The 113,139-nt window shown below is 57.7% G+C and carries 108 protein-coding genes, 1 tRNA gene and 5 pseudogenes (2 of these 114 cut by a window edge); 63 read left to right on the plus strand and 51 right to left on the minus strand.

Annotated features, from left to right (window positions below):
- Positions 1-51: the final stretch of an ABC transporter ATP-binding protein gene (locus ATH90_RS18815; protein ID WP_034107652.1), read on the plus strand. Its footprint begins 714 nt before the window's first position; only the last 51 of its 765 coding nucleotides appear in the window; the start codon falls outside the window, past its left edge; it ends in the stop codon at positions 49-51.
- Between the two features lie 25 nt (positions 52-76).
- On the opposite strand, the gene ATH90_RS18820 is transcribed toward ATH90_RS18815, so the two are convergent.
- The 7 genes from ATH90_RS18820 to ATH90_RS18850 all read right to left on the minus strand — a co-directional run bounded on the left by ATH90_RS18820 (position 77) and on the right by ATH90_RS18850 (position 3,920).
- Positions 77-574, minus strand: coding sequence for a GNAT family N-acetyltransferase (locus ATH90_RS18820; protein ID WP_098467002.1), 498 nt, complete (start codon positions 572-574; stop codon positions 77-79).
- Positions 571-795, minus strand: coding sequence for a hypothetical protein (locus tag ATH90_RS18825; protein WP_034107655.1), 225 nt, complete (start codon positions 793-795; stop codon positions 571-573). The genes ATH90_RS18820 and ATH90_RS18825 overlap by 4 nt, the downstream gene beginning before the upstream one ends.
- Before the next feature lie 58 nt (positions 796-853).
- The gene (locus tag ATH90_RS18830) at positions 854-1,312 is read right to left on the minus strand and encodes a GNAT family N-acetyltransferase (protein WP_080758315.1); all 459 of its coding nucleotides are present in this window, start codon (positions 1,310-1,312) and stop codon (positions 854-856) included.
- 36 nt (positions 1,313-1,348) lie between these two features.
- Positions 1,349-2,293, minus strand: coding sequence for an alpha/beta hydrolase fold domain-containing protein (locus ATH90_RS18835; protein WP_098467003.1), 945 nt, complete (start codon positions 2,291-2,293; stop codon positions 1,349-1,351).
- Positions 2,293-2,733, minus strand: coding sequence for a tryptophan-rich sensory protein TspO (tspO, locus tag ATH90_RS18840; protein WP_034107663.1), 441 nt, complete (start codon positions 2,731-2,733; stop codon positions 2,293-2,295). The genes ATH90_RS18835 and tspO overlap by 1 nt, the downstream gene beginning before the upstream one ends.
- 310 nt (positions 2,734-3,043) lie before the next feature.
- Entirely contained in the window at positions 3,044-3,607 is a 564-nt protein-coding gene (locus ATH90_RS18845; protein ID WP_098467004.1) for a nucleotidyltransferase family protein, read from the minus strand.
- 79 nt (positions 3,608-3,686) lie between these two features.
- A complete protein-coding gene (locus tag ATH90_RS18850) occupies positions 3,687-3,920 on the minus strand; it encodes a hypothetical protein (RefSeq protein WP_034107666.1) in 234 nt (77 codons plus the stop codon).
- A 244-nt stretch (positions 3,921-4,164) separates the two neighbouring features.
- On the opposite strand from ATH90_RS18850, the gene ATH90_RS18855 reads away from it, so the two are divergent.
- The 4 genes from ATH90_RS18855 to solA all read left to right on the plus strand — a co-directional run bounded on the left by ATH90_RS18855 (position 4,165) and on the right by solA (position 7,877).
- Entirely contained in the window at positions 4,165-4,860 is a 696-nt protein-coding gene (locus tag ATH90_RS18855) for a DUF1963 domain-containing protein (protein ID WP_098467005.1), read from the plus strand.
- Between the two features lie 122 nt (positions 4,861-4,982).
- The gene (locus ATH90_RS18860; protein WP_034107668.1) at positions 4,983-5,345 is read left to right on the plus strand and encodes a hypothetical protein; all 363 of its coding nucleotides are present in this window, start codon (positions 4,983-4,985) and stop codon (positions 5,343-5,345) included.
- Positions 5,346-5,414: 69 nt separating this feature from the next.
- Positions 5,415-6,662, plus strand: a complete 1,248-nt coding sequence (locus ATH90_RS18865) for a hypothetical protein (RefSeq protein ID WP_098467006.1) — start codon at positions 5,415-5,417, stop codon at positions 6,660-6,662.
- Between the two features lie 42 nt (positions 6,663-6,704).
- Entirely contained in the window at positions 6,705-7,877 is a 1,173-nt protein-coding gene (gene solA / locus ATH90_RS18870) for an N-methyl-L-tryptophan oxidase (RefSeq protein WP_098467007.1), read from the plus strand.
- Positions 7,878-7,922: 45 nt separating this feature from the next.
- On the opposite strand, the gene ATH90_RS18875 is transcribed toward solA, so the two are convergent.
- Positions 7,923-8,645: a BPL-N domain-containing protein gene (locus ATH90_RS18875; RefSeq protein ID WP_098467008.1), complete on the minus strand. Its 723-nt coding sequence runs from the start codon at positions 8,643-8,645 to the stop codon at positions 7,923-7,925.
- Positions 8,646-8,771: 126 nt separating this feature from the next.
- On the opposite strand from ATH90_RS18875, the gene ATH90_RS18880 reads away from it, so the two are divergent.
- The gene (locus ATH90_RS18880; protein ID WP_034107672.1) at positions 8,772-9,398 is read left to right on the plus strand and encodes a LysE family translocator; all 627 of its coding nucleotides are present in this window, start codon (positions 8,772-8,774) and stop codon (positions 9,396-9,398) included.
- Here ATH90_RS18880 and ATH90_RS18885 read toward each other — a convergent pair whose 3' ends face one another.
- Both ATH90_RS18885 and ATH90_RS18890 read right to left on the minus strand, forming a co-directional pair.
- A complete protein-coding gene (locus ATH90_RS18885; RefSeq protein WP_034107673.1) occupies positions 9,399-10,025 on the minus strand; it encodes a glutathione S-transferase family protein in 627 nt (208 codons plus the stop codon). It lies immediately after the preceding gene.
- 68 nt (positions 10,026-10,093) lie between these two features.
- Positions 10,094-10,732 carry a TetR/AcrR family transcriptional regulator gene (locus ATH90_RS18890; protein ID WP_098467009.1) on the minus strand — a complete coding sequence of 213 codons (639 nt, stop codon included), beginning with the start codon at positions 10,730-10,732 and terminating at the stop codon, positions 10,094-10,096.
- A gap of 135 nt (positions 10,733-10,867) precedes the next feature.
- Between ATH90_RS18890 and ATH90_RS18895 the strand changes: the two genes are divergently transcribed.
- The gene (locus ATH90_RS18895; protein WP_034107675.1) at positions 10,868-11,308 is read left to right on the plus strand and encodes a hotdog fold domain-containing protein; all 441 of its coding nucleotides are present in this window, start codon (positions 10,868-10,870) and stop codon (positions 11,306-11,308) included.
- Positions 11,309-11,346: 38 nt separating this feature from the next.
- Here the strand turns inward: ATH90_RS18895 and ATH90_RS18900 are convergent, their stop codons facing one another.
- The 4 genes from ATH90_RS18900 to ATH90_RS18915 all read right to left on the minus strand — a co-directional run bounded on the left by ATH90_RS18900 (position 11,347) and on the right by ATH90_RS18915 (position 16,964).
- On the minus strand, positions 11,347-13,074 hold the full coding sequence (locus ATH90_RS18900) for an OPT family oligopeptide transporter (protein WP_098467010.1): 1,728 nt from the start codon (positions 13,072-13,074) through the stop codon (positions 11,347-11,349).
- A gap of 75 nt (positions 13,075-13,149) precedes the next feature.
- Complete coding sequence (locus ATH90_RS18905) at positions 13,150-15,207, minus strand: methyl-accepting chemotaxis protein (RefSeq protein WP_098467011.1); 2,058 nt, start codon at positions 15,205-15,207, stop codon at positions 13,150-13,152.
- A 345-nt stretch (positions 15,208-15,552) separates the two neighbouring features.
- Entirely contained in the window at positions 15,553-16,248 is a 696-nt protein-coding gene (locus tag ATH90_RS18910; RefSeq protein ID WP_098467012.1) for a tRNA (adenine(22)-N(1))-methyltransferase, read from the minus strand.
- Positions 16,245-16,964 carry a FadR/GntR family transcriptional regulator gene (locus ATH90_RS18915; protein ID WP_034107679.1) on the minus strand — a complete coding sequence of 240 codons (720 nt, stop codon included), beginning with the start codon at positions 16,962-16,964 and terminating at the stop codon, positions 16,245-16,247. Before ATH90_RS18915 ends, ATH90_RS18910 begins: the two co-directional genes overlap by 4 nt.
- Positions 16,965-17,301: 337 nt before the next feature.
- Here ATH90_RS18915 and ATH90_RS18920 point away from each other — a divergent pair, with 337 nt between their 5' ends.
- Both ATH90_RS18920 and gudD read left to right on the plus strand, forming a co-directional pair.
- On the plus strand, positions 17,302-18,660 hold the full coding sequence (locus ATH90_RS18920; RefSeq protein WP_069077862.1) for an MFS transporter: 1,359 nt from the start codon (positions 17,302-17,304) through the stop codon (positions 18,658-18,660).
- 19 nt (positions 18,661-18,679) lie between these two features.
- Positions 18,680-20,005: a glucarate dehydratase gene (gudD, locus tag ATH90_RS18925; RefSeq protein WP_098467013.1), complete on the plus strand. Its 1,326-nt coding sequence runs from the start codon at positions 18,680-18,682 to the stop codon at positions 20,003-20,005.
- A gap of 231 nt (positions 20,006-20,236) precedes the next feature.
- Here gudD and ATH90_RS18930 read toward each other — a convergent pair whose 3' ends face one another.
- Complete coding sequence (locus tag ATH90_RS18930; protein WP_098467014.1) at positions 20,237-21,160, minus strand: ABC transporter substrate-binding protein; 924 nt, start codon at positions 21,158-21,160, stop codon at positions 20,237-20,239.
- A gap of 241 nt (positions 21,161-21,401) precedes the next feature.
- Here ATH90_RS18930 and ATH90_RS18935 point away from each other — a divergent pair, with 241 nt between their 5' ends.
- Positions 21,402-22,643 (plus strand): acyl-CoA dehydrogenase family protein, encoded by a 1,242-nt coding sequence (locus tag ATH90_RS18935; protein WP_069077864.1) that lies wholly within the window; start codon positions 21,402-21,404, stop codon positions 22,641-22,643.
- 135 nt (positions 22,644-22,778) lie between these two features.
- On the opposite strand, the gene argE is transcribed toward ATH90_RS18935, so the two are convergent.
- The 7 genes from argE to ATH90_RS18970 form a co-directional block, all read right to left on the minus strand.
- Positions 22,779-23,930: an acetylornithine deacetylase gene (gene argE / locus ATH90_RS18940; RefSeq protein WP_098467015.1), complete on the minus strand. Its 1,152-nt coding sequence runs from the start codon at positions 23,928-23,930 to the stop codon at positions 22,779-22,781.
- The gene (locus tag ATH90_RS18945) at positions 23,927-24,601 is read right to left on the minus strand and encodes a DUF1028 domain-containing protein (protein ID WP_069077865.1); all 675 of its coding nucleotides are present in this window, start codon (positions 24,599-24,601) and stop codon (positions 23,927-23,929) included. Before ATH90_RS18945 ends, argE begins: the two co-directional genes overlap by 4 nt.
- Positions 24,602-24,610: 9 nt before the next feature.
- Positions 24,611-25,342: a class II aldolase and adducin N-terminal domain-containing protein gene (locus ATH90_RS18950; protein WP_034107686.1), complete on the minus strand. Its 732-nt coding sequence runs from the start codon at positions 25,340-25,342 to the stop codon at positions 24,611-24,613.
- A gap of 54 nt (positions 25,343-25,396) precedes the next feature.
- Positions 25,397-26,227, minus strand: a complete 831-nt coding sequence (locus tag ATH90_RS18955) for an ABC transporter substrate-binding protein (RefSeq protein WP_034107687.1) — start codon at positions 26,225-26,227, stop codon at positions 25,397-25,399.
- A 40-nt stretch (positions 26,228-26,267) separates the two neighbouring features.
- Entirely contained in the window at positions 26,268-27,140 is an 873-nt protein-coding gene (locus tag ATH90_RS18960) for a phytanoyl-CoA dioxygenase family protein (RefSeq protein WP_098467016.1), read from the minus strand.
- A 27-nt stretch (positions 27,141-27,167) separates the two neighbouring features.
- Positions 27,168-28,685 carry an amino acid ABC transporter permease/ATP-binding protein gene (locus tag ATH90_RS18965; protein WP_098467017.1) on the minus strand — a complete coding sequence of 506 codons (1,518 nt, stop codon included), beginning with the start codon at positions 28,683-28,685 and terminating at the stop codon, positions 27,168-27,170.
- Between the two features lie 189 nt (positions 28,686-28,874).
- Positions 28,875-29,864, minus strand: coding sequence for a LysR family transcriptional regulator (locus ATH90_RS18970; protein ID WP_034107694.1), 990 nt, complete (start codon positions 29,862-29,864; stop codon positions 28,875-28,877).
- A gap of 182 nt (positions 29,865-30,046) precedes the next feature.
- Between ATH90_RS18970 and ATH90_RS18975 the strand changes: the two genes are divergently transcribed.
- The 4 genes from ATH90_RS18975 to ATH90_RS18990 all read left to right on the plus strand — a co-directional run bounded on the left by ATH90_RS18975 (position 30,047) and on the right by ATH90_RS18990 (position 33,231).
- Positions 30,047-30,469: a RidA family protein gene (locus ATH90_RS18975; RefSeq protein WP_065904398.1), complete on the plus strand. Its 423-nt coding sequence runs from the start codon at positions 30,047-30,049 to the stop codon at positions 30,467-30,469.
- Positions 30,466-31,446 carry an NAD(P)H-quinone oxidoreductase gene (locus tag ATH90_RS18980; protein WP_098467018.1) on the plus strand — a complete coding sequence of 327 codons (981 nt, stop codon included), beginning with the start codon at positions 30,466-30,468 and terminating at the stop codon, positions 31,444-31,446. Before ATH90_RS18975 ends, ATH90_RS18980 begins: the two co-directional genes overlap by 4 nt.
- Positions 31,447-31,460: 14 nt before the next feature.
- Positions 31,461-31,901 (plus strand): type II 3-dehydroquinate dehydratase, encoded by a 441-nt coding sequence (locus ATH90_RS18985; RefSeq protein ID WP_069077870.1) that lies wholly within the window; start codon positions 31,461-31,463, stop codon positions 31,899-31,901.
- A 76-nt stretch (positions 31,902-31,977) separates the two neighbouring features.
- Complete coding sequence (locus tag ATH90_RS18990; protein ID WP_034107702.1) at positions 31,978-33,231, plus strand: flavin-containing monooxygenase; 1,254 nt, start codon at positions 31,978-31,980, stop codon at positions 33,229-33,231.
- A 331-nt stretch (positions 33,232-33,562) separates the two neighbouring features.
- Here ATH90_RS18990 and msrA read toward each other — a convergent pair whose 3' ends face one another.
- The 3 genes from msrA to ATH90_RS29175 all read right to left on the minus strand — a co-directional run bounded on the left by msrA (position 33,563) and on the right by ATH90_RS29175 (position 36,120).
- On the minus strand, positions 33,563-34,069 hold the full coding sequence (gene msrA / locus ATH90_RS18995) for a peptide-methionine (S)-S-oxide reductase MsrA (RefSeq protein ID WP_034107703.1): 507 nt from the start codon (positions 34,067-34,069) through the stop codon (positions 33,563-33,565).
- A 95-nt stretch (positions 34,070-34,164) separates the two neighbouring features.
- Complete coding sequence (locus tag ATH90_RS19000) at positions 34,165-35,511, minus strand: hypothetical protein (protein ID WP_098467019.1); 1,347 nt, start codon at positions 35,509-35,511, stop codon at positions 34,165-34,167.
- 102 nt (positions 35,512-35,613) lie between these two features.
- Positions 35,614-36,120 (minus strand): hypothetical protein, encoded by a 507-nt coding sequence (locus ATH90_RS29175; protein ID WP_141537499.1) that lies wholly within the window; start codon positions 36,118-36,120, stop codon positions 35,614-35,616.
- A 245-nt stretch (positions 36,121-36,365) separates the two neighbouring features.
- Here ATH90_RS29175 and ATH90_RS19005 point away from each other — a divergent pair, with 245 nt between their 5' ends.
- A complete protein-coding gene (locus ATH90_RS19005; RefSeq protein ID WP_098467020.1) occupies positions 36,366-37,400 on the plus strand; it encodes an alpha/beta hydrolase family protein in 1,035 nt (344 codons plus the stop codon).
- Positions 37,401-37,448: 48 nt separating this feature from the next.
- Positions 37,449-38,843, plus strand: a complete 1,395-nt coding sequence (locus tag ATH90_RS19010; protein WP_098467699.1) for an aminotransferase-like domain-containing protein — start codon at positions 37,449-37,451, stop codon at positions 38,841-38,843.
- Here the strand turns inward: ATH90_RS19010 and panB are convergent.
- A complete protein-coding gene (panB, locus tag ATH90_RS19015; RefSeq protein WP_098467021.1) occupies positions 38,831-39,646 on the minus strand; it encodes a 3-methyl-2-oxobutanoate hydroxymethyltransferase in 816 nt (271 codons plus the stop codon). The genes ATH90_RS19010 and panB overlap by 13 nt on opposite strands.
- A gap of 150 nt (positions 39,647-39,796) precedes the next feature.
- Between panB and ATH90_RS19020 the strand changes: the two genes are divergently transcribed.
- On the plus strand, positions 39,797-39,958 hold the full coding sequence (locus ATH90_RS19020) for a DUF2986 domain-containing protein (protein ID WP_069077874.1): 162 nt from the start codon (positions 39,797-39,799) through the stop codon (positions 39,956-39,958).
- Position 39,959: 1 nt separating this feature from the next.
- Here the strand turns inward: ATH90_RS19020 and ATH90_RS19025 are convergent, their stop codons facing one another.
- Positions 39,960-41,168, minus strand: a complete 1,209-nt coding sequence (locus ATH90_RS19025) for a YeeE/YedE family protein (RefSeq protein ID WP_034107708.1) — start codon at positions 41,166-41,168, stop codon at positions 39,960-39,962.
- Between the two features lie 1,361 nt (positions 41,169-42,529).
- Between ATH90_RS19025 and ATH90_RS19030 the strand changes: the two genes are divergently transcribed.
- Positions 42,530-43,798, plus strand: coding sequence for an MFS transporter (locus ATH90_RS19030; RefSeq protein WP_098467022.1), 1,269 nt, complete (start codon positions 42,530-42,532; stop codon positions 43,796-43,798).
- Here the strand turns inward: ATH90_RS19030 and ATH90_RS19035 are convergent.
- Complete coding sequence (locus ATH90_RS19035) at positions 43,749-44,546, minus strand: DNA/RNA non-specific endonuclease (RefSeq protein ID WP_034107712.1); 798 nt, start codon at positions 44,544-44,546, stop codon at positions 43,749-43,751. The genes ATH90_RS19030 and ATH90_RS19035 overlap by 50 nt on opposite strands.
- A gap of 156 nt (positions 44,547-44,702) precedes the next feature.
- Here ATH90_RS19035 and ATH90_RS19040 point away from each other — a divergent pair, with 156 nt between their 5' ends.
- Complete coding sequence (locus ATH90_RS19040) at positions 44,703-45,764, plus strand: SDR family oxidoreductase (protein WP_034107714.1); 1,062 nt, start codon at positions 44,703-44,705, stop codon at positions 45,762-45,764.
- On the opposite strand, the gene ATH90_RS19045 is transcribed toward ATH90_RS19040, so the two are convergent.
- The 4 genes from ATH90_RS19045 to ATH90_RS19060 all read right to left on the minus strand — a co-directional run bounded on the left by ATH90_RS19045 (position 45,761) and on the right by ATH90_RS19060 (position 49,953).
- Positions 45,761-46,780 (minus strand): sensor histidine kinase, encoded by a 1,020-nt coding sequence (locus ATH90_RS19045; RefSeq protein ID WP_098467023.1) that lies wholly within the window; start codon positions 46,778-46,780, stop codon positions 45,761-45,763. The two genes, ATH90_RS19040 and ATH90_RS19045, sit on opposite strands and share 4 nt — an antisense overlap.
- A gap of 8 nt (positions 46,781-46,788) precedes the next feature.
- Positions 46,789-48,249, minus strand: a complete 1,461-nt coding sequence (locus ATH90_RS19050) for an ATPase domain-containing protein (RefSeq protein WP_034107718.1) — start codon at positions 48,247-48,249, stop codon at positions 46,789-46,791.
- Complete coding sequence (locus ATH90_RS19055; RefSeq protein WP_098467024.1) at positions 48,246-48,680, minus strand: hypothetical protein; 435 nt, start codon at positions 48,678-48,680, stop codon at positions 48,246-48,248. The genes ATH90_RS19050 and ATH90_RS19055 overlap by 4 nt, the downstream gene beginning before the upstream one ends.
- A 61-nt stretch (positions 48,681-48,741) precedes the next feature.
- Positions 48,742-49,953 carry an MFS transporter gene (locus ATH90_RS19060; protein WP_098467025.1) on the minus strand — a complete coding sequence of 404 codons (1,212 nt, stop codon included), beginning with the start codon at positions 49,951-49,953 and terminating at the stop codon, positions 48,742-48,744.
- Positions 49,954-50,076: 123 nt separating this feature from the next.
- On the opposite strand from ATH90_RS19060, the gene ATH90_RS19065 reads away from it, so the two are divergent.
- Entirely contained in the window at positions 50,077-50,781 is a 705-nt protein-coding gene (locus ATH90_RS19065) for a TetR/AcrR family transcriptional regulator (protein WP_069077877.1), read from the plus strand.
- On the opposite strand, the gene ATH90_RS19070 is transcribed toward ATH90_RS19065, so the two are convergent.
- Both ATH90_RS19070 and ATH90_RS19075 read right to left on the minus strand, forming a co-directional pair.
- The gene (locus ATH90_RS19070) at positions 50,684-51,607 is read right to left on the minus strand and encodes a LysR family transcriptional regulator (RefSeq protein WP_098467026.1); all 924 of its coding nucleotides are present in this window, start codon (positions 51,605-51,607) and stop codon (positions 50,684-50,686) included. The genes ATH90_RS19065 and ATH90_RS19070 overlap by 98 nt on opposite strands.
- A gap of 233 nt (positions 51,608-51,840) precedes the next feature.
- Positions 51,841-52,299: an Hsp20 family protein gene (locus tag ATH90_RS19075; RefSeq protein ID WP_034107728.1), complete on the minus strand. Its 459-nt coding sequence runs from the start codon at positions 52,297-52,299 to the stop codon at positions 51,841-51,843.
- 256 nt (positions 52,300-52,555) lie between these two features.
- Here ATH90_RS19075 and ATH90_RS29750 point away from each other — a divergent pair, with 256 nt between their 5' ends.
- The 9 genes from ATH90_RS29750 (at position 52,556) to ATH90_RS19115 (ending at position 59,549) form a co-directional block, all read left to right on the plus strand.
- Positions 52,556-52,690, plus strand: coding sequence for a hypothetical protein (locus ATH90_RS29750; protein ID WP_257785532.1), 135 nt, complete (start codon positions 52,556-52,558; stop codon positions 52,688-52,690).
- A gap of 128 nt (positions 52,691-52,818) precedes the next feature.
- Positions 52,819-53,856: a helix-turn-helix transcriptional regulator gene (locus ATH90_RS19080; protein ID WP_098467027.1), complete on the plus strand. Its 1,038-nt coding sequence runs from the start codon at positions 52,819-52,821 to the stop codon at positions 53,854-53,856.
- Positions 53,853-55,385 (plus strand): hypothetical protein, encoded by a 1,533-nt coding sequence (locus ATH90_RS19085; protein ID WP_098467028.1) that lies wholly within the window; start codon positions 53,853-53,855, stop codon positions 55,383-55,385. Before ATH90_RS19080 ends, ATH90_RS19085 begins: the two co-directional genes overlap by 4 nt.
- A gap of 34 nt (positions 55,386-55,419) precedes the next feature.
- Positions 55,420-55,998, plus strand: a complete 579-nt coding sequence (locus ATH90_RS19090) for a hypothetical protein (protein ID WP_069077881.1) — start codon at positions 55,420-55,422, stop codon at positions 55,996-55,998.
- Positions 55,999-56,009: 11 nt separating this feature from the next.
- A complete protein-coding gene (locus ATH90_RS19095; protein WP_098467029.1) occupies positions 56,010-57,038 on the plus strand; it encodes a hypothetical protein in 1,029 nt (342 codons plus the stop codon).
- Between the two features lie 60 nt (positions 57,039-57,098).
- Positions 57,099-57,389, plus strand: coding sequence for a YkgJ family cysteine cluster protein (locus tag ATH90_RS19100; protein ID WP_081327140.1), 291 nt, complete (start codon positions 57,099-57,101; stop codon positions 57,387-57,389).
- Between the two features lie 498 nt (positions 57,390-57,887).
- Entirely contained in the window at positions 57,888-58,190 is a 303-nt protein-coding gene (locus ATH90_RS19105) for an ArsR/SmtB family transcription factor (protein ID WP_034107730.1), read from the plus strand.
- 61 nt (positions 58,191-58,251) lie between these two features.
- Positions 58,252-59,232 (plus strand): zinc-dependent alcohol dehydrogenase family protein, encoded by a 981-nt coding sequence (locus ATH90_RS19110; RefSeq protein WP_098467030.1) that lies wholly within the window; start codon positions 58,252-58,254, stop codon positions 59,230-59,232.
- Positions 59,229-59,549: an antibiotic biosynthesis monooxygenase family protein gene (locus ATH90_RS19115; RefSeq protein WP_034107734.1), complete on the plus strand. Its 321-nt coding sequence runs from the start codon at positions 59,229-59,231 to the stop codon at positions 59,547-59,549. Before ATH90_RS19110 ends, ATH90_RS19115 begins: the two co-directional genes overlap by 4 nt.
- A gap of 93 nt (positions 59,550-59,642) precedes the next feature.
- On the opposite strand, the gene ATH90_RS29415 is transcribed toward ATH90_RS19115, so the two are convergent.
- The 3 genes from ATH90_RS29415 to mobH all read right to left on the minus strand — a co-directional run bounded on the left by ATH90_RS29415 (position 59,643) and on the right by mobH (position 62,667).
- Positions 59,643-59,736: transfer RNA gene (locus ATH90_RS29415), tRNA-Asn, on the minus strand.
- Positions 59,737-59,863: 127 nt separating this feature from the next.
- On the minus strand, positions 59,864-60,787 hold the full coding sequence (locus ATH90_RS19120; protein WP_098467031.1) for a tyrosine-type recombinase/integrase: 924 nt from the start codon (positions 60,785-60,787) through the stop codon (positions 59,864-59,866).
- Entirely contained in the window at positions 60,778-62,667 is a 1,890-nt protein-coding gene (gene mobH / locus ATH90_RS19125) for a MobH family relaxase (RefSeq protein WP_098467032.1), read from the minus strand. Before mobH ends, ATH90_RS19120 begins: the two co-directional genes overlap by 10 nt.
- A gap of 655 nt (positions 62,668-63,322) precedes the next feature.
- On the opposite strand from mobH, the gene ATH90_RS19130 reads away from it, so the two are divergent.
- The 3 genes from ATH90_RS19130 to ATH90_RS19140 all read left to right on the plus strand — a co-directional run bounded on the left by ATH90_RS19130 (position 63,323) and on the right by ATH90_RS19140 (position 65,267).
- Positions 63,323-63,793, plus strand: coding sequence for a DUF3577 domain-containing protein (locus ATH90_RS19130; RefSeq protein ID WP_098467033.1), 471 nt, complete (start codon positions 63,323-63,325; stop codon positions 63,791-63,793).
- 111 nt (positions 63,794-63,904) lie between these two features.
- Entirely contained in the window at positions 63,905-64,399 is a 495-nt protein-coding gene (gene radC / locus ATH90_RS19135) for a RadC family protein (protein ID WP_098467034.1), read from the plus strand.
- Between the two features lie 130 nt (positions 64,400-64,529).
- Positions 64,530-65,267 (plus strand): DNA cytosine methyltransferase, encoded by a 738-nt coding sequence (locus ATH90_RS19140; RefSeq protein WP_098467035.1) that lies wholly within the window; start codon positions 64,530-64,532, stop codon positions 65,265-65,267.
- 84 nt (positions 65,268-65,351) lie between these two features.
- Here the strand turns inward: ATH90_RS19140 and ATH90_RS19145 are convergent.
- Positions 65,352-65,705 (minus strand): annotated as a pseudogene (locus ATH90_RS19145) (GNAT family N-acetyltransferase); the annotation flags it as partial.
- A 72-nt stretch (positions 65,706-65,777) separates the two neighbouring features.
- On the opposite strand from ATH90_RS19145, the gene ATH90_RS19150 reads away from it, so the two are divergent.
- A protein-coding gene (locus tag ATH90_RS19150) for an IS5 family transposase (RefSeq protein WP_098467036.1) occupies positions 65,778-66,631 on the plus strand; the annotation gives its coding sequence in 2 pieces (ribosomal slippage) (positions 65,778-66,119 and positions 66,122-66,631; 852 coding nt in all).
- 344 nt (positions 66,632-66,975) lie between these two features.
- On the opposite strand, the gene ATH90_RS19155 is transcribed toward ATH90_RS19150, so the two are convergent.
- Positions 66,976-67,341: a histone-like nucleoid-structuring protein, MvaT/MvaU family gene (locus tag ATH90_RS19155; RefSeq protein WP_098467037.1), complete on the minus strand. Its 366-nt coding sequence runs from the start codon at positions 67,339-67,341 to the stop codon at positions 66,976-66,978.
- Positions 67,342-67,558: 217 nt separating this feature from the next.
- Between ATH90_RS19155 and ATH90_RS29180 the strand changes: the two genes are divergently transcribed.
- From ATH90_RS29180 to ATH90_RS19170, 4 genes are all read left to right on the plus strand, one after another.
- Complete coding sequence (locus ATH90_RS29180) at positions 67,559-68,053, plus strand: SLATT domain-containing protein (protein ID WP_141537500.1); 495 nt, start codon at positions 67,559-67,561, stop codon at positions 68,051-68,053.
- Between the two features lie 451 nt (positions 68,054-68,504).
- Positions 68,505-68,879 (plus strand): CCDC90 family protein, encoded by a 375-nt coding sequence (locus ATH90_RS19160; protein WP_098467038.1) that lies wholly within the window; start codon positions 68,505-68,507, stop codon positions 68,877-68,879.
- Between the two features lie 164 nt (positions 68,880-69,043).
- Complete coding sequence (locus tag ATH90_RS30055; RefSeq protein WP_244905991.1) at positions 69,044-69,682, plus strand: hypothetical protein; 639 nt, start codon at positions 69,044-69,046, stop codon at positions 69,680-69,682.
- A gap of 127 nt (positions 69,683-69,809) precedes the next feature.
- A complete protein-coding gene (locus ATH90_RS19170; RefSeq protein WP_244905992.1) occupies positions 69,810-70,193 on the plus strand; it encodes an HNH endonuclease in 384 nt (127 codons plus the stop codon).
- A gap of 89 nt (positions 70,194-70,282) precedes the next feature.
- Here ATH90_RS19170 and ATH90_RS19175 read toward each other — a convergent pair whose 3' ends face one another.
- Positions 70,283-71,134 (minus strand): DNA/RNA non-specific endonuclease, encoded by an 852-nt coding sequence (locus ATH90_RS19175; protein ID WP_098467039.1) that lies wholly within the window; start codon positions 71,132-71,134, stop codon positions 70,283-70,285.
- A gap of 318 nt (positions 71,135-71,452) precedes the next feature.
- On the opposite strand from ATH90_RS19175, the pseudogene ATH90_RS19185 reads away from it, so the two are divergent.
- From ATH90_RS19185 to ATH90_RS19205, 5 genes and pseudogenes are all read left to right on the plus strand, one after another.
- Positions 71,453-72,284: pseudogene (locus ATH90_RS19185) on the plus strand (phage tail protein).
- A gap of 7 nt (positions 72,285-72,291) precedes the next feature.
- Positions 72,292-72,465, plus strand: coding sequence for a tail protein X (locus ATH90_RS19190; RefSeq protein WP_098467042.1), 174 nt, complete (start codon positions 72,292-72,294; stop codon positions 72,463-72,465).
- 81 nt (positions 72,466-72,546) lie between these two features.
- On the plus strand, positions 72,547-73,590 hold the full coding sequence (locus ATH90_RS19195) for a phage late control D family protein (RefSeq protein WP_098467043.1): 1,044 nt from the start codon (positions 72,547-72,549) through the stop codon (positions 73,588-73,590).
- A 63-nt stretch (positions 73,591-73,653) separates the two neighbouring features.
- Entirely contained in the window at positions 73,654-74,217 is a 564-nt protein-coding gene (locus tag ATH90_RS19200; protein WP_098467044.1) for a glycoside hydrolase family 19 protein, read from the plus strand.
- A pseudogene (locus ATH90_RS19205) lies at positions 74,199-74,738 on the plus strand (lysis system spanin subunit). Before ATH90_RS19200 ends, ATH90_RS19205 begins: the two are co-directional and overlap by 19 nt.
- 222 nt (positions 74,739-74,960) lie before the next feature.
- Here ATH90_RS19205 and ATH90_RS19210 read toward each other — a convergent pair.
- Positions 74,961-75,344 (minus strand): LysR family transcriptional regulator, encoded by a 384-nt coding sequence (locus ATH90_RS19210; protein ID WP_342352876.1) that lies wholly within the window; start codon positions 75,342-75,344, stop codon positions 74,961-74,963.
- 516 nt (positions 75,345-75,860) lie between these two features.
- On the opposite strand from ATH90_RS19210, the pseudogene ATH90_RS19215 reads away from it, so the two are divergent.
- The 3 genes and pseudogenes from ATH90_RS19215 to ATH90_RS19225 all read left to right on the plus strand — a co-directional run.
- Positions 75,861-76,544 (plus strand): annotated as a pseudogene (locus ATH90_RS19215) (EAL domain-containing protein); the annotation flags it as partial.
- Between the two features lie 273 nt (positions 76,545-76,817).
- On the plus strand, positions 76,818-79,463 hold the full coding sequence (locus ATH90_RS19220; RefSeq protein WP_098467047.1) for an autotransporter outer membrane beta-barrel domain-containing protein: 2,646 nt from the start codon (positions 76,818-76,820) through the stop codon (positions 79,461-79,463).
- Between the two features lie 1,204 nt (positions 79,464-80,667).
- Positions 80,668-81,354 carry a hypothetical protein gene (locus ATH90_RS19225; protein ID WP_098467048.1) on the plus strand — a complete coding sequence of 229 codons (687 nt, stop codon included), beginning with the start codon at positions 80,668-80,670 and terminating at the stop codon, positions 81,352-81,354.
- Positions 81,355-81,591: 237 nt separating this feature from the next.
- On the opposite strand, the gene phnX is transcribed toward ATH90_RS19225, so the two are convergent.
- The 4 genes from phnX to psrA form a co-directional block, all read right to left on the minus strand.
- Positions 81,592-82,419, minus strand: a complete 828-nt coding sequence (gene phnX, locus ATH90_RS19230; protein WP_098467049.1) for a phosphonoacetaldehyde hydrolase — start codon at positions 82,417-82,419, stop codon at positions 81,592-81,594.
- Positions 82,420-82,505: 86 nt separating this feature from the next.
- Positions 82,506-83,378 carry a LysR substrate-binding domain-containing protein gene (locus tag ATH90_RS19235; protein ID WP_098467050.1) on the minus strand — a complete coding sequence of 291 codons (873 nt, stop codon included), beginning with the start codon at positions 83,376-83,378 and terminating at the stop codon, positions 82,506-82,508.
- A gap of 54 nt (positions 83,379-83,432) precedes the next feature.
- On the minus strand, positions 83,433-84,728 hold the full coding sequence (locus ATH90_RS19240) for an MFS transporter (RefSeq protein ID WP_098467051.1): 1,296 nt from the start codon (positions 84,726-84,728) through the stop codon (positions 83,433-83,435).
- A gap of 115 nt (positions 84,729-84,843) precedes the next feature.
- A complete protein-coding gene (psrA, locus tag ATH90_RS19245; protein WP_141537502.1) occupies positions 84,844-85,935 on the minus strand; it encodes an iron-containing alcohol dehydrogenase PsrA in 1,092 nt (363 codons plus the stop codon).
- Between the two features lie 644 nt (positions 85,936-86,579).
- Between psrA and pilL2 the strand changes: the two genes are divergently transcribed.
- From pilL2 to ATH90_RS19290, 8 genes and pseudogenes are all read left to right on the plus strand, one after another.
- Positions 86,580-87,167 (plus strand): PFGI-1 class ICE element type IV pilus protein PilL2, encoded by a 588-nt coding sequence (pilL2, locus tag ATH90_RS19250; protein ID WP_098467052.1) that lies wholly within the window; start codon positions 86,580-86,582, stop codon positions 87,165-87,167.
- Entirely contained in the window at positions 87,167-87,835 is a 669-nt protein-coding gene (locus ATH90_RS19255) for a hypothetical protein (protein ID WP_098467053.1), read from the plus strand. The genes pilL2 and ATH90_RS19255 overlap by 1 nt, the downstream gene beginning before the upstream one ends.
- A gap of 10 nt (positions 87,836-87,845) precedes the next feature.
- Positions 87,846-88,571 (plus strand): TIGR03759 family integrating conjugative element protein, encoded by a 726-nt coding sequence (locus ATH90_RS19260; protein WP_098467054.1) that lies wholly within the window; start codon positions 87,846-87,848, stop codon positions 88,569-88,571.
- Positions 88,556-89,116, plus strand: coding sequence for a lysozyme family protein (locus tag ATH90_RS19265; RefSeq protein WP_098467055.1), 561 nt, complete (start codon positions 88,556-88,558; stop codon positions 89,114-89,116). The genes ATH90_RS19260 and ATH90_RS19265 overlap by 16 nt, the downstream gene beginning before the upstream one ends.
- Positions 89,113-89,628 (plus strand): integrating conjugative element protein, encoded by a 516-nt coding sequence (locus ATH90_RS19270; RefSeq protein ID WP_211290122.1) that lies wholly within the window; start codon positions 89,113-89,115, stop codon positions 89,626-89,628. The genes ATH90_RS19265 and ATH90_RS19270 overlap by 4 nt, the downstream gene beginning before the upstream one ends.
- A gap of 2 nt (positions 89,629-89,630) precedes the next feature.
- Positions 89,631-91,799 carry a type IV conjugative transfer system coupling protein TraD gene (traD, locus tag ATH90_RS19275; protein ID WP_098467056.1) on the plus strand — a complete coding sequence of 723 codons (2,169 nt, stop codon included), beginning with the start codon at positions 89,631-89,633 and terminating at the stop codon, positions 91,797-91,799.
- Positions 91,800-92,069: 270 nt separating this feature from the next.
- A complete protein-coding gene (locus ATH90_RS19285; protein WP_098467058.1) occupies positions 92,070-92,819 on the plus strand; it encodes a TIGR03747 family integrating conjugative element membrane protein in 750 nt (249 codons plus the stop codon).
- Between the two features lie 377 nt (positions 92,820-93,196).
- Positions 93,197-93,556: pseudogene (locus ATH90_RS19290) on the plus strand (IS66 family transposase); the annotation flags it as partial.
- 486 nt (positions 93,557-94,042) lie between these two features.
- Here ATH90_RS19290 and ATH90_RS19295 read toward each other — a convergent pair.
- The 3 genes from ATH90_RS19295 to ATH90_RS19305 are packed head-to-tail and all read right to left on the minus strand — an operon-like array spanning position 94,043 to position 103,338.
- Positions 94,043-94,501 (minus strand): DUF4279 domain-containing protein, encoded by a 459-nt coding sequence (locus ATH90_RS19295; protein ID WP_244905993.1) that lies wholly within the window; start codon positions 94,499-94,501, stop codon positions 94,043-94,045.
- On the minus strand, positions 94,498-101,583 hold the full coding sequence (locus tag ATH90_RS19300) for a two-partner secretion domain-containing protein (RefSeq protein ID WP_098467060.1): 7,086 nt from the start codon (positions 101,581-101,583) through the stop codon (positions 94,498-94,500). Before ATH90_RS19300 ends, ATH90_RS19295 begins: the two co-directional genes overlap by 4 nt.
- Before the next feature lie 33 nt (positions 101,584-101,616).
- Entirely contained in the window at positions 101,617-103,338 is a 1,722-nt protein-coding gene (locus ATH90_RS19305; protein ID WP_098467061.1) for a ShlB/FhaC/HecB family hemolysin secretion/activation protein, read from the minus strand.
- Positions 103,339-103,802: 464 nt separating this feature from the next.
- Between ATH90_RS19305 and ATH90_RS29420 the strand changes: the two genes are divergently transcribed.
- From ATH90_RS29420 to ATH90_RS19350, 10 genes are all read left to right on the plus strand, one after another.
- Positions 103,803-104,153, plus strand: coding sequence for a hypothetical protein (locus ATH90_RS29420; protein WP_170041088.1), 351 nt, complete (start codon positions 103,803-103,805; stop codon positions 104,151-104,153).
- 25 nt (positions 104,154-104,178) lie between these two features.
- The gene (locus ATH90_RS19310) at positions 104,179-104,400 is read left to right on the plus strand and encodes an integrative conjugative element protein, RAQPRD family (protein ID WP_478212369.1); all 222 of its coding nucleotides are present in this window, start codon (positions 104,179-104,181) and stop codon (positions 104,398-104,400) included.
- Positions 104,397-104,636, plus strand: coding sequence for a TIGR03758 family integrating conjugative element protein (locus ATH90_RS19315; RefSeq protein ID WP_098467062.1), 240 nt, complete (start codon positions 104,397-104,399; stop codon positions 104,634-104,636). Before ATH90_RS19310 ends, ATH90_RS19315 begins: the two co-directional genes overlap by 4 nt.
- 94 nt (positions 104,637-104,730) lie before the next feature.
- Complete coding sequence (locus tag ATH90_RS19320; protein WP_244906017.1) at positions 104,731-105,039, plus strand: TIGR03745 family integrating conjugative element membrane protein; 309 nt, start codon at positions 104,731-104,733, stop codon at positions 105,037-105,039.
- 12 nt (positions 105,040-105,051) lie between these two features.
- Complete coding sequence (locus tag ATH90_RS19325) at positions 105,052-105,456, plus strand: TIGR03750 family conjugal transfer protein (protein ID WP_098467064.1); 405 nt, start codon at positions 105,052-105,054, stop codon at positions 105,454-105,456.
- Positions 105,453-106,124 carry a PFL_4703 family integrating conjugative element protein gene (locus tag ATH90_RS19330; RefSeq protein ID WP_098467065.1) on the plus strand — a complete coding sequence of 224 codons (672 nt, stop codon included), beginning with the start codon at positions 105,453-105,455 and terminating at the stop codon, positions 106,122-106,124. Before ATH90_RS19325 ends, ATH90_RS19330 begins: the two co-directional genes overlap by 4 nt.
- Positions 106,124-107,011, plus strand: a complete 888-nt coding sequence (locus ATH90_RS19335; RefSeq protein WP_098467066.1) for a TIGR03749 family integrating conjugative element protein — start codon at positions 106,124-106,126, stop codon at positions 107,009-107,011. Before ATH90_RS19330 ends, ATH90_RS19335 begins: the two co-directional genes overlap by 1 nt.
- The gene (locus ATH90_RS19340; protein ID WP_098467067.1) at positions 107,001-108,482 is read left to right on the plus strand and encodes a TIGR03752 family integrating conjugative element protein; all 1,482 of its coding nucleotides are present in this window, start codon (positions 107,001-107,003) and stop codon (positions 108,480-108,482) included. Before ATH90_RS19335 ends, ATH90_RS19340 begins: the two co-directional genes overlap by 11 nt.
- The gene (locus ATH90_RS19345; protein WP_098467068.1) at positions 108,463-108,882 is read left to right on the plus strand and encodes a TIGR03751 family conjugal transfer lipoprotein; all 420 of its coding nucleotides are present in this window, start codon (positions 108,463-108,465) and stop codon (positions 108,880-108,882) included. Before ATH90_RS19340 ends, ATH90_RS19345 begins: the two co-directional genes overlap by 20 nt.
- Positions 108,882-111,674 carry a conjugative transfer ATPase gene (locus tag ATH90_RS19350; protein WP_098467069.1) on the plus strand — a complete coding sequence of 931 codons (2,793 nt, stop codon included), beginning with the start codon at positions 108,882-108,884 and terminating at the stop codon, positions 111,672-111,674. The genes ATH90_RS19345 and ATH90_RS19350 overlap by 1 nt, the downstream gene beginning before the upstream one ends.
- A gap of 290 nt (positions 111,675-111,964) precedes the next feature.
- On the opposite strand, the gene ATH90_RS19355 is transcribed toward ATH90_RS19350, so the two are convergent.
- The 3 genes from ATH90_RS19355 to ATH90_RS19365 all read right to left on the minus strand — a co-directional run.
- Entirely contained in the window at positions 111,965-112,219 is a 255-nt protein-coding gene (locus tag ATH90_RS19355; protein ID WP_244905995.1) for an Arm DNA-binding domain-containing protein, read from the minus strand.
- A 458-nt stretch (positions 112,220-112,677) separates the two neighbouring features.
- Entirely contained in the window at positions 112,678-112,977 is a 300-nt protein-coding gene (locus ATH90_RS19360; RefSeq protein WP_098467704.1) for a putative quinol monooxygenase, read from the minus strand.
- Between the two features lie 98 nt (positions 112,978-113,075).
- Positions 113,076-113,139 carry the end of a zinc-binding alcohol dehydrogenase family protein gene (locus tag ATH90_RS19365; protein WP_098467070.1) on the minus strand. The gene runs 947 nt beyond the window's last position, so 64 of the gene's 1,011 nt are visible here — the last part of the coding sequence; its start codon lies off the right edge, out of view; the stop codon is at positions 113,076-113,078.

Below are 113,139 nucleotides of genomic sequence, written 5' to 3' on the forward strand. Positions count from 1 at the left end.
CTGACAGACCCATTTGATGGCGCGCAGATTCTGCGGTTGCGTCCGAACTGATCAGGATATTCGTGAGGGTATGGTGTTAGAGGCAACGCTGCATATGCGTCGTGCGCCACACTGGGTCCGCCTCCACGTCCACCACTTCAAAGCCTTGGCGAAGCCAAAAATCAATCGCTCCCGGTAAAAACGGATGGGTGTGCAGGTACATCGCCGCTACCCGATCCGCTGTGGCCAACGCCTCCAGCGCACGGTACAGCTCGCCCGCCAAGCCAAAGCGACGGAACGCCGGCCGCACAAACAGGCGCACCACCTCCACCGTCTTGAGGCCCTGGTAATTTAACTGCGGGAAACGCCCGTCATAGGGCAAATAACCAATGGCAGCGACGATCTGGCCCTCATCACGCGCGACAAGAAATCGCCCATCGCCGTGCAGATAGATCGCCTCGAACTGCGCCAGGTCCGCCGGCATCCCCGTCGCGCTGAGCGTGGGGAACAGCTCGGCACGGGCCGCCAGCACAAACGCCAGCACCTCTGGGATATCCGCGGCCTTGACCGCCTGAATGATCGGCCTTGGGCTCATGCCACCTCGATCTGCGTAATCCCCACCACCTGCGCCTGCTCCAGAATTTGCTCCGGCGTCGCATCAGCAGGCGGCAGGATCAAGCCATTCTCCGCATCGCCAAAATGCAACTGCAGCAAGTGCAACGCCGCTTCATGCATCGCCAACTCGGGTTGCTTGAGTTCGAACACATGGGTGCGGGGTTCGTCGTTGAACCGGTAGTCGAGGGTGTATTCGCGCATGGGGAAGTCCTTGTTGAGGGAGAGGAGCAACTGATTAACCTGACCAGTTGATCAGGTTTTAAGTTCCCAGGCCCTCCGCTCGTTCATAACGAAGATAGCCATGAGAACCGGTCCCCACCTGCACAAACCCTGCGCGCTCATACATCAGCCGGGCTGGGTTGTCGGGGCGCACGCTCAAACTCAAATGCGTGCAACCACCGTCCCTCGCCGCCACCGCATACGCCTCCAGCAACGCCCGACCGATGCCCTTGCGCCGCTCAGCTTCGCTGACATTGATCGTGTAAAGCTCGGCGAAGCCTTCCTCGGGTTTCCAGAGCGAATAACCGACGAACTGCCCGTCCAGCGCAGCGACCGTCAACCGCTCGAAGTTGTCCACCCACAGCGCGAGGTTGCGCTCCACCTGCGAGCGCCAACCGGCTTCGTGAGTGGGTTCCCATTGCTGGATGTAGGCCAACTCCCCTCGGTAGACTGACGGAAGGTCGGTCACACGCGCCGGGCGTAGGGTCAATGCGTTCACGGGCACGTGCTTTCCTTGGTTTGAAGAGGCGTAAGACTACTTGGACGCTGGAAGACTGAGTACTGCCCCACTCACTCGACGGCTTATCCATTCGCGGCTGTAGGCAAGCACTGCTGCCCCCATCACCACCGGAAAATGAATAAACCCATGCGCCGCCTCTGGCAACAAATGTGCCTCAGCGCCAGGCCACCGCTCTGCGATCAACAGTGTGTCATCCTTCAACGGGTCCAGTTCGCCGACAAACATCAACGCTGGCGGCATGCCGCTGAAGTCACCATACAGGGGTGACAACGGCGGCTGCCGACGCTCGTCATCGCTCAACCCCGGCGTCAGCATGCGCAGCGCCTCGACCATGCCCGGCCCGTCCAGCAGCAATGTTTGCGGCCCCGCCGCGCGTACGCTCGGCGTTCCAGTCAAATCGTAGACGCCGTAATACAACACCGCTGCGCGCACACGCTGGAGCAGCTCCGGCCACTGCTTGAGCGCCAGCAACGTCGCCGCCGCCAGATGCCCGCCGGCCGATTCGCCGACCACGATCACCGGCAGGCCGGCAAACTCTTCAGTGGTGAGCAACCAACGCGCCGCCGCCAGGCAGTCGTCCATCAGGCCCTCGACCGGCGTGTCGACCGCCAGCCGATAATCCACCGACACCACCGCCACGTCACAGGCATTGACCATGCCCAGGTTGAGGTCGTCATCCATCTGCGCATTGCCGATCACCCAGCCGCCACCGTGGATATCCAGCACCACGCCCTTGGGCTTGCCGCTTGGGCGCAGGATGCGCACGGGTACAGAGCCTACGGGTCGGCTTTCAGCCACGGGCGAGCGCTTGATCTTTTGGCTGGCGCGCAGCAATGCCTGGATCAAGCGCGGCGTGATGCGATTACGGATTTTAAAGCGCGGCAGCCAGGCGAGCTTTTGGTTGAAGCGGCGCATCTCGGCCCGTTCAGGCTCACTGGCAGGCCAGGGTTTATGGGCCATCAGCGGTTATTCCGCAGGATCGAGAAGTTCAGCGCCGCCGCCACACACAGCCACGCCAGGTAAGGGAACAGGATCAAGCCGGTGATCAGGTCCAGGCGCACCGCCAGTACCACCATCGCCGCCACGGTCACCCACAGCACCGCGATAATCACCATTCCGGCGAGGATGCGATGGGCACCGAAGAACACCGGTGTCCACAGCGTGTTCAACGCAATCTGCGCTGCCCACAATGCCAACACCACCTCACTGCCCGGGATGAGGCTGAGGCGATAACCGGCCCAGGCCAGCAAGAGGTAGATAATCGTCCACGCCACCGGGAATAACCAATTGGGTGGGGTGAAGCTGGGCTTTACGAGGGATTCATACCAGGCGCCGGGTTTGAAGATAATGCCGGTACTGGCAGCGGCGATGCAGGCAAGCAGGAAGATGAAGAAAGTCATGGTCGGTCCTTGGTTGAGCATTTCAATGCTTGGACGTGTCGCACACGGGTAAAAGTTCACTGCCGATCTACCGGTGGGCACTGGCAGTGCGGGGTATCTTTATCGCCTGACCTACCGCTTTCGCAGCCTCGCTGAAGCTCGACAGCGCCCACAGGGGGGCTGCTGTGCTGCTGCATTCCAGTGTGTCTAACGATGGGATTTCAGCCGTGACCACGATCAACTGTGGGAGCAGTCGAGCCCCAGCGAGGCTGCGAAGGGTTCGCCACGCCCTACCGACCCACACCGTGCAGGCATCACCGCCATACTCACGCTAGTCAGGCGCCACAATCCTCAACCAAGGCCACCGCGCCTGATAACTGCTGGCCTTGCGCGCAAACAGCTCCCGCTCCGGATGCCGCGGGTTGATACGCAGCACGCCCTGCGCGACATCCTCCAACCCATAGGGCGCATACACCTCGCCCGTCGCAATCTCCAAACCGATGCACGTACCCGCCACCAGGTAACGGTCGATGCCCTGCTTGGCGGTGTGCAACTGCGGGTAAGGCCGGCCAAACCGCTGACCGTACCAAAGGTGCACCCGCGCCTGGTTCTTCACCTCGACGTTCACGCCCAGGTCTTGGAACAGCGTTTCAGCGGAGCGGATCACCGCATCTTCGGCCTCGTAGGAAAGGTCCGTATCGAAGTAGAAAACGTCGTAGTCCTTGACGCCCTGGGCCGCAGGCAAATTCGACTGATGATTCCACACCGCCTGGAACAGGCAGCCCGCCGTGAGAAAGCACTGGTCCACACCAAGGTCGGGCAGGCGCGCGGTGATTTCGGCGTTGATGGGGTTGGCCATGGCCAGGTTGAGCAGGGTTTTAACGGTCAATGTCATGTGCGCTCCTTCGCGAAAAGACCAGACGGTGATCTTTAATTGACTCCTGGGTAAGCGTCGACGATCTGGACGCTGAACATCAGCCCTTCAGCTCACCCGCACGGTGAGTCGCCGCGTCATCGTAAACCACATACAACGACTCGGCGATCTGGCTCTTGATCGCCTTGGTGGCCTCAAGCCCCAGTACAAAACCTTCAGCCTTACCGCCAGCACGGTTGAGTTCTTCGTGGGTGGAAGCGCCGGTGATGGCGTCGAAAAGCTTGGTGGCGTGAGGGCCGACACCTTTAGGGAGGGAAATCTGGTCGATGGACATAGGCGATACCTTGGGAGAATGAGATCGGTAGCGCGTGAAACCACTGCCGGGGGTGGCATGGTAGACCTGTTTGGCCTGAAACGGTCCGCTTTCGGCAAGAAGCAAATGGTTATGCCAGGGTTACACGGGATTAACTGCATACCCTGCGACAGCAGAAAGTTGCCAGCGTAGAAGGCATCAATACGAGGCAAATTCTTGTAACGTGGGTTCTATCCCTTGGATGCAAGGAAGGTTTACACCCCCTATGGATATCCACGACATCAAACAACGCCTGGCTCGCCCAGCACTCAAACTCATCGCCGGCGGCTTTCGCCCTGCGGGCACCGATGAAGAGAGTTGGCTGGGTAACGTCTTTCTGTTCCGCGCCGACGAAGGCATCCCCACCAATAAGGCCGGGGAAACGTTGCTGCCCTACGCGCAGTTCTACTTGCCCGCCCTGCCCTTCAACAGCCCGGCACTGGAGGGGGTTCGGGTGTTGACGCTGTTTGTGTCGAACCCGTTCCCCGAGCATTTTGAACCCATGGGGGATAACTGGCTGATACGCGAATACGGGCCGGACGATGTACTGGTGCGTAAAACCCTGCCGGTGCCGGGTGCGTTTCTCAAGCCGTTTCCCTTGAAGACGGAACACGTGCCGCAGGATTACCCGCTGTGGGATGGCGGCGGCGTTCCTGCTGAGCTTGAGCAGCACATACTCCACCTGGAACGCGCCGGGGTGATACAGAGTTATTACGACTTGGTGACCCACACCTATGAGCATAAGCTCGGCGGCTATCCGTCGTTCTGCCAGTCGGGTGTCGATCCAGGCGAAGGGTTTGAATTTGTGTTCCAGATTTCGTCGGATGCGAAAATCCAGCTGAATGTAGTGGATAACGGAAGCTTGATGTTCTGGAAGCACCGCGTCACGGGCGAATGGGCGCTTTATTATGATTTTTATTGAGCGAGATGCGATACACAGGTTGCGGGGTTACAAGGACACCGAGGTGATCCTTTCGCAGCCTCGCCTAAGCTCGACGATTCCTACCTTTAATCTGCGGCGCTTGTCTGCATTCGGAGCTTTACATGGCCCTGTCCAAACGTGCAATCGCCGGTATTGAACGCCAACTGGTCGCTGCACTGACTGAGGCGTGCGAAACGGCCAAGGCTGAAATCCCGGGGTTTGAATGGCTGACGCATACGGTCAACTACGCTGACTTCCCTCATAGCCTGCGCATCACCTGGATCTTCGACACCCGCGCGAACAAGGAGCATGCCGTGGCGACAGGATTGGACGCTCGCCTGCGCGAACTCACGGCCGCCGCCCTGCACGATGCAGAAATCCCACCCGTGCCGTTGCAGCGCTGCGTTCAACTTGACTGCGAAGAAGCCTGCCAAACCCAGCACGGCGGTAATTGGCGTTTGCGCCTGACCCGCTCCGCCAACTAGAGCCTGGCGCCGAACTGCTGGATAATGCCTCGCCCTGCTCTCCGCCCGCTGAAAAGGAAATCCCGTCCCATGAAGTTGCCGCTTTCCGCTGCCCTGCTCGCGTCTGCCGTGCTGTTGCCTTCGATAGCCCGGGCCGACGACGCCGCACGGGTAGAAACCCTCAAGGCCTTCACCCGTTGCGATGCCAGCTTCTTCAGCAGCCTGAACACCCATCGCGACGCCTGGCAAGCCTACGCACCCCTCAAGCAGGAGAAGGACTTCACCTGGATCGCGGTGCGCGACCGCACCGACCCCATGGCCACTGCGGTGCCGGTGAGCGCGCCGACCATCGCGGGTTTGAAGCTGCTGTCCTACAACGATGAAGTCAGCGATCTAGGGCCGTTGGGCCTCTATTACTTCTGGGGTTTCACGGTGGACGGCAATATTGATGAAGTCGCCCAGCGCTTCGCGGCGTTGCTGGACACACCCGGTGCGCTGCAAAAAGGCGAGGGACAATACACGCGCAGCGAGCTGAAGGTGGGCAATAGCTGGCAGTCGATCAAGCCGATGCCGGGCAAGGCACCGGGTCTGCGCAATGTGGAGCGTGTGCTGATCGTGGAGCCGGAGGGCAAGCATTCCCGTGTGAGCTGTTCGGTGCAGGGTGGCGTGAATGCCGGGTTGGTGGCACTGCTGCGGCCGGACATTGCGCCGGTTGATTACCCGCGCACGGTGGCCGAAACCAATCTCGCCGATGTGCCTGTGCCGCCCAATGTGCTCCAGGGCCTCGACGCGCCGCTGTTGCAGCCCAGGTTCAAGACGTTGAGCTACACCTACCTGTCGAAGAATGGTGCGGGCAAGGACGCGCCGATCACGATCCGGTTCAAGGCTGAGGACGGTTTGCTGGTCAAGAATGAAGCCTATGGCACCGCCTTCAATGTGGACCGTTTAATGCTGGCGGACCTGATCCAGCTGAAATCGAAAATGAACGGTGTGGGCGAAGGCCAGGTGCTGCAGACCCGCGAGGCCGAGGTAAGACTACCGACGAGCTGGGCGCCGGGCCAGACCTTGAGTGCCCACCTGAAGATGGCCAATGTGCCGGTCAAGCCCACCGACAAACCGGCCGAGACTACCTTGACCTGCAAGGTGGGCGAACGTTTCCCGGCGCGCCAGGTGTTTGCGTCGTTGACGGGCGATGCCATCCGACTGGCCTGCGAGCAGGACGGCTATACGTCCTCGCGTGCGTTTATCGAGGACCTGGGCGTCGCCCTGACCCTGGAGTCGACGTCGAGCCAGACCCACTATGTGAATGAAATCCAGACGCTGGACGTGGTGCGCTGACGGGGCGTTTTCCCAAACAAGCTTCTCAATTAGGTATTAACGATGGAACGTTATGAATCACTGGTCATCGGCCTGGGCGCCATGGGCGCCGCCACGGTGTACCAACTGGCCAAAGCCGGCGTGAAGGTCGCCGGCATCGACCGCCATCACCCGCCTCATACCTTCGGTTCCAGCCACGGCGATACGCGAATCACGCGGCTGTCGGTGGGTGAAGGGGCGCAGTACGTGCCCATCGTGCGCAACTCGCATCGCATATGGCGAGAGCTGGAGGCCTTGTCGGGGGAGTCGTTGTTCGAACAGTCCGGCTTGCTGGTACTCACCTCCCACGAGGGCTTCGACACCAGCGATGAAAGCGACTTCACCCTGCGCACCATCGGCCTGGCGCAGACCTACGGGATCGAACACGAAGTGCTGGACGCCGTGCAGATTCGCCGACGCTTTCCCCAATTTGCCCAGGTGGCGGACAACGCCATCGGCTACTACGAGCCCGCCGGCGGCTTCGTGCGGCCCGAGCGCTGCATCGAGGTGCAATTGCGCCTGGCCGAGCAACATGGCGCGACGCTGTACAAAGGCGAGACCGTGACCGATATCCGCTCGGATGAACATGGCGTGACGGTGACCACCGACCGGCGCACCTTGCAGGCCAACAAGCTGGTGGTGAGCGCCGGTAACTGGGCAGGCGATCTGCTGGGGGCACCGTTTGACCGGCTGCTCAAGGTGTATCGGCAGCAACTGTTCTGGTTCGAGCTGGAACCGGATGCGCCGCTGGTTGGGGCGTCACCCACGTTTATCTTCACCCACGGCCCGGGCGAGGCGCATACCAGCTACGGTTTCCCGGCGTTGCCCGGCGAGGGCAGTTTGAAGCTGGCCACGGCGCAGTACCACACCGTGTCCACGCCAGAGACGCTGGACCGCACGGTCTCGCCCGCACAGGCGCGGGAGATGTACGAACAGCACGTGCAAGGCCGTATCGCCGGGCTGACGGCCAATGTGGTCAAGTCGGCGGTGTGTGCCTACACCGTGACGCCGGACCATCATTTCATCATCGATAAACACCCGACGCTGCAACACACCCTGGTGGTGTCGCCGTGTTCGGGGCATGGCTTCAAGCATTCGGCGGCGCTGGGCGAGGCTTTTGCGCAGTGGTGCATACGGGGCACGAGCGAGCTGGATCTGTCGTCGTTTTCGTTGCAGCGCTTAAGACCTTTGTGGTGAACGGCCCTGCCGCGGCGAGCGGGCTCGCCCCACGCTGGGTGGCGACTAGAAGTGGCGTATGAGCGAGCCGAACAGGTCGCGCTGGGGCATTTGGCTTAACGGGATTTCAGCGTTCTCGAACCACTGTGCACTGGCTTCGGGGTGTGGGCCGCTCAGTATCACCACGCCCTTCTCGAAGGTATACCGCGCGGCCGCGACGTCGCCGTTACGGTAGGTCGCGATGACCCTGTTGGGCGCGACCTTGGGGAAGTAAGGGCCGTCCTGGAAGAACACGTGGTCAGGCTTGCCTTCCCACGTGACCTGCACGGCGGCGTCGGCGATGTCGGGCACTTCGAAACCGGGGCGGCCGGCTTCGCCGTCGAGGTCCTGGGGGATCAGGCCGAGGTTGCTGTCATCCGCCAGGTAGGCGCCCATGCACACGCCCAGGTAGCGCCCGCCGTTGGCGACATAATCGCGTATCGCCTCAATGCGTGCATCGCCCAGGCTGCGCAGGGCGCCGGGGATGTCCTGGCCGCCACCAGGTTGCACGTAGAGGTCGTAGCCCGCGAGGGTTTGCGGCGTGATGTCGATGGGCTCATCGGCGCCTACGAAGTCGATACGGTAGTTGGGGTTGATGCGCTCCAGGGCTTTTGCCACGTTTTCTGAACAGTCATCGCAGCCTGCCGGGCCACGGTAGATGGCGACATGGGTGATGGGCGCCGAGGCCTCGGCCGGTGACGGCAGCAAAAGGGCAAAGGCAAACAAGGTAGCAACAGCTCGCAGGGTCATGGCCGGGGGCTCCTGTACGGACACCGCAAAGCCTAAAGCGATTGCGCCGTTGAATCCGTTAACAGTTGTAAACAATGCCCAGTTGGGGATAACTGGCGGTCGAGCCCCGTTCCGAGAGTGCCCAGCATGTTTGAACTCGCCTCCCTGATCACCTATATCGCCGTCGTGATCGGCCTGTTCCTGATCCCCGGCCCGTCCGTGTTGCTGGTGATCACCCGCACTGTGCAGGGCGGCCGCAAGGTCGGGGTTGCCACCGGCCTGGGCGTGGCGTGCGGCGATCTGCTGCATACCCTGGGCGCGGCGCTGGGGTTGTCGGCGATTTTGATGACCTCGGCCACGGCGTTCAACGCCGTGAAGTGGGCGGGCGCGGCTTACCTGATCTACTTGGGCATCCGCGCGTTCATGGCCAAAACCGGCACTCAGAAAGGGCTGACGTTGCCCGCCGTCACGCCGCGCCAGGCGTTTTTCCAGGCGGTGGGCGCCGAACTGCTCAACCCGAAGACTGCGATTTTCTTCCTGGCCTTCCTGCCTCAATTCGTGCACCCGGAATCTGGCTCATCGCTGGTGCAGTTCGCGGTACTGGGCCTGATATTCTCGGCGCTCAGCGCGGTCTACACCAGCCTGCTCGCCCTCGCCATCCGCCCCTTGAGCCGAGGCATCAAGGGGCTTTCCCGGTTGCGGCGCTGGGAAGGGAAAATCATCGGCACACTGTTTATGGGCCTGGGCCTGAAGGTGGCGTTGCAGCAACGCTAGTCACTTGGCAAACGCATACTCCCCACCCTGCTCCACCGCCTTGCGATAGGCAGGCCGCGCCTGGAATTTTTCCACCCAGGCCGCCAGGTTCGGGTAGGCCTGCAGCTTGCCCTGGGCCTTGGCGATTTCGCCGATAAAGCTCATCTGGATATCCGCACCACTCAGCTCGTCGCCCAGCAGGTACGCTTTCTCCGCCAGCGCGTCGTTCAGGTAACCCAAATAGTTGGCCACTTCCGATTCGATGCGCGGATGCAACGGTGCGCCAGCGTCACCCAGGCGGCCGACGTAGAGGTTAAGCATCAACGGCAACATGGCCGAGCCTTCGGCGAAGTGCAGCCACTGCACATAGGTGTCATAGGTGGCGCTGGCGGGGTCCGGTTGCAGGCGGCCCTGGCCGTGGTGGCGGATCAAGTAGTCGATGATGGCGGCGGATTCGATCAGCACCTGGCCACCGTCTTCGATCACCGGGGATTTGCCCAGCGGGTGGATGGCCTTGAGCTCTGGCGGGGCGAGGTTGGTTTTCGGGTCGCGTTGGTAGCGCTTGATCTCGTAGGGCAGTCCGAGTTCTTCGAGCAGCCACAGGATGCGTTGCGAGCGTGAATTGTTGAGGTGGTGGACGATAATCATTGAAGGCTCCGCAGGGCGAGAGGAATGTCTTGGAAACAGACTACGCCAGCCTCCAGGAGTGCCGACAATTAAATGTCTGCCGATTGTTCAGGCGTTTGGCTGATCGAGGCCCACGCCGCCTGCGCCAGCAACGCGGCGTAGTGATTCGGGCTGTGCTTGACCCGGCCGGATAACCACGCACGGGCATAGCTTTCGGCCGAGCCGATGATCAGCGACAGCAGCAGTTCTGACGGGATATGGCTGAACGCCTCGCGGCGGCCTTCGTCGCTCATCCACTCGGTCAATTGCGCATTGCGCTGCTTGTTGCGGGTGAGCAGCTCGTCCTTGTGCGGGCCGTTGGCCACGGCGAAACGGCTCTGGAACATAAAGCGCGCCCATTCGGGTTGCGCATCCACCCACTCCACATAACTGCGCACCAGCGCTTCCACACCGGCCTGGGCGGTTTGCGCCGGCTTCAGATAGTGGTCTCGCAAGGCGGCCTGATCTTCCAGCGCGGCAAAAAACAGCGCGGCGACGATACCTTCCTTGTTGCCGAAGTGATGGTAGATGGCGCCCACGCTGGTCTCGCACCGCGCGCGGATGGTTTCGATATTCGTCGCTTCAATACCCACGTCGTTAAAGCTGGCCAGGGCCTCGCGCAGGATGCTGCGCTTGAGGTCGCTGCGCCGGCCCGGGAAGGTGCGCTCGATCAGGTCAGGTGCGTGCATGAAGTGGCTCGCCAAATGTACGGAGTCTAAAGGTACAGCCGCCTGCAGAGAAGGCATGGCTTGACACCTGTGGAATTTACAGAATATTGTTCCGTCACAGAATATTATTCTGTCAACCCATTGCGAGGATAATCCATGAGCCAGTTTCTCAGCATGTTCAACAGTGCAGGCCCTGCAGCGTTCAGCCAAATGGCCTGCCAAGTGGCGCCCTACTTCAGCACCATCAACCCGGAAATCGCCGAACTGCGCCCTGGGCATGCCGTGGTCAATGTGCCGTTTCGCAAGGAAATCACCAACCACTTGGCGTCCGTGCATGCCATTGCGTTGTGCAACGCGGCGGAATTGGCGGGTGGAACGATGACGGACGTGTCGATACCGTCAGGTGCCAAATGGATCCCCAAGGGCATGACCGTGGAGTACCTGGCGAAGGCCAAGTCGAACATCCGTGCCGTAGCGGATGGCAGCGGTATTGATTGGTCCACCGCGGGGGACAAGATCGTGCCGGTGGATATTTTTGATGAGGGCGAAGTGAAGGTGTTCACCGCCAGGATCACCATGAATGTGAAGATCGCCTGAGGCCATGGCGGCTGGCTCGGCAACTGCCGAGCCACGCGTCAGTGCACCATCGACCACAGTGAAGCACCTACGCCGGTGATGCTCTCCCCCGCAATCAAGCCAGCGGCGGCGGTAATCGCAAAGCGCTCGGTGAGGCTCGGCCAGCGGCAGCTCAGCAGCCAGGTCAGTATCGCGCCCAGGGCCATCATCAGCGAGACCGAGGCCGGCAGCACGAAGGCCAGGCCCAGGGCGGCGGCACTCGGGAGGAAGCGGGCACGATGGGCAGGCAAGGTGCTGTCCAGCACACCGAGCATTACGCCAACCAGGCCGCCGATGGCAATCGCCCAGCGAATGCTGGTGGACAGTGAATCCAACCCATGGGTGAGGGTTTGCGCCACGGCTTTCCAGGTAGCGACCGCCGGGGCCGGCCACTCCTCGGTGAGCAGCATGGTTTGCGGATCCGGGATCAACGCCAGGTAGGCGAATACGCCAACGATACTGCCGATGAAAATCCCCAGGATCTGCGCGATCACCTGCTTATGCGGCGTGGCTCCAATGGCCTTGCCCACCTTGAAATCATTCATCAAGTCGGTGCACTGCCCGGCCGAGCCACCAGCCGTGTTGGCGCTCATCAGGTTGATCGGCACCTGCCCCGGCGCGACGATACCAAAGCTCAGCTGGGACAGTTGCCCAATGGCGCCGATCGGCGGAATGCCGGTGGCGCCCACCACGCGCGCGGCGACGGCGGCGAGGCAAATCGCCAATGGGATCGTGAGCAACGCCATGCCCAGATGAATGCCGAACAGCAGCGCCTGCAGGCTCACCACCAGCACAATCGCCAGCACAAAACCGGCGGCAGGCCCCGGTTTTGGCACCGTCCAGGTCGATTCGCCGCCGGATTGCGTTGATCGGTACAAAACCCACAAACGAATCGCCAGCGAGGCCAAGGTGGAACACACCATCAGGCTTACGCCCGGCCACAACAACCACTCCACCAGCGCGGCAAACTGCGGGCCGCTGCTGCCCACAGGCAAGGTCACCAGGTGTTGCGCCAACAACCAGGGGCCCAGGCCACCCCAGGCGAGCAAGGCGCCGAGCAGCAGGGTCAGGCCCACGCGAATGCCGATGATACCGCCGAAGCCCACCAGCAACAGCGAAGGGTCGGCGGTGAAGGTCAGGCGCTCCAACTGAGCGCTGGGCGACCAGCGCGGGAAGGCCCACATAAAAGTATCGACCCACTTGACCAGCCCGGAGAGCAACGCGGCGCCGAGCAGCACCTTCAAGCGCGTCGCGGCTTCGCGCCCATGGTTGTAGATGTGCAGCAAGGTTTCCAGGGTGGCCATGCCCTCGGGGAATTTCAGCGCCTTGTCATTCAGCAACGAGGGCCGTAGATACCAGGCGATCCAGATGCCCAGGAAACTCACCGAGAACACCCAGGCAATCATGGGGATAGCGTCTAACTGGTTGCCCGTCAGCAAGGTATAGGCCGGGATCGGCGCTACCAGTCCGCCGGAAATGATTGAAGCGGCGGCCGAGGCGACGGTCTGGTTGATGTTGCTTTCATGCAAGGTCCACGGCAGGTGGTCGGTGGAACGCTTGGCCACTCCTTGAAAGATGGCGTAGCCAATCAACAGTGCGATGATCGACATGTTGAACGACCAACCAATCTTCAACCCGGCGTAGACATTGGAAGGTGTGAGCAGGATGCCGAGGACACTGCCGGTGATGACGGCGCGCAGGCTGAGTTCGCGGGTGACGGGGCCGTGCGGGAGGGTCGTTGCGGACATGCGGATTCCTTTCGGCAAGGGAACAGGGCTACCTGACAAGTGAGCCCCGTATCCGCCGAAGGTTCATCCGATTGCTCAGCCCAGGCGAAACCGCGCGGTGTTGTCGCTCAATGCCTGGCTGCCTTTGCTCAAGGTGTCGGCCGCTCGGTTCACAGCCCGCGCGCCGTCGAGCAAGCGCCCTGCCGCCTGGTCCACTTGCTGGATATTGCCGCTCACTTCATCTGCCGTCGCCGCTTGTTCTTCAACAGCAGTGGCGATCTGCGCCAGGGTGTCGGTGACGTGTTGCACCGCACCGGCAATCTCGCCCAAACGTGTGCCCAGCCCGGTGACGGATTCAGCATCCGTCAGTGCCTGTTCACACGCGGCGCCCATCAACGTGACCGCCTGGCTGACCGTGGCGCGCAGGCTGTCGACCGTGCCGGCGATTTGCGCGGTGGAGGCCTGGGTGCGTTGCGACAGGCTGCGCACTTCATCGGCTACCACGGCAAAACCGCGGCCCTGTTCGCCGGCGCGGGCGGCTTCGATGGCGGCGTTGAGCGCCAGCAGGTTGGTCTGCTCGGCAATGCCGCGGATGGTGTCGACCACCGATTGAATCTGCTGGCCCTGTTGGCTGACTTGCTCCAGTGCATCGGCAGTATCGGTCAGGCGCTGGTTGAGCTGCTGGATGCTGGCCGTGGTGCGCTGGCTGTCGCGGCTGCTGTCTTCGGCAATACGCCGGGTCTGCTGGGCGCTGCCCGAGGCGTGTTCGCAACTTCTGGCGACGCCCAGCGAAGTGGCGGCCAGTTGGGTGGCGGCAGCAGCAATCTGGCTGATTTGATGTTGCTGGTCTTCGACTTCGGTGAGCGTGCTGCCCGATTGCGAATTGAGGGTGAGCACCGCCGAGCCGAGTTGCTGCGTCTCGTGATTGACCCCCAGCAGGCTGGCGCGCAGTTGCACCACCGCGACGTTCAGCGCAGTGCTGATGGCCGCGAGTTCGTCGCGTCCTTCCACCGCCACCTCCACGCACAGGTTGCCGTCGCGCAGAGACTCAGCCAGCGTGGTGATGCCACTGGCGCTGCGGCGAATCGAGGCTTGCAGGCATATGAACAGGTACAACGCGGCCAAGGCCAACAGACTGAATGTCGCGGCGACGGGGATGAATTTCTGCAGCGAGCGATCGCGGTAATAGCTCAGGCGCGCATCCAGCGAGCTGAGCGACTGGCTACGCAGCGCGCCCAAGCTGTCGAGCACCCCATCGACACTGCGCTCGAAGCCTGCGGTGTCGAGCTTGATGGTGCCGCCGAATACCCCGTCGTCGAGCACTTTGAGTTCGTCGTCCAGCCGTTGCAAGCTGTTGTCGTATTGCCCGGTCCAGGGCTCAAGACCCGCATATTGCTTGGCCTTGAGCGACGCCGCGGCCTTGACCAACTGGTCCCGTGCATCGCCGATGCGGCCGCGCAAGTCACGCATCTGCAAGCGGCTCTGCAACGTGAACTGCCCCGACGCGATGGACGACTGGCCAACACTGGCCATGCGGCCGATACGCTCGATCAGGTCGGGTGTGTGCTGAGTGGAAATCTGCATCAGCAGGTAGGTTTCCAGCCAGGGGTCGAGGATCAGCCCGGCATCCAGGGTGATCTGCTCGCGCAGGGTTTGCATGGCGGTGAGGGCCGAGGTGAAACGGTCGTACCCGTCCGGCCACCAACCCACGGTGCGCAGGGATTGGGAGTCCATGCCCTTGACCGTGGCCTGCAAGGCTTCGAAGCGGGCCAGGATGTCGGCACTGGCATTCTGGGCTTTGAGCGAATCACCCAGGGCTTGCAGGCTTTGCAGGATCACCGGGAAATTGGCATCGACTTTTTCCATCGCCGCCTTCGCCGCTGGCGTTGGCGCGTGCAGGATGTCTGCCGCCTTCCAGCGCGCAGCCAGGTTGCGCTGCGCCGTTAACTGGCCATCCAGGGCGTCCAGGGCGAGCAGTTGCCGAACGCCGGACTGCTCGCTGGAAATCACGGTTAATTTGTCGCGGTAGTCCGACCCGATCATCCACAGGCTACCCGCCAGGGGCAGCATGAACAGGAAAAACAGGATCTGGAATTTACGCGCGAAACCGAAACGTCCGAGCAGGCGGATACCCGGTGACAAAAGGCTGTGCATGTACGACCACTCCCCAAAAACAACCCACGGGGTGCACCGTGGGCAACGCCTTGATATGACTAGCAGCAAAATGCCATGTCATTGATTGAGAAGGCACTAGCAAGATATGGGCCGTTGGCTGAAGCGCGGGAATAGGCCGGTTCGCACCCAATACATAATGCGCGGCGCACACTAATGGGGCGAAAGCACTCATCGCATCACCGCCCATGTAACTAATGGCGCACATTCCACAAACAACCCACTTCCAGCGTGGGAGCTGACGTGGCTGCAATGGCGGCGCAACCGTTACAAATTTGCTCACTGGCGTGCACATTCACGTGGTCATCACGTTTGAATTGAGGTGTATCAAGCCAGTAGCGCAGTAATCCACCCCACCTGCCGGGCAATTTCCTGCACCTTCTGCTCCGGCACCGCCTGCCTGGCCTGCTCCAGGCTGGCCAGGGTCTTCTGCCTCTGGCGCAACAGACGCTGCCACTTGCCAATAAACGCCGGGCTACGCGCCTGCATCTGCAGCGGGCCGAAGTACAGCTGTTCAGCGGTATAAGCCACCGGCCCGGCGCGCTCGGCGACGATGATCTCGTAGTAGAAACGGTTCTCGCGCAGCAACTCTTCGCTGACGATGGAGTAGCCGTTGTCCATCAGCCACTGGCGCAACGGTTGCTCGCCACCGTTGGGTTGCAGGATCAAGCGTTCCTGGCCACTCAGGTGCATCTTGCCGCTTTCGAGGATGTCGCGGATCGTCTCGCCGCCCATGCCGCACACGCTGATTGCGGTGATGCCGTCATGGGGTTCGATGGCCGCCAGGCCATCGGCCAGGCGCACGGTGATCTGCTGCTCCAGGCCGTTGTCACGCACCGTGCGCTGCGCTGCGTAGAAGGGCGTCGTCGCCACCTCCCCCGCCACTGCCGAGGCGATCACGCCCCGGCGCATCAACGCCACCGGCAGGTAACCGTGGTCGGAGCCGATATCGGCCAGTCGGGCACCCACCGGAATGTTCGCCCCCACGCGCTCCAGGCGCAGGGATAACGTGTGTTCGTTCAACGGCCCTGCTCCCCTGAAAAACGATCCCGGCTGTTGGTCAAGTGCAGCACCATGGCGGCGCGCGCGGCGTCCGGGTCCTGGCGTTTGATCGCGTTGAAGATCGCCTCGTGCTCCAGGTTTGCCAGCTGGCCCAATTGGGCGAAGTCAGCGCCACCGCGTTCAGTCACCTTCACCTGGGTGCGCGGGATCATCGCATTCCCCAGGTGCAGCATGATTTCGGTGAAGAAGGTATTGCCGGTGGCTTCAGCGATGAGTTGGTGAAAGCGTTTGTCTTCCTCCACGCAACTGTCGTTATTGGCCAGCGATGCCTGGTAATCGTCCAGAGCCTGGCGCATGTGGGCCAGCTGTTCGTCGGTTCGGCGCAAGGCCGCCAGCGCCACGGCTTGCACCTCCAGGCCCAGGCGCAGTTCGAGCATGTTGCGCACGCTGGCCACCGTGTCTACATGCAGGCGCAACCCCTGTTGGGCCTGCTGCTCCAGCACAAAAGTGCCGATGCCGTGACGGGTCTCGACCAATCCCGACGCCTGCAACTTGGAGATCGCTTCGCGCACGACGGTCCGGCTCACCCCGTGCTCAAGCACGATGGTGGATTCCGAGGGCAGTTTTTCGCCGGGCTTGAGCTGGCCAAGCAGGATGCGCTGGGTCAGTGCATCGACCACGCCCTGGGCCAGGTTGGTAGAGCGTCTACGGATGGGGGTTCCACTTTCAATGGGCATTGCTACGGGTCCACGGGGTTAGCTGTCGGGAGCTTAACACCCAGGCCGAGGGTGGGTGCGGGTTGATTAAGAAAACGCCTATCTTGTATGACAACTAAACTCAAACGCTCATCGCTTCCGGTGGACGCCTAAGTCCTCCACTCGCATATCACCGCAGATAAAAAACAACGAATAGCCAGTAAAACAAGGCAAATAACCAAATAGATAGCGCTGACACTGGCGTTATGAAAACAAAAACACTCACCCCTGCATTGCGAACCAGCGAAAACCACTTGTATGATGTCTATCAACAAGACACGCGATCCCGCATAAAAATAATCAGGGGGAGTTTTGAATTGTGAACAATTCAAGCCATGCATCTGCCACACCAGAAACTGACTCGGTCCTCGCGCGCGCCGTGAGCAAAGTGAAGAGCCATGTGCTCCCGCTGTTCGTGATCATGTTCATCCTCAACTACATCGACCGGGTCAATATCGGCTTTGTGCGCACGCACATGGAGCACGACCTGGGCATCGGTGCCGCAGCCTACGGTTTCGGTGCCGGGCTGTTCTTCATTGGCTACGCCCTCTTCGAAGTGCCCTCCAACATGCTGCTGCAAAAGGTCGGGGCACGTATCTGGCTGACCCGCATCATGTTTACCTGGGGCATCGTCGCCACGTTGATGGCGTTCATCCAGAACGAAACCCACTTCTACATCCTGCGATTTCTGCTGGGCGTGGCCGAAGCTGGTTTCTTCCCTGGGGTGATCTACTATTTCACCCGCTGGCTGCCGGGCGTGGAGCGCGGTAAAGCCATCGCGATTTTCCTCAGTGGTTCTGCGGTGGCCTCGCTGATTTCCGGCCCGCTGTCGGGTGTGCTGTTGCAGATCGAAGGGTTTGGCTTTCACGGCTGGCAGTGGATGTTTGCCATTGAAGGCCTGGCCTCGGTGGTGATCGGTTTCTTTGTGTGGTTCTGGCTGGACTCCAAGCCCCACGACGCCAAATGGATGACCCGCGAAGAACAGGACGCACTGGTCAACGCTATCGACCAGGAACAGCGCGACCGCGAAGCCCTCACCACCGTCAAACCGACGATTGGCAAACTGCTCAAGGACCGTCAGATCCTGCTGTTTTGCGCCCTGTACTTTTGCATCCAACTGACGATTTACGCGGCGACCTTCTGGCTGCCGAGCATCATCAAGAAAATGGGTGACTTGAGTGATGTGCAGGTCGGCTTTTTCAACTCGATTCCCTGGCTGATCTCGATCATCGCCATGTACGCCTTCGCTTCGCTGTCGGGCAAGTTCAAGTTCCAGCAGGCCTGGGTGGCGGCAGCGCTGTTGATTGCTGCGGCCGGCATGTTCATGTCCACCACCGGTGGGCCGGTGTTTGCTTTTGTGGCGATCTGTTTTGCGGCCATTGGCTTCAAGTCGGCATCGTCGCTGTTCTGGCCGATCCCCCAGGGCTACCTGGATGTGCGCATCGCCGCAGCGGTGATCGCGCTGATCAACTCCATCGGCAACCTGGGCGGCTTCGTCGCGCCGACCACCTTCGGCTTTCTCGAACAGACCACCGGCTCGATCCAGGGCGGCCTCTACGGCCTGGCCGGCACCTCGGTGCTCGCCGCGATCCTGGTGTTCTTCGCCAAGACGTCGCCGTCTGCCGTGTTGACGTCGCCCAGCGCGCCAACAGGCGCTGCCATCAGCAAACCTCTCTGAGCCCTTTTAGGAACCTGCCATGAATACTCCCGTCGTCACTCACTTCCAGGTCATCCCCGTCGCCGGCCACGACAGCATGCTGCTCAACCTCAGCGGCGCCCATGGCCCCTACTTCACGCGCAATATCGTCATCCTCAAGGACAGCAGCGGCAATACCGGCGTGGGTGAAGTCCCCGGCGGCGAGCGTATCCGCGAAACGCTCGAAGACGCCCGCGGCCTGGTGGTGGGCCAGCCGATCGGCCAGTACCAGCGTGTCCTCAACCAGATGCGCAGCACCTTTGCCTCACGGGATGCGGCCGGCCGTGGCCTGCAGACCTTTGACCTGCGCATCACCATCCATGCCGTCACCGCCATGGAAGCCGCGCTGCTCGACCTGCTGGGGCAATTCCTCGAAGTCCCCGTAGCGGCCTTGCTCGGCGAAGGACAGCAACGCGATGCGGTGAAAATGCTCGGCTACCTGTTCTATGTCGGCGACCGCCACGCGACCGATCTCGCCTACCGCAACGAGGCCGACAGCGACGATGAATGGTTCCGCCTGCGTCACGAAAAGGCCCTGACCAGCGAGGCCGTGGTGCGCCTGGCCGAGGCCGCACAAGCCAAGTACGGCTTCAACGACTTCAAGCTCAAGGGCGGCGTACTCAGTGGCGATGCCGAAATCGAAGCCGTCACCGCCCTGGCCGAACGCTTCCCGGATGCGCGCATCACCCTCGACCCGAATGGCGCCTGGTCATTGAAAGAAGCCATCCGCCTGTGCCGCGACCAGCACCACGTACTCGCCTATGCCGAAGACCCTTGCGGCGCGGAAAACGGCTACTCGGGCCGTGAAGTCATGGCTGAATTCCGCCGCGCCACCGGCCTCAAGACTGCCACCAACATGATTGCCACCGACTGGCGCGAAATGGGCCATGCCATCCAACTGCAATCGGTGGATATCCCCCTCGCCGACCCGCACTTCTGGACCCTGCAAGGCTCGGTACGCGTGGCGCAGATGTGCCATGAATGGGGCCTGACCTGGGGCTCGCACTCCAACAATCACTTCGATATTTCCCTGGCGATGTTCACCCAGGTCGCGGCTGCCGCGCCCGGCGACATCACGGCCATCGACACCCACTGGATCTGGCAGGACGGCCAACGCCTGACCCAGGAACCGCTGAAAATCGAAGGCGGCTACGTGAAAGTACCGAGCAAACCTGGCCTGGGCGTGGAGATCGACATGGACGCCGTGGCCAAGGCTCACGAAGTCTACAAAGGCATGGGGCTCGGAGCGCGGGATGACAGCGTGGCGATGCAGTTTTTGATGCCGGGGTGGCGCTTCAACAACAAGCAGCCCTGCCTGGTGCGCTGAGTACATTGCACCCGGTCACACCCATTACCCCCTGAAAAACCAGGGCCCCAATGTGGGAGCAGGCTTGCTCGCTCCCACATTTGACCAGTGTCATGCTCGGGCATGCGCTCCCTGGCTGGCTGTTACCGCGCCTTGAACATCAAGGCTTGCCAGCGACCACCGGTGCTTTTCTGGTGGCCATCGGTTGCACGAACAGTCCGTCGAGACTATGAGCGCTTGTTTGCCCCGCGTTTAAAGCACCCGGTCAAACAACGGCGCCACGTCATACCGCTGCTTCAACATCTGCGCATCCACCAGGAAATCCGCCGTGGCCTGGGCCTCGCTGACAATTGTCGGCGAGATCGGCAGCACCTTGATCGCGTCGCGCTTGAACCACACCTTGGCGATTTCCGGCGTCGACTGGTTGGCCTTGGACCAGGCTTCGGCGTACTCATCGATGTGCGTGTTGCTCCACACCCGAGCGCGGGTAAGGCGGGCGATGAAGTCTTTGATGATCGCGCTTTTCTGCGCCAGGGCTGGCTCGTACGCCACGATGTAAGTGGGCGCGCTCATCAGGCCCTTGGCATTGCGGATCAGGGTGCTGCCCTCTTTTTCCTGCAACGACACATAGGGTTCCCACGTGCCGAAGGCATCGATGTCGCCTTGGGTCAACGCCAGGCTGGCTTCTGCCGGCAACAAGTATTTGAAGTGGACGCTGCTGCGCGGCACACCGGCCTCATCCAGGGCCTTGTACGCCAACTGCTGGCTCCACGAGCCATTCCAGATGGCCACGGTCTTGCCTTTGAGGTCGGCCACCGAATGAATGCCCTTGCGCGCGACAATGTCCACACCGTCGAGGCTGGTCTGGGTGCTGGCGACCACCTTCACCGGTGCGCCATTGGCGGCCAGGCTGATCACCGGGGTATCACCGACGATGCCCACGTCCAGCGCACCGCTGGCCACGGCAGAGGCCACCGGGGAACCGGTATTGAAGCGTTTGAAGTCGATCGTGTATGGCAGGTCTTTCAGCTCCCCGGACAGCTCCAACACGATACGGTTGGAGAAGAACTGGTCGCCCACGGTGAGAGTCAGGGGCTCCGCTGCCCAGGCCGAAGGCCCCTGCAGCGTCAAGCAAGCAAGGCCCAGCAAGGAAAGCAAAGTTCGACGATTGATCATGATAAATCCCACGGGGTTAGATGGCGGATGCAACCATCTGTGGGCGTGCAGTCTGGTCGTTCGACGTAGAAGCTATCGCAATAACACAATGAGGTTTAATACTGTTGCGCACTATCGATAGAACGGTCGCACAGGTTGCTAGCTGCTTTTCGTATTAAAAACTTTGCCGTCCCTGAGTTAGGGTGACGTCACCAGACCACTGGACCCCAGCACCTGAACCACTTTCTGCAAGGTCCATTGCATGTCGACTTCCGCTTTGAATATCTGGGGCACACCGCCCACTGCCCGTTACGAACAACTGGCCGCGCCGTTTCGTCCATTGTTTGCACACATACTCGCACAGGCCGCCGAGGCGGATCAGACACGCGCCAGCCTTGCCACGGTGATCCAGCAACTGAATGCGCTGGGCTTGCCGCGTTGGCGCCTGCCGGCCAGCTATGGCGGACAGGACGCCACCCTGGTCGAGTTGCTCACACTGCTCACGGAGCTATCCGCTGCCGACTCCAACATCACCCAGGCTTTACGTGGCCATTTTGGTTTCTGCGAAGACGTGCTCAGCGCCAAGGACCTCGACTGGCGCGCGAAGTGGCTCGACCGACTCGGCCAGGGCGCCCTGCTCTCCCCCGGCAGCACCGAAGTCGGCCATCAGGCTCGGGGCGATTTCGGTACCCGCCTGCACCGTGACGAAGACGGCTCGCTGCGGATCAGCGGTCAAAAGTTCTACACCACCGGCGCGCTCTACAGCGACCTGATCAACACCATTGCCACCGGCGAAGACGGCACGATCTACAGCGTGGTCGTCGACCTCAAGGCCCCCGGTGTGCGGGTCGTCGATGACTGGAACGGCTTCGGCCAACGCCTCACCGCCAGCGGCACCTGCCTGTTCGATAACGCGCCGGTGGTGGACGACGACGTGCGCCCCACCCAACAGCGCTTCGGGCATGGGCAATCGTTCTTCCAGCTCTACCACCTCAGCACCCTCGCCGGCATCGCCCGGCGCGCCGCACTTAGCGGTGCCGAAGAACTCAGCAAACGCGCACGCACGTTCACCACCGGCAATGCCGACACCGCAGGCCAGGACGTGCAACTGCTGCAGGTGATCGGTGAAGTCGCGAGCCAGGCCTACGCCGCGCAAGCCATTGCCCAACAAGCGGCGCAACGCCTGGAGCAAACGGCGCAGTACGTGATCGCCCACGACCAGCCGTTGCACGATGACGATCCGCAGGTTGCGCTGGCCGAACTGGAAGTATGCCTGGCGGTGAACCCGGTGGTGGATGCAACCCTGGCCGCCACCACCGCCTTGTTCGATGCCCTGGGGGCCAGCGCCACCGCCAGCAGCAAGGCGCTGGACCGGCTGTGGCGCAATGCGCGAACCCTGGCGAACCACAACCCGCGCGTATACAAGTCGCGGATCGTGGGCGATTACCTGGTGAACGCAATCCTGCCGCCGGCGCAATGGCGAGTGGGCGTGGCAAAAACCTGACAGCTAAAAGGCACACCACAGGGCACATGTGGGAGCGGGCTTGCCCGCGAATGCGGTGGGCCAGTCAATAATCGATTGGCTGACCGACTGCATTCGCGAGCAAGCCCGCTCCCACAACGCTGATCGGCGCCTGCCTTAACGGCTCGCAAACGCCACCACCCGCGCCAACATGCGGTCACACGCCTGCAGTTGCTCCATGCTGATGAACTCATCCGGCTTGTGCCCCTGCTCCATACTGCCGGGGCCGCACACCACCGTGGGAATGCCAGCCTGGTCGAACAGGCCGCCCTCTGTGCCAAAGGCCACCGTGCCAAATTCCCGCGAGCCGCAGAACTGCGCAACCCACTCGGCCGCCTGGCTTTCCAGCGACGTGGCCAGGCCCGGGTAACTCGACAGTTCGCTGATGCTGATCGCCGATTGCCCGCTCACCGCCCGCATCGCCGGCAACAACGTGTGTTCAGCGTAACCCTGTAAATGCTGCACCACCTGCCACGGATCCTGGGCCGGCAGCGAGCGCACTTCAAAGTCGAACGTGCATTCCTGCGGGACGATATTCAGCGCCTTGCCGCCGTTGACCAGGCCGGTCTGCACCGTGGAAAACGCCGGATCAAAACGCGCATCCAGATGCTCTGGCGCCTTGAGCGTTTCGCCCAGACGCACCAGCTCGCTGATCAAGCGCGCGGCGTATTCAATGGCATTCACGCCCGACGGCGCATAGGCCGAGTGGCACGCCGCGCCCTGCACATGGCAACGCATCGCCAGCTTGCCTTTGTGGCCCAGCACCGGCTTGAGTTCGGTGGGTTCGCCGATCACACACAACAACGGCTTGACCGCGTGCCCATGAAACCGCTCGATCAGCGAACGTACGCCCAGGCAGCCGACTTCCTCATCGTAAGACAGCGCGATATGCACCGGCAGGCGCAACGGCGCCTTTACCAGGGCCGGCACGCACGCCAGCACACAGGCGATGTAGCCCTTCATGTCCGCAGTGCCACGGCCATGCAGCTTGCCGTCCTTCTCGGTCAGCTCGAACGGCGCCACGCTCCAGCGTTGACCGTCCACCGGCACCACATCGGTATGCCCGGACAACACGATGCCGGGCACGTCCGCCGGGCCAATGGTCGCCAACAGGTTGGCCTTGCTCTTGTGCTCGTTGTACACCAGCTCGCAGGCCACGCCATGGTCCTGCAAGTACGTGCGCACGAAGTCGATCAAGGCCAGGTTGGACTCGCGGCTGGTGGTGTCGAAGCGTACCAACTGCGCCAGCAGGTCGCGGCTCGTGTTCATCGGTCATCTCCCGGCACGGCGTAGCCGGGTGCTATCTGCGGGTTAATGGCGCGGTCGATGTAGTCCTGCAATTGCCCGCGATAGGCCTGCCAGAGGTGGTCGAGGGTGCTGATGGGGTCGGCGTCAGCCCAGTCCACGCGCAGGTTCACGACCGGCCACAACAGGTCATCGACGATGACCAGCGCCGCCGAATGCACCGGCCCGGCTTCGCCACCGCCGGCCACGCCGGCATGCATTGCGGCCAGCAGGCGGTCGGCGAGGTGCCCCGAGGCCGTTTCAAACGCCGCCACCATGGCAGTGATCACGCCGGGGTTGGCCAACATGTTCCCGGCCGCCACGCACTGCTCGCCACTCACCGCGTTATGAATACCCAGGGTCTGCGCACCACTGAAATGCGCGGTGCGGCCCTGGCTATCAATGACCGTCACCTGGCGGTATTGGCTGTGATCCTGCGCGATCACGGTGGCCAGCGCTTCACTGGGCGCCAGGCCCTGTTCCAGCAAGTCCAGCACTTGCGGCCCAAGGCTTGGCAAGGTGATGTTCTGCGACGCCACCGCGCCCACGCCCGGCCGTAGCCATGGGCAACGCGCGCCCACCGCAATGCTCGATGAGCTGATGGCGATACCCAACTGCCCCGTCTCGGCGCAGCGGGCGACAACGGAAAAAGTCATGGGGTTTCCTCAGTCGAGCACTGAAGGGTCAGCGTCGATCATCAACTGCTTCATTTCTTCGAAATGCTGGCGGGAAAAATCGGCAATGCCTTCCCAACCCCGCGCGGTTTTCTCCGCCACTTCATCGGACAACACCCGCAGCGGCTGCCCGGTCGACCAGGCCGTCACAAGAATCTGGCAGGCGCGTTCCAGGGTCCAGATATCGTCAAACGCCTCACCGATGGACCCCGCCGTCACCATCACGCCATGGTTGCCCATCAGCAGGCGGCTCTTGCCATCGAGCAGCCCGGCCAGGCGCGCGCCTTCGGCCTCGGTGTCGGCCATGCCGCCGTACAACTCGTCCACCGCCACGCGGTTGAAATACCGTGCGGTGTTCTGGTCGATCGGCGGGATGTGCGGCGTGGCCAGGCACGCCACCGCCGTGGTGTACACCGGGTGCAAGTGCAGTACCGCACGGGTGTGCGGCAGCAGCCGATGAATCTGCCCGTGGATCGACCAGGCGGTGGCGTCCACGTTGGGATGGTCGGCACAGGTCGTGTCGTCCGCGTTCAGCAGCAACAGGTCACTGGCGCGGATACGCGAGAAGTGCTTCCACTTCGGGTTGAGCAAAAACTGTTTGCCGTCGGCCGACACCGCGGCGCTGAAGTGGTTGGCCACCGCTTCATGCATGCCCAGGTGCGCAATGATGCGAAAGGTCGCCGCCAGGTCGATGCGCGTCTGTTCTTCGTGGGATAACGCCATGAATCGGTCTCCGCAGGGCGCGGCCGCACGCGAATGCGGCACGCGCTGATAGGTTTACTTCGGCATCAGCGTCGCGATATCGGCCTCGGTTGGCGCCTCGAAGTTGTACTTCTTCAGCAAGGCGGCGTACTCCGGCGTGGCGCGGTATTTTTCCAGGCCGTCGAGCAAGGCCTTCTTCACTGTGTCATTGCCCTTCTTCACACCGAAGCCATTCAGTACCGGGTAGATCAACGTGTCGGACGAGATCACCACGCGGTTGCCGAGTTTGTCGATCACGCCTCGGGCCACGGCGGCGTCGGTGATTTGCGCTTCAACCGCGTGGGCCAACAGGGCCTGGGTGGTTTGCGGGTCGGTGCTGTATTCGCTGATCTGGATCGGCTTCAAGCCCTTGGCCACGCAGTACTCCGCCGACAGCTTGTTCATCTGCGCCAGCCACGAGGTCGCGCCCATGGAGCCGATCTTGTGGCCGCAGAACTCTTCCGGGGTCTTGGGCTGGAACGTGCTGTCCTTGAGGGTCAGGATCGACTCGCCGCTTTTCAGATAAGGGATCATGTCGATGACCTTGACCCGCTCGGCGGTGATGTACATCGACGAGTTGGTCACATCGAAACGCCCGGCCTGCAGGCCGGTGATCAGGTTGGGGAAGCGTGTGTCGAGGGTCTCGACCTTGCGCCCCATGACCTTGCCCAGGCCGTCCATGAACTCGATGTCAAAGCCTGCGGGCTTGTTGTTATCCATGTACTCATAGGGAAAGAACGTCACATCGGAGCCAGCGATGATCTTGCCTTCCTGCTGGAACGCCGAAGCCGCCAACGAAGTCATCGCAACCGCTGCGCCCAGCAGGCACACGGCGAGGGGACGAACACTTTTACGAAACGCTGTCATGGTGATTACCTGCGAGGGGTTTGGGTAGCAAGGAATTGGGTTAGGCAGTGGCTGAATCTTGTCCTGCCTGTTGCACGAAGAACGAGGCGCCACGGGGCTTCTGCGGCAAGCGCATGTGGTTGGCCGTGGAACGCACCAAGCCGCTTTCTTCACCGGCCACCAGCAGGCCGGCATGTGCACTGGGCAGCGGGTTCTCGCCGAATGGCAGCGCATCTTCAGCTGCGTAAACGCTGATGAAGAGGGTGCGCGGGAGTTCGGTCTCGTTAGGGCTGGAAGCATGCAGGAGGCGGGTGTGCATGAAGCACACGGAGCCCGCCGGGCCATAGCAGGCGACCGGGTGCTGGCAGTGTTCCTCGACCACCGCATCGTCCACCGAACCGGTGAACCGCTGGTGCTGCCAGTGCGACCACAGCGGGCCTTTGTGGCTGCCGGGGATCACGTTCAACGGGCCGTTTTCCGGTGTGACTTCACTGACCATCAGCAAGGCGGTGACGATGTCATCGTTGCTGTGGGGTGTGAACAGGAAGTCCTGGTGCCACTTCACTTGGGTCGCGGTATGGGGCAGTTTGGAGTTGATCTTGCTGTGGTGAAAACGTGTGCCCTGGGCGCCGATCAACTGCGCGCAAATCGCCGCCATCCGCGAGTGCAACGCCACGCGTTCGTAAGCCGGGGAAATCTCGGTGGGCGAACTGACCCGGCGCAGCGACGGGTGATCGGCGCGGTGATCACCCTCCAGGTCAAAGCGCTCGCGGCCATCCACGGTGGTGCCCCAACCCCGGTCATGGCCGCGGCTTTCTTCTACCCACTGGTCGAAGTCGTGCTGCAGTGCGGCCACTTCGTCCACCGACAGCACGCCTTCTACCACCAGGAATCCATCACGCTGGAATTGTTCGATTTGCGATTGCTCGATCATTTTAGGGTGTCCTGAACGTTAAAGAGATCACGCCAGCGAGACGTCCTTGAGGAACGCCTCCACGCGTGGGTTGTGGCCGCTGCGCAGGGCGCCCGGCGTGTCGTCGCAGACCACGCGGCCCTTCTCCATGAACACGATGCGGTCGGAAACCTTGAAGGCAAAGTTCATCTCGTGGGTGACGATCACCATGGTGATGCCCTCCTCGGCCAGGGCCTCGATCACTTGCAGCACTTCGTTGACTTTCTCCGGGTCGAGCGCCGAGGTCGGCTCGTCGAACAGCATGATCTGGGGGCGCATCATCAGGGCGCGGGCGATGGCCACGCGTTGCTGTTGGCCACCGGACAGCTGGTGCGGGTACTTCCAGGCGTGGTCGAGCATGCCGACCTTGTGCAGCAGCGCGTAGGCCTGTTGCTTGAGGTCGCAGGTCGCTCCCAGGCGGTGGTATTTGGGCGCCATCAGCAGGTTGTCGAGCACGCTCAAATGCGGGAACAGGTTGAAGCTCTGGAACACCATGCCGATGTTCAGGCGATGCTCGGCGTGCTCGATGTACTGGGGTTTGTGCGCGCCGACTTTATTCAAGTGAATGAACGGCTGGCCGTTGATCCGGATCTCGCCGTTATCCAGTTGCTCAAGGCCATTGAGCAAGCGGATCAGCGTGGTCTTGCCGGAGCCCGACGGGCCGATCACCGACACCACTTCACCCGGCTGGATCTGCAGGTTGACCGAGCCCAGCACCTCGATGTCGTTGTAGGCCTTGTGCAGCCGTGCGGCTTGCAGCGCGGGCTCGCCATTGGTGGCCGGGCGCGCCAAGGCCGTGCGCTGTTGAGTCGCGAGGGCCAGCACTGCTGCGTCGGGAACGCGGGAAACGTTGCGCTGGTTGACGTCGAGAAAGCGCTCCAGGCGCTTGAGCAGGAAGTCGAACACCGTGACGATAAACACGTAGAAGAATGCCACCGCCGCCATGGTTTCGATCACCAGGAAGTTCTGCGAATACAGGCGCTGGCCGACCATCAGGATCTCGGTCAGGGAGATCACCGACACCAGCGAGGTGAGCTTGACGATGGAGATGTATTCGTTGGCCAGCGACGGCAACGCCACCCGCAGCGCCTGGGGAATCACCACACGCCATTGGGTGCCGAAGAATTTCAGGCCCAGCGCCCGCGCCGCCTCGCCCTGCCCCTTGGGAATCGAAAGCAGGCCACCGCGATGGATCTCGGCCACGTAGGCGGTCTCGCAGATCACCAGGGCCAGCAGGCCGGACCAGAACGGGTCGGCCAGCACCGCCGACGTGCCGGGCAGCGCCTGGGGCAGGTTGTAGATAAAGATCAGCAGCACCAGCAGTGGCAGGCTGCGGAACAGCCAGATGTAGCCACGGGCCGGCACGCTGAGCAGGCCATGCTTGGATTGCTTGGCCAGCGCCAGCAGAAACCCCAGGCCAATGCTCAAGACCCAGGTCAGGGTACTGAGCTTGATCACCGTCCACGTCGCGCGCCAGAACTCGGCATCGGCCAGCAAACCAAACATGTAATTCCAGTCGAATGTCATCGTCGCCGTGCCCTGAGAAGTTGATCTACATCGATGGGTTCAGAGTCGTGGGGGGAGGCACTTGGGGTCAATTCGTAAAAGCCGGGGCACTGGGTAGGCAGAACCTATGCAGCTCAAAAGGGTGCACGCCGGAATTCACGGCGCGTCGCGCGCCGCATTTCGGTGCAAAACCGGGTTGCCGCGTGATCGTTACCGAGCTTCGCGAGCAAGCTCGCTCCGACAATCGCGCACCGCATGCGGGTCAAAAAAGCTCGGCGGTGCCATGCCGGGGATGTATTGGTCGGACACAAACATGCGGCACCGCTCGGCAAACGCCGACACCACCCGCGACAGCTGGGTATTGCTGGCCGTGGCGTAGCCCAGGCGCATCGGCCGGTGCGCGCCCGCCAGGCGCAGGCGAATCACGCGTTTGCCGTCCTGGGACATGTTCGATTTGGGCCGTGCATTCGCGAAGGAATAGCCGATCCCATTGCCAACCATGGCGCGCACCGTTTCGAGGTTGGTGGAACGCATGATGATGTTCGGCGTGGTGCCCGCCTGGATAAACAGGCTGAGGAAATAGTCGCGGCTCCACGGCGTGTCGAGCAGCACCACCGGGTAGGCCTCAAGGTCTTGCATGCTCACCGCCGGCAAGCTCGCCAGTGGGTGGTACTCGCCGACCATGACATAAGGCGGCAACTGCGCCAGGGGTTGGAAGTCGATGTCCGGGCTGGTCACCAGGTCGTAGGTCAGGGCAATGTCCAGCTCACCGCTGCGCAATTTCTCCAGCAATTCCTCGTGGTTGCCCTCGGCTTGCGTCAGCCGCACGCCGGGAAACGCACGGCCGAAACCGAACACCAATTCAGGCGTGATCATCGGCGCCAGCGACTCCAGGCAGCCCACCCGCAACGGCCCGCGCACGGTGTTCAATGACTCCGACGCTATGGTGTAGAGGTTGGTCATCTGCTCCAGGATCAGCTTGGCCTCCTGCATCACCAGGCGCCCTACTGCCGTGAGTGAAATGCCCTGGGCGTGGTGGCGGATAAACAGCTGGATACCCAATTCCGCCTCCATATGCGTGATCGCCGCCGAGATCGACGGCGACGACACGTGGATGCGCTCGGCGGCCGCACTGATGCTGCCCGCCTCTCCCGACGCAACGAAATACTCCAGTTGACGCTGAGTAATACGACTGAGCATTACGCCTGCCCCTCAACAATGACTGTACAGGTCACGTTGCAGGGTTCGTGCCGGGTCAGGCGCCAACCGATGACCTGCACGGGCTTCGGTTTTTCCTAAGCACTACCCCGCGCAAATGCTGGTTTCGCCGGAACCGGGGCGGTGTGAAGCTGGATTCATTCCGCTTCCCACGAGCCTCCGTCATGCCTACCCACACCCGCATCCGCATGTTCAACACCCGGCAGACCTACCCCAACCAGGCGCTGGACAACGACCTGTGCCAGGCCGTGCGCGCCGGCAATACCATTTACGTACGCGGTCAGATCGGCACCGACTTCGACGGCAACCTGGTCGGCCTTGGCGACCCGCGAGCCCAGGCCGAGCAGGCAATGAAAAACGTCAAGCAACTGCTTGAAGAGGCGGGCTCGGACCTGTCGCATATCGTCAAGACCACCACCTACTTGATCGACCCGCGTTACCGCGAGCCGGTGTACCAGGAAGTCGGCAAATGGCTCAAGGGCGTGTTCCCCATTTCAACCGGGCTGGTGATCTCCGGCCTGGGGCAACCGGAATGGTTGATGGAGATCGACGTGATCGCCGTGGTGCCGGACGACTGGACCGTATGAAAGCGGTAATCGCCCGCGAGCCTGGCGGCCCAGAGGTGCTGCAGGTGGTAGAGCGCCCTGTCCCGCCATTGCACGCCGGTGAAGTGCTGATTCGTGTAGCGGCGGCTGGGGTCAATCGGCCCGACCTGATGCAACGCAATGGCTCGCCCGTTCCCCCGGGTGTCACCGATGTGCTGGGCCTGGAAGCAGCGGGCATGGTTGTCGCGGTGGGCGCGGATGTGGATGAGTTCGCCACCGGCGATCGCGTGATGGCCTTGCTCAATGGCGGCGGCTACGCCGAATACTGCGTGGCGCAGGCGGCGCATTGCTTGCCGGTGCCTGCGGGCTTGTCACTGCACGATGCCGCTGGGGTGCCGGAAGCGGCTTTTGCCGTGTGGCATAACCTGTTTGAACTGGGCCGTTTGCGCAGTGGCGACACGGCGCTGATCCACGGTGCCGCGAGTGGCGTCGGCAGCTTTGCCGTGCAGTGTGCGCACGCCGCCGGTGCGCGAGTGATTGCCACCGCAGGCGGCCCGCAGAAAGTCGCGATGCTGCAAGCGCTGGGCGTATGGCGCGCGGTTGACCGTCACCTTGAAGACTTCGTCGACGCAGTAAACGACTGCACCGAAGGGCGCGGCGTCGACGTGGTGCTGGATAACGTCGGCGGCCCTTACGTGGCGCGCAACCTTGCCGCCATGGCCATGGGCGCTCGGCACGTGAGCCTGTCGTTCCTGCAAGGCGCCCGCATCGAGTTGGACTTACAGGTGCTGATGCGCAAAAACCTCAGCCTCACCTCCTCTACCCTGCGCCCCAAAAGCCATGCCGAAAAAGCCCGCCTGGCCGTGTGCATCCGTTCGCGTTTCCTGCCCTGGCTGGCCTCCGGTTTGGTGCGCCCGCAGGTCCATGCACTGTTGCCACTGGCTCAAGCCGCCGACGCGCACCGCCTGCTGGAAGCCAATGCCAATGTCGGCAAAGTCGTGCTGACCGTCGCCGAATAACCTGGAGCCCCCTCATGACCCACCGCGTGTTTTTCCTCAACGGGCCCAACGCCAACCTCTACGGGCAGGACAAAAACGGCACCTACGGCAGCGAAAGTTTCGCCAGCATCGAAGCCCGTTGCCAACGCCATGCCGCCGCGCTGGGCCTGAGCCTGGACTTTCGCCAGAGCAACCACGAAGGCGTGCTGGTGGACTGGCTCCAGGAAGCACGCATGAACGCCGACGCCATCGTGATCAACGCGGCCGGGCTGAGCTACAGCAGCGTGCCGATCCTTGACGCACTGCTGGCCTTCGACGGCCCGATCATCGAAGCGCACATGAGCAATATCTGGAAGCGCGAAAGCTTCCGGCATCACTCCTACGTGTCCAAAGCCGCTACCGGCGTGATCGCCGGGCTAGGGACGCTGGGTTATGAACTGGCACTGACTGCCGTCGCTGCGTTGCTGACATCTTGAAACCACAACGCATCAAGCCAGCGCCTTCGGTTGAAATCGATGTTGCAGACAAACCCTCACTTTCCAGGAACCGCCCATGTCAGTAGAAACCATCAACACCCTGGTAGTCGGCGCAGGCCAGGCCGGTGTCGCCATGAGCGAACACCTGTCCCTGATGGGCGTGCCCCACATCGTGCTCGAGCGCCACCGCATCGCCGAACGCTGGCGCTCGGAACGCTGGGACTCCCTCGTCGCCAACGGCCCGGCCTGGCACGACCGCTTCCCCGGCCTTGCTTTTGAAGGGATTTCACCCGAGGCCTTTCCACCGAAAGAACGCATGGCGGACTACTTCGAAGCCTATGTGCACCAGTTGCAGGCCCCCGTACGCACGGGTGTGGACGTACAGTCGGTGGAGCGCCATGTGGGCCGCCCCGGGTTCAAGGTCACCACCTCCGCTGGCGTGATCGAAGCCGCCAACGTAGTTGCTGCCACCGGCCCGTTCCAGCGCCCGTCCATCCCGAATATCGTCCCCGCCAGCGCGCCAATTCATCAACTGCATTCCTCTGCCTACAAGAACCCTGGCCAACTGCCCGAAGGTGCCGTACTCGTGGTCGGCGCCGGCGCTTCCGGCTCGCAGATCGCCGAAGAATTGCAAAAGGCCGGCAAGACCGTGTACCTCTCGGTCGGCGAACACTACCGCCCGCCCCGCGCCTACCGCAGCCGCGACTACTGCTGGTGGTTGGGTGCGCTGGGCCTGTGGGACGAAGTCAAAATCCAGCCGAAGAAGAAGCACGTGGCGTTTGCAGTAAGTGGCTATGAGGGTGGCAAGACCGTCGACTTCCGCCGACTCGCGCACCAAGGGATTCAACTGGTGGGCGTCACCCAGGATTGGGCGGACGGTGTCATGACGTTCCAGCCGGGCTTGGCCGAGAACGTGGCCGAAGGCGACCGCGCTTACTTTGATGTGCTGCGCGATGCAGATGCCTACATCGAGGCGAACGGGTTGCCGTTCCCCCTGGAGCCGCAAGCCTGGGAATTGTTGCCCGACCCGGAGTGCCTGGTGAATCCGACCCTCAGCCTGGATCTGGCTGAGGCCGGCGTGACCACCATCCTGTGGGCGACCGGTTTCACATTCGATTTCAGCTGGTTGAAAGTGGATGCGTTTGACGACAACGGCGAGCCGTTCCACAAGCGCGGGATTTCGGCGCAAAGCGGCATTTACTTTTTGGGGCTGCCGAACCTGGTCAACCGCGCGTCATCATTCATCTATGGGGTGTGGCACGATGCGAAGTACGTGGCGGACCATATCGTGTTGCAGAACGCGTACAAGGCCTACAAAAAGCCCGAGTAAGCAGGGGCGTTCTTTTCGCAACCACAACGCCCACACACAACGCCGCTCCCCTGTGGGCGTCGTCGAGCCTTGGCAAGGCTACGATGACCGCCAGCCACCGCCGGGATATGTCCTGCAGCAAGCTTCACCACCGTGCTCGATTGCCTACAGGTGCGTCAGAATCCGCCGGCTTTGTGTGTTTCCCCCGTCTACTAACCTGCGCACAGCTGGCCCCTCTGTTTAGTAGCCGGGAGGCTACGCTAGCTGAACGCTAGCGCTTCGAGTTTTTAACCCATCGATTCACGAGTCGTCGTAACCCTCTTACAACGACTCGCGATTTCATACAGTGCGTTCAGCCACGCTTGGGCAGCTTCCAGTTCGGCCGGATAAAGTGGCACGTATACCCATTAGGAATTCGCTCCAGATAATCCTGATGCTCCGGCTCCGCCTCCCAAAACGGTCCGGCCGGCTCGATCTCAGTCACCACCCGACCCGGCCATAGTTTCGAAGCCTCCACATCCGCAGCGGTATCCTCGGCAATATCGCGCTGCTGCTCGCTCAAGTAATAAATCGCCGAACGATAGCTCGGACCAACGTCATTGCCCTGACGGTTAGGCGTGCTCGGGTCATGGATCTGGAAAAAGAACTCAAGAATCTGCCGGTAGGTGATCACCGCCGGGTCAAATACGATTTCGATCGCTTCGGCATGGTTTCCGTGGTTGCGGTAGGTCGCGTTCGGCACGTCGCCGCCGGTGTAGCCGACGCGGGTCTGCAGCACGCCGGGGTAGCGTCGGAGCAGGTCTTGCATGCCCCAGAAGCAGCCGCCGGCGAGGATGGCGGTTTCGGTTGAATTGGTCATGGTCTGCCCTTGCGTTTGGTGGATACACACGTAGTTATGGGGCTGTGTTGGCCAATAGCAAGATTCACGCTCTTATCACGCAGCGAGCCGAGACCTCAGGGTTTGAAGTTTTTCATCAGTTTGAACAGATGGCCGGGCCAGATCCAGCGTGCCTTGGGCGGGTCGCGGGTGTCTGCGAGGCTGCCCAGGAGCGTGTGAGTGGGCAACTCACCGGCAAGAACCTCCGAGGTCGAACGCTGTTGCACTTGATCGCTCTGCAGGTCAGTGACTTTGTATATCCGGCCATTGGACTTATCCATCGTATAGCCGGCGGCCTTGCCGTATTCGGTGAGGTTCCAGACCCCGTTGACGACGTCGGTGATCACCTTGGAGGGGGGTAGCTTTATGTCCTTGTGCGTGGTGGTGACGATATGGTCCGCGGCCTTGGCGTATTCAAAGGTGGCGAACTCACTGCCGAGTGGGGGTTGATCCGCGCCTTCACTGGAGAATATTTTCACCATTCGCTCCAGGAACGGTATGCCGCCAATATGGGTGAACGCCCCGTTGTCTGGACTCAGAATGTGTCGCACGAAGCCCTGGTCGATACGGGTGCTGCTGAACGCTGAACTGGTCAAAACGCTTGAGGCAATGGCGGCGTCCTCAGGCTTGAAATCGAACGTTGTCCAATACTCGTCTACGTAGTAGCCATTACTGCCAATGAGCTGGCGACCGTCGCTGTAATGACGATAGTTTGCGAGTGCATGAACCAAGAGGTCGACGTGACGTAGATCCGCACCTTCTGACTGTGCATGAGCGTACATATCCGATATCAAAGCACGGTCATCCCGCGTGAGGAATTCGCTGCGCCGTTGAGCGCCATTCTCAAAGGTCGCAGGTGGATGGGCGACGGGTGGTTCGCTGCCGCGAAACAAGCGCGAAATCATAATCTCGTAACCCGTAGCGGGGGGTGACTTCGTACCCGAATTGGCTGAAGACTCCATCGACTGTATCGATTCCCACGCCGCCCGTCGCTCGTTAACCGTGAAGGCGCCACCGTTGTCGCGGGCGATCAGGTTGAGTTGATCTCGCCCTAGGCCGTTGAAGGGGTTGCTGTCATGCCCATTGAGGAAACCGGTCGCTTGTCGCGCACGTGCCAAGAGTTCCGGGTGGCGGGTAGTTGGAATCTCTGCGTCATGTTGCGCCTTATTGGCGAAATACTTATTGTCGGTGATCGCCTCGAGTGAATCGGCGCTCTGTTGGCCCAGTGGTATTTCAGCCCGTATTGCTGCCTCATTCAATTGACGCGCCAGGATCGAGACGGTGGCGATGCCGTTATTGCTTGTGGCAGTGAGCGCATCAGTGCTGCCATTATCAGACGAGACCGCGGACGCAGTAGCAACGCTTGGGGAATCACTCGTCACGCGGGTGTTAGACGATGATGCAGAAGGATTGATAGTGATCATTAGAATTCACCTTGCTTAACGGCATGTGAACGTTCATACAAAAGGTTTCGCGCCGCTACAGTGCACTCGCAGTTGAAATAACTACGAGTGCCACGCCGCTAATTAATACCGATATTTAAATGTCACAGAATCGACGCCAGCAGGACGAGCATAAGGTGGCGTACCACCCAATACCCTGTGATAAATCGTGACTTTCGAACCATGACCGAAGGACTGATCATTAAAAACCATTAACACACCCGAAGAATTCGGGGAGATAGTTTCACAGTTTTTTTCGGCGCTGAAAGGACGAAAATAACATAATTCCACGTCATCCCTAAGCGTCCCAGGATAATACGTCGTACTCCAGCGAATCTCTAGCAACTGCTTGGGATCATTAAGTGTTCCAGGGGGAATATCGGGATACAAAACATTGAAGTTCGCAAAACCGACACCAGGATCAGTGTGGGAGTTAGATAATACGAGCACTTGCCCTGGTGCTCCCGACTTAGTAATAGAAAACTCCGTCGCCCATGCGATCTCTTTTGTAAACACCACTAAAACAGCAAGTACGGCGAGCGAGAACCGATTTGCACGGTTGCGGCCTGCATATACAATCGAGCTTTTCATAATCTTCACCCTAGCATCAGAAGTTAGTACCTGAGGTTCCAATCATTCCAGCAGTAGGAATCACACCCCTACCCTTGCACGATTTTTCAATTCAAGTAAGGCACTCACTTCCTAAAAGCATGAAGTCCCTATCTGTAATACTTGCAAGTAGGACTTCGTCAGCAACTTCCTAGTCCCGCCTCTGCTCTATTAAAACGCCCTGTTTCAAGGCATGATGTGCCCTCACATCAAGGACGATAAAAACTGTGAAACACACCCTCACCGCGCTACTGCTGGTTTGCCTGGCAACGCCTGTATTCGCCGATACCACCTCTATCGGCTTCAAGAACATCACCGTCGCCGATGCGCAGCGCCCTTTGCAAATGGTCGTCTGGTACCCCACCGCCACCACCACGACACCGGAGCTGATCCGCGATGACGCAGTGTTCTTCGGCGCCCTCGCGGTGCCCGACGCGCCAGCAGAGAGCCGCGAACACCCCTTGGTGGTGCTGTCCCACGGCTACGGCGGTAACTGGGGCAATCAGGTATGGCTGGCCAGCGCCTTGGCCCACGAGGGTTACATCGTGGCGGCGCTGAACCACCCCGGCACTACCAGCAAAGACCGCAGCCCCCAGGCTGCCGCGCAGTTGTGGGAACGGCCCAAAGACGTGAGCCGGGCCATCGATGCAGTGATCGCCCAGCCGACGCAATTCGGTGCAGTCGCGAAAGGCCACATCGCCGTGGTGGGCCATTCCATCGGCGGCTGGACCGCCATGGAAATCGCCGGTGCCCGTTTCGACCCGGACCTTTTCGCCCGGGACTGCAATGCCCATCCCAAGCTGGGCGGTTGCATCGGCTACCAGCAGATAAAACCCGCCGAGACACCGACTGCGAAGGCCCAACTGGCCGCAGCCCTGCGCGACGTACGTGTCGGCGCCGTGGTGACATTGGACCTGGGTCTCTCGCGCGGCCTCACCGACGCCAGCCTGGCCGCACTGCCGGTGCCGGTACTGGTGATCGCGGGCGGCGTACCCACGGAGGATATGGACCCCAACCTGGAGTCTGCCGACATGGTCCGGCGCCTGCCAAAAGCATCGACGCACTACGTAGAGATCACCGACGCCACGCACTTCAGCTTTATGTCGATCTGCAAGCCGGGCGGCATGGCGTTGATCGAGGAAGACTCGCCAGGCGATGGCATGATCTGCCGGGATGGTGAGGGCGCGCGACCGAGGGCGGTTATTCAGCAGCAGGTGGTGGCGTTGATCGATGAATTTCTGGCGCGCTCCTTTCACCCTTGAAGAAGGCGCAATCACCTGAAACATCGCGATGAAGCCCCCGGAGTGATCGTGGATACCCCCAAAGACGCCTCGTTCGCCTACCAAGCGGTGTATCGCTACCTCGTCGAGATGATCGAGGCCAGCCCTGCGCAAGGCGAGCAGAAGTTACCGTCGCTGCGCCAGTTGGCGCAGCGCCTCGGCGTGTCGGTATCGACGACCAAGTACGCCTACTCGCTGCTCGAGGATGAAGGCCGGGTTTACGCCAAGCCCAAGTTCGGCTACTTCACGCGTTGGGTGCCGGGGCCTTTATCGACTGGACACCCGCCGACCCTGCTCGACCAAGTCTTTGCCAGCGCCCGGCAGCCAGGCATGCTGGCCCTGAGCAGCGACGCCCCTGCGATGCTGCTCTCGCTGGAAAACCCGCTGCTGATGATCGAGCGGGAACTGGCGCGCCTTTACCCGCGTTCACTCAGCCCGCTCTATCTGCCGTTCGGTGAGCCAGAGTTGCGCGCGGCGTTGGCCGAGCACTACACCTGTTCCACTGCCAACTATTGGCAGGCCGACCAGGTGTACATCGGCGCGGACCTGCACAGTGTGCTGGAGTTGTCGCTCAATGCCCTGGGGCTGGAGGGCACGGTGGCGCTGGTGGAATCGCCGTGCTCATGGGCGATCCTGCGCCAGTTGCAGGCGGCGCACATCCGCGTGATCGAAGTGCCCCTGGACGCCGACGGGCGCTTCGACCTGGTCGCGCTCGATGAACGGCTCAGGCAGGAGCCCATCCGCCTGGCGGTGCTGTCGTCGACCGTGAACATCCCCCATGGCAGCCGCATGCCAGCTGAGGATAAACAGCAGATCTGCCAGTGGCTCGCTGAGCGGGATATCTGGTTGTTCGAAAACGACACGTACGGCGAGTTGTACTTCACCCCCCAGCCGGCCCGCTACCGTGACTTTGCCGACCGGCAGAAACTGTTGGTGTTCTCGACCTTCGACAAGGTGATCGGCGCCGAGGCGCCCTACGGTTATGTGCTGTGCCGAGGGCATGGGCCACAGTTGCAGCGGTTGTTCATGAAGCGGGCGTTTCGACTCTCGCCGATCCGCCAGAAAGCTATCGCAAAACTGTTCACCTCCCAGCGCATCGACCCGCATCTGCACAAGCTGCGGGCGGTGCTGCAAGCAAGCATGACGCGTATGAACACCCTGCTGGACGAACACAGCCAGGGTACCTTCGAGGTGGTGATGCCCCAAGGCGGTGCGAGCTTCTGGCTGGAGGCCAAGCACCCGGTCGACATGCACCGGGTGTTCGAACGCCTGCTGGCCGAACGCATCGTCATCGCCCCCGGTGAGTTGTTCAGCCAGCAAGGCGCCTGGAAACAGCATGTGCGCCTGAGCTTTACCCTGGATTGGAGCAAGGACATCGCCCAGGCCGTGGAGCAACTAGCGCGGGCAATCCGTCACAGCCCGTAACAGTGCCGCGCCTCAGGGAAGCGACCATGGCGCACGTCTTCGGCAAACCGCTCGCACGCGTCACGAATCACCGCGCCGACATCCGCGTACTGTTTGACGAAGCGCGGCAGGTGTTCGCCGCCCAGGCCCAGCACATCTTCAGTGACCAGCACTTGGCCGTCACAGGCCGGTGAAGCGCCAATGCCGATGGTGGGCATTGTCGAGTCGAGGGTGATCTGCCGCGCAACACCTTCAGCCACCCCTTCGAGCAACAGGCTGAACGCGCCCGCTTGCAGGTTGGCCCGAGCGTCCTCGACTATCACGGCGCCGGTTTCAGCGGTGAGGCCCTGGGCCTTGAAACCGCCCATCACATTGACGAACTGGGGCATCAACCCCACGTGAGCCATCACCGGAATACCGCGCGCCACCAGAAACTCGACGGTGCCCGCCAACGCCTGGTTGGCTTCCAGCTTGACGGCGTCGCAACCGGTGCGCGCCAGTACCTGGGCGCAGTTGCGGAAGGCCTGCTCGTTGGATTCCTGATAACTGCCGAACGGCATGTCGGCGATGACACAGGCCAGGTGCGTGCTATCGACCACCGCCCGGGTGTGGCCGATGATTTCTTCGAGTTGCATGCTCAACGTCGAAGGCCGGCCATAACCGACCATGGCCGTGGAATCGCCCACCAGGATGAAGTCGACCAACGGATCGATCAGCTTGGCGATGGCGCTGGAGTAAGCCGTCAGGGAGACGATCTTCTGCTGGCCCTTCATGGCGACCAGTTGCGGGACAGTCATGCGCTTGGTGCGGGTATGGATGCTCATCAGTGTCTTCCGTTATGCGCTGGAGGACCCGATTATTGGTGAAAGCAACGGCGATTCAATGCACAGATTGGCGCTAAAAAGCGACCCAGGGGACGGCGTCGGATTTTAAGCTGGTATCATCCCGAGCCTGAACAACCCGGGTAGAAAGACATGAATCGCCAGAAAAAACTGCAGCAGCTCTTCAAGGCCAAAGCCAAGAAGGCCAGCGCCAAATTGGCGCCGAAGAAAAAGGATACGTACATCAGCAAGGCAGATCGGGAAAGGCTGGCGGCCGAAGCGGCCCAGGCGCCCAGCCTTCCACCTGAAAGCTGATTCAGCAACCGCTCAGCGCCACCTGCGGTCGCTCGCCCGCAAAGAAGAACGGCCGCAGACGCACGCCAACGCTGTTGCCGATAAACGCCGCCACCAGCCATACCCAGCCATGCAGGCTGCCCGAGGCGATGCCGCTGAAATACGCGCCGATGTTGCAGCCGTAGGCCAGGCGCGAGCCATAGCCGAGCAACAGGCCGCCGATTACCGCCGCCACCAGCGAGCGCGCTGGAATTTTCAGGCTGGGGGCAAATCGCCCGGCCAGGCCGGCCGCCAACAGCGCACCGAGGACGATGCCGATGTCCATCACACTGGTGATGTCTTCCCACACCGGTGCGGCCAGGGCCTTGGCGTTGCCCGGCATCTGCCAGAACGCCCAGCTGGCCACGTCTACACCCAGGCCGCTCGCAACCTTGGCACCCCACAAGGCGAACGCTGAAGTAATGCCCCACGGCCGCCCCGCCAATGCCAGGGTGGCGTAGTTAAGCAAAGCCAAGCCGATGGCGCCCCACACCAATGGCCACGGCCCGCGCAGGAAGCGGCGCACGCCTTGGTGCTCGCTTTTTACACCCTCTTCCAGCTGACCGTGGCGGCCCTTCTCCAGGCGAACCGTCACCAGCGCAATGATCGCGAACACCGCCAGGCTCAAGCCCAACGCCGGCACCACGCCGAAACTCTTGACGATGGACACTGCCGGGAAGGCCGGGAGCGCGAACCACCAATCCACGTGGTGCGTGGCAATCAACGACCCGCAGATAAAGAACAACAGCGTCACCAGCATGCGCGCATTACCGCCGCCCACGGTGAACAGCGTGCCCGACGCACAACCGCCGCCCAGTTGCATGCCGATCCCGAAAATGAACGCCCCGAACACCACCGACACCCCGGCCGGCGCCACCAACCCGACCACTGGCTGCCCGAATAACGTGCCCGCCCCCAACGCCGGGAAGAACAGCAGCACCGCCACCGCCAGCATCACCATCTGCGCGCGCAGGCCGGCGCCGCGCCGATCATTGATGAAGACGCGCCACGCCGAGGTGAACCCGAAGGCGGCGTGGTAAAGGGTCAAGCCCAGCGCGGCGCCAACCACCAGCAATAGCACCTGGCGCGAGCCGACCATGTTTTGCAGGAACAGGGCGCCAAGCACCAGGATGATAAAGGCCACCAGCGGCGCGACAGGCTTGCGCGCGGGGGTGAGAGAAAGAGTGCTCATGGAGTATCTCGGGCAGTTTGAATGGGTTGGTTGCGAGTGGGCGAGTATACCCCGTGGGGCGAAATACAGTGTGGGGGCCGGCGAGGCTGCGATGGCGGTGTGTCAGGCGATGGAAAGGCCAGCCGTGCCGCCGCCTTCGCAGCCTCGCTGGGGCTCGACAGCTCCCACAGTTGATCTTCGTTGTGGCTCAAATTTCGGTCTACAAAGCAGATCCCTTGTGGGAGCTGTCGAACTTTGGCGAGGCTGCGATTACGGCGTGTCAGGCAATGGAAAGGCCAGCCGTGCCGCCGCCTTCGCAGCCTCGCTGGGGCTCGACAGCTCCCACAGTTGATCTTCGTCGTGGCTCAAATTTCTGTCTACAAAGCAGACCCCTTGTGGGAGCTGTCGAGCTTTGGCGAGGCTGCGATGGCGGTGGGTCAGGCGATGGAAAGGCCAGCCGTGCCGCCGCCTTCGCAGCCTCGCTGGGGCTCGACAGCTCCCACAGTTGATCTTCGTCGTGGCTCAAATTTCTGTCTACAAAGCAGATCCCTTGTGGGAGCTGTCGAGCTTTGGCGAGGCTGCGATTACGGTGTGTCAGGCAATGGAAAGGCCAGCCGTGCCGCCGCCTTCGCAGCCTCGCTGGGGCTCGACAGCTCCCACAGTTGATCTTCGTCGTGGCTCAAATTTCTGTCTACAAAGCAGACCCTTTGTGGGAGCTGTCGAGCTTTAGCGAGGCTGCGAAGGCGGTGGGTCAGGCGATGGAAAGGCTAGCCGTGCCGCCGCCTTCGCAGCCTCGCTGGGGCTCGACAGCTCCCACAGTTGATCTTTGTCGTGGCTCAAATTTCTGTCTACAAAGCAGATCCCTTGTGGGAGCTGTCGAGCTTTGGCGAGGCTGCGAAGGCGGTGTGTCAGGCAATGGAAAGGCCAGCCGTGCCGCAGCCTTCGCAGCCTCGCTGGGGCTCGACAGCTCCCACAGTTGATCTTCGTTGTGGCTCAAATTTCCATCTACAAAGCAGATCCCTTGTGGGAGCTGTCGAGCTTTAGCGAGGCTGCGATGGCGGTGGGTCAGGCGATGGAAAGGCTAGCCGTGCCGCCGCCTTCGCAGCCTCGCTGGGGCTCGACAGCTCCCACAGTTGATCTTTGTCGTGGCTCAAATTTCTGTCTACAAAGCAGATCCCTTGTGGGAGCTGTCGAGCTTTGGCGAGGCTGCGATGGCGGTAGGTCAGGCAATGTAAATGCCGGCGGTGCCGCCTTCGCAGCCTCGCTGGGGCTCGACAACGCCCACATTGATCTTCACTGTGGTGGGTAGCTGCGCCTGCCGCGCTATGCACCCAGGCATTGTGCAAATCGTTCCGTCGGCTTGAGGAGTCCCCGATACAACCATGAGTTTCCTCGGCACCTTCCGCTCCCTGCGAAGCCCCAATTACCGCATCTGGGCCGCCGGTGCACTGGTTTCCAATATCGGCACCTGGATGCAACGCACCGCCCAGGATTGGTTGGTGCTGACCCAGCTCACTGCGCACAACGCCGCCGCTGTCGGCATCGTCATGTCGTTGCAGTTCGGGCCGCAACTGCTGTTGCTGCCGTGGACCGGCTTTGCCGCCGACCACTATGACCAGCGCAAACTGCTGATCGTGACCCAGGCGGTCATGGGCCTGCTGGCACTGACGTTGGGGGTGTTTACCATCACCGGGTTCGTCGAGCTGTGGCATGTGTATGTGTTCGCGTTTCTGTCCGGCTGCGCCTCGGCATTCGATGCACCGGTGCGGCAGATCTTCGTCGCGGAGTTGGTCGGCGAGAAGGACTTGTCCAACGCCATCGCGCTCAACTCCACCTCGTTCAATATGGCCCGCATGATCGGCCCGGCGGTGGCCGGCCTGACGATCGCATCGGTAGGCACCGGCTGGGCGTTCCTGCTCAATGGCAGCAGTTTCTTTGCGGTGCTGGCTTCGCTGTTTTTGCTGCGGGTCTCGGGGCAGCACGCCAAGGTCCGCGCCTTGCGCACCAAGGGCAGCCTCACCGAAGGGTTGCGATATGTGTGGGCGCGACCGGACTTGAAGGCGATCCTGCTGATGCTGTTCCTGATTGGCACCTTCGGCATGAACTTCCCGATCTTCATCTCGACCATGGCGGTCCGCGTGTTCGATACCGATGCGCGCGGCTACGGCCTGCTGTCCTCGACGCTGGCCATCGGCACTATCGCCGGCGCACTGATCGCGGCTGGCCGTGAACGCCCACAGTTCAGCTCGCTGCTCAACGGTGCGGCGATATTCGGGATTGGCTGCACCTTGGCAGCCCTGGCGCCGAACTACTGGCTGTTCGCGGTGGCGCTGGTGATCATCGGCGTGGGTGCCATGACCTTCAGCAACACCACCAACAGCCTGATGCAGCTCACGACCGAGCCGGCGATGCGCGGCCGAGTGATCGCCCTGCGCGTGGGCGTGGCCCTGGGTGGAACGCCGATCGGTGCGCCGATTGTCGGTTGGGTCGCTGACCACCTGGGGCCACGTTGGGCGCTGGGGGTGGGTGCGTTGGCAGGGATACTTGCCGTGGGGGTGGCGCTCTATACCCTCAAGCGCCAACTGGATCGACCCGCCTCGATCATGTCCGCCCCACCGAACCCGAAACCGGAAGATCCCCCAACAACTTGAGCCCGGTGCTCTTCACAAAGGTGTCGTAGTCCATCGGTTTCTGGATCCGCGTCTCGGCGTTGGGCAGCACATACGCCCAGGCACGCTTGCTTGAGGCGTCATACACCAGCTTGAACAGGCGCGTCGGCACCCAGACCTTGTTGTCGCCGATGGTGCCGTAGCCGGCATCGAACAGCGGGCCGGTGAACACATACACATCCCCCCCCGCACGCTTGGCGAATTTGCGCACGTCGGCCTCGACTTTGCTCCAGACCTTGCGGTTGTTGGTGGGGTCTTGCGGCACCATGTTCGACAGCGCGAAGGACTGGGCCATGGCATGGGCGTTCGGCGCATCGGCAGCCGGGGCCTGGTGGCCGCGGTCCACGGCCGGGTGCTGGCTGCGGTAGTCACTCAGCTCCGCACGCCCAGCCTTGGGGATGCGAGGGTCGGGGTAGAACTGGTTGGTGCGCTCTTCGCCTTTGGCGTCTTTCAACTGCGCGGCATTCAGGCGCTCGACCACCACCAGCGGTGTCTTGCTGGTTTGCGAGTACAGCACCGCAAAGGTGTCGGAACACAGGGCCAGGGGTTTCATCGACGCCGGGACGGTGGCTGTGTTGATCGGGGTGGTAGCGGGGAAAAGTTGGGCGCAACCGTCGAACGAGCTGCGTTGTTGCGTGGGGGTGTAGGGATTGGCCAGGCTGCGTGCGTCTACAGCGGTGGAAAGCAAAACAAGGGCCGACAGCCCGACTGCAATATTGCGTAGGTACATGCGTTAGATCTTATGGTGAGGGTAAACGGACAAGCGCGAATGTTCGTGCGGGGCCTATGACCCTTATAGGGCTGTTTGGTGCCGCAAGGCTCACGGATAAGGTTGAACCTCTCCTACACGAAGGGGCTCAGAACCCTACATCCTCGGGAGAACATTATGACCCAGACAGCCCTAGTCGTTGGCGCCAGCGGCATCGTTGGCAGCGCCATCACCCAGTTACTGCTCGATAATCAGTGGCAAGTCGCCGCGCTGTCCCGTAGCCCGTCCCAAGTGCCCGGCGTGATCCCGGTAGCCGCCGACCTGCAAGACCCGGCGTCTGTACAGCAGGCACTGGCCGAGTTGAAACCCTCGCATGTGTTTATCACCACCTGGTCACGCCAGGCCACGGAGGCCGAGAACATCCGCGTCAACGCCGCGATGGTGCGCAACGTGCTGGACGCGGTGCGCCCCGCCAGCAGCGTGCAGCATGTGGCGCTGGTCACCGGTTTGAAGCACTACCTCGGCCCCTTCGAGAACTATGGCAAGGGCAGCCTGCCGCAAACCCCGTTCCGCGAAGAACAAGGCCGTCTGGACGTGGAGAATTTCTACTATGCCCAGGAGGACGAGGTGTTCGCTGCGGCCGAGAAAGATGGGTTCACCTGGAGCGTGCACCGCCCGCACACCGTCACCGGCGTGGCCGTGGGCAATGCGATGAACATGGCGACCACCCTCGCCGTCTACGCCAGCGTGTGCAAACACACCGGGCGCCCGTTCGTGTTTCCAGGCTCCCGCGTGCAATGGGACAGCCTCACCGACATGACCGATGCGCGGCAATTGGCCAAGCAACAGCTGTGGGCGGCCACCACACCGGCGGCCGCCAACCAGGCGTTCAACATCACCAATGGCGATGTATTCCGCTGGCAATGGATGTGGGGGCAGATTGCGGATTATTTTGGCCTTGCGCCGGCAGAGTTCCCCGCCGCGCCCGCCCCGCTCGAACGCCAGATGGCCGACGACCAGGCCATCTGGCGCCAGATCGCGGCGCAACACGGGCTGAAAGAAGCGGACATCAGCCGGCTCATCTCGCCGTGGCACACCGACGCCGACCTGGGACGGCCGATCGAGGTCGTCACCGATATGTCCAAGAGCCGCAAGCTGGGCTTCACCGCCTACCAGGCCAGCGACCAGGCCTTTTTCGACGTGTTCGATCAGTTGCGTGATGCGCGGCTGATTCCTTAACCCGACAGCGGCAGCGACACCACAAATTCGCTGCCCTTGCCATGCCCCTCACTCATGCCCGTGACGGTACCGCCATGGGCTTCGACCAGTTCGCGCACCACAGTCAAGCCAATGCCCAGGCCGGCACTGTTGAAACCGATTGCGTGGGCGTCCTGCACATAAGGATCAAAAATGAACGGCAAGGCCTTGGCGGTCACACCGATGCCATTGTCGGCAATGCTGATCCTCAATCGCCCAGCGTCCACGCTCACCACCATCGCGATAGTGCCACCCGCCTGGGTGTACTTGGCCGCGTTGCCTAGCAGGTTGTGAAGGATCTGTGCGAGTCGCACGGGGTCGCCGTTGATAGTCAGGGTCGCGTCGGGAAGCGCCACATCGAATTGCTGCCTACGCGCGATCATCACCGGGCTGCAGGCGTCGACGGCGGCATTCAGGATGCGCAGCATGTCCACCTCGCGGCGGTGAATGCGCAGTTTTCCGGTGCTGGCGCGCGAGACATCCAGCAAGTCGTCGACCAGTTGGGAAATATGCTGGACTTGGCCTTCGATCAACTCGCGCATGCGTGGCAGTTGGTCGCTGGGTAGCCTGACCATGCGCTCGGCAATCAGGCTGATGGGCGTCAGTGGGTTGCGCAGTTCATGGGCAACCATCGCCAGGATGCTTTTCTGCTGGCCCAACGCACGTTCGGCAGTGGCTTGAAGCTCCTGGGCGCTGAGTGCGGCGATCACCAGTTGCGCATTGGCTTCGCGCAATTCCTGGAACAATTGTTGCTCCTCGACCTGAGGCGCCGCCACCGCGTCGGATTGCGCCAGCAGTATCGCCAGCACCAACTGCTGGTTGGCCTCAATCAGTTGCTCGACGTGCTGGGAATCCTCCAAGCGGGTGTTGGCGTCAGTCAGTTGTTGCTGCAGCGCGGCCAGTACGGCGCGGGCCTCAACCGTTTTCTGGCCGAGCATGAACAACTCATGGGCGGCACTGGCCACCTCACGCTTGTCCCCGCCCGCGCCTTTACTCATGAGTCAACTCACACATTTTCAGCGCCCGTGTGCTCGCGGGTCGGTCGACCACCGAGCAGCCCCTCCTGGTCAGCGAGCATCTCGCCGATCTGCAGGCCATCCTCGTTGATGTGGTATTGGCGCAGCTCATCGCAATGGGCACTGGCGCGCACCTTGACCACGGCCATGATGCGCAGCAAGCGGCTGCGCACTTCGATGTAGCGCTGCACGATGATCGCATCTGTCAGGAACGCCGTGCCGTAGGGGCTGAAGCGCAGGTCGGTGTAGCGGTCTTCGAGTTCCGAGGTCATCAACACGCTGACCCCGGCGCGGGTCAAGGCCGTGACCATGCGTGACAACGACTCACGGAAGTCCTCACGAAAGGTCGGCGCCAGGGCCAGCTCAAAACCCGACAGCGAATCGATGACCACCCGCGTGGCGTTCAAGCGGCTGATTTCGCTGAGCAGCAGTTGGACAATTTCATCAATCGACAGGTCCGGCGCCCGGCTGTCCACCAGGCCGACTTTGCCGCTGTGGATCAAGTCGGCCAGCACGGCGTTTTGCGAGCGGTTGGGGCGTTGTTCGAATACCGCGATAACGCCGGTTTCACCATTGCGTGCACCCTCGGCCAGGAAGGTCGCCGCCAGGATGCTTTTGCCCGACCCCGAAGGCCCAGCCACCAGCAGCGAATAGCCCCGCGGCAGGCCGCCGCCGAGCATGTCGTCGAGACGCGGCACGCCCATTTTCAGGCGCTGAACAGGCAGCGTCATCGGCGCCTCGACCGGGTTGAGGGCAGCCGGTGCGAACACCTTGATGCCCGAACTGGCAATACGAAAGGTGTGCAAGCCCGGCAAGGTCGGTTGGCCGCGCATCTTCATGATTTCCATCTTGCGCACCATCGAATTGCGCTCGACGCTCTGGCGCAACCAGATCAGCCCGTCGGCCACGGTGAAGATCGGGTTGGTGTCGGTCTCGGTGAAGTACTCGCCGATCAGGAAGGTAGTGGCCTGCCAGGTGGTCATCAACATGCCCAGTTGTTGCACGAACTGCGGCAGGTTGTTATTGGGGTTGTGTTGGGTCTGGCTGGCCAGCACCACCGAGCGGAAGGAATCGACAAACACCAGCGACGGCGAGTGCGCCTCCACTTCGCTGACGATCCGGCGCAGCACTTCGTCCAGGTTCCCGGCCAGGGTATCGTCGGCCAGGTTGATGTAGCGGATCGATTGGTTGATCGCTTCGTTGTCGAAGAAGTCAAACTGCTGCTGATAACGCAGCATCTTCAGCGGCGGCTCGCCCAGCACAGTGAAAAACAGCGCGGGGCGTTCAGGTGTCGCCAAGGCAAACATCATCTGATGCGCCAGCGTGGTCTTGCCACAGCCAGGGGGGCCGGCGATCAGGTTGAACGAAAACTCCGGCAATCCTCCGCCCAGCACCTCGTCCAGCCCTGGCACACCGGTAGCCAGGCGGTTGATAGTTACTTTGGTGCTCATGGCGAATTTTCCTGCGAAGGGGTGTCGCTCAAAGAAGGTTCCCACACGTCGCGCAGTAAACGCGCGGTCAGCGAAGGCCCGATCAGCGTGGTGAGCAAGGTGTAAAAGGTCGTCAGCAACACCTCACCCAAAAACAGCGCATCAGCTTCAGTCTGCTCTAGCAATACGGCCTTGAGCCCGGCCCGATCCGTCGCCGCCTGCATGCGGTCGTGCAAATCGGCGAGTCGCGCCTGGGTCGAGGCGCTGAGGTGCAGGCTGCGGCGCAACAGCGCGACACAGCCTTGCTGCCCAATGATGGGGATGAGTGCTGCGTCCATGTCCTGCAAGATCGACATGATCGCTTCAGCAATGCCTGCAATATCAGCGGCAGGACCAGCACGGTGCGCCAGAGAAGCTACGATCTGGCGGCTCTCTTCGCTTAGCGTGGACATGAAGGGCTAATATCCGATGAATTGAGACCCAGCGTACACCCAATGGCGTTCGACCGAGGGTTTAATGAGCCACTATCGCCGCTCCCGCACGCCGTCCCGGCTTGAACCCATGGGCCCTGGCACCCCAGGCAATCGCCAGCGACACGCCAATCAACACCAGCATCGCCCACGGAAATGCCGCCACGCCCCAGCGCTCCAGCAACACCCCACCGACGACGCCACTGCCGGCAATCGCACTGTTCCAGGCCACCACATTCAGCGACAGCGCCACGTCCGCGCCATCCCCCGCCGCGTCGGCCAGGGCGGTTTGCAACAAGGTCGCGGCACCGCCGAAACTCAGGCCCCATACCGCTACGCCGAGGTAGATCACTCCAGGCACGTTGCCGAACAAGCCCAACGCCAGCGAGACCCCGCCAAACACCACGAGGCTCGTGAGTACCGTGTGGCGCAATAGCGGCTCCACCAGCCTTGCCGTGATCCAGATCCCCGCCAGCGCGGCAACCCCGAATACCAACAACACCAGGTCAACCCGATCTGCCAAACCGGCCGGTGCCACAAACGGCGCGATGTAGGTGTAGAGAATGTTGTGCGCCAGCATCCAGCTGATGACCACCGCCAGCACCGGTCGCACACCCGGCGTGGTCAGCACCTTGCCCAACGACACGCGTTGATGCGCGGGCTGGGGCGCGTAGTCCGGGACTTTGACCAGTACCCAAGCGATCAGCACCAGGCTCACCGCCGACATCAGGCCGAAGGTGGTGCGCCAACCCACGCACCCGCCCAGCCAAGTCCCCAGAGGCACACCCAGCGACAGCGCAATCGGCGTGCCGACCATCGCCAACGCCAGCGCCCTGCCCTGTTGATGCGGCGCGACCATGCGGCGGGCGTAACCGGCAAGCAGGCTCCAGGCCAAGCCGGCCGCCACCCCCGCAAAGAAACGCGCCACCAGGGTCACGCCATAGTGGGACGACAGCGCCGTGATCGAATTGAACAGCAGGAAACCGACGATGGTCAGCAACAGCACATTGCGCCGGCGCCAGCCACGGGTGGCAATGGTCATGGGGATCACCGCCAGCACCGCCCCCAGGGCATACGCGGTCACCATCTGCCCTGCCATCGACGGGGAAATCGCCAGGCCTTCGCTGATTAACGGCAAGAGGCCGGCGGGCAGGGTTTCGGTGACGATACAGATAAAACCGGTCATGGCCAGGGCGAGCAAGGCCCCGATGGGCAGGCGGTCGGCTGACGCCGATAAAGTCAGTGAGGGTGTCACGGGAAACTCCTTGAGCGCAATTTAGATACTGATCGATACAGATGTTGCGGGCGCGCACAACGCGTTGTCAACGACTTATATATCGACTAGTATTTATCTCGCCACCCGCACCGGAGATCCGACATGGCACAAATGGGCCGCCCCCGTACCTTTGATCGCGAACAGGCCGTGGACCAGGCCCTGCACCTCTTCTGGCAGCACGGCTACGACGCCACCTCCCTCGCCCAGCTCAAGGCCAGCCTGGGGGGCGGGATCTCCGCGCCGAGTTTCTACGCGGCGTTCGGCTCCAAAGAGGCGCTGTTCGACGAATGCGTGCAGCGTTACCTGGCGACCTACGCCCAGGTTACCGAATGCCTGTGGGACGAAAGCCTGCCACCGCGCCTGGCGGTTGAAACAGCGCTGCGCCAATCCGTGCGCATGCAGTGTGAGGACGGGCACCCCAAGGGCTGCATGGTGGCATTGGGGGTGATGAGCGCGCCGAGCCCGGAGAATGCGCGGGTGGCGCAAGGGTTGACGCAGTCGCGACTGCGCACCCGGGCGGGGCTTGTGGCCTGCGTTGAACGGGCGATGCGCACCGGGCAGTTGCCAGGCACGGTCAACCCAACAGTGATGGCGACGGTATTTGATAGTTTCCTGCAGGGCGTTTCGATTCTGGCTCGGGACAATGTGCCCCATGCAACCCTCGACGCGGCGATCAGCCAGCTGCTGCTGACCTGGGATATTGCAGCGTCTACGGCACCGCCCATCCGTCCCGACAGTGCAGCAGAAAATCCACAAACGCGCGCACCCGGTGTGGCACATACCGCCCATGGGGATACAGCAAGGTAAACGGCCGCGAGCGTCCCCCGTAGGGCTTTAGCACCTCCACCAGACTGCCGTCGGCCAATTCCTGCTCGACGATAAACTTGTAGGTCTGGAACAACCCCGCGCCGTGCTTGGCCAGCGTCACGCCGCCCAGCACATCATCGGAGCAGCTGTACCCCGCCTCCCCCGCATATTCCTGCGCCTTGCCGTCGACCTGGAACAGCCACGCAATGCGACGACCGCTGCTCGGCAATTCGTACTGGATGCACTCATGGGTGGGCAAATCTTCCAGCCCCTGAGGGACGCCGGCGCGCTTCAGGTAGGACGGCGCCGCGACCACGACCAGCTCGGCATCTTCGAGCAGGCGCGCGATCAGCGAGGAGTCTGGCTGGGCGCGCACGCGGATGGCCAGGTCATAGCCTTCGGCGACGAAGTCGATATTGCGATTGCTGATGTGGATATCCACCGTAACCTGCGGGTACAACGCGCGAAACTTCGGCAGCAACGGCAACAGGCGATGATGGGCATAGGTGGTGGGAATACTGATGCGCAGCAGCCCCGACGGCACGGCCTGCGCGCCCATCACTTCCTGTTGGGCTTCCACCAGTTGGGTCAGGGCCTGGCGGCATTGCTCGAAGAAGGTCCGGCCGCTGTCAGTCAGGCGGATGCTGCGAGTGGTGCGCACAAACAGGCGCGAGCCCAGGCGTTCTTCCAGGCGCGAAATGCTGCGGCTTACGGCAGCCGGCGTGACACCGGCAACCTGCGCGGCGGCGGTGAAGCTGCTGGCTTCGGCGGCAAGGCAGAAGAGTTCGATACTGCCTAGCTGCAAATCTTCGAAATGGCGCTTCATGGGCACTCCTTCCCTGATGCTGGAACAACGGCCGTGAGAAATTGCAGCACGCCGATGCCAACTGCGCCACATCCTGGTTCAAACCCAATGGCAGGGGCGTAACGGTAACGGTTGATGAAGATGCCGGCTACCGCGCTGAACGTCTTTGGCAATGCGCGGGTGCCGTGGGTGACTACCGAGGGGGGAACCTGACGAATAAAGGCGCTCCGAAGAGCGCCTTTATTCATTTCAACTCACTGCTCGCTGATGGATTTAACATCAGCCTTGGCAGCACCACCAATCGCAATGCGCTTAGGCTTGGCTTCCTCCGGTACGACCCTGAGCAGATCGATGCTCAGCAAACCATTGGAAAGCTGTGCACCCTGCACTTCAATGTGGTCGACCAGGCGGAACGACAGACGGAACGCGCGCTGAGCGATACCCTGATGCAGGTAGGTGATGCCCTCGTTGTGTTCGCGCTTGCCGCCGGCGACGGTCAACACGCCTTTCTCCACCTGGATCTCCAGGTCATCCTCCACCAGGCCAGCAGCCGCGATCACGATCCGATAATGATCGTCACCGTGCTTTTCGACGTTGTGCGGTGGGTAGGTGGTACCGGCCTCGCTGCGAAGCGCCGATTCGAAAAGGTCGTTGAACCGGTCAAAGCCGACGGAGTGACGGAACAGTGGGGCCAAGGAAAGAGTAGTAGCCATTGCAAAATCTCCTGAGGTTTCTCCAAGTGATTTGATACGCGACCCGTATTCGGCATCGCGTAACACCTAAGTAGGTTCAGGCGGAAAAATTTCAAGCGGTGAAACAAATTTTTTTCAGAGTGATTCAATATTTTCTGCGCAGTGCAACGCTGACATTGTTGAAAAAATTCTCTCCCCTCCACCTGCACGACACAGCCTGTCGCCTCATCGTTGGAGGATAGCTTCAACGTCCAGTTTCCAGCCTGAGGTGCCCTCCATGAAAGCGCTAGCCTGCTTTGCCATCGGTGTAGTTGTCGGTGTGGTCGTGATGAAAAACAACCAAGCGTTCGATGAAATGAAGAAAGAACTCGATCGAGAAAAACATCGGCATGCCTCCCCCTGCACCGCGTGAGGCAAGCACAAGGATGGCACTCTGCCCTTGGATATACCGGTAGTTAGTGTTAAAACGCCATCAACGGAAATGCTTGCAAGACACCCAGTCCTTGCGAGCCATCAAGGTAGATTCGAGCATCGTCGCCCATGTCAGATCCCAAAGACCGGCTATTCAGGCACTTGGCCCTGCTACGCCTGATCCCACGTGAACCGCGCAGTATTTCCACCGCCGAGCTATTGCAAAAACTCAAGGCCGAACAATTCGACCTCGACTTGCGCACCCTGCAACGTGATTTGACCGGACGCTTGGGCCTTGACTTCCCGTTGCTCTGCGATGAAAGCCAACGTCCTTACCGCTGGAGTTTTCCCAAGGACACTCCGCAATTCGACCTACCTGCACTCGACACGCCAACCGCATTGGCGTTTGCGTTGGCTGAAAGTCATTTGGGCAAACTGCTGCCACCTAGTGTATTGAACCTGCTCGCGCCGCATTTCGAATTGGCACAGCGGCAACTCCAAGGCTTGCAGCACAACACCCTGGCGCATTGGGCAAAACGCGTGCGTGCGCTGCCTAATGGGAAAGCACTGCAACCAGCCCCGCTTAACGATGCCGTGTGGTCTGAAGTAGCCACCGCGCTGCTAGAAGCACGACAACTGGAGATCGTTTACCAGAGCCGTAGCAAGGGCAACCAAAAGTCCTTGCGCATTCACCCCGCAGGCATGGTTTCAAGACATTCCGTGAACTATCTGTTAGGCACAGTCGAGGGGTACAGCGATGTGCGTCAATTTGCATTGCATCGTATCCAGCAAGCCACGTGCCTGGAAGCCGCAGCCCAAGAGCAACCGGACTTCGAAATAGATCATTACCTGCACGGCGGTGGTTTCAACAGCACCGGCCCGGTCGAGCAACACACACTGGTCGCCGACGTAGCCCCGATGATTGCCTGGCTTTTGAAGGAGACGCCGCTGAGCGCCGAACAAACCCTTACGCCTTTGCCCGGAAGTGATTGGCAACGGCTGCAGGCCCTCGTGCCCAACGATCAGGAAACCTTCTGGTGGGTTTTCGGCCTCGGCGAAAGTATTCATTTGCATCAACCGATCTGCTGGATCCAGGCCATTGCTGAAAAGCTGAACAAGATGGTCGCGCTATACCCCCAAACCTATGCCTGCCAGGAGGTTCAATGAAACCCTACGACCCAAATGCCCACCAAGGCCAGACTCAAGCGGATATCGCGCAGACCGCCACGGCTTTGGCCACGAATGAAGTGGTCAGTCGCTTTGGCAGCGCCAACGCCGAATACATCAAGGGGTTCACCGGCGTCGACAATGAAGTTGGCAAGCAACTGAGCAAAGGCCTCAAGGGAATCAGCTCCGAGGGCACTGGTGTCAAACATCGTGCGGGTTGGGCCGCAGAAGTGGCCAGCACCAGCCGAGACAACGCGCAGGCCATCATCAACAAGTCCACCGAACGAACGATTCGCAGTGATGACCTGAACCGCTACGGTATTCAAACCGAAGGCAAGTACCGCGAAGCCGTCGACCGCGTACGGGTAGATGCCAAGGGCAATATCATCTACGAGGCACAGACCAAGCTGGAGGCCAATGGCAACCGTGTGGCTAACCAGGTAAGCCACGAGGAGCACAAGTACAGCAAGTATTTTGGCAAGAAACTCGAACTGCCCAGCGAGCAAGTAGACGACGCCCGAGCTTACTGTCGCCGGCGTGCTGCGGGTCTGCGCAAGCACGCCGAAACAGCGGAGCTGGAAGGCAAGACCGAGCTCGCCGAGAAATTCCGCGAGCGTGCGAACAAGTTCGACAAGCTGGAACGCGAAGACATCGTCGACTTGGGCATCACAACCGAGCAGGCCGTCGACTATGTCAATAATCCCAAGGGCGAGACCCTCAAGGATATTGGCCGTACCAGTCACCAGGCGGGTCTCGAAGGCGCGAAAGTCGGCGCGGTTGTCGGCGGCTCCATTTCTCTGCTGACCAACCTGTTCAGTGTCGCCTTGAAGAAGAAAGAGCTCGTTGAAGCTACGCAGGATCTGGCCATTGACACGGCCAAGGCCGCCGCCCTCGGCTACGGCACTGCGTTTGTCGGAGCTGCCATCAAAGGCGGACTGCAGCAATCGAGCAGCCAGACCATGCGCACACTGTCAAAGACCAATGCACCGGCAATGGTCGTCGATATCTGCTTGTCTCTGGGCGACTCGATCAAACGCTACGTCAATGACGACATCAGCGAAGCGCAATTACTGCACGAGGTCGGCGAAAAAGGTGCTGGCATGATCTCCAGCAGCATGATGGCCGCGCTGGGACAAGCCGCAATCCCGATCCCGTTCGTCGGTGCTGCGATTGGCGGGATGATCGGCTACACCTTGTCGTCGATGTTCTACCACGTCGCCTTGGAAGCCGCCGAGGGCGTGGAACACTCCCGTGTTCACTTGGCGCGCGTGCAGGCCATCGAAGCCGCCGCCCGAGAACAAATCGCAGAGGAACAAGCTCGACTGGACGCATTTACTCGAAGCGAGATCCCGCAACTGCAACAAGCGACCCTGCAACTGTTTTCCACCGCGGGCATTGCCAGTAGCAACGTCAATGACATGGCGGCAGCCATCAACCTGTATGCCGGGTTACTAGGCCAACAGCTGCAATTCCAATCGATATCCGAGTTTGATGACTTCATGGACTCGGACAGTCCCCTGACTTTCTAAATCACCCTGCGTGCTCCAAAAGGATGACTCACCGATGTTGATAAAACTGCTGTCCGATGCGGACAAACATCATTTACTGGACCTGGCAAAGTTGCTTTCGATTGCCGATAAGCCGCTGCTTTGGGATGGCAAGCGTGCGGATGAACTGACCTCGGGTACCAACCTGGATGCTCTGGTGATCCAGGAGGGCGAGCAGGAGTGCGAGCTGATCGCCGACCTTGAAAAATCGGTTGGCAAGCGACCGGACTTCGCGGATTTCATGGAATTCTTTGGCGATTCGGTCAACGTAAAGAAACGCTTGACCGACGTATTGAAAAAGTACCCCGTGCCCAAAGCTGGCAACCCGGAAACACGCGTTCAAGCCGCCACAACAGTGCTCAAGGAAATACTGAAGGGCAAATCGTTCGAATTGCCTTCAGCGCCTAAAGTCATTCTTTTCGAGTTGCTACTGGTATCACTTCGTGACGGGCATATCTCCAGCATCGAGTGGGCGCTGCTCAAGGAATTCCAACAGCACCATCGCCTGGAAGACTTCATTTTTGACGACCTGCTAGAGCGTGCCGAGACGCTGAATCAGGAAGTCAGCAAAACCATTTCGATCATCCTCGAGTAAGGAAACAGAGCATGCCAATTCCCCTGATCATTGGTGCCGTCGCAGCCGCCGCCGGTTTGTACGGTGCAGCTAAGGGTGTCAGCGGCGCCATGGACCATAGCAGCGCCAAGGACCTGAACAACGATGCCCGCATGCTGGTAAACGACGCGAACCAGAAAGTTGAGGATCAACGCCAGAAAACCAATACCACCCTGGAAGATTACGGCCAGCGAAAGTTGCGCGCGTTTAACGGCGTGGTGGCGGAATTTATCGAAACTTTTGAACGCCTGAAAAACGTCGAGTTGTCGCAAAGCCCCGAGCTGGACAAACTCAATGCAGGCGACTTCACCGGTAAGACGCTCACCGGGCTTCGCCAGGACTACCAAGCTTTGAAGGACGCCGGGCTAGGCCTCGGTGCCGGCATGGGCGGTGGCGCAGCGCTGGCCTTCGGTGCGTATAACGGCACCATGCTATTGGCCACTGCCAGCACCGGCACCGCGATTTCTTCGCTGGGTGGTGTAGCCGCAACGAACGCAACATTGGCCTGGCTGGGCGGTGGCTCGCTGGCAGCCGGCGGTTACGGCATGGCAGGTGGCATGATGGTATTAGGCGGCATAGTGGCGGGTCCGGCTCTAGCGATCTTTGGCCATGTTTTGGGCAACAAGGGCGAAGAGGCCTTGAACAACGCTCGCAGTAATATGGAACAGGCTCGCACTCTGCGCGACCAGGCCGAACTGATGGCCAGTAAGCTCACCGCCATTGAGAAAGTCACAGCGCTGGCGAACAGCACATTTTCCAAAATCAGCTCGCAACTGCGCCGAAGCGTAAGTGAACTGAAAAAAGTCATTGAACAGGAAGGCGTGGACTATCGCAGCTTCTCCACAGAGAGCAAGGAAGCAGTGTTTGCCTCAGTGAAGTTTGCCCAGTTGATCAAGGCGATGATAGACACCGCGATCCTCGACAAAGATGGCAACCTGGTCCTGGCGACCAAAAAGCGCATCCAGGACGTTGCCGCAGTGGCAAGTGGGCAAAAACCAAGCTTGGATATCCCGGCAGCCTGAGTACACCGCGCCCACGCACTGCCGTGGGCGCCCTTTCCCTGACAAAAGGTATTTCCCTGCGTGGACACCTTCCCCTGCACGCAATGCGGCTTGTGTTGTCAACACGTCAACCTCGCACTGGAGACTCAATTTCTCGACCGTGGCGATGGCACGTGCCGGCACTACGATGCGGCGAGCAAAGGGTGCAACATCTACAGCGAACGTCCATCAATATGCCGCGTGGACCAGCAATACAGCGAGCGATACGCTCGACGCTATAGCTGGGAGGAGTACGTGCGCCTGAACATTGAAGTATGTGAACTGCTGCAAGCCAAGGAGCAACAACTCATTCCGACCTACCCGGTGCAGTGAGGCGCGCCCAATCAATACAGTCGGGCGCAAGGGCCGTTGTGGGATCAAGCAACGCGACTCTGTACACCCAAGCAAACACGTTCGCTACCTGCCCGCACACGTGCTCCGCCGCAAAAAGCAATTACTAACGGCACACGCCCTGGTCAACCCCGCCTTGATCCTCCACTCGCCGTAGATCGCCTCCGTCACGAACGCCTGGCAATCAAAGCAAGGGGTGCAAGCCTGGGCGCCGCGCAGCCTGGTGATAATCCTGGCTTTGCAGCGAGCCGAACGTCGCCAGCAGGCCGACAGCCCCGCCACTGCCGTAGGTAAGCCTGGACGCCTTCGACAAAGGCGTGGGAGATATTTTCAGGTAGCGCACACGCGAGTGTCGGCTTCATCGCGCAACAGGTGGGCGGAGCCGTCGGGAACCTGCCGGGTTTGCTCCCCCTGCTACGACAAAAAACGTGGCTCCATCTTACGCATTGACATATCGGTAAATCTCGATATCCTCGCGACATGGACTTACTCGAAATATTCAAAGCCCTCTCGAACCGTACTCGACTAGAAATCCTGAAAGGTTTGAAGGATCCCGAAAAGAACTTCCCCCCGCAGGATGAAGGGGACGTTCATACCGTGGGCGTCTGCGTCAGCAGTATTCAAGAAGGCGTCGGGCTGTCGCAGTCAACCGTGTCCGATTACCTGGCCACGCTGCATCGAGCGGGCTTGATCGAGACCCGGCGCATCGGGCAGTGGACCTACTACAAGCGAAACGAAGCAACCATCAGCGCCCTTGCCGAGATCATTGGCAAGGAGCTGTAATTTTTTACTCCAATATATCGAGATTTCCCGATATCCCTTTTTACCGAAACGAGGTAATGCAATGAAAGCGATGATGCTTGAATCATTTGGCGGCCCGGATTCGCTCGAACTCTGCGAGGTGCCAAAACCAGTGCCGCACACCGGGCAGGTGCTGGTGCGGGTCCATGCGACCTCCATCAACCCCTTGGATTACCAGGTGCGACGCGGCGACTATGCCGACCTGGTGCCCCTCCCCGCCATCACCGGCCACGACGTCTCCGGCGTTGTCGAAGCCATCGGGCCGGGCGTCACGAACTTCGCGCCAGGCGACGAAGTCTGGTACACCCCGCAGATCTTCGACGGCCCCGGCAGTTACGCTGAATACCATGTGGCGGCCGAAAGTATCATTGGCAAGAAACCGCCCACGCTAAGTCACCTTGAGGCGGCGAGCCTGAGCCTCGTCGGTGGTACGGCATGGGAAGCGCTGACCGTGCGCGCAGCCCTTCGGGTGGGGGAAAGCATCCTGATACATGGCGGCGCGGGCGGTGTCGGCCACGTAGCGATCCAACTGGCAAAAGCCATCGGCGCCAGGGTGTTCACCACCGTGCGCGAAGCCAACATTGAGTTCGTTAAAAGCATGGGCGCCGATGTGGTCATCGACTACGAAAAGCACGACTACGTCGACGCCATCATGCGGGAAACGGCAGGTCGTGGCGTGGATGTGGTGTTCGATACCATCGGCGGCAACACACTGTCGCGCAGCCCCGACGCACTCGCGCAACTGGGCCGCGTGGTCTCGATCGTGGACATCGCCCAGCCGCAAAACCTGGTCCAGGCGTGGGGCAAGAATGCGAGCTATCACTTCGTGTTCACGCGGCAAAATCGCGGCAAGCTGGATGAACTGAGCACCTTGGTCGCACAGGGTCAATTGCGCCCCCATGTGGGCGCCGTCTATGCGCTGGCCGACATCGGACTCGCCCATGCACGGCTGGAGAGCCCCAACAACGGCGTCCAAGGGAAGATCGCGATTGCCGTCGTGCCCACTCGAGGAGCAACGTCATGATCTACGAGATCGCCGTGCTGCCCGTCCACAAGGAACACATCGACGCGTTCAGGCGTGCCTTTGCCGAGGTGGCGCCGTTGCTCAGCCGTGCGAAAGGCTACTTGGGCCATATGCTTGCCCAGGGGGTTGAAACACCGGAGCGCTTCAACCTGATCGTGCGTTGGGAATCGCTGGAGGACCACACGCCGGGGTTTGAAGCGAGTGAGGACCATCGGCTGTTCATGTTGGGGTTGGAGGGCTATTTTTCTGAAGAGCCACAGGTCTATCACATTGAGGGGACGACGTTTACCGCGGATGATGATCGAGCCTGGGTTTAGAGGTAGCTTCATCCTGTACGTTTGGAACTGCACGGAAAAATCCCACGCAAAAAAAAGCCTGCATCTCTGCAGGCTTCTCTTTATGTCGCTATCTGGCTCCACGACCTGGACTCGAACCAGGGACCCAATGATTAACAGTCATTTGCTACTGAAAAATCACAAAGGTGCCACGAAAAAACGTGGTGGAGACGTACATCGAATCTATAGCTCAACAAGAATAAAAACTACCACGCGTCAAAAATAGTCGCGTATCAATAGGAAGTCAAAGCAGCAAAATCTATTGGCCTGTAGGAAAAGTGGACAAGGATGGCCAGCTACCGCATCTCCTCCAGTGCATGCCTCACTTGGTCAACATCCACATGAACATATTTCAGCGTGGTACTGATGCTCCGATGCCCCAAGAGATCCTTAACGATATGCAAATTGCACCTTGGCTGCCTCATCAAGTCAGTGGCAATCGTATGCCTGAAGCGGTGCGGACTCACGTGCACACCAAGCTTGCGACTGAGCGCCGTGTAGAAGCGCGAAAGCTGACTCATATCCATCGTTCTACGCATATGCCGCTGAGAGAATTTGTTCACGTTGAAGAGCTGCTCGGTAGACCTAATTCCGCGCGCTTTGGCATTGATGAGCAAAATCCTCAAGTGCTTAGCGAGTTTGCTGTGGATCGGCACAAGGTGCTCATCAAAGTTTTTTGAGACCTCTGGATGAATGCAGATCGTCATGTTTTCCAAATCCACATCAAGGGGGCGAAGGCTAAGAAGTTCATTGGCCCGAATGCCTGTGTAGAAAAACGTCTCGAATACCGTCCGCCAAAACCATGCAGGATGAAACGAAGCCATTACTAGGGTTTTCATTTCAGAACGGGCCATACCCACAAGGATAATTCTCGAGTCTCGAATCAAGCGCTCCTTAACTGTTTTTGGCGGTCGATTTGGACAGCGCACACCGCATCCCTCGAATGGGTTCTCGAGGAGATTGGTGAGATTGTTTTTTATTGCGTAGCCAAATAACGCCCTGAGGTGACGAGCGTATGTGTTCCAACTCACCTCTTTGATATCACGTCCCAGGACTGATCGACGCCAGCTCAAGACCGTCTTCCTGTCGATCTCATCAATGAGACAGTCACCTGCAAACCGAATCAGAGCATTGGTAGCGACACGGTACCCCTGTTCAGTCGTAGCTCGCAGTCGCATCTCAAAGAAATAGATCTCCGGTAATTCTGAGATCACATGCATGGTGCTTCATCCTTGAAAGTAGGTGACCCTTTCAACGCCAGATAGGGGTTGTCATAGGGTTTCTCGGTAAATATCTGAAGCGGATCCTTTAGCAGATAGCCTCTAATGTCTCTGGTTTTACGTGGGCCTCTCACCTCACAGGCCCAAATATTCAAACCACTTGCGCATTTCTCGTGAATGCTCAGTTTCTCAAAACACCGCTGCACCCACCGCCAATCGGTTGTGCCCTGCTCTTTGGCTACCCTTGCCAATTCAGGATGCTCTTGCGCATACCGCTGAAAGATTCCGGGAGTCACCAGAAATGCCGTACCGGCCACGCTGTGTACTTTAGCTTTGGCATCGTTGATGACGACTTTATGGGTTACTACACCGCGACGAAGCCATCTTACAAAAGCTTTTCCCTGCTCAATCCCGCTCAACATCTCAACCCTTTTGGGTACAACGTCTGGTAGATATTGAGGTTGGGAATATGCGTAAAGAGATTCAGTCGGTGCAGCCCCCTTGTTGGGAGGGAAGAGATAAGAAGGACAGCTGTCGTTCTCCTCGGTCATACACGTCCGCTGTCCCTCCCAGAGATCGTCCGGATACTGCGTCGCCTCCATGTATTCGTCCGGTACTAATTTGTAGCTTGTCTCTGTAGGTTTTTCCGTAAGAACGGGCGACGTGTCCACGAGAATATCGGGCGGACGCTGTGGGAAGGTCGCGACCTCTATGTGGGCCTCTTCCCCTGAAGGCTCTAGCGCAGGACCCACCGTGATCAGGCCCGAAAAAGATGGCGGGCGCTCCCCTCTTTCCCAAATCAATGCAGGTGCGACCTTTAAAAATGTAAGTGTTTTTTGCCATTTTCCACTTTGGACTGTGGCAGTCCATATGGCCTTTCCTTCAGCATTCACTTGAATGATCGCGTTGTCCTGGAGGACGTTGAACAGTGTGGAGTTCGACGAAGGGATTGAATCGGCCCCCTGGGACAACAAGTGAGCCCTAAGCTTATCGGCTACTGTCTTGCTCACCAGCCACAACGCATTTTCAGTCAGCCACCCGTCTGAAGCCCGGGGCTGGTTCAACTTCAATTGGTCGGTTACGAGGTAGCGCAGTCCTTCAATTAACTGACGTTGCGCAGAGTGCTTCGGTGCCGCCAAGGCACGTGAAGGATTACCACCAAGCTCTTGGGCGACCGACGCTTGGTCAGCCTGCATGACGAGCTCTCCCAATGTGCCGGCATGTTCGTATTGACCCGCGAGGACATAGATGAGCGCGCTCCAAGGATCTGTATAGGAGCTCAACCAATCCAGGACTGGCTGGGTCAGTATTTGGGTGTAAAGCAGCCCAGCAGCCGCGCCATGGAGCGTGTACTCACGTTCCTTCAGATACTTGAAGCGGTAATTCCTAGAGATTGGGCCATGCCACGGGTGCCAGCGGGTTCCGTCAGCAAGATGCACTTCCACATCAACCGCTATCTTGCCAATGTCATGAAGCAAAGCGGCATACGCCAAGGCAGCAGTCCAAATTTCGGTCTGTGCGGCCTGGGTTTCAGGAGTGGCTCCCACAGGTAATAAATGGGACTGACGGATCTTGAGCGCGAACGCAACGATCTCCAGCCCATGGTCGAGCATCCCGCCAGGATAAGCATGGTGGTGGTTTTCTGAGGCGGGTAGTTGTTGGACCAGCTCGGCGTACCGCCTAACAGGCTCCAGATAGAGATCATCAAACTGAGATCGGGAAAGCGAGGTGCGTTGCCAGATATGCTCAAGCAACTTTCTTCGTCGCGGCGTCGACAAAAGCTCGGATGCAGTCCTGGGAGCAAGGTACTCATGAGGATCCGCGCCGAAGGTTTGAGATTCAGTTTGGGCGGCCTTTTTCTTCTTCGATTGCCAGAACATTCAGCTATTCACCTGCTTCAGTCGTTGGAGAGCCTTTTGCGTTTTTGGCTCATTGACGGCCCGTTTGCAGGTAGGCCTCTTCCCCTTCGACTCCCTTCCAATAGACCCTTCCGTTTCGCCCTTTCTTTATGGCTTTTTGGAACGAGTAGATCGATGGAAAAACTGGTCTGCGAGGTAGCATGTTTAAAGCTTGTGTATCGAGAATGATCAGATACGAGAACAACTGCTGACTAACCTCACTGTTTTCTTCATTGTGAGGACTTACCCGTAACTCCATACGCCTACAGCCCAGCGAAGACGGCCCCATAGATTCGCTGGGTACCCTCACACCTTCGGGTGCTCGCTAACATTTGAAGCAAGCGCTCGCTGAATATTCTTACAGTCACTGTCGCAATTGGCAGCTTGATCAAACCCTCCTGCTTTCTCATCCTCCCTACGTGCCCTGCTGACGTTTCAGCAACATGCTCAGGCAGTCCTGATCTAGAAGGCTGCAGTGCGTAAATCACGCACCGATCACTCGTCCGCCATCGCATTCACCACTGCGGTCACTCGTCAGAATCATTGACGATCGAATGCCTATCACACCACCCAACGGGGAAATCACTTTCCCTGGGGATGAGTGACTTCTCGTTTTTGCCAAGAAACGGAGCAACTCATGACGCAATTCTCCACCAACGAAACGAAATACTACGATCTGCACACTCGCGGTATCGGATACCTGTGTCGCGCACGAGAGGTCCAAGTGCGCAAGGCAGAACCGTTTATGGCAGTGACCGTAGCTGCACTTCACGGCGCCGCTGATGACGTTGAATACACCTACATCGACTGCCGAGTGACGGGCGCTGAAGCGGACACGCTGATTCGCAATTGCATGGAAGAGATCAACTCAGGGGATAAGGTCTTGGTGTGCTTCACAATCGGTGATATTTGGATTTCACCTTTCACGTACCAGAAGGGCGACAAAAAAGGTCAGCCTGGTGCGAGCCTCAAAGGACGACTGCTCTATCTGTCCATGATCAGAATCAATGGCGAGATCGTATTCAGGGCTCCGCCCAAGGAATCAGCACAGGACGCACAGCCAAACTCCGTTATGGAGAGCCCAGTGCCCGCCGCAAGCGAGATCTGACCGTCAGCAAAACACCTAGGCGCCCCCTCAAGGCGCCCTCACCCACCCTCGAGGGACAACGACTCCCTTGGGGACCGCGTGTCTCTTGCAACCCATTCAGAGGTTTACGCGATGAGTCACACCAACGACTTAGGCACTGCGGCCCTACCCACGATCGTCTGCCGTGAGGACGAAGATCACTTGATTCAGACGGCCTTACAGATCCTCGACCGTCGGCTCTTTACCCGAGGACCAAAGCTTCAGGATCCCCATGCGGTGCGCAACTACCTAAAGCTGCAACTCGCTGCGATGGATCACGAAGTCTTTGCGGTGATCTATCTGGACAGCGTGCATAGACCCATTAAATTCGAGGTGCTTTTTCATGGGAGTATCAGCAACGCGGTCATCCACCCAAGGCAGGTTATCAAGCGTGCTTTAGCGCATAACGCCGCCGCGATCATCATCGCCCACAACCATCCTTCGGGATGTCGCAAACCAAGCCTGGCAGATCAACGACTCACTGCCTGCCTCAAGGAGTCGCTGGAACTCGTGGAAGTCAGGGTGCTGGATCACTTCATCATTGCTGAAGGCTCCCCGGTCTCACTGGCTGAGTATGGCTGGCTATAGCCATCGACCAAAGCGCCCTACCCGGGCGCCCGTTGTTCCTCACACAGACACAACGTTGCCGACCTCACTCAGGAATTCTCCCGTTATCGATGGGCTCAGCTTTAAGCGGGCTCAACATTCAGGATCAAGGATGAATGAGCTGGCTCTTTTCTCAGGTGTTGGTGGAGGAATACTCGGAGGCCAACTCATGGGATGGCGCACCGTCTGTGCTGTTGAGTGTGATGCCTACGCCGCACAAGTTCTCGTGCAACGACAAAACGATAGAGCCCTGCCGGCTTTCCCGATTTGGTCTGACGTGTGCAGTTTTGACGGTAGATCGTGGCGAGGCATTGTTGACGTGGTATCTGGCGGGTTTCCGTGCCAGGACATCTCCATTCAAGGCAGAGGCGTCGGCAGTGAGGGTGCTCGATCAGGCCTTTGGAAAGAAATGGCAAGAATCGTCGATGAGGTTCGACCGACTTTTGTGTGGCTGGAAAACTCCCCAATGCTCGTTACACGAGGCCTTGCCCTGGTCCTCGGTGACCTTACCCAAATGGGGTATGACGCTCACTGGTGTCGTGTATCAGCGAGTGAATGCGGTGCGCCCCATAAGCGTGACAGGATCTGGTTATTGGCCTACCCCAACAGCGAGCATGGCCAAGGGTTCATCACCCAAGTCGCTGAAGCGAAAGTGTGGCAGGGACCGAACGAGAGACAGACTGGACCATGCGGTGATGGCGTCAGACAGTGGCCAGTTGAACCCGGAGTGGGTCGAGTGGTTGATGGGCTGGCCCAGCGGGTGGACCGGATTAAAGCCCTTGGAAATGGGCAGGTACCAAGAGTGGTGGCAAGCGCATTCAGTATCTTGAAGAGCGAGGCAAAAGCCTGAGGGTCACTGCCTAGACGCCGAGTTAACGTGCACTGAACCTTGCGTTCGGTAAGAAACCTGAACACTTTTTCAGTGGGTGCTGATTCAGCCTTTCGGCAGAAAGCTCTGCATATGCGTTGTCTGCCAGTACGGATCGTCTTCCACATCCACCGTCTCAAACCCGTGCTTTTGCCAGAAACTAATCGCACTTGGGAGAAAGGGATGGGTATGCAGGTACGGCACGTCAATGCCACCGGCGAAGGCTAGTGTCCTCAGATACCCATACAGCTTCGCGGCGAGTCCTGAGCTTCGTTGATCTGGACTCACGAACAAGCGCACCACTTCGACGACCTTGAGGCCCGATTAGTCGAGTTGAGGAAAACGGTAATCCTAAGGTAGGTAACCAATGGTCGCGACAATCTCGTTGCCCCTGCGAGCTACGAGAAATTGCCCCTTTCCTAGGTTCTGTACGAAAACTCACGAAACACCGTTTTCTGTAAAATTCATTGCCATTACAGCCAGGAGGCCAAGATGGCAAAGCGATATGAACTCCCTGACACCGCCTGGGACCTGATTGCCGATATCTTTACTCGAACCCGACGCACCGGGCGCCCTCGAGTCGATGATCGCCTGATGCTCAACGGCGTGCTTTGGTTGCTCTGCTCGGGAGCAGCCTGGCGAGATATGCCAGAGCGCTTTGGCCCTTGGTCAACGGTGTATCAACGGTTTCGCGACTGGCGTAATTGTGGCGCTTTCGATCAAATGCTCCAGCGCCTTCATACCCGGTTGAACGAGCAGGGCTTGATTGATCTGGAAGCCTGGATGATCGACTCCAGTGCCGTTCGTGCAACCCGAGCCTCATCAGGCGCCGGAAAAAAAGGGGGCCTGAAGAACTGCAAGATCACGCGCTCCGACGCAGTCGGGGCGGCCTGACAACCAAAATCCACATGCTATGCGACGCCAATGGCGTGCCGCTGCGTTTCCTGCTGTCAGGCGGACAAGCCAGCAATATTGCCTATGCCCAACCGTTACTGGATGAGGCTTACATCCCAAGCTTGCGCGGCCGTCCTCGCAAACGCTGCCGATGGCTGTTGGCCGACAAAGGATACGATGCTGAAGCCCTGCGCCGGTACTGTGATCGTTATCGAATGCAACCGGTAATCCCGTTGCGCAGCATGAAGCGCAAACCCAAGCCGGGTTTACCCAGACTGTTTGATCGCCCCAAATACCGGCAGCGCAACATCATCGAACGCATGTTCGGCTGGCTGAAGGAGAACCGCCGCATCGTGACGCGTTTTGACAAGCTCGCAACAAGTTTTGCAGCGATGGTCTCATTGGCCTGTGCGATGCGGTGCTTACGACAATACTTTTCGTACAGAGCCTAGAACTAGATACGCCGCCTTGAATCCCGCGAGATTAGGTGGCGTTGCTGTTTGGCTCAGCGTTGGAAAAATCTGCGCCCTGGCCCCCATAACATTCTCGATCACCTCATCAACTTCCGTGGACTGAACGGGCCAATAACGATGTCGATTTGATTTTTTGGCATGGGTGAGACTGTCTCGTTGGCTATGTGTTGGCAGAAAATACACGATTTAGGTGAAATTCAACCTACTGGATACAGATCCGAGATTCTGTAATAGACATTTCAAAAAAGAGGCTAATCCTCTCCCCTGGAATTCAAAACAACAAAGGGCCCATCAAGGGCCCTTATGTTGCCAAACCATTGATCTCACTTCGACAGCCAGGACTCAACGGTGTCTGAACCGTGCTCGGATTTCCATACCTTCAAGGTCTTGTGGTTGCCGCCCTTGGTCTCCACCACTTCGCCCGTGTGAGGGTTCTTGTACATCTTCAGCTGACGTGCTTTACGGGTAGCCGTTACCGGCTTGGCTACTGCTACACGGCGACCAGCTTGAGGGTCAAGGATATTGATTACGTCTTTCAAGCTAAAACTGTACTCCCCCAACAGAGCGCGGAGTTTTTTCTCGAATTCGATTTCCTTTTTCAGACCAGAATCGCTTTTCATGGACTCAAGCTCTGCGAGCTGAGCCGCCAGTTGTTGCTCGAGCTTACGGTATTCCACTAGACGAGACATTGAAGATTTCCTTGATATTGAAGCCAATCATGGTTGGCATGGTTAGTATGCTAAGGCAATAATGCAGATCAGTCACGGAAAAAACCTATTCTAACGTGCTGGGTTTACTAGCCTCACATGAATACTATAAATCAGCTTACGCTAGACATTTCATACCAAGTGAAATTTCAGATTTCTTAACGAGAATTGGTCCTCATTTACTTTTAGGGATGATTTCATGTCAGCAGACCTTGAACTTCCAGAAAACGCCGAACTACTACTGAAAAAATGGTACACACGCTGCAGCACCGTTGCGGTCGGACATTACAAAACTGCTGATTTCTACTCGAAAGCGAACATGAGACTAACAGTCACAGCAGCAGTACTATCGACCATAATCGGTACGACCGTGTTCGCTACGCTAGAGGAGCAATCAGGGTTTTTCTTGAAAATTTGCCTAGGCTTTTTAAGCTTGGCAGCGGCGGTGCTAGCCGCTTTGTCGGTAACAATGGGCTATCAGAATAAGGGGGAGAAGCATAGAACTGCCGGCTCAAAGTACAACTCGGCGGGCAGAGAGCTTGAGCAACTCGGCACGAACACTTCAGTGACACAAGAATTACTGGACAAAATACGGACTAGGCTTGATGCAATAGCTGAAGAGTCTCCCCACCTACCTCGCTGGGTCCATAATGAAATAGCAGACCCTAGTCAGCTATCAAAATGGAATAACTGAAGTGGAGCTACGCTCCTCCTCTGTATTTTATATTCATCTGGATACAATCAGTGCTCAGGTTTTACACTCAGATAAGGCGGCTTCCCAGACTTTAGGTTTGTGAGCGATCAACGCGGTTCAGCAATGACAAAATCCTGCGGCCTCTCCTTTCCTCAATTCGTGTGAAGCAGTCAGCAGAGCCTACAAAAATGCAGGAAATGTCTGACTGGATCATCGCAACGTTTAAGCTGATTATTTGATCTGGTTAGCTGTCGTCGACAGCACCTGCCCAGGTGACCATGATCCAGAAGGCCACGAATGCGCTTTACCGCATTGATCAGTTAAAGCTCACAACGCATTCGGAAGCGTGGGCATCGTCGATATGCTCGCCGACGGAATGCATCCACCCCACAGTGACGGGAGCTTACCGTCAGGTGGGACTCTGCGTCGCTTGCCAACTGCAGGAGACACGATGAAACTATCGCTAGCCCTTTATGACGCACTGACTTCTATCAGTGTGCCTAATAACAAAGCTAAAGCTGTTGTAGAGGCTTGGGAGGATGACGTGAAACATTTCGCATCAAAATCTGACTTAGAGCGGACCGAATCGCATCTTGAGGGCTCAATCTCAGGACTTCGTACCGATCTCACGGCACTTATAAAAGAGCAAGGTGCAGATCTACGTACATTGATCGAACGGCAAGCAAGCCAATTCCACGGTGCCGTTTCAAAGCTTGAGTCAAACATCACCGTACTTCGCTGGCAGTTTTGGCTCTTGGTAATTTGCTTCGGCTTCCCCATCCTAAAAAATCTTTATGAGGTTTACGGAAAAGTCATTGCGTCCTGATTTATAGCTTCACCCTCTCAGCCAGCAGTGCCCATTCTGCGGCCTACTAGCTACTAGACGTCGACATCGTCCACGTCTTGATTCACACCTATTCAGTCCATACGGGGAACACTCCCCGTTTGGGCGACGTGTCTCTCCGTTTTGGGCGTTTTTCGGAGAGACATATGAAAATCGAAAACCTCACCTCGCTTCAATCGAAGCTACTTCAGTCGCCAGTCATCTTCTCGCAAGACGCCTGGCACGAAGCGGTGTATCTAGAGCAACCAGCGAGCCTTGGTGACCTGGGAAACCGCTTAGGCGAAACCCTTCAAGCCGCGTATGCATGCCTTATGTACAGGACCGAAAAAGTAGATGCGGTAGAGCCGTTCTATGAGTTTGGCCTGTATCGTTTTCTACCTAGCGGTGATCGTGTCGATCGACACTGGCTGGAGTTACGGCTGATCGTGGAGCACGCAGCGGATCAACCATCCACGCTACGTATTGTTCTTCGGCGTGAAAGCTCATCTTTAGAATTGAAGGTACCTGATGTCTTTTTTGACCCAGGCCTAATGATGATGACCAATGGCGTGCATTCGCTCATCGAACAAGGACTGTTGGATGTGCATCCTCATCTCAACCGTCACCTTGTCGGTGATTGGGGGGATTTGTGCGACCAAGACAAGCTGAGCAATGAGCAGGCACTGCAGTACGGTGAACGCTTGTTCTCGTCCTACGAGATTGAAGCAGGGCAGGAAAGAAAGCTCTGGATCATCACAGAGAGGGACAGAAGCGTCACCACCTTGCTTCTACCTTCCGAGTACTGATTCATCACATCGCCGCATTCCATCTGTGGCTCATTCTCCCTCTCTGCGCTCTGTTAGCGCACTGAGGGGGTACTCCTGATTTTCCATTGCCGCTTATGAACTGGCCTCCCCCCGCAGGTTGCGAAGGATGCAGCAACAGATTTGCCTCGCCGTCAGGAAGCTATCGGTGCCCACATTACTTGCCAAATCTCGCTCGTATGCGTACTACCGCCAGGATGGTCGCTGTTTCTATTGCGACTATCCAATGTGGGTTAGCTCAGCACCTCGCTACGCAAAGCTGTACGGCTGCTCAATCGCGCAGGCCGAGCTCATGAAGTGCACAGCCGAGCACCTCGTGGCAAAACAGGACGCCGGTAACGATCGTGGTTCAAACATCGCCGCCGCCTGCAAAGTGTGCAACCAGCGCCGACACAACAGAAAGCATCCATCCACCCCTCAGACCTATCAAGAAATGGTGCAACGTAAGCTGAGAAACGGCGGTTGGCATCCCTTTCAAATAGCAGGTTTGTAAGAGCTAAAGACTGCCTATATCCAATTCACTTACGGTCGCGAAATCACTGAAGAATCGCCACCAGCATCAGCAGCCCGAGCAAAATGGCCTCAACGTTCAATACAGCCCAGGCGACTTAGCAATTGGCCCTGTTGCTTCTTAAGCGTCGCCTGCACTGGCAGCGGTAGATCACTCCAGAAAGTGAGCCCCGACCTTTCTTCGATCTGATCGACAGTCACTTGGTAAGCGCAGAAGTTCGCGTTGCGCGGAGTCTCTTGGTTCATGACAAAGGAGGCATGCAGCCCGTTTTCTGGTGAGGGTCCTACAAAGATGATCTTCCAATACCCGCTCGGGATGGTGTGGACGTTGTTCGTCCCTGGGAGCGTGCCCACAAAATGCTCATAGAGCGGACCGGTGGCGACGTACACCTCATCGATAGCTACGTCCTTAATTAGATTCCTCTCCTGGTCCTCAAGACGAGCCCAGGATCCTTGGTTGAGGTCGGATTTCTGAGGGGTGATGTTGGAGAGGTAGTTCAAGGTTTGCCAGTCAGGAACGCCCCCCATCGAGGCAAGGTTCGTCTGATGACCGCGATCGATCTTTAGCGCAACGTTTGCGCCGTTGTAGTCCACGGGATCAAGTGTCTCGCCGACAGGGACATCCGGATCCGTCTTCCAGTTACGCGGGCGGCCGCTAGCTGCCGACTCCTTCGTGATTTTGTACGACACCCAGTTTGCAAATTTGGTCGAGCCATTGTTGTTCAGCGTGTAAGCCTCCCGGATCAGAGTTAAAGGACTTCCGCCGGAAGGACAACCCACCGAGCAGTTATCGAATAAGCGTCCTTCGACAAGCTGGGTGCGCGGCTCGATCGTGGGCTCGGGTGTCCTATCTGGCGTAGTACATGCTGCAATGAGGGGAAGCGTCAAAAGCGCTAGATGCTTGAGTTTTATACGTCCTTGCATGGTGTAACTCCTAGGGTGAAAAGATGTGCCCATGAGTGACAACTTGGTGGATCTCGGTTCCATCGAATGCGAACTAAATGAACGGGTCTATTTGAAGCTTTTTAGATACGCGGCCGCACTTATCAGCAGTCTCAGTCTGAACGCTGTGGTCTTCACTGAGGTTGTCTGTTGATGGCCGAAAACAGCTGTCCTGATGCTCTGCTAGCGGGCAACATCTGCCCTTTGTGAAGGGCAGAGATCGGCCATCAGCGAGAAATCACTCAGCAACTGGAGAGCCGCAGGCTCTACGACGATGCGCACCTTTGACCCGGGGGACTTATGGGGTACATGGAGCAGCTGCAAGCAAGTGTGAAGTCCTTGGCGGCGGCAGGTGAGACTGGTCGCCGTAGCCTGGATGGGATGATTGGGCCGGTCGACGGCGCAATCAGTGAACTCAGCGGTGCGGCTTCTGAGCTGGAGGGCGTCCCTTTTGTGGAGCCGGCCATTGGCGAGAAGCAGCAGCGCGTTATGCGTGGGGTGACAGCAGGTTGGCCAGGTGGTCTCGGTGTACAGCGCAGCCACCTGGGCGGCGTCTCAGATTGATGAGCGCTTGGGAGCGCTGAGCGAGCAGGCCGGGCGAGCTGCGACGGCGATCAACAATATCGCCGGCAAGTTCAGGCCCTCGCTGTCTGGCATTCTCCCGACCGGGGCCTTTGCTGCTGATGCCGCACCGGCGCCGGAGGCGGTGAAACCCTTTCCGCACCTGATGATCATGCAGCCGCGTGATCCGAAACAGCAGCCGTACTTCTTCAATCTGGACACGGCGGCCTTTGATGAACTGCGCCGCTCGACAGCTTTCTGCTGGGCCTCTCAGGAGCGCCTGACGCGTCGACCAGCCCAGCAGGCTATCGGTGGGGACGAAAAGCTGACGTTGAAGGGCGCCATCTTCCCGGGCTTCAGGGGCGGCATCAAGCAACTGGACACCCTGCGAACCCTGGGTGGCAAGTTGCAGCCCATGACGCTGACCACTGGCTACGGCGACGTGTTGGGCACCTGGTGCATGACCAGTGTGGAGGAAGAACAAAGCGCGCTGCTGGGCGGCGGCATCCCGCGTAAGCAAAGCTTTACCCTGGAGTTTGTACGCTATGGCGACGACATGAAGAACGTCTGACGGGGATCTGTTGGACACCATCTGTCACAACTACTACGGCCATCTGAGCGGCACGGTGGAGGCCGTGCTCGATGCCAATCAGGGGCTGGCCGATGAGGTTCAGCCGTACCGAGCTGGTGTGGTGATTGTCCTGCCGGACATGCCGGCACCCACTGAAGAACTTGTGATGCTTTGGGATTAGCCAGGCCTGGCTGTCCTTTCCTTCCGTTACGCGTAACGGCCGCCAACATTTCCCCGCGTTGGCGGGGTAACTGGGTGAACCATGACCCCTCGCTTTCGTGTCGTTGCAGACGGTAAAGACATTACCGCGCTGATCAATGACCGCCTGTTATTGCTGAAAACCACTGACAAACCAGGCATGGAGTCTGACGACTTCGAGTTGCGGATCGATGACCGCGACAGCGCCGTGGCGCTGCCCAAGCGCGGCGCCGGCATTGAGATCTACCTGGGCTATGCCGAAACGTCCATGGTGCGCCTGGGCCGTTATATGGTGGATGAGGTCGAGATATCCGGCCCGCCTAACACCATCGTCGTGCGCGGCAAGGCCGGCGACATGCGCAGTACCGGAAAGACGGTGCGCAGCGGTAGCTGGGAAGATGTGCCACTGTCCAAGATCGTGGCCGACGTGGCTGCCCGCAACGGCTGGACGCCGGTGTGCAACGTCTCCACGAACGTGCCCCGGGCTGACCAGCTCAGCGAGTCTGATTTCAACTTCATCACCCGCATTGCCAAGCAACACGACTGCACGGCCAAGGTGGCCGATGGAAAGTTGATTGTCATGACCCGCGACGGCGGCACCAGTGCGAGCGGCAAGACCTTGGGCACCGTTACCATCACGCCCGCCGATGTCAGTCGGTGGCAATTCCGCTTAGGCGATCGCAATACGCACAAGGCGGTGGCCACCAAGCATCAGGACAAGAAAAGCGGTGAGCTGAAGCTGATCAGCCTGGACAACACCGATGTGCCCGACGGGCTGCCGGCGGTGCATCCAGACCGTCATATCTACCCCAATAAGACCGCAGCGGCCCAGGCCGATAAGACCCGCCTGACTGCCTTCAATCGATCTTCTGCAGGCGTTCGTCTTGAAATGCCTGGGCGTACCGATCTGTTTGCCGAGCGTTCGGTAAACGCCACCGGCTTCAAGGTCGGCATCGATGGCGAGTACCTGGTCGACTCGGTTGAGCAGGTATTCACTCAGGCTGGCTGGTCCACCACCGTTGAGTGCAATGGCGGCAAGAAAGGCAAGGCCAAAGCCAAAGGCCAGAAGACGAAAAAAACCAAGGAGGTAAAAGTTCTGGAGCTGTAACTGGCGGAACCCATCTCACCATTCGCCGCCATCGAGCGGCATTTTTTTGCCTGGGAAAAAGCGATGTCCATCACTGAGCTGCAACTTCAAAGCATCATGCCCAACGCCCGCCGCAAAGCGGGCGTTTTTGTATCCGCGCTAAACGCGGCCATGACCAACCGCAAGATCGACAGGCCGAAGCGTCAGGCTGCATTCCTGGCCCAGGTCGGGCATGAGTCCGGCCAACTGCAGTACGTGCGTGAATTGGGAAGCGATCAATACCTCAGCAAGTACGACACCGGGCCTCAGGCTGTCAAGCTTGGGAACACGCCTGCAGCTGACGGTGACGGCCAACGTTATCGCGGCCGTGGGTTGATCCAGATTACCGTTCACGACAACTATTTGCGCTGCAGCCTGGCGCTGTTTGGTGATGAACGTTTGCTGGGCACGCCTGAGCTGCTCGAGCTGCCGCAATGGGCGGCTGAGTCGGCAGCGTGGTTCTGGTCGGTGAACGGGTTGAACGCACTCGCGGATCAAGATCAGTTCAACACCATCACCCGCCGGATCAATGGCGGGCTCAATGGCCTGGAAGATCGGCTGCAGTTGTGGGGCAGGACGAGGGCGGTGTTATGCGTTTCTTCGACCTGATCCCCCCGCAATACCGGCTCGTGGCGGTCAGCATGTTGCTGGTGATGTTGGCGGTCGGATCTGCTGCCTTGGCCTGGACCGCGCAAGGCTGGCGGTACGGCCAGCAGTGGGAGCGCTAGGCCCGGCTGCATGCGGACACACTCAACGAGTTATCCCAAGCCTCTGCGGCTCTGCAGCTTACCGAGCAGCACAAGCGCTTCGCCCTGGAGCAGCGACTGCAGAACAAAGATGAAGCCCACCACAAGGAACTGACCGATGAGCAAACGAAACAGGCTCGTCTGCGTGATCGCTTGGCTACTGCTGATCTCCGGCTGTCAGTCATTCTCGCCACCACCGATGCCACGAGCAGTTGTTCAGTGCCAACCGCCGCCGCCGGCCGCGTGGTTCATGGCACCACAAGAGCCCAACTTGACCCAGCGCATGCTCAACGAATTATCGGCATCACCGACGCCGGCGACCAAGGATTGATCGCCCTGCGGGCCTGTCAGGCCTATGCAAGAGAAGTTTCTACACCGAAGTAAAAGAAGCTGCCGGGCAGGATGTGTCAACATCCTGCCCAGCCACATACCCAGCAAGTGCAGCCAAGTTTACTTTTTATGTAATGCAGAGTGAGCTTCGCGCTAAAGGCTCCTTACCTACCAGTCCTCGGACTGGCAAAATCTTTGCCTAGCCGACAGCGTAGTTTCGTTGGTTCAAATAACGTCTATCACTAACAATTCTTTCAGTGCAAATTAACCTGGCACCTACGCGCTACACGAATTTGATGCTGAACCCCAATGCGGCTTTTCGTCTACCCGCTGCAGGAGTGCGCTCTCAGCCTGACGCAGTAACTCTAAAGCTGATTCGACACACACAAGGTAACGAGTCCCTTCATCGGTTAGGCGCAGGTTCCTAATGGTACGGGCAAACAAGCTCATCCGCAGCCGCTCCTCCAAGCGTTTGACGGCGAAGCTAACGGCGGCAGGGCTGACGTCAAGGGACCGTGCAGCGGCGGACAGGCTGGAGTGGCGAGCTACGCACAAGAAAAGCTCAAGCTCAAAGATCGTGGACATATTTAAAGAATCCTTAACACACCTTCCTTGGTTGCCTTGTTTTTGTGAATCGCCAGAATTGAGAACATAGCTCATCTTCTCTGCGACCTCTACCTAAAATGAAAAGAGTTCTCATTTTTCGACTGTATCTGCAGAAAAAAATTTAGTTGCGTGCTTTCATATTTAATTTGTTAATTATAAGCATGTCCGCGCATTGTATGGTGAGGAATGTTGTGCGGAAATTTCAGAAGTAATTCAGAGTCATCTTTATATTTTTGGTTTTTTCGTTCTTACGGGCATTCGAAGATGAATGCGTGGTCTCTGTCAATCTGGGTGGTGGTGCAACTAATTTGATGGCAGAAGCCTTGATGTTATTCTTTGCCACTAACAATTTTTTGGAAAGCACTTACCCATTATGCCTACTTATCAATTAGTTAAGTCGTTTCTAGTAGCGTATCTTCAAGAGACCATGCCTCGATTAAAAGTATATCAACAAGCTTTTCGATGATGCTGGCGGCGCCCCAGAATACAAGTGCCTGGAGGGCGAGGTGCGAGTTTGAAATGAACTTGTTCCAGCGTCTCGTAGATGTTTTATAGAGGGATAAATGTAGCCTTAATCTGCAACCGGTATATGACACTTCGGGAACAGCCATTCTTTACAGCGAAGCTCTAATAAGGTTCTCTGATGAACGAGCCAGAATCGATACGCAAAGAGCAATAAGCGCCTTTGAAAAGACTGGTCAGATTAGGTTGGTAGATCGTTATGTATTAGGTGCAGTTATAGGTAGGCTGCAAATTGATTATAGTGCTGTTGTTGCGTGTAATATTTCTGCCCTGAGTTTCAATCTGGACTTTTGGTGGGAATCCGTTTTGAGAGTTCTAAGAAAAAATCCTTCGGTTGCTAATAGACTAATTATCGAGCTGGCTGAAGGGGCTGCAATTGATGATCACTCCGCGTTTATTAAGTTCGTGAAATCGTTCAGGTCATTGGGGGTGCGGTTTGCTCTGGATGATTTTGGCACGGGTATGCCCCGCGCTGCGGCAATAAAAAATTTTACGTTTGATTACGTGAAATTAGATAAAAGCACAATAAGAAGTCTGAGTAGTGATTTCATGGGTTTTGACGCGACATTAAATGTGGTGATGTATATTCAGGATGCAGGGTCGAAAGTAATAGCTGAAGGGATTGAAAGTGAAAACGATGCTTTGAATGCTAGGAGGCTTGGCTGCAGTTATATGCAAGGCTATTACCTAGGAGGACCTTCGTCAAAAAGAAAACATCTATTAATGTTATGAATAAAAATTAATATAGTGCGATGGGGCTGTGTGTTTGAGCGTCTCTAAAAGCAAATTTATTCAATATGAAAGGCGTCTGTAGATATCAAAACATCTCGTCGAATATTGCGTTAAAAACTTTAAGGCTATTGCAAGAGAGTCCGATCTTAGGCTTTGGGTTGGGTCATTTAAGTTGCGTGTAGTTATTCCTATGTTCCTTTAGTGTGGCACTGAAGTCTCAAGGTGTAGTGGGCTCTAATAATCTTGTATGTCTGGCTGTGAGGCGATAAAGAAATGAAAATTCAAAAAAATAAACTCGTGTTGGCGATAATAGGTGCTTCCAGTTGCTATTGGTCTGTAGGAAGTGCTTTGGGTTATGGTATTGCACCAAATCCTGGATCTGTGACTCTTATCGGGACAACATGGAATAATGGAGATGCTAACGTATACAGCGGGTACACCGCTAATAATTTTTTTGGTAGTCATAGTACTGATGTGATTGTGGAAGCGAAGGATGGCGGTATTTTTCAAGCTTCAGGAAATATGAAAATCGTAGGCGCTGGTCAGGTAAATCTCTCTAATAAAGGGGTTATTTCTATCGGTTCGTATTTTAATCTTGGAGATAGAAATAACGCCACTCCGCCGAATCAAGCGGCCAATCAGCTAAGTCTAAACGTATTATCTGGTTCTACTCTAATCGCTCGAGGTCTGAATCTTGGGCGTGGTATAAACGACCGTGCTACTGTGCTCATTGATGGGGCTGGCACGAGTGTTAATATTGGTGACGGATGGGCGGTTTTAGGTGTCACAGGTGGTCAAGTAAAAGCTACTGTTTCCGGCGGTGCTGTGTTCAATTCGGCCGAAGCTATCAAGGTAGGGAAAGCAACTGCCGCAGATGGAAGTCATACCCAGTTTATAGTTAAGGATAGTGGCTCGACTGTTAATACTAAAGATATTTATGCTGAGGGCGATATCAGTATTGGGAGTGGAACTAAAGTAAATGCCACAAATGCTTTAACCTTTAAGGATGCCGGCTCAACTGTTACTGTTGAAAACAATGATGGGCAGCAAAGCTTGAATACGCCTAAGGTTGTGTTCAGTAGTCCAGGGACTTTGGTTTTCAATACAAATGGCCCTTCCGAGTCACTGTTTAATTCGACTATTGAAGGTAAGGGTACTATTAAAAAAACGGGTGATGGCGTCACCAGATTGACAGGTGATAGCTCAAAGTTCTCAGGCGAATTAAATATTAATCAAGGTGAAATTGTTCTTGATGAAGATTTTGGTGATTCGTTTTCGTCTGCAAATGTTGGCAGTGGTGGAGTGCTCTCTGGGGTTGGTAATATACTAGGAGCGCTCAGCGTCAGTGACGGTGGGGAGTATAAAGGTTCAGGTGATATTTTTGGGGACGTGAAGATCTCTGATAAAGGAGTATTCGCCGGTACTGGCCATATTTTTTCGGATTTGAATGTTGGTACGGGTTCGACTTTATCTCCTGGTGCCAAGGCCTTGGGGACTGTAAAAGTTACTGGTAATGCAAGCTTTAACGATAGTTCTGTATATTCTGTCTCGTTAGATGCAAGCGGAAAAAGCGATCTGGTTGAAGTGAGTTCAGATACAAGTAGGACTAATACTGGGAAGACGGTCATTGGCAGTAATGTCAATGTTCTTGTTTTCACTATTGACCCAATAGTGGATTATAGAAAGCCTCAGAGCTATACAATTCTTAAGTCTGAAAATGGAATTGTTGGTAATTTTTCAAAAGTTGTCCTGCAGAATGGCTTTCTTTCTGCAAATGTTGATCGTCAGAATACGTACATTAATTTAGGTCTTACACTCAATCCCAATGCGTTTCAGACTGCGGCTAAAACAAAAAATCAATCTGCAGTTGCAGGTGCTTTATATGGCCTGAGTTCTTCTAGCGAAAATTTGGGTTTGTTTAATAAGGTCCTGGCGCTTGGTACGGACTTCAACGCTGCTCGTTCGGCTTTTGATGCGTTGTCCGGCGAATTCTACGCTTCTGCTAAAACTGCTCTCATAGAGAATGAGTTTTCGCTAGGGCAAGCAGTGAATCAACAACTCCTTGGAGAATTTAATAAAGATGGAGAGCTACGCCCGACGAAGTCTGTGTGGATTCGTCCATACAGTGACAACACTCGGTTCGGGGCTGGTGGGGGAACATCAGCGTTAACAAATAGTACTGATGGTGTGCTTGCGGGTGTTGATTTCCCTGTTTTTAACGACGCAAGAGTTGGTGTAATGGCTGGTGCCGGACACTCCAAGTCAGATGCAAAATCTCTATTGACGAAGAACTCATCAGACGACTATAGTTTTGGCGTTTATGGCTCAAAGGACATAGGCAAAATCTCGTTGCGTGGTGGTGTGATTTACGGCAAGCATGACGTTGATACTAAGCGTGATGTAGAGTTTTCAGGCTTTTCCGATAAGGTTTCTTCGAAATATACAGTTGATACTATCCAAACCTTTGCTGAGGCGGACTATAAAATTAGTTTGGGTGTGGCAACACTTAAACCATTTGTTAATTTGTCTCGGATTGACATGGATACCTCAGGGTTTAAAGAAAAGGGTGGTGCGGAAGCAATAACTGGAAAAAGAGATTCGGTTGCGGTTAACACCTCCACGGCGGGTGTGCGAACATCGCTGCCTTTTAAGATCAAGAATACTAATGGGTCAATTTATGCGAGTGTTGGATGGCAGCACGTTCTTGGCGATGTAAGCCCTGACGCAACCATGAGTATCGGTGGCTCTCCTAGTTTCAAAGTCTCCGGCGCAAAGCTTTCGCGTGACGCGGCGATGATTGGCGTGGGTGCAAATATAAAACTGCTGAAAGACGTCTCACTTGGCATTGGCTACTCAGGAAACTTTGGTTCCGAAGCTCAAAGCAATGGAGTCGATGCGACCCTGAAAATAGTTTTCTAGGTTTAGCTTAGTTTGCATCACACATGTATAGGTGTGATGCAGGCTATCAGCTGGCTGGGCGCCGTAGCGCATTCTTTAAGGGAAATATTGCTTCTTCTTTTGAACAATTTGTTGATGGGGGTTCAATTTATTTTCCTAGCAACTTGATCTTGCTAAGCGTTGCTTTAAATCTAGCTGTCGAAGTGGTTTTAGGTTGGCGAAAAAAAAACGCGACTGGCTTGGTAGTAGTGGCATTGGCAGTCCTAGAAAACCATCTCAGGCTGACGAATTAGATTGAAGATAAGAGGCCATGTGCGTCGAAAGAATCGAGGCGCCGGTCGACTCCTATTTAAGTCACCTCCAAAGTACTCGCCGGAATATGAACATTTTGGTAGCGTCGAGGGCTCGCTGCCGCTAACGCAAATGTGGTTCCTACTCCGCTTAAGACGGAAACCGCTTTTCTAAGGTGTTTTGCACTCGGTGAGTGCCTTTGGCTGACAGCCTCTCCACCGTAGCGTCTGCCACACACGTCTTGCTCAATTTTGCCAGCAGTATTTTTGCAAGGCAGCAATCGGGTTTGCTTAGAATTCGCACAAGCCAAAGAGCTTTCAGTGGTTTGGCCGAGCGGGCTAAAGTTATGAGAGAAGGTTATGTCCAATCCATTTCGGACGGATTTTCTCTCTCTAGAGCCTCGAGCGCCGAGCGTGGGGCAAAAATGGGGCAAACCGTACGCCAAACAATGCCATCCAATGCCAATTAGGCGTTTATGCAGCCTCATGTATTCGCGCATTACAGCCAGCAACCACGGGCTTTTCCCCCAATACCCCCCACATACCCCTACACAATCGGGGTGTGAGCGATGCGACGTAGCGAGAGGCTGCTTACGACCCGAAGCGGCCGGTCGGCGCTGGCGTAGAACGGCCAATCGCTGACTATCGACACGCTGTAACAAACTCTTTAAATTCTCCTCAGAGTTGAGGGCCACAAACGATCGCGGTGCCCTCCAGAGTGCTCAATTTAAATCTATAGCGGCATAATAGTTGCCTCGTCCGGAGTAGCTACTCGCACCACAGGGCTACCAAAACTCCCCCGCTCATCCATAAGGTAATTTGCATGTACCACCGATATCTTTCAGCCATAGGGTTTTGCTTCATCCCTACTCTATCCATTCGCTGGAGAACCGCCACCTGAATCCATTGCCGAGTATCACGCGGCCCAGAAGGACATGGAAGACCTACAACGCGTTGTTACACGACTTCAGAACTTAGCGGCGCAGACGGACACTGATCCAGCGAAAGGAAGGGCAACTGTTGATGAGCTGACGAAGGTCAGTGATCGTATGTACGCGCACCCAGATAATGCCATCGCCGCCGGACATGCCGTCGCTATGTACCAAAAGGCTAAGCTGTTGTTTGGAAAAACACCCATAAAAGGCAACAAGACTATTTGTGAACTGTATGGCCAAGCCGCTGAGCGCGGGCTGATGGCGGGTGCGCTGGAGTATGCAAAGTGTGTTCGCTCTTTCCCAATGAGCGAGGAGTACACCCGGCGGTTGAAAATACTACAAATGGCGGTTGAGGGCCAAGATCCCTATTTGTCGGAATACCCATTGCTGACGGCATTCCCGTATTGCTTCCCCAAGAACAAACCAAAGTTGCAACCAGGAGAAGACCCCGTTCAATGGGTCGTGGACAATGCGCGGCCCCAGGCCTTAAGCGCTGAGAATTTTCGTGCTGAAGGTTATTACACGTTGGCTCTGGGGGTGGCAGACGAGCAAACGAAAGAACTCGCGGCCGGGTTCCTGAAATTGGCTTTCGCTAATGGGTGCCGAGAGGACTCGGTGCGAATTGCAAAGTACTTGGGCGTGACAGTGCCTCCGCTGCCTGCCAGAGCTACACCATCGGTGGATTAATTTGCATGGGCAATTATTTCAAGCGTCGTCTGCAAATTCGGATCTGCCGATGACGTCCGCTTTTGGCCGTATGCTGCCACTCCCGCTGAACGGCTCCCGGCACATGCGGTATAGAGCGCTTAAACGCCGATTTAACCAAGTGTGAGTTGTGAGGAAACCTGCTTCGGCGTTTTTTTGGTTTTTGTGGCGAGCGGGCTCACGGCAAGAAGCTTGCTCGCCACAATCCGTGTAAATAGGTCAAGAACCTTGCGGCGTTTCACCTCGTGCCAGCCGCGAATTGATGTCATTGACGACACTCGGCAAGTCGACAATAGTGTCGATCATGTAATGCGGGCGAGCGCCTTCGAACATTTTGCCAATACGGGTCCGTTCTGCCGCTAAATCTTCGACGGGTAACGCCTTGAATTGGTCGTAAGTCAGTCCCAGTGCATTGCCGGAACATGTCAGTGCCACCGTCCACATACCTGCGCTGCGGCCTTCAAGAATGCCAGGCCATGTGTCATCGACTTTAACGCATGTGGCAACATCGCTGATCCCCAGTGCAATCACGTTAGCCAGCGCCTGTGCCGGGAAAGGCCGACCGTTGGGCACGTCGTCAGTCGCGACCACGTGGTCGGCGACGTACCCGTTCTGCCGAGCCAACTCAACCACTTTTTCCATCACAATGGCCGGGTAACCCGAGCAGGAGCCTATTTTAATACCTTGGTCACGCAAGGCATTGATGGTCTCCAAGGCTCCAGGAATCAGCGCGGAGTGAAGGGCGATTTTCTCGATTTGCAAGGGCATGAAACGTTCGTACAGTGCAGTGACATCATCATCGGTTGGCAAGCGATCAAACGCAGCACGATAGCGCTCGGCGATCTGTGGTTGATTGCACAGCGTGCGGATGTGATCCCACTTGCCCATGCCCATAGGGCCTCGTGCCTCTTCAAGAGAAACCGCTACGCCGAACTCTGCGAAAGCCTCTACGAAAATCTGGGTTGGGGCGAAAGAGCCGAAGTCAACCACAGTGCCAGCCCAGTCGAGAACCAAGGCTTGTACATGAGAGGGTTGCTGATAGTTCATGGTAAATCTCCAATTTTATGTATGGGATGACCGTCCCTCTCGTCAACGAGAAGTAGGCTGTTCGAATGTTTTAACGCGTGACAGAATCAAATTTCTGGCGTTGGGCTTGAGTCGAATAATTCCGCAATCATTGGCCGGTTTCTGCGAATACCCAGACAACACAAGTGGTAGTCGATGGAAAACGGGTGATTTACAAACGTGATCGGTTTTGTCCCTGGCGTTTGGGCGTACTCGACGGCAGACACAAAACCGATGCCGATGCCCTTTGCAATGGCATGAACGATGGCTTCTCGACTATTAAGCTGCATAACGCAATTCAACGAGACATCAAGGCGCTTACAACTTTCTTCTACCAATTGCCGAGTCCGCGAGCTTTTCTCCCGCATCACCCATTTCTCTTGGCTGATTTGCTCGACGTGCACTTCTGCTTGGCTTACCCAAGGATGGTCCTCAAGCACAACAGCAATAATTGGATAGCGACGGTACAGCTGCGTATCAAAGCGCTGGTCGAATTCAGACAGCGCCAGGATTGCAACATCGATGTCGAAGTTGAACAGCCGGTCCAGCGTCTCCTTTTCTGCGGAAAAAGAAGTTTCAAGCTCGATATCTGGATGACGCTGCATCAATTCGTACGTCAGGTTCATCGCAATGGGCGGTGACACCGCGCCCAGACGCAACATCCCTGTTTTGTGTTGCTTGAAACTTTGCAGAAGTTGCACGGCCTCATCCTCTTGCCCAAACAGTCCTTGAGTGATCGCATAGAGTTTGTGCCCTGCGGCACTCATTTCGATGAAGCGGCCGCGGCGGTGGAACAGTTCCACGCAGAACTTTTTTTCCAGTGCGTTGACTTGCTCACTCACCGTCGGCTGGCCAACGCTGAGGTACTCGGCAGCAAGGGTAAAACTGCCGGTCTTCGCGACAGCGTGAAAAGAACGTAACCACTTATGATACTGGTACATAAAAGTTCCTGTGCCTAAGCCGCGAACGTTGGATCAAACCGCACTCACCTACGCTTAGCGTCTTATGAACAGCGCGACTGCCGCACTGCAAACACACGCCGAAGTCACCACGATGAAGATCAACGATGTATTGCCGGTACTGTCGAGCATACTGCCGATCAGCGGTTCTGCCAGACCCGCGAACAGATAGGATGAGAAGTTCATCACGCCTGTCGCTGTACCAGCACGCTTAGCGCCAACTAGGTCAGGGCATAGCGCCCAAAAACTCGATGCTGGGCCATAGACGAAAAATCCGCACAGGAACAATGCAATGAGGCCCATTGGGCTGTGAGGCGCCAGCGTCCACATCCACAGACTGGTTGCAGCGCCCAGCGCCATGTAAAGCATGATCGCCAGGTAGCGTTTGGAACCGAACAATTTGTCCGAGATCCAGCCATTGCTTAGAGCTCCGATGGCCATGCCAACTGGCAACGCAACGGTGATCCACTTGGGATCAATCATGCTGTCGCCGCTTTTCCAGTTCGCGCCCAGGAAATGCACGGGTACCCAGACGATTAAGCCGTAGCGAGCGGCGTTTTGAAAACCTAGGGACACCGCTGCGATGATCAATCGAACGTTCTTCAAAACCGCTTTATAGCGCTGAGCAGAAGTCTCTTCTTCACCGTGGGCTACTTCGTGATTTTTGTCCTCCGCGTTGGCCACCCCCGTATCGGCAAGGGGTTCAAACCCCATGTCCTGCGGGCGTTCGCGTGCAACCAGATAGAAGATAATGCCCCCCGCCAGCATCAGCAGTACGGGCAGGCGGAATATCCAGCGCCACTCTAGGTGCATCACTTCGAGCACCACAATTGAGGTCACATAAGACAACACCGAGGCACTGCCAGCGGCGAACACGTACAAGCCATACACCTTGCCGCGCTCACCTGCGCTCCACCAGTTGGAGATCAGCCGGCTACCCGGTGCCCATCCCAGAGCCTGGAAATAACCGTTGATTCCCCAAGGCAGGATCAGTGCGGCAAAGTTGCTGGCAAAACTGGTCAACCAGTTGGCTGCGCAGGAGAGTACAGCGCCGGCCGTCATGATTCGGCGGCCACCATATTTATCCGCAAGATTGCCGTTGATGGCCTGGCCTATGGCATACGCCCAAAGCATGGCGGCCGAGGCCCATCCAAGATGTTCTTTGGTGAAACCGAATTCAGCTTGAATACCCGGGATGGCGAAACCGAACGTTTGCCGACCCGTATAGAAAAACAAATAACAAAACATTGCGGCCAGTAGCATTCGCCATTGGGCCGCGCGGAACGAGGCAGTGTTTGCGGAAAGAACAGGCATGGTTTGGGCACGATTCATGATCTTTTCCTTATTATTGTTCGGTCCAGCCGATTGACGTCGGTGGATGGCACCTTTGGTGCAGTAGGAAATCATCGCGGCGAGTGTTCCTGCCGGCAGTGGGTATCAATGCTTGCTAAGCAACCAGGGAGCCAATGAAATTCTTACCTCGTGCGCCCTGCATGGCGAAATTGATCATCTGTTCCGCCTGCTCAACAGTGACGCCGTAATCCGAAAACTCAGTTTTCACGTTCAGGCTATGCAGGAAGTTACGCAACTGATCCTGTGCTTTGATCAAGTCGTTACCGAATATTCGCTGAAGTGTCCGGTCGCGTGCCTCGTTATGCCCCCACGCGAGGCCGAGCACCAGTGGCAGAGTGAACGAGCAGGCGATGCCATGCGGCAAACCGTATTGGAGTGTCATTTCATAGGAGATGGAATGCGCAAGGGCAGTCTTTGTATTGGAAAAAGCCAGACCGGCCTTGAGCGCAGCCAACGCCATGCGCGAACGCAGTTCCTCATTTGAAAGATCACGCTGCAGCAATGGCAGGCATTCCAAAATATCTACGATGGCGGAGATGGCGAATGTATCCGAAATCGGGTTGGCGTTGACGTTCCATACCGATTCGAGGGCATGCGACAAGGCATCCAATCCCGTCGAAACTGTGACACTACCCGGCACCGTCAGCATCAGCTGAGGGTCGATAATGGCGACTTTTGGCCAGGTGCACTCAAGGTGCAGCGAATACTTTTTGTGACTAGCCGAATCCCAGATCGTCGCCCAAGGCGTAACTTCACTACCGGTGCCCGCCGTTGTAGGAGCAGCGATCAGTAATTTGCTGCGTGACGGTACAAAGGGTTTGCCTGTCGCCAACAGGGCGAGCAACTCATCGAAACGCCCCGATTCAGTTCCGACGATCAGTGCCTTGGCCGTGTCAATGGCGCTGCCCCCCCCGACGGCGATCACCGTATGACAGTCACCCGCCTGCTGCCAAAAACGTTCATAGGTATCTCGCAACTGGGCCACGTCCGGATTGGGTTGGACATCCTCGACTACATATATTAAACGGTCGCCCAGCAGATCCTGGATACGCTCAATAAGCCCCAATTCGCGTGCCTCAGGAAAGGTCACCAGAGCCACTTTCTGATTCTCTGTGACGTCGGCAAGTTGGAGCAGGCTGCCCCAGCCGAAACGTGTATCAACTGGGTTATGGAATCGAGTATTCATGGCTAATCCTAGTTTTTGTTGTAGGTGGCCCCATACTCAGGCGATTGTAACAAAGGCTCAAATCGATAATTCGAAGGCTTCAATCGGCTGAACCGATAAAAGGCCTGCACAGAAGACCGCTTCAATGGTGCCTGCCGTGTTGAATGGCACTGCGTAGACGGCCTGACACCAAGTTTGAGGCGGCTTACCTGGCCAACTCCAAAGCGCCAGCGCCGACCAATGCGAATATGGTTCGGATCGATAAATGCCGTTCGAGAGCGGCTCTGATAGGTACAAAGACGGAAGTGATTTCGGGGAATGAAAAGCCGGGGCGATTCGTGGCTAGTGGCTAATGCCCTACAGACATGGGCGAGAACCAGCGCACGCAGCTAATACGTCGGTTTTCCAAGCTAGCTAGATCAACACCAGGATTGATTGACAGCTACCTAGCTTGAACTAAGCACGAATGATCCGCGGGTATGACGAGTTGGAAGACCGCTTCTGGCCGTTATTTGCCCCTCCCATCATCCAAGCCGTAGGTCCTCCTATGGGTAGCGGGTAGACTCGATTAGTCTGAGAAAGCTTTATCGGCAATATCAGTTTCTTTGCGGTCACCATCCTTTCAATTTGCCACCTTGTTCCCCCGTTTGCGTGAGGAAACAAGGATGCTCTACCAACTGAATCGACCGTTGAATGCCGCTACACTGTCCGCTTTGCCGCTAGCGGTAGTCTTGCTTTCAGGCTGTATGTCGTCTCCCGGATCGGTCGAGCCTGAACCGGTAACGGAGCCTGCCCATATTGCTCGGCCTTTGAGTAACGCTAAGGCTTTCGTACATGCGGAACTCTCATCGGCTATTCGTTATGGTCGCTACACCCTTGCCAATACGTCGCCCAGGGCAGAGCAAATCGATCTGCTGACCCAAGTGATCGACATCCAAATACCTGATGGACTTGCTCCTACGGTCCGGGATGCATTGGCGTACGTGGTGCGCCATTCGGGGTACCAGTTGTGCCCGACAAATGATGATGTGCAGTCGCTGTACATGCATCCCCTCCCGGCCTCGCATTACCGCCTGGGCCCAATCTCATTACGCAACGCGCTAGTGACGTTGGCAGGTGTTGCCTGGCAGCCAGTTATTGATGAAAAGACGCGAACCATTTGCTTTGAAACCCGCAGTCCTTATGAGCTCGCGTGGAATGTTGGCTCTGTAAGCAAGACCACAGACAGTAAGACGCGTACGGGAGGTGAGTGATGAATCGCCGCTCTCTCCTGCCCGCTCTACAAAACGGAACACTGGTGCTGCTAACAGGTGCAGCGTTTTTCCTGGGTGCGCAGCTATCCGCGCGCTCCTCAGCCATGAAGCAAACGCCTTCAAGCGATCAATTTGAAAGCACTCAGCAGCGTCTCAAAGAGGTGAACGCCAAGCTTGAGACCTTGGAGCAAATGGGCTTCGTGACTGAGGCGACTTTTCGGATCCGTGAGCTCACCCTTCAGGAGCAGCTTAATGTACTGAATCGGACCAATGAGCAATCTGCTGATGTTCAAGAACTGCAGCGTGACTTGGGTGACCTTGCGGAGCAAGTGCAGCTTTTTGATAACCGACTGCAGGCGCTGAAAAACGCCATCGACAGCCTACCTCCTATCACTGCATCGCCGGCAGCCGCCTCCACTCCACGCCCTTCTCAGCCAAAGGCCTTGGCCAACAAACCCACCGCGCTGCCCTTCAACATACTTGGTGTCGAGTCGCGCGGAGGTGTGATGTTTTTGGCGGTGGCGGCCACAGATCTGACTCGCCTGGATGATGTGGAGTTACTGCGTCTTACTGGCTCATACCTGGGCTGGAGGCTAGACGCACTCCTGCTTGATACCGCTCGTTTCAGACGGCCTGATGGCTCCTCGCACAACGTGACGATCAATTAGGAGATCTGCGATGAAGCAAAGGTATTTGGTAATCGCGCTGAGTGGCCTGTGCATTTCAGATTGGTCTGAGGCCTATGCGCAAGACCAGGAGTCAGTCATTGAAAACACTCGTACCCAGGGCCAGCTCACCTCCCCATTGGAACAATCAAAAGCCAGTGAATGGGGACTTAAGGCGCAAGAGTGGCAGCGTTACCGCGAGCTGATGGAAGGGCCACTGGGCGTCTACTCGCCCGGTATTGACCCCCTGACTGCGTTGGGCCTGGAGGCACGCGATAGCGAAGAGCAGAAGCGCTATACAGAGATGCAAGCGCATGCCGAGTACCGCCGAGTTACAAAGCTGTTTGCTTACCAGAATGCCTACGACGAGGCCTTCGCGCGGCTTTACCCCAACCTGCTATCCGTAAACTTGATAGGTGCCGACAACATACCCCAGTCCTCTCCTGTCACGACACAGGCCAGATTGATGGTCTTTGTTTCGATCGACTGCAAGGGATGCGTAGAGCGGGTTATACGACTTCAAAATTCAAATCACCACTTTGATCTTTACTTGGTGGGGGCACGAGGCAACGACGAGCTCATTCGAGGTTGGGCCAACAAAGCAGGCATTGACCCGAAGAAAGTGCGAAGCCGCGACATCACCCTGAATCACGACGGTGGCCGATGGGCCAGCCTAGGTGACGGAGAGTCATTCCCAGCAGTGATGCGACAGGTCAATGGTCAATGGCAGCGGCATTGATCGTCGCTGGCATGTTTCTGACAGGAGGGCTGGCAGCAGTAAGCGCCTCAGCTTACGAAGGTCCGCCACCGGCTTATCAGTTGGCAACGCATCGCACGGGCGTTCCGGCAGAGGTGCTTTACGCACTGGCGCTTCAGGAAAGCGGTACAGCGTTGCGAGGCCAATTGATTCCCTGGCCCTGGACCTTAAACGTCGCCGGCAAGCCTTATCGCTTTTCACGTCGCGAGACGGCTTGCAGCGCACTACTTCAAGCCATACGCGATGTAGGTACTAAGGCAGTAGACGTTGGGCTGGGCCAAATCAATATTGGCTGGAACGGCGAACGTTTTCTCCAGCCGTGCGAAGCCCTGGATCCGTATCGCAATTTGGCGGTGGCTACCGCCCTACTCCGAGAGCACAAAACCGCAGAAAACGACTGGGTAACGGCCGCGGGACGCTATCACCGCCCGGCGGGCGGTGTACCCGCAGCACGCTATCGAAAGTCATTCGCTCAACACCTCTCTCGTATCACCCACCCATCACTTCAAGGACCGAAGACGCCATGAAAATGCACCTCGTTTTGGGAGTCGTGACACTCCTGATTTACTCCTTCACTCATGCCGCCCTGGTTGTCGTAGAGGATGTTGGAGGTACTTCTGCTCTCCCCTACTACCGAACACTCAACCTGCCCTCTGACGACCAATCGGCCAAGCCCATGATCTTGCCGCCAGTGCGCATTGATCCATACAGCGAGGCTGATATGTTGCCGGTGAAGTCCGAGCATTTAAGCCCAGGCAAAGTCGAAAACCGCGTAAACAATGTCCCCGGGCTTGTGCCGTTATTTCTTGTGGGTGACGACTACCTCTCACGTCGCTGGTTAGCAGCCAGGGCGGATCTACTACATGAGATAAGTGCGGTCGGGTTAGTGGTGAACGTGCAGCACTTAGATGCACTGACAGAACTGCGTGAACTCGGTGCCGGACTTGAAATGGTGCCTGCGTCCGCAGATGACCTGGCCTTGCGAATGGGTGTGGAGCATTACCCAGTGCTGATCACTGCGACCGGCATAGAGCAGTAATCATGACCCAGTCGCACACCATCGAAGCGTTACTCCGTCCTGCAGTCGAGTTGTACACCGTAACGGTGTGCGTGGTCGGTGCCTATCTAAGCCTGTTCGCACCATGGTCGCTGGCATTGACACCTTTGTTTGGGGTTGCCGCGGCAGTTTTCTTTCTGGGATTTGGCTGGATCCGCCTGCGCCAGGCACTGGTGGTTCTGCGCTATCGACGCAATATCCGCCGGTTGCCGCGCTACGTGATGACCAGTAAAAACGTACCCGTCAGCAATCGGCGTCTGTTCATCGGTATTGGGTTCAAGTGGGAACAGCGTCATACACAGCGTCTGATGCAGACGTACAAACCAGAGTTTCGCCGGTACGTTGAGCCTACAGCCTTGTTCCAAGCTGTTCGTCACATGGAAGAGCGCATGGAGTACGCCAGCTTCCCACTTAACCTGGTCTCTAAAGTGACGTCGTGGGACAGCCCCCTGAATCCCGTGCGCCCTCTTCCGCCTGTGGGAGGTTCTACACGCCTGCATGGCGTCGAACCTATTGAGGTCGATGTGTCGCTACCTTTGGGCGAGCGAGTAGGCCATAGCTTGATCCTGGGCACTACCCGGGTCGGTAAGACTCGGCTGGCTGAGCTGTTTATCACCCAGGACATTCGCCGGGTGAAACGGGTGAACGGGTTACCTGAATTTGAACCCGTGATTGTCTTCGACCCAAAGGGAGATGCCGACCTACTAAAGCGCATGTACATCGAAGCCAAACGTGCTGGCCGGGAGGGAGAGTTTTACGTATTCCATCTGGGCTGGCCGGACTTTTCCTCCAGGTATAACGCCGTGGGCCGCTTTGGGCGAATATCGGAAGTGGCGAGCAGGATTTCTGGGCAGTTATCAGGTGAAGGCAACAGTGCGGCGTTTCGTGAGTTCGCCTGGCGTTTCGTTAACATCATTGCTCGTGCACTGGTGGAGCTGGGTGTACGTCCGGACTACCTGAAGATTCAGCAGCACGTGATCAACATCGATGCGTTGTTTATCGAGTACAGCGGCTACTACTTCGCCAAGCATGACCCTAAAGCGTGGGAGGTGATCGTCACCATTGAAGGGGCGCTAAACGAAAAAAACACACCATTCAACATGCGAGGTCGGCAAAAGCGTGTGACAGCCATAGACCAATACCTTTCGAAAACCAGGGTGGCTGATCCCGTAATGGACGGCCTGCGCTCGGCAGTGAGGTATGACAAAACCTACTTCGACAAGATCGTTGCGTCCCTCCTCCCCCTCCTGGAGAAACTGACCACCGGCCGCATGGCTGAGCTGATATCACCCAACTACACAGACTTGAATGACCCGCGGCCCATTTTTGATTGGATGCAGGTCATCCGTAAGCGCGCGATCGTGTATGTCGGTTTGGATGCTTTGTCTGACCCAGAGGTTGCCGCAGCCGTGGGCAACTCGATGTTTTCAGACCTGGTCTCGGTGGCTGGTCACATCTACAAATTCGGAATTGATGATGGTCTGCCCGGTGCCACCTGCGATCAGAAGATCCCAATAAATCTGCACGCTGACGAGTTCAACGAGCTGATGGGTGACGAGTTCATCCCGATGATCAACAAGGGCGGCGGCGCCGGGATTCAGGTCAGCGCCTATACGCAAACCATTAGTGACATTGAGGCCAAGATTGGCAACCGCGCCAAAGCGGGCCAGGTGGTGGGCAACTTCAACAACCTGTTCATGTTGAGAGTACGCGAGACGGCGACCGCTGAGCTGCTGACCAAACAGCTACCGAAGGTCGACGTGTACTCAACAACGCTGGTAAGCGGCGCTACAGACAGCTCAGATCCCTCTGGTAACACTGACTTCACAAGCAACACTCAAGATAGGGTCAGCTCTACCAGCGTGCCGCTAATTGAACCTGCTCACATCGTCAGCCTTCCCAAAGGACAGGCCTTCGCTCTGATCGAAGGAGGAAATCTTTGGAAGGTTCGCATGCCTCTGCCTGCTACAGATCCCGATGAGCTGATGCCCAAAGATTTAAGAGCCTTGGCCGAGAATATGCGTAACAGTTACGTCGATGGCGGTGGCGAATGGTGGACCAGCAGCGGTACACGTAACCTGGATGAATCGCTGCCAGCAGGGCTGCAGGATGACGCTGTGGCGGCAATGGACCAAGAGACACCGCAAGTATGAAACGGCCATCGCGCATAGAGCTGCGTTTTACAAATATCAGGGCAATGGCACCCTCCATAAGAGAGATCTCAGGAGAACTCCAGTTACTGCTGGGATGCGCCCAACTCGGTATCTATGATGGACACGCGCTTTTTGATCAGCTTCTGGAGAAAGGCCTAAAACCCCATTGGGCTAACCCTAGCAGCATACGGATAGAAGACCCCGTCGCAGGTCCCCTGCTCGTTTGTTTTGAACACCGATGCATGACCATTCACTGATCTAGGGAACGCCATGGCAAGTGCGACCGAAACCGCCAAAAGCCAGCAGCAGTACCGTGAAAAAGGCTGGTGCAGCAAAGCTGTAAATCTACCATTCGCCTTACTCGGTATCCTGCTGATCTCGCTGTTTTTCAGCATTTTAACGGAGTGGATCGGGCTGTATTTCTTCTGGCCGGAGGAAGGATGGCATCACTCGCGGGACATGCTGAATAGCGAGCTCGAGTGGATATCCAAATCGTTCACCCAGAGCCTTTTGCTTCAAGACCCTGACCACACAGCACGCTGGATTGTTGGGTTCGTATACGAATGGTGTTTTGAGAAAACGGGGTTGATTGAATGGATCAAGCATTCATCCGTACAAGCAAGGGTGAACAGCTCAAAGGGTGGAGACCTTCAGTACTACCTAGGATTAGCCTACGTTCAAATCGAGAACTACGGCCTGGCAGCGATTTATGCGGCACTGACCTATCTAGCGAGGCTCTTGATTCTGACGCTGACCATCCCCCTGTTTCTGGTGGCAGTGTTCACAGGCTTAGTGGATGGATTGGTACGTCGTGACCTTCGACGGTTCGGTGCCGGGCGAGAGTCGGGATTTGTCTATCACCGCGCCAAAATGCTGATTGTGCCTCTAATCGTTGCTCCCTGGATTATCTATCCCGCCCTTCCGATGACTATAAGCCCGATCTTGATACTGCTCCCTAATGCAGCTGCACTGGGATTTATCGTGACCATCTCCGCAGGAAGCTTCAAAAAATATCTCTGAGTGCAATCTCCTGCCCAGGACAAGAGTACATCAGCACGATGCAATGCTTTCAAGCACCCCGACCTACGTTAGCCACAAGTGAGTGGCTCTCCTCGGCCAGTAGCGGATACGTCTAAACAACCACTTGTGACCTTTAGCGGCTAATTGAAGTAGCAGCTTCGAGGGTTATAGTTCAAGTCGATCTGGTGCAGATTATCAGGTGGGATGAAAGGGTTGCTGCAGCCCGCGCCGTAACTGCACCAGACCTGCTGTAAGACTGCTATGACCAGGCAAACGGCAGTCTTCATTGATCTTGATCGCACCTTCTCAAAAATCCTCATTGATGGAGATGTTTCTGACGATACAGACCTGAACGGTAGACACAGCTCAAAAGGAGAAGCCGTACCGGCGGACATGGGCGTCAATTCCTAGACACGTGGAACGGCAAGCTGGTCTGTAACGACTTCGCCGGCTATAAGACAAGCTTCGAGTTGGGCATCACTGAAATCGGCTGAATGGGCCCCGCGCGCCGCAAGTTCTTCGACCTGCACGTCGCGAATAAAAAGCCAGTTGGCGGAGCAGGTGCTTCAATCGATTGGCGGGCTGTACGAAGTCGAGCCACACTCCAAGGAAATGAGCCACGAAGACCATTGGCAATTGCGCTAGGAAACGGCGGTGCCCATAGCTGAAAACTGCATGAGTAGATGCTGGCCCAACGCGAACTCGTGCCCGAGGGATCTGCTACGGCCAAGGCCCTGCAACGCATACTGAACACCACCACGCGTTCCCGTGACCGTCACATTCGTTTCCCTGAGTCCCTTCGTATAATCTAAATCAATAGTATTACCAGCAGAGTCCGTAATGAACCTGTGTGTATTTGGAGCGTTAGCAGTTGCTTTCGGACCAACCAAAGAGCCAAAAATCACGAAGCTCTAACGACCCTGACCACGACCTCGGTATGCGTGTGCGGGTCGGAATGATATTCCGCAGGCTTACCTTGGTTCCCATACCCGTGGTTAGTGTAATCCGTTCTTTCAACCTGCCGGCCATACTGGTCGTACTCGATCACAGATTCTTCCAGTTTCCCAGTCGCTGGGTTGTACCTCTCCCGTGTCACACTCCCTGTTCCAGGAGTCGTCTGAAACGGTTTCTTTCCGGTAAATACCTCGCCTGGAAACGTTCCTTCATTTACAAAAACTTTCCCCCGCCCGTCGCAGCTGTATCTGCTACCTCTTTTTCACCAACTAACTTTCGACAAAGTAAACATCAAAAGAGCATTCTAAATCCAAATCCGCCAGAGCTCTCATTTGCTCCGGCCAAAGCACAGGACCACTATGACCTAGCAAGGAAAACCACACACATTTCAACGTAATTTTAACTCCATCAATTTTTTGAACTGTTCTCAGCGATTCACGATGCGGAGAAATTTTTTCAACTATCCAGTCAATGTGCTCTCTAAGATCTTTTGACAATACATATCCTTCGGTAGAAAAAAACCAACCAGAGTTTTTTACCTCTCTTGTTAGCCCACGACTATTTGTAACTTTCTCACCAGCGACATTAATTAATGTTGGCCGAACCTTCATGATATTAGTGATTTCATCGGGGTGCCTCTCCCCAGGGTAAATCATCAACCTTACATAGCACTCAGCACATGTTTCATAGTCCGACGAAACAGGAGTAATCCTAGAGTTTTTACTCATGGCAGATAATCTCTAATATTTCCAATAACCTCGCCAGCTTTACCTACATAATCCCCATTGTCTAGTATTCTGCCATGAAAATTATTAGGAAGCTTTCCAGCGTCAGCTTTTAATGCCTCAAGTGCTCTGCCCCATTCACGCGGAGCTAAACTTTCACCAAAATGCTCATTCAGTGCGTTAGCTGTACTCTTATTGAGAGTATTACCCCCAGTTTGCAAAACATTCGGGACTCGCCCAGATGCACCTACACTGGAAGGAACAGGTAATGGAAGCCCTTCAGCATCAACCCACTTCCCATTTATTAGCTGATTGCCTTTTGCACCGGCTACTATCTCCTCTGCCGCAGCTCCTGCCCCCTCGGCGACTGCACCTCCAGCTTTCGCACCAATCTCTGACGCGCCACCCGCACCGGCCCTGGTCCCCGCTCCAGCTAATGCTTCACTTGAAGACTTACTGAACATCCCAGTGATTCTAGCTATGAACCCCTCGGCAGCCCCGCCCAGCGATTCAGGGACAAGCCCCATCAGGATGAATAACGATATTTCCGCTTTGAGCTTATCGACGTCAGACGGCGTATTCTGCGGTGGCAAGCCATCGTCATTAAACTGATCGGTAGGGTCAAGGTGAAACCCCTGATCGTTGTACTTTTCCGCCGTTCCGCCAATCAGGCTACCTGTCGCCGGGTTCCCACCCGCGGCTCCCGCAGCAATCAAACCAATGATCTGCGCAGTTCCGATCTTCAACTGGCTCCCTGCGGCACTCAGGTCGGCCGCCTCAAAGCGTGAGCTGACATACTCCGCCAACAGGCCATTCGCAATAGGCGTCAGCCCTTGAGCCACACCACCAGCAATTGCTCCACTGGCAAAACTCTCTCCGCGAGCCTTGGCGATCAACCCACCCAATGCCGCATGCAAAACCAGCTTTTCAGCTATCTTGGGGGTAACATCCAGATTCGCCGCCAAGTCACCAATCTTCTTGTTCCCAATTGCGGCGCCTAGTTCAATGCCTTCACCAATGAACGCCTCTCCCAGATTAGAACCTAAGCTTCCGCCGGTAATGACCGTAGAAACACTGCCGTTGATGAGTGCATGAGTGCCACTTCTCAGGAGAGTATTGGCCCAGTTTTCCGGTTTGAGCATGCTTGAGGCATAGCCAGGATTCTGTATCGGCCCGCTGGAGGCAACTGTTGAGCCGCCATTAGTCGCTCCGCTCGCGTCGGAAAACCACTTGGTGTCTGCGTAGTTGATGAGACTCGCCGTCACGCCCGCAACTGCAGCGTTTTTCAAGCTGCCCGCACTGAACGTTTCTTTCACCGCCAACCCAAGATTGCCCTTGTTATTGATGGTGCTCGTGGCAGCAGTAGTCCCCAGGCTTGTCGCTACGGCCAAATTGGCGCCCTGCAACCCGAAACCTGCTGGGCCCATGATGAACGACATCAAGATTGCGATCGCAATCTTCGCCCCTGCCCCCAACCCAGAAGACTCGTACTTGAAGCTATCGTGAATTTCCTTGACCTGGCGCCAATCGATGTCGCCACGCGCTTCTGCTTGCTTCATCCAGGCGAGATTTGGATCGGCTTGAACCATCGCATCAATGGTTTGACTTACGCTCTGCTGATCGACTTGTTTGATGTCGATTCGAACGCCTTCAACAGCCTTGATCACCAATTTACCCTGAGCAATCAATGCACTTTGCCGCAGAGTCTCGTCTGTCTTTCCTTCGCCCTTCATCTTGTACCAAGCCAAGTCGCCCTTGCTCTTGGTATGGCTCTCGTCGTGATAGTCCTTCACACCTTCAAACACGATACGGCCACCGCTATCCAGCGTCAGGTCCTTACCGCTGTTCAGGCTTGCCACTTGATAACGCTGATCGCCACCGCTTTTGAGTGTGAGATCGCCGCCCGTCTTTATTTCGCTTCCGACGTAAGTGCGCTGCGTCACCTCATCTCGTTTCGCCGCATTGCTCCCCCAACTGCCTTTTTTGGTCATGTCATAGAGGGAGTAGTCGCGGTTGAGCTCTGCCAACAAATTCATCTTATTCCCGGCAGCCAGATAGGCCTCATTTCCGGCGTCGATCTTGCTGGAGACCATCGTCACATCATGTAGTGCAGCGACCTTTACATCACCCCCAGCCTCAATCGTTGTGCCCTGCTGCCGAGCATGGTCTTCTTCCTGATTGATTTTCTTGCCGCTACGTTTGTAGCGATACTCGCTCGACTCCTCGTTGGCAGCCGCGAGGAGGTTCACGTCGGTGCCTGATAAGTTGACGTCGCCGCCTGCTTTAACATGACTGGCAACCATCGTCAGTTCATTCGTTGCATTAACATCAAGATCTTCACCGACCTTGATCTCACTGGCGTGCTGCACCGTCTGGCTTTGTTCCCAGAAATGCCGCTTGTCCTGGCGCATCGACCCGGTTTCTTCGCGAGCCGCAGCGATAACAACATCGTTACCCGCACTCAACGACGCGCTCTTGCCTGCCGTAATGGCCCCGCCCACGTTTAACAGGTCCCGCGCAGCATGCATCGTCAGGTTGTTTCCGGCTTCAATGCTCGCAGCGCTATCCACAACAGCAGTCTTGGAGCTGAACCCTTTTCCACTGTTTTCAATCGTGGTGATGGTCCGGTCGTTGCGGATATCGCCGGTCAACGTGCTCAGGTCAACATCCTTGCCTTTGAGGATGCCGCCTTGCATGTTCACCAGGTCCTTGCCCGCGACCAGCTTGAGCTTTTCACCAGCCTCGGCCAGCCTTGTATTCACCAGGTTATTACCCGCCGCTGCCGACAGGCTTTCACTGGCGCGCAAGGTCCCAGCGTTCTTCAAATCCGCACCGGCAATCAGCGTCACATCCTTGCCTTGAATCAGCGCGCCATCCGCCGTCAGGCGGTTATTCGCCTGGGCCATGTACAACACGGGCACCAACACGTGTTCACCATTGACCACCTGGTCTTCCATCCAGACGATGTCGTGGGTCAGTGCGGCGACTTGTTGGGAGGTGAGGGTTACACCGACGGCGAGGTTAAGTTGCTCCTTGCTGGCAATGGCGTTGTTCATCAAGTACTTGAACATGCCTTCATCGGTGGTCTGGCCAGCGATGAAACGTTGTCCGGTTCGGGCAGTAACGGCTTGTTGGATCAGGCGCTGTTCGTAAAGGCCGTCACCCAGGCGTTTCCAGCTGGTTTCGGGGTCATAGCCGAGGTGGCCGAGCAGGTAGTCCGAGCTCATGAATTGCTTGAGGTCGGTAAAGGCAGAGTTGGTTTCGACCAGGTATTTAGGGCCAACAACTACGCGACTGGCGTCCGAGCCCTGGATGTTGGCCTTGCTCAGGTCCTGGCTGTTTTTGGCGGCAGCGGCGCTATCGACCACATGGAACAACCCGTTCGTACCGCTCGGCAACGTGAAGCCTGGCAGGGTGGTCGGGTTGACTTGTTGCTGTGCCAGGTCGGGTGGCAGTTGTGGGTTCAGCACGACCACGGCGGGTTTGGTCACAGCAGTGGCGCCGCCTTTGTCCGAAACCGGTGTAGGCGGTGCGAACTGTACAATGCTGCTGTTTTCCAACTGCTGGGTAGCCAAGATACTGACGTTGCCACCCGCTTGAATCACCGAGGCGATCGGATCGCCCGGGGTCACGGTGGTGGTATCACCTACGAGACTGAAGGAATTGAGTGCGCCAACTGGCAACACCTTGGGGTTAGGTTGTGCGTTGTAGGGGTAGATCCAGTTCGCACGGAAACGGTCATCGGTACCGTCAGTTATGCGGCCTGTGTTCCAAGTACGTGTACGCGTGCTGGTGCCGGTAGTCGCGCCGATGTTTGCGAAGATGTCAGCGGTGATCAGCAGGTCCGCGCCCGAGGCCATAGTGCTGTATTTATTGAGAACACTTGATCCTTCGACGGTCAGTTTGGTGCCACTCTGGATCAAAGAGCTGGCCGAATCTGTCGCCACCACACTCTTGGAGACTTCATGCGCAACGTAGTCGACGTTGTGATGATCACCACTGCAGTCGTAGCACGTTACGCTGAGGTAGCCCGACACGGCTTCGTCGACAGTGCTGAACACATCCTTGCGGTTGATCACGCTGTCGCTGCGCACTAATACGTCGTTGGTGGCCTCGATATGGCTGGAGATGTTTTCCAACGACGCACTGCGCTCCACGCCGTCGCGAGCCATTACGCTCAGGCCGCCCAAGCTGTAGATATCGGCGTAGTAATTGGTCAGGTTCTTGAGGCGCAGCGCCATGTCAGTGCCGCTGAAGATCAGGCCGTGGTCGTTGCGTACAGCGTCAGCGTTCACATCAACCTTGCCGGCACCACCCAGGGTACCGGTGTTCGTGACGTTGGTAGCAGTCAGAGAGAACGCCCCGCCGCTGGTGATACGCCCGGCATTGATCCACGTGTCGCCTTTACCGGTGAAACTCTGGCTGGCCGCAAGCTTGCCGGTGGATGCCTGGTTGAACTGGCCGACGTTGACGTTGAGCACATCAGCTTGAACGTCAGTGCTGTTGTCCCAGGTCGCGGCATCGACGGTCAGTGTGCCGGCAGTGGCAACGCTTCCGCCGATATTGCTGAACTTCGCCAGATCGACCCCAAAAGTGCCGGTGCCGACATGGAGGATATTACCGTCGGTGTTCTTGAAACTGGACATGCGCAGGGACACGTCATGGTTGGCGGCTTCGATCATGCCGCTCTGGTTATCGAGCAACTGCGCGCTGGCCACGCTGGCGGTACCTTGCTGGCCAAGAGAACGCAGCTTGCCGTTCTGGTTGTTGATGGACGCGGCGTCGATCAGCATACCGCTGCTGCCTTCGACCAGGCCAGATTGGTTGCTCAACTCGCCAGTGAGGCCAAAATCGATGGCGTCGGAGGCCGCTCGGCCTTGGATGTTGTTGAGGTCGTGAGCACGAACCGTCAGCTTTTGCTTGGCCAGCAGGGCGCCGTCTTGGTTGTCGAGGGTGGCAGTGGTGATCAGTGCATCGCCACTCAAGGCGGACACTTGGCCGCCGTTATTGATTACTGATTGTTGCGCACCCAAGTCGAGCGAATCGGCCTGGATCAGCCCCGCGTCGCCCACGACAGTTAACGACTTGCCGTTATCCAGCACCGTTGCCAGGGTGGTTTTAAGTTTGCCTGCAACGCTGGCTAAAACGCCGCCACGGTTATCGACACTCTTGGCATCGATATCGAGTTCGCCGGTCTGGGTGATGACACTGCCATCTTGGTTGTTCAGTCCCTCACTCAGAGTCGCGGTGATTCCGCTCTGACTGAGCAAGCTGCCGGTGGCGTTGTCCACCGCACCGACGTTGAGGGTTAGGCCCTGCTGGGTGCTGATGATGCCTTTGCCGGAGTTGATCAGTTGCTGGTGGGCCGTGAGGCCCATTGCATTGGCGGACGCGATGTAGCCGTCGAGGCTGTTGTCGATGATGTCGGCGGTCAGAGTGAGCTGGCCTTGACTGATCAGTTTGCCGCCTTGCTGATTGATGATTTTGGCGGTAGCGAGAATGTCGCCCTGGCTGGTGATCTGACCCTTAACGTTTTCGACGGTGGTGCCGTCCAGGGTCAGCGCACCTTTGGCGGTGATTTTGCCGCTGCTATTGTCTAGGCTGGCCACGTCCAGGCCCAGAGTGTCCTGACTGCTGATGATGCCGCTGGTGTTCTTCACCGCTGTCGCTTTCAGCCTTTGCTCACCACCGCTGGCCAGGGTGCCGTTGTCGCGGTTATCGAGCGTACCTCCAAGGGTAGTTTTGGCCGTGCCCTGACTGGTCAGGGTCCCGCCGCGATTGTCGATGTCCTTAGCATTGAGCGTCAGACCTGTTTTGGCCGAGAGTGTGCCGGCACGGTTATCGAGGGTTTCAGTGGCAGTGACCTTGAGGTCGCGGCTGGCGATGACGCTCTGGCCACGGTTGTCGATGTTCTTGGCGGTGAGGCTCACATCACCGGTCTGATTGCGGCTGTTCTCCGGGGTGACCCCGGCCTCGACCATGCCGAGGTTGTCGAGCTGACCGTCGCTGGTCAGCTTGACGCTGTCCTGAGCAGCGATGGAACGGCGGTTGGTCAGTGTGCCTTGGGTGGTTGCTTCGACTCGAGTACCGCCATAGATCGCACCTTGGGCATCGAGGCTCTGGGCGTTAATTACAACCGCTTCAGCCGCCGTGGCTTGCGCCAGGCTCAGGTGACCATTGGCATCCAGCTGCATATCGCCGCCACTGGCGAGCATCTTGCCGTCGAGTTTTACCCCAACACCGGCTTCGCTGCTCACCAATTTGATCGCACCGGCGTACATACCGCCCAACGCCGAAGAGTCGATGGCCAGTTGAGGGGTGGTCGCTGGGTCAGCGGCACGTGCCGTTGTTTTCAGGGTCTTGGCGTCGACGTCATTGGCGCCGGCGATGATTGTCAGGTTCTTGGCCTGGATCTCGGCATTGATCTTGGCCGAGCGGGTGATGATCTCGAAGCGGTCAATATTGTTTGCGTTGAGTTGAGCGCCGTCGACGGAAACACTGCCTTGATCGACCTGATACCGACTGACCTGGCCGTTTTCAATCACCGCTTTACCAGTAGTAAGCGTCGCCTGCGGTGTGTTGATAAATCCGCAACCATTGCAGGTGATGCCATAGGGATTAGCGACGATCACATGTGCCGACTGCCCCGCAACTTCGGTAAACCCGCGTAACTGGCTCGGACTACCACCGTTCACCTCGTTGAGGATCACATTTGCGGCATTGCCCTTGAGGTTGGAGTTGCCGAGGATGATCCCGCCCAACTGCGTGGACTGGGTGCGGCTGGTGGCGTTGTTTAGGATCAGTCCCTGCTGGCCGACGTTGTAATCCTTGAACTGGTTGTGCGAAAGCCCGCTGCCATTGGGCGCTGCAATATTGACGATCGGTACGCCATTCGCCGCCTGGCCCAGGCTGGTGCCGGGCGCGCTGACCACGATGCCATCTGCCTGGGCCAGCAACGGCTGCCAGAACATGGCGTTGGCCAGTACCAGTGCCAACCCGCGCTTGGGTAGCCCGAGGAAGCTGGAGCGGGTTTTCAGGGCCGCAGAAGGTTGGTGCGCGAGGAAGGCGAACTGGCGAACGTCCATGTGATGTCTCGATGCCCAAAGGGCGGTAAAAATTTAAAGGAAGAAATCCATACGGAAATAGATCGGCGCTTCACGTTCAGTGATCGGCCCCGGTCGTTCCAAAGAGTGTGCAAAGGTCACCGTGGCGGCGACGTTCTGGCCACGCGCAAACAGGTCGACCGAGTTGCTGCTCATACGCCCATGCTGTTCGGCGTTGTAACGTCCGTGACTGATCACGCCTTGGTCGTAGCCGAGGCTGGTGCCGTACTCGCTGAACACTGGCTGCATCCACGCCCAGGTCACCGGACGACTCCAGCGCAGGTCGTTGCGCCAATAGCCGCCGCTATCGCCAATCAGCGTCTGATCTTTGTAGCCGCGAATCGACGACTGCCCGCCCAGGCTCATTCGTTGTGGGCTGAACAATACGTCTTCGCTGCGCTGGCCGGTCATTAGGCTGCTGAAACTGAACGACTCCCCTAACAACTTGAACGGGTACAGGTAGCTAAGGGTCGCGGTGTATTTGCGGTAGCGCGCATCGGCCTGGCCGGGGCGTGGGTTGTGATTGGCCTGGGCGTCGAACGCACCGATGCCGTCCTGCATGCCCAGGTCGATGTTGAGGAACGAACCGCCCATACGTCGACCATGGTTGATGCCGAACTGGGCCTCGCTGAGGCGGTTGCTGCTCAGATCGAGCTTGCTGTCTTCGACGAAGTTGTTGGTACGTAGATACGCCAAGCCGGTGCTCAAAGAGGTTTTGCTCAGGGCGTCACGGTGAATAACCCGTTCCAGGCGTAACTGATGGTTCTGGCTATCGCCCGATTGCTTGAAATTGAAGTCGCTGGCTTGAGCAAGTGAGCGGTATTCGGTTTCGCTGTAGCTGTAATTGAGGTTCCACCAACCGAACGGCAGGCTGTAGTTGAGCATAGAGTTGCGCGAGGTTTTCTGGTGGTCACTGACCGCATCGTGGCCGCCACGCAGCGACAATTGATCGGCCAGACCGAGTGGATTATCCCAATCCAGGCTGACGCCCCACTGCTGCTCGCCAGTGGCGCGCTGGCCGCCGTTGTGGCGCGACAGGCCGACGCGCCACGGTTTCTGCGGGGTGTTTTTGACCAGCACTTCGCTGCCGCCCACTTCTCTGCCGGGCGCCAACTCCATCTGGGCCTGGTTCGAGGGCAGACGGTTCAGCTGATCTACCATTTGCTCGATTTCGCGCAGGTTAAGCAGGTCGCCCGGTTTGCCTGGGAAGCTCATGGCGAGTTGGCGGTCGGTGATGCCGCTGCCCTCCGCGCCCTTCATGCCTTCCAGACGGCCTTCCACCACTTGCACCTTGAGGTCGCCGCTGGCGAGGCTTTGTTGCGGCAGGTAGGCACGACTGGTGACGAGGCCTTTGGCGAGGTAGTGGTCGGTGATGACCTTGAGCAGATCATTGAGCTGAGGTACGCCCAGGCACTGGCCAATGTAAGGCTTGAGCAAGCTGTTGCGCTCGCCTTCGGAGAGGGCGTCAGCGCCGGTGAGTTCGATGGTTTTGATCAGGAAACAACGGGTGTCTGCCGGGGCTGTCGGTTTGGCGGAGGCAGCGGTTTTGCCGGGCAGATCCTTGAGTTCTTCGAGGCGGCGCTGCTGCTCTTCGAGCAGGCGATCCTGACGATCGCGGATCAGGTCGGTGACGCCCGGCGTGTTCTGCAAAGGAGCTGCGTGCCCCACTCCAACTGTGCTCAGGCAAAAAAAAGCGGACAGCAGGCAGAGCCTGGTCCGATGTACCGAACGCCACATATCTAGATCCCTCTACATGGCCCTGTGCCACTATTTGGCGGCGATCTTATAGTGTCGATATAATGGCGTCAATTAACTCCACATTTTTGTGTCAGGCCGCTTTAGAGTTAATTGGAGTATTCCAGATCACGGGTTGGCCACTTGACGATGAGCGTTCGTGCGCCAAGTGGAGTACAGACTCAAGCACGGCGGGCATAAAACGCGTCCAACCTTTAGGAGCCAGGTCATTGATCACTCAAGTTGCAAGTGAGTTGGAATCGGGCCCGACACCTCAATTGATTCCAAACCTAACGGTTCAACACTCGGGGGTCACTGAATCGACTCGGCATGTCTAGAGGAATGCTTCTGAAGGCACACTGCCGGTTATGGTTGCACCTAAGTGTCAGCGGATCTGAAGAAGTGATCCCAGCCAGCGGTATGTCCAGCTCTGTTAGGATTGTGCTTGTAGGTCCTTGAGAAGCAACATGAACAAAGAATGGACTGAAGAAGAGATGCGCCTAGCGTTGTTCGGCAACACTGAAATATCTGCGTCGGTGAGCACCGCCCGTGTGGAAGAAAATCCAGCCCTCCTCATCCCTTCAATAATTTACAAAGCGAAAAGCGATACTAAACGAACGACTTTTCAATTCAATTCTACGATAAAGAAAAACCCTCTACCCCAATCCAGTTTTCCTACTGGCAGGGGTATTTCCATGCGAGACACTCAGAGAAATCTTCTGCGCATGGATGCCGTCAATGCTCCCCCTCTGCTCCCTCAGGCTTCCAGCCTTTTTGATGTACTGCATGGCCTCATCAGGCTTCGCCTCTGCTGCTGACGACGAACATCAACAACTATCCCTAATGCTTCGTCAGCTTGATTATTTAGGCCGCTTGGCTGCATCACCCGACACATTTTTGATCGATCCAAGTGCCCGGTATACATTCGACTACCCTCGCTTTTCCGCTGACATCAATCTGATGCGCCAAGGCATCAACGAGTACCTGACGCCATCTCGCGCTCAACCTCGTAACCCGCCCAAGTTGACCGGTCACTACACCCTGCCAAGCGCTTCTCAGCCATGAGCATGAGCCAACCGCAGCTCATCGCGTTTCGGGCTTTAGGTGGGTTCACACCACAGCAAAGCACCACGCTTTTCATCGGTTTGGTCCTGGCCAGTGCCTTGGTCTTCGCTGCCTGGGCGCTCGGTAGCGGCTATCGCGGTTGGGCCACCGGCCAGATTTCACAGGCGAAGTTCGTAGGCCTGACGCTGAAGGTAACCCTAATCTACATCCTGCTCACGTTCCTGTTGCTGCACTGATGCGGCACCAACGTTCATTCATCGCCATTGGAGGCACAACATGTATATTCGCCCACTCTTCAAGAACCTCGTCCGCCGCTTTCCCCCCTACTTAATGATCTGCTCCGCTGTTCTATCGGCCGGTACTCACGCGGCGCTTCCTCAAATGGAGGCACCCAGCCGAGGTGAAGGTAACGGCATCATCCAAACCCTGCAGAACCACGGTTTCGACATCGTAGGCCTTATCGCCCTCGCCATCGCCGCCGCAGCCTTTTGCGGTGTTGCGTATCACGCCTATGGGTCCTACTCCGAAGTGCAGAGCGGCAAGAAAACCTGGGGGCAATTCGGGCTGACTTGCGGTGTAGGTGCCCTGCTTTTGGTGATCATCATCTGGCTGCTGACCAAAGGCACAGGCGTGCTGTGAGACGGGTGCTCAATGAAAAGGGATTTAGATCAGCAGTTACCTGACGGCACCTTGCGCTTCATACCCACGCGGCTTAACCGCCAGCCCATCATTGTCCTGGGCCTTACCGCTGACGAGATGTGGATCACTGTCGCCGCGTCAGCAGTGCTGGGCACTGCGATCGGCGTTGCAGCAGCGGTGCTCTTCGAGAGCATCGCCTTAGGTCCCACGATGATGATGCTATGCATCGCCCTGGGTCTGCTAATCGGTGGAAAACTGCTGCGCCGTCACAAGCGCGGCAAACCCGAGACGTGGCTCTATAGGCACCTGCAGTGCTCCATCGCCAAGCGTTTCCCGTTACTCACTGCTTGGACTGGCGGTTCGGATATCGTGGTGCGCTCAGGCCTTTGGAGCACTCGCCGGAGCCGTCATCCATGAGCCGCTTCAAAAACGAGGTAGCTCGACTCGAAGCTCACGTGAAAACGCTGCGCGTCGGCTGCGGGTCACTTCTCGGCGTAGCTCTGCTGATGGGCGTTGGATGGTGGGACTCTCCGAGGGACCTAACTATTCACAACCCACCAGACCTACGATCAGGCAGCACGCGCAAATGGTGGGAAGTGCCACCCGAATCGGTCTACACCTTCGGCTTTTACATCTTCCAACAGCTCAACCGCTGGCCCACCGACGGGGAAAAAGACTACCCACGCGCCATCCATAAACTCAGTGCCTACCTGACACCGAGCTGCCAAGCCGAACTTGAAAGCGACTTTCAGAAGCGTCAAACGGCGAGCGAACTGCGCAACCGTACTCGTAGTGTATTCGAGCTCCCGGAACGGGGCTACGGAGATGACCCAGAGCTTCGTGTCAGGGTACAAAGCCGAGACCGATGGCTGGTTCACTTGGACCTGGCCACGGAGGAGTTCTACGGCTCGGAGCGCGTCAAGCAAGCCTTTGTCCGCTACCCCTTGAAGGTGGTGCGCCTGGACGTCGATCCAGAGAAAAACCCTTTTGGCCTGGCCCTGGACTGTTACGACTCCCCCCCGCAGCGCATCGCACCTCCCGTCCCGCCCACCAGCCGCTCCCCACACAAACAAGGAGGCCAGTAATGCGCCGATTGCGTTATGCCCTGCCACTCGGACTGGCATTCACAACCGCACAGGCTGTCGAGATCATGACCTGGGAGCGACTGCCTTTGCCTGTGCCTCTGCATATTGGCCAAGAGCGCGTCATCTTCATCGATCAGAACGTCAGAGTCGGCGTACCCCGATCGCTTACTCACACCCTGCGCATTCAAAGCACCGGCGGCGTGCTGTACTTAAGGGCCAGCGCGCCTATCCCTCCCACGCGATTACAGCTGCAGGATGTGCACACAGGCGAAATCATCCTAGTGGATGTCGCTACTACAGAGGCCATCGATCAGCAGTTACTTGAGCCCGTAAAAATAGTCAAAGCTGCCCGCCCCCCGAAAAGCTACGGATCTGTCCACGAGCGGTCGGATACCGACGACGATCCATCCTCCCCCGGCACTGCACAGGCGAAGCCAGAGCACCATGAAACGCCGCTGCCGGTTGTGCTCATCCGCTACGCCGCACAGAGCCTTTACGCCCCCTTACGTACTGTAGAGCCGCTACAGGGTGTCATACAGGTCGGGCAACGCCGTGCCCTTGATCTAATTAACCTGATGCCGACTCAGCCGGTGAACGCCACCCTCCTTGGCGCCTGGCAACTGGAGAACTACTTCGTCAGCGCCATTAAGCTGAGCAACACGTCGACTCAGCCCTTAAACCTGGACCCTCGCGAGTTACAGGGCGATTTCATCAGCGCGGCGTTTCAGCACCAAACCCTCGGGGCAGCCGACCTTCCCACCGATACTACTGTCGCCTACCTGGTAACCCGAGGCAAAGGCTTAGCTGAAGCATTGCCACCTACGGTTAGCCAGGTCGACGCCAGTATCAACCTCAAGCCATCCCAGGGAGGTGCTCATGCACAGTAATGGATTGCTCAAATGGCTGATCCTGCCCTTAATTCTGCTGGTCGTATTTGGGGCGTTCAAAGCCTGCTCCAACAAGCCGCCGTCAGCATCGTCCTCTAAGGCAAATGAACCAAGGCTGACCGAGGAGGAAATGAAGCAGCTCGGCATTGAAGGCGATACACCAAACGACACGGTGGCCACCTTGGTAGCCCAGACCAAGGCGATGCGCAGCGAACTTAAAGCCTTGCTCTCCGACAACAAAGGTCAACAAGAAGAAAACACACGCTTACGCCAACGGGACAGTGAGATTGATCAACGTATTCAGCAAGCCTTGAGCACCGAATTGCAGAAGGCGCCGCCCAAGGATCACCGCCGGCTAAACGAACAGGAAACACAAACCCTGCTGGAGGATCTTAAGCAACGCCTCTCCACTGAGTTTTTGAGTAACCGAAGTGCCGACCTTCCCATAGGCCTGGGATTGCAGCCTGGGGATGGTGACCAGTTCTCCAAAGGTGAGGATGATCTGATCTGGATCGCTCCTCAGGACGCCACGACGGTGGATTCACAGGGTAAACCGATACCCAGCGGATCCAACAAACCCTCTACAGGCTTCAGCTTTCCTGATGCCTTCAGCGATGAGATCAATCGTGGTCAGCGAGAATTGAAAGCTGCCACCGAAGCTATGGGACGCAATATCAAAACCTCCGAGGAGAAAGAGTCGGCCAAGCCCGTCTATACCTTGCCGGAGAACAGCACGCTTACAGGCTCTATCGCCATGACAGCCCTGATCGGCCGGGTACCGGTTGATGGCGTGGTTAACGACCCCTACCCCTTCAAAGTACTCATTGGCCCTGACAACCTCACCGCGAATGGCATTGATCTGCCGGACGTCGCAGGTGCGGTCATTAGCGGCACTGCCGCAGGTGATTGGACGCTTTCCTGCGTGCGGGGGCAAATCATCAGCATGACCTTCGTGTTCAGTGATGGTCGCATCAGCACAGTACCCACCCCACAGAAGCTCACTAACCGTCAAAGCACAGGCCAAGCCAGTGGATCAAGCATGGACAAGATCCAGGGCGGAATTGGTTGGCTCAGCGACCCTCATGGCATCCCCTGTATTTCGGGTGAGCGGCGCTCCAACGCTGAACAGTACCTGGGCACCAAAAGCTTGATCACCGCAGCCGGCGCCGGCGTGGCCAAACTGCTGGAATCAGATCAACAAGGCTCAAACACGCTATTCAGTGCATCCGGCACGCCTGTAGGAAATGGAGCAACCGGCACCGACGCGATGAAAACCATCCTCTCAGGCGGTGTGAAAGACATCGGCGACTGGGTTAATAAACTCTACGGCCAAGCCTTCGCCGCCATCTACGTGCAGCCCGGCGCCCAAGTGTCCGTGCACTTGGACCGACAGCTAGAGATCGACTACGAAACGTTGGGCCGCAAGGTGCGGCATGCTTCTGGAGGTACCTATGTATCCGAGCTCGATTAACCCTTCTTTGCTGGTTCTACTCGGTGTGTTGCTCATCAGCGGATGCAGTACCAGCAGGGATCAGCTGCTTCCCCATGGTCCGCAGAACATGATGGACATCTGGGATGCGAACACCAGGTCGGCGTCACCAGGCTCTATCGATCGGCAATTGCATGACGCTCGCGCGTTCTTGCAAAGGCCAATGGATGAATCGATCACGGATACCGCTAGCTATACCCGAACCTCTCAAACCGAGATTTACAGCCAGTTTAAGCGCCTCCCAAACCCTGACCTAGTGATGTACGTCTTCCCTCACTTGACTGGCACCGATCCCGTACCTGTACCCGGCTACAGCACGGTCTTCCCCTTCTACCAGCGCATTCAATACGCCATGCCCGGCGAACGGACGGAGGACTACTGATGGAACAGAAAAGGTCGGATGCAGGGAAGGATCACATCGAGAAGCTCGCGGCCCATGGATTACCTGAGCCTGGTGCATGGAGGACCTCTCAGACGCGTCCAAGCACAGTCGCTGATGAGCGAGCCCTCTATGCAAACGCACCCAGCTTTGTCGACATGCTGCCTTGGGTTGAATTTCTTCCCGAGTCCCAATGCATGCTGCTGGAGGATGGAGAGTCAGTGGCTGCGCTTTATGAGCTGACCCCGGTTGGTACAGAAGGACGGGAGGCTAGCTGGCTGCGTACGGTGCGAGACGCTCTGGAGAATGCGCTGCAAGATAGCTTCGACGAATTGGAAGACCAACCCTGGGTTGTTCAGCTCTATGCGCAGGATGAGACGGATTGGGACGGTTACATGAGAAACCTCCGGGCGTACATCCAACCTCGGGCTCAAGGAACGGCTTTCACCGAGTACTACCTCCAGATGTTCGAGCAGCATCTGCAGGCTATTTCCAAGCCGGGCGGTTTATTCGAAGACACCGCGGTGACCAAACTCCCTTGGCGGGGCCAAACTCGTAAAGTGCGGATGGCCATTTATCGCCGCAGCAAAGGCTCGTCCTCCCGCCGCGCCCAATCCAGTGAACAGGCACTCAACAGCATTTGCGATCGGCTGGTGGCCGGGATGGGAAATGCGGGTGTGAAATCTTGCCGCATGAACGCCTCACAGATTCACAACTGGCTATTGCGATGGTTCAACCCTGACCCGCGATTACTGGGCAATAACGCTGAAGCACGAAAAACCTTTTACCAGTTGGCGGCGCTGCCAGAAGACAACGCATCTGATGAACTGGAGCTAGCCAGCGGCACGGACTTTGCGCAACGACTGTTCTTCGAGCAACCCCGCTCAGATGCAGAGCAAGGCCTTTGGTACATGGATGACATGCCGCACCGTGTGGTGGTGCTAGATCGTCTTCGATCCCCTCCCCCCACAGGTCACCTGACAGGCGAAACGTCTAAAGGTGGCGATGCCACCAACACCCTGTTCGACCAGATGCCTGAAGAGACCACTCTGTGCATCACGATAGTGATCACACCGCAGGACATGCTGGAATCGCACCTCAATCACCTGGCAAGTAAGTCAGTCGGCGATACGCTTGCGTCTGAGCAAACCCGGGAAGACGTCCAACAGGCAAGGTCCCACATTGGCAGCGCTCACAAGTTGTACCGAGCAGCCGTGGCCTTCTATCTGCGCGGCGAAAATATTCGGCAGCTAGACGAGCGCACGTTGCGGCTTCACAACGTCATGCTCAACGCCGGGCTACAGCCAGTGCGCGATGAACATGAGGTCGCGCCGCTCAACAGCTATCTACGCTGGCTGCCCTGTGTGTTCAATCCAGGCGTTCGTAACAGCAAGTGGTACACGCAACTGATGTTTGTACAGCATCTTGCCAACCTAGCGCCCGTGTGGGGGCGTAGCGAAGGCACCGGCCATCCCGGGATAACCTTCTTCAATCGTGGTGGAGGCACGGTCACCTTTGACCCACTCAACCGCCTGGATAGGCAGATGAATGCCCACCTCTTTCTGTTCGGGCCGACCGGCGCCGGCAAGTCGGCAACATTGAACAACATTCTGAACCAGATCACTGCGGTATACCGGCCACGCATTTTCATTGCGGAGGCCGGCAATAGCTTTGGCCTGTTCGCAGACTTCGCCAAGCGCCTGGGCTTGACGGTCAACCGGGTGAAATTGGCGCCCGGTACGGGGGTCAGCCTTGCACCCTTTGCCGATGCATACCGACTGATTGATACACCTTGTAACGTCAAAACGCTGGATGCTGACGCGATGGATGACTCAGAGCCCACGGAGGACGAAGAGCGAGATGTACTGGGTGAACTCGAAATCACTGCTCGCCTGATGATTACCGGCGGCGAAGAGAAAGAAGAACAGCGCCTGACTCGCGCTGATCGGAGCATGATTCGGCAGTGCATCATCAATGCTGCAAAATCCTGCGCAGATCACCATCGAACGGTCCTGACCCAGGATGTGCGAGATGCGTTGAGAGCATCCGGTAATGACGCAAGTCTGCCAGAACAAAGGCGCGTCAGAATGCTGGAAATGGCCGACGCCATGGACATGTTCTGTCAGGGTTCAGATGGTGTTCTATTCAACCGTGACGGTACGCCATGGCCGGAGGCTGACATCACCATCGTCGATCTCGCCACCTATGCCAGAGAGGGCTACAATGCTCAACTCTCAATTGCTTACATCTCGTTGATTAACACAGTGAATAACATCGCTGAACGTGATCAGATGCTCGGCCGGCCGATCATCAATGTCACTGACGAAGGCCACATAATTACCAAAAATCCGCTGCTCTCCCCCTATGTCCTCAAGATCACCAAGATGTGGCGCAAGCTCGGAGCCTGGTACTGGTTAGCCACTCAGAATATCGATGACCTTCCCAAAGCAGCAGAACCGATGTTGAACATGATTGAGTGGTGGATCTGCTTGAACATGCCACCCGATGAAGTCAACAAAATCGGGCGGTTCCGCGAACTCAATGATGCTCAAAAAACGCTCATGCTCTCAGCCCGTAAAGAGTCAGGGAAATTCACGGAGGGGGTCATCCTTTCGAAGTCCACCGAGGTGCTTTTTCGAGCAATACCGCCAAGCCTTTATCTGGCGATGGCAATGACTGAGCCAGAAGAAAAAACTGAGCGATTCAGACTGATGAATGAGCATGAAATGAGCGAGCTGGATGCCGCTATGGCAGTGGCTAAAGCCATTGACCAAAAGCGCGGCATGCTCATTTAAGGTGGAGCGCGTTAGCGGACCTCGAACTTCAGATGCGAAGCATTAAACATTATCGCCCAGCCGAATCTCAGAATTACGGCTCATCGGAAGTATCAATTGCAGGGGTAAGGCACGCCATCGTATCGTCGGTCATACTTATCCGCCTTTTACCGGACAGCATCTAACCGTCCAAGGGCGATGGCGTGCTCTGGCGCCCTTCCTTCAAGCTTAGGCGGCGGAATGCAATCCACTCGTTGTAGACCATCTGGAAGGTATGTCTGACCTCGGCTTCAACCTCAAAACGCCGCTGCTTAAAATGCTCGCAGGATTGATATTCTGCGCAGTGAGCTTGCGCGCTTCATCACGGCGTTCACGCGCTGTTTCAGGCTGAGTTCAGAGTAGCTGCCAAAGGACATGCGCTGTTGGCGCGCTTCCCAATAATAGCGAAACAGCCAGAGCTTCCCGCCCGCCTTGGTCACCCAAAGAGATAGGCCATCAAAGTCGCTGAGGGTATAGTTTTTACCGGTGGTTCGAGCATGCCGAACGGTGAATTCAGAGAGAGGCATGGTGAGCTCCTGTGAGAGAGTCAGCACCTGATGCTCGTCTGGAGACCCGAGCGGAGCCAGTCAAAATACGGACTTGAACGGGCCCGGAATGTTGTACCTAATCCTGTAGTTGTTCGTACTGGATTACCCTGGATTCCAGTGGTTTTCCGCAGAAACGAAAAAGACGCCTAAGCGTCTTTTTCGTGGATCCCAGCGCCCAGCGGACTTGTGAGAATCAATATTTGGAGCGGGAACGAGACGTGCATTGGGAGGTTTACTCGTTGAAACTGTTGAGGTTTATTTTATTAAATTGATGCAAGAATACTTGATGATGTACTTGTTTCCTGAGGCTTTTCAGACACAAAAAGACGAAAGGTCTGAGTAAATGCTTGGATGCGCTGCCTTTGATTCTGGATACCATTTCCCCCAAGGTGGCGCTGCCAACCTGGAGGAAAAATCGTAGTCGAATTGAAGCTATCTCAGTTCGAAACCTGCTCAAGGAAAATTAGTTGCAGAGGTTCACTAAGCAAGTCATCGGCCGTTGTTGCAAATTGCTTGAAGTACGGCGTCGCGAAATGCGCATCGAGTGCCGCCTGATCCTTGAATGCTTCACGCATATAGAATGTTCCAGGGGCGTCACGTAGTTCAAACAGCACATAGTCAAGGTTACCCGGCTCGGTGCGAGTGGGTTTAACCAGTGCCAATAGTCCTTGCTTTAGCGCCTCCTGCTTGCCTGGTTTAGCCTTGAGCACGGCGATGGATATCAAAGGTTTTTGCACGAACGTAGCTCCGCCAGAAGAAAGAGTGGAGGTTTGGCTTTCGCATCCTATGGCCGACGACGCCAGCAGGACCAATCCCGTTAATATGATCAGAATCTTCACACAAAGCCTTCCAGAACAACCTTGCCATGTGCTTTGTTGCTTTCGACCAACGCGTGGGCG

The sequence above is a fragment of the Pseudomonas lurida genome, from assembly GCF_002563895.1.
GTDB classification, from domain to species: domain Bacteria; phylum Pseudomonadota; class Gammaproteobacteria; order Pseudomonadales; family Pseudomonadaceae; genus Aquipseudomonas; species Aquipseudomonas lurida.

Excerpts from the sequence above, each read along its gene's own strand:
- ATH90_RS19240 (WP_098467051.1), bottom strand. The coding sequence starts at position 84,728 with ATGAATCGTGCCCAAACCATGCCTGTTCTTTCCGCAAACACTGCCTCG.
- ATH90_RS19080 (WP_098467027.1), top strand. The coding sequence starts at position 52,819 with ATGTCAGATCCCAAAGACCGGCTATTCAGGCACTTGGCCCTGCTACGC.
- ATH90_RS19105 (WP_034107730.1), top strand. The coding sequence starts at position 57,888 with ATGGACTTACTCGAAATATTCAAAGCCCTCTCGAACCGTACTCGACTA.
- ATH90_RS18860 (WP_034107668.1), top strand. The coding sequence starts at position 4,983 with ATGGCCCTGTCCAAACGTGCAATCGCCGGTATTGAACGCCAACTGGTC.
- ATH90_RS19220 (WP_098467047.1), top strand. The coding sequence starts at position 76,818 with ATGAAAATTCAAAAAAATAAACTCGTGTTGGCGATAATAGGTGCTTCC.
- ATH90_RS19155 (WP_098467037.1), bottom strand. The coding sequence starts at position 67,341 with ATGTCTCGTCTAGTGGAATACCGTAAGCTCGAGCAACAACTGGCGGCT.
- ATH90_RS29175 (WP_141537499.1), bottom strand. The coding sequence starts at position 36,120 with ATGAAAAGCTCGATTGTATATGCAGGCCGCAACCGTGCAAATCGGTTC.
- ATH90_RS29420 (WP_170041088.1), top strand. The coding sequence starts at position 103,803 with ATGAACAAAGAATGGACTGAAGAAGAGATGCGCCTAGCGTTGTTCGGC.
- ATH90_RS29750 (WP_257785532.1), top strand. The coding sequence starts at position 52,556 with ATGAAAGCGCTAGCCTGCTTTGCCATCGGTGTAGTTGTCGGTGTGGTC.
- mobH (WP_098467032.1), bottom strand. The coding sequence starts at position 62,667 with ATGTTCTGGCAATCGAAGAAGAAAAAGGCCGCCCAAACTGAATCTCAA.
- msrA (WP_034107703.1), bottom strand. The coding sequence starts at position 34,069 with ATGACCAATTCAACCGAAACCGCCATCCTCGCCGGCGGCTGCTTCTGG.
- ATH90_RS18865 (WP_098467006.1), top strand. The coding sequence starts at position 5,415 with ATGAAGTTGCCGCTTTCCGCTGCCCTGCTCGCGTCTGCCGTGCTGTTG.
- ATH90_RS18950 (WP_034107686.1), bottom strand. The coding sequence starts at position 25,342 with ATGGCGTTATCCCACGAAGAACAGACGCGCATCGACCTGGCGGCGACC.
- ATH90_RS18980 (WP_098467018.1), top strand. The coding sequence starts at position 30,466 with ATGAAAGCGGTAATCGCCCGCGAGCCTGGCGGCCCAGAGGTGCTGCAG.
- ATH90_RS19345 (WP_098467068.1), top strand. The coding sequence starts at position 108,463 with ATGTATCCGAGCTCGATTAACCCTTCTTTGCTGGTTCTACTCGGTGTG.
- ATH90_RS19160 (WP_098467038.1), top strand. The coding sequence starts at position 68,505 with ATGAAACTATCGCTAGCCCTTTATGACGCACTGACTTCTATCAGTGTG.
- ATH90_RS19265 (WP_098467055.1), top strand. The coding sequence starts at position 88,556 with ATGGCAGCGGCATTGATCGTCGCTGGCATGTTTCTGACAGGAGGGCTG.
- traD (WP_098467056.1), top strand. The coding sequence starts at position 89,631 with ATGACCCAGTCGCACACCATCGAAGCGTTACTCCGTCCTGCAGTCGAG.
- ATH90_RS19040 (WP_034107714.1), top strand. The coding sequence starts at position 44,703 with ATGACCCAGACAGCCCTAGTCGTTGGCGCCAGCGGCATCGTTGGCAGC.
- ATH90_RS18820 (WP_098467002.1), bottom strand. The coding sequence starts at position 574 with ATGAGCCCAAGGCCGATCATTCAGGCGGTCAAGGCCGCGGATATCCCA.
- argE (WP_098467015.1), bottom strand. The coding sequence starts at position 23,930 with ATGAACACGAGCCGCGACCTGCTGGCGCAGTTGGTACGCTTCGACACC.
- ATH90_RS19110 (WP_098467030.1), top strand. The coding sequence starts at position 58,252 with ATGAAAGCGATGATGCTTGAATCATTTGGCGGCCCGGATTCGCTCGAA.
- ATH90_RS19025 (WP_034107708.1), bottom strand. The coding sequence starts at position 41,168 with ATGAGCACTCTTTCTCTCACCCCCGCGCGCAAGCCTGTCGCGCCGCTG.
- ATH90_RS19090 (WP_069077881.1), top strand. The coding sequence starts at position 55,420 with ATGTTGATAAAACTGCTGTCCGATGCGGACAAACATCATTTACTGGAC.
- radC (WP_098467034.1), top strand. The coding sequence starts at position 63,905 with ATGAGTCACACCAACGACTTAGGCACTGCGGCCCTACCCACGATCGTC.
- psrA (WP_141537502.1), bottom strand. The coding sequence starts at position 85,935 with ATGAATACTCGATTCCATAACCCAGTTGATACACGTTTCGGCTGGGGC.
- ATH90_RS18885 (WP_034107673.1), bottom strand. The coding sequence starts at position 10,025 with ATGATTATCGTCCACCACCTCAACAATTCACGCTCGCAACGCATCCTG.
- gudD (WP_098467013.1), top strand. The coding sequence starts at position 18,680 with ATGAATACTCCCGTCGTCACTCACTTCCAGGTCATCCCCGTCGCCGGC.
- ATH90_RS19130 (WP_098467033.1), top strand. The coding sequence starts at position 63,323 with ATGACGCAATTCTCCACCAACGAAACGAAATACTACGATCTGCACACT.
- ATH90_RS29180 (WP_141537500.1), top strand. The coding sequence starts at position 67,559 with ATGTCAGCAGACCTTGAACTTCCAGAAAACGCCGAACTACTACTGAAA.
- ATH90_RS19315 (WP_098467062.1), top strand. The coding sequence starts at position 104,397 with ATGAGCATGAGCCAACCGCAGCTCATCGCGTTTCGGGCTTTAGGTGGG.
- ATH90_RS19070 (WP_098467026.1), bottom strand. The coding sequence starts at position 51,607 with ATGAAGCGCCATTTCGAAGATTTGCAGCTAGGCAGTATCGAACTCTTC.
- ATH90_RS19195 (WP_098467043.1), top strand. The coding sequence starts at position 72,547 with ATGACCCCTCGCTTTCGTGTCGTTGCAGACGGTAAAGACATTACCGCG.
- ATH90_RS19120 (WP_098467031.1), bottom strand. The coding sequence starts at position 60,787 with ATGCATGTGATCTCAGAATTACCGGAGATCTATTTCTTTGAGATGCGA.
- ATH90_RS19255 (WP_098467053.1), top strand. The coding sequence starts at position 87,167 with ATGAATCGCCGCTCTCTCCTGCCCGCTCTACAAAACGGAACACTGGTG.
- ATH90_RS18930 (WP_098467014.1), bottom strand. The coding sequence starts at position 21,160 with ATGATCAATCGTCGAACTTTGCTTTCCTTGCTGGGCCTTGCTTGCTTG.
- ATH90_RS18990 (WP_034107702.1), top strand. The coding sequence starts at position 31,978 with ATGTCAGTAGAAACCATCAACACCCTGGTAGTCGGCGCAGGCCAGGCC.
- ATH90_RS18935 (WP_069077864.1), top strand. The coding sequence starts at position 21,402 with ATGTCGACTTCCGCTTTGAATATCTGGGGCACACCGCCCACTGCCCGT.
- ATH90_RS18965 (WP_098467017.1), bottom strand. The coding sequence starts at position 28,685 with ATGACATTCGACTGGAATTACATGTTTGGTTTGCTGGCCGATGCCGAG.
- ATH90_RS18825 (WP_034107655.1), bottom strand. The coding sequence starts at position 795 with ATGCGCGAATACACCCTCGACTACCGGTTCAACGACGAACCCCGCACC.
- ATH90_RS19300 (WP_098467060.1), bottom strand. The coding sequence starts at position 101,583 with ATGGACGTTCGCCAGTTCGCCTTCCTCGCGCACCAACCTTCTGCGGCC.
- ATH90_RS18850 (WP_034107666.1), bottom strand. The coding sequence starts at position 3,920 with ATGTCCATCGACCAGATTTCCCTCCCTAAAGGTGTCGGCCCTCACGCC.
- pilL2 (WP_098467052.1), top strand. The coding sequence starts at position 86,580 with ATGCTCTACCAACTGAATCGACCGTTGAATGCCGCTACACTGTCCGCT.
- ATH90_RS19000 (WP_098467019.1), bottom strand. The coding sequence starts at position 35,511 with ATGATCACTATCAATCCTTCTGCATCATCGTCTAACACCCGCGTGACG.
- ATH90_RS19210 (WP_342352876.1), bottom strand. The coding sequence starts at position 75,344 with ATGAGCTATGTTCTCAATTCTGGCGATTCACAAAAACAAGGCAACCAA.
- ATH90_RS19350 (WP_098467069.1), top strand. The coding sequence starts at position 108,882 with ATGGAACAGAAAAGGTCGGATGCAGGGAAGGATCACATCGAGAAGCTC.
- ATH90_RS18955 (WP_034107687.1), bottom strand. The coding sequence starts at position 26,227 with ATGACAGCGTTTCGTAAAAGTGTTCGTCCCCTCGCCGTGTGCCTGCTG.
- ATH90_RS18875 (WP_098467008.1), bottom strand. The coding sequence starts at position 8,645 with ATGACCCTGCGAGCTGTTGCTACCTTGTTTGCCTTTGCCCTTTTGCTG.
- ATH90_RS19330 (WP_098467065.1), top strand. The coding sequence starts at position 105,453 with ATGAGCCGCTTCAAAAACGAGGTAGCTCGACTCGAAGCTCACGTGAAA.
- ATH90_RS19035 (WP_034107712.1), bottom strand. The coding sequence starts at position 44,546 with ATGTACCTACGCAATATTGCAGTCGGGCTGTCGGCCCTTGTTTTGCTT.
- ATH90_RS19020 (WP_069077874.1), top strand. The coding sequence starts at position 39,797 with ATGAATCGCCAGAAAAAACTGCAGCAGCTCTTCAAGGCCAAAGCCAAG.
- tspO (WP_034107663.1), bottom strand. The coding sequence starts at position 2,733 with ATGACTTTCTTCATCTTCCTGCTTGCCTGCATCGCCGCTGCCAGTACC.
- ATH90_RS19310 (WP_478212369.1), top strand. The coding sequence starts at position 104,179 with ATGCTTCGTCAGCTTGATTATTTAGGCCGCTTGGCTGCATCACCCGAC.
- ATH90_RS19075 (WP_034107728.1), bottom strand. The coding sequence starts at position 52,299 with ATGGCTACTACTCTTTCCTTGGCCCCACTGTTCCGTCACTCCGTCGGC.
- ATH90_RS19095 (WP_098467029.1), top strand. The coding sequence starts at position 56,010 with ATGCCAATTCCCCTGATCATTGGTGCCGTCGCAGCCGCCGCCGGTTTG.
- ATH90_RS18985 (WP_069077870.1), top strand. The coding sequence starts at position 31,461 with ATGACCCACCGCGTGTTTTTCCTCAACGGGCCCAACGCCAACCTCTAC.
- ATH90_RS19140 (WP_098467035.1), top strand. The coding sequence starts at position 64,530 with ATGAATGAGCTGGCTCTTTTCTCAGGTGTTGGTGGAGGAATACTCGGA.
- ATH90_RS19115 (WP_034107734.1), top strand. The coding sequence starts at position 59,229 with ATGATCTACGAGATCGCCGTGCTGCCCGTCCACAAGGAACACATCGAC.
- ATH90_RS19355 (WP_244905995.1), bottom strand. The coding sequence starts at position 112,219 with ATGCCTCTCTCTGAATTCACCGTTCGGCATGCTCGAACCACCGGTAAA.
- ATH90_RS30055 (WP_244905991.1), top strand. The coding sequence starts at position 69,044 with ATGAAAATCGAAAACCTCACCTCGCTTCAATCGAAGCTACTTCAGTCG.
- ATH90_RS19270 (WP_211290122.1), top strand. The coding sequence starts at position 89,113 with ATGAAAATGCACCTCGTTTTGGGAGTCGTGACACTCCTGATTTACTCC.
- ATH90_RS18835 (WP_098467003.1), bottom strand. The coding sequence starts at position 2,293 with ATGGCCCATAAACCCTGGCCTGCCAGTGAGCCTGAACGGGCCGAGATG.
- ATH90_RS19340 (WP_098467067.1), top strand. The coding sequence starts at position 107,001 with ATGCACAGTAATGGATTGCTCAAATGGCTGATCCTGCCCTTAATTCTG.
- ATH90_RS18975 (WP_065904398.1), top strand. The coding sequence starts at position 30,047 with ATGCCTACCCACACCCGCATCCGCATGTTCAACACCCGGCAGACCTAC.
- solA (WP_098467007.1), top strand. The coding sequence starts at position 6,705 with ATGGAACGTTATGAATCACTGGTCATCGGCCTGGGCGCCATGGGCGCC.
- panB (WP_098467021.1), bottom strand. The coding sequence starts at position 39,646 with ATGAGCATCCATACCCGCACCAAGCGCATGACTGTCCCGCAACTGGTC.
- phnX (WP_098467049.1), bottom strand. The coding sequence starts at position 82,419 with ATGAACTATCAGCAACCCTCTCATGTACAAGCCTTGGTTCTCGACTGG.
- ATH90_RS18890 (WP_098467009.1), bottom strand. The coding sequence starts at position 10,732 with ATGCACGCACCTGACCTGATCGAGCGCACCTTCCCGGGCCGGCGCAGC.
- ATH90_RS19055 (WP_098467024.1), bottom strand. The coding sequence starts at position 48,680 with ATGTCCACGCTAAGCGAAGAGAGCCGCCAGATCGTAGCTTCTCTGGCG.
- ATH90_RS19065 (WP_069077877.1), top strand. The coding sequence starts at position 50,077 with ATGGCACAAATGGGCCGCCCCCGTACCTTTGATCGCGAACAGGCCGTG.
- ATH90_RS18960 (WP_098467016.1), bottom strand. The coding sequence starts at position 27,140 with ATGATCGAGCAATCGCAAATCGAACAATTCCAGCGTGATGGATTCCTG.
- ATH90_RS18945 (WP_069077865.1), bottom strand. The coding sequence starts at position 24,601 with ATGACTTTTTCCGTTGTCGCCCGCTGCGCCGAGACGGGGCAGTTGGGT.
- ATH90_RS18845 (WP_098467004.1), bottom strand. The coding sequence starts at position 3,607 with ATGACATTGACCGTTAAAACCCTGCTCAACCTGGCCATGGCCAACCCC.
- ATH90_RS19260 (WP_098467054.1), top strand. The coding sequence starts at position 87,846 with ATGAAGCAAAGGTATTTGGTAATCGCGCTGAGTGGCCTGTGCATTTCA.
- ATH90_RS19170 (WP_244905992.1), top strand. The coding sequence starts at position 69,810 with ATGCAGCAACAGATTTGCCTCGCCGTCAGGAAGCTATCGGTGCCCACA.
- ATH90_RS19335 (WP_098467066.1), top strand. The coding sequence starts at position 106,124 with ATGCGCCGATTGCGTTATGCCCTGCCACTCGGACTGGCATTCACAACC.
- ATH90_RS18880 (WP_034107672.1), top strand. The coding sequence starts at position 8,772 with ATGTTTGAACTCGCCTCCCTGATCACCTATATCGCCGTCGTGATCGGC.
- ATH90_RS19285 (WP_098467058.1), top strand. The coding sequence starts at position 92,070 with ATGGCAAGTGCGACCGAAACCGCCAAAAGCCAGCAGCAGTACCGTGAA.
- ATH90_RS19045 (WP_098467023.1), bottom strand. The coding sequence starts at position 46,780 with ATGAGTAAAGGCGCGGGCGGGGACAAGCGTGAGGTGGCCAGTGCCGCC.
- ATH90_RS19325 (WP_098467064.1), top strand. The coding sequence starts at position 105,052 with ATGAAAAGGGATTTAGATCAGCAGTTACCTGACGGCACCTTGCGCTTC.
- ATH90_RS19295 (WP_244905993.1), bottom strand. The coding sequence starts at position 94,501 with ATGAGTAAAAACTCTAGGATTACTCCTGTTTCGTCGGACTATGAAACA.
- ATH90_RS19225 (WP_098467048.1), top strand. The coding sequence starts at position 80,668 with ATGGAAGACCTACAACGCGTTGTTACACGACTTCAGAACTTAGCGGCG.
- ATH90_RS18855 (WP_098467005.1), top strand. The coding sequence starts at position 4,165 with ATGGATATCCACGACATCAAACAACGCCTGGCTCGCCCAGCACTCAAA.
- ATH90_RS19085 (WP_098467028.1), top strand. The coding sequence starts at position 53,853 with ATGAAACCCTACGACCCAAATGCCCACCAAGGCCAGACTCAAGCGGAT.
- ATH90_RS19320 (WP_244906017.1), top strand. The coding sequence starts at position 104,731 with ATGATCTGCTCCGCTGTTCTATCGGCCGGTACTCACGCGGCGCTTCCT.
- ATH90_RS18915 (WP_034107679.1), bottom strand. The coding sequence starts at position 16,964 with ATGCCCATTGAAAGTGGAACCCCCATCCGTAGACGCTCTACCAACCTG.
- ATH90_RS19200 (WP_098467044.1), top strand. The coding sequence starts at position 73,654 with ATGTCCATCACTGAGCTGCAACTTCAAAGCATCATGCCCAACGCCCGC.
- ATH90_RS18905 (WP_098467011.1), bottom strand. The coding sequence starts at position 15,207 with ATGCACAGCCTTTTGTCACCGGGTATCCGCCTGCTCGGACGTTTCGGT.
- ATH90_RS18900 (WP_098467010.1), bottom strand. The coding sequence starts at position 13,074 with ATGTCCGCAACGACCCTCCCGCACGGCCCCGTCACCCGCGAACTCAGC.
- ATH90_RS19050 (WP_034107718.1), bottom strand. The coding sequence starts at position 48,249 with ATGAGCACCAAAGTAACTATCAACCGCCTGGCTACCGGTGTGCCAGGG.
- ATH90_RS19235 (WP_098467050.1), bottom strand. The coding sequence starts at position 83,378 with ATGTACCAGTATCATAAGTGGTTACGTTCTTTTCACGCTGTCGCGAAG.
- ATH90_RS19305 (WP_098467061.1), bottom strand. The coding sequence starts at position 103,338 with ATGTGGCGTTCGGTACATCGGACCAGGCTCTGCCTGCTGTCCGCTTTT.
- ATH90_RS18970 (WP_034107694.1), bottom strand. The coding sequence starts at position 29,864 with ATGCTCAGTCGTATTACTCAGCGTCAACTGGAGTATTTCGTTGCGTCG.
- ATH90_RS18895 (WP_034107675.1), top strand. The coding sequence starts at position 10,868 with ATGAGCCAGTTTCTCAGCATGTTCAACAGTGCAGGCCCTGCAGCGTTC.
- ATH90_RS19175 (WP_098467039.1), bottom strand. The coding sequence starts at position 71,134 with ATGCAAGGACGTATAAAACTCAAGCATCTAGCGCTTTTGACGCTTCCC.
- ATH90_RS19030 (WP_098467022.1), top strand. The coding sequence starts at position 42,530 with ATGAGTTTCCTCGGCACCTTCCGCTCCCTGCGAAGCCCCAATTACCGC.